The sequence below is a fragment of the Brevundimonas sp. genome (assembly GCF_036676055.1).
In the GTDB taxonomy this organism is placed as follows: domain Bacteria; phylum Pseudomonadota; class Alphaproteobacteria; order Caulobacterales; family Caulobacteraceae; genus Brevundimonas.
This window is the reverse complement of the sequence record NZ_JAKFDS010000008.1, coordinates 54576-139881: the sequence shown is the minus strand read 5'-3', so window position 1 is coordinate 139881 and position 85306 is coordinate 54576. Positions and strand designations below refer to the sequence as shown.

The 85306-nt window shown below is 68.5% G+C and carries 95 protein-coding genes (1 of these 95 running past the window's edge); 46 read left to right on the top strand and 49 right to left on the bottom strand.

Annotated elements, in window-relative coordinates; translation table 11 throughout:
• Together V6M45_RS01825 and V6M45_RS01820 are read right to left on the bottom strand one after the other, a co-directional pair.
• A partial coding sequence (locus V6M45_RS01825) for a DUF6456 domain-containing protein (protein WP_332653619.1) occupies window positions 1-557 on the bottom strand: 557 nt, incomplete at its 3' end.
• Window positions 539-895 (bottom strand): chromosomal replication initiator DnaA, encoded by a 357-nt coding sequence (locus V6M45_RS01820; RefSeq protein WP_332653618.1) that lies wholly within the window; start codon window positions 893-895, stop codon window positions 539-541. The genes V6M45_RS01825 and V6M45_RS01820, both read right to left, overlap by 19 nt.
• 292 nt (window positions 896-1187) lie before the next feature.
• Here V6M45_RS01820 and ctrA point away from each other — a divergent pair, with 292 nt between their 5' ends.
• The gene (gene ctrA, locus V6M45_RS01815) at window positions 1188-1895 is read left to right on the top strand and encodes a response regulator transcription factor CtrA (protein ID WP_168046487.1); all 708 of its coding nucleotides are present in this window, start codon (window positions 1188-1190) and stop codon (window positions 1893-1895) included.
• A 437-nt stretch (window positions 1896-2332) separates the two neighbouring features.
• Here the strand turns inward: ctrA and V6M45_RS01810 are convergent, their stop codons facing one another.
• Together V6M45_RS01810 and V6M45_RS01805 are read right to left on the bottom strand one after the other, a co-directional pair.
• Window positions 2333-3838: a DEAD/DEAH box helicase gene (locus V6M45_RS01810; RefSeq protein WP_332653615.1), complete on the bottom strand. Its 1506-nt coding sequence runs from the start codon at window positions 3836-3838 to the stop codon at window positions 2333-2335.
• 277 nt (window positions 3839-4115) lie between these two features.
• Window positions 4116-4757 (bottom strand): DUF1345 domain-containing protein, encoded by a 642-nt coding sequence (locus tag V6M45_RS01805; protein ID WP_332653614.1) that lies wholly within the window; start codon window positions 4755-4757, stop codon window positions 4116-4118.
• A 482-nt stretch (window positions 4758-5239) separates the two neighbouring features.
• Between V6M45_RS01805 and V6M45_RS01800 the strand changes: the two genes are divergently transcribed.
• Window positions 5240-7342: a malate synthase G gene (locus V6M45_RS01800; protein WP_442880518.1), complete on the top strand. Its 2103-nt coding sequence runs from the start codon at window positions 5240-5242 to the stop codon at window positions 7340-7342.
• Window positions 7343-7346: 4 nt separating this feature from the next.
• Here V6M45_RS01800 and V6M45_RS01795 read toward each other — a convergent pair whose 3' ends face one another.
• The gene (locus V6M45_RS01795) at window positions 7347-8696 is read right to left on the bottom strand and encodes an HlyD family type I secretion periplasmic adaptor subunit (RefSeq protein ID WP_332653612.1); all 1350 of its coding nucleotides are present in this window, start codon (window positions 8694-8696) and stop codon (window positions 7347-7349) included.
• A complete protein-coding gene (locus tag V6M45_RS01790; RefSeq protein ID WP_332653610.1) occupies window positions 8693-10501 on the bottom strand; it encodes a type I secretion system permease/ATPase in 1809 nt (602 codons plus the stop codon). Before V6M45_RS01790 ends, V6M45_RS01795 begins: the two co-directional genes overlap by 4 nt.
• 156 nt (window positions 10502-10657) lie before the next feature.
• Between V6M45_RS01790 and V6M45_RS01785 the strand changes: the two genes are divergently transcribed.
• The 13 genes from V6M45_RS01785 (at window position 10658) to V6M45_RS01725 (ending at window position 21705) form a co-directional block, all read left to right on the top strand.
• Window positions 10658-10987, top strand: a complete 330-nt coding sequence (locus V6M45_RS01785) for a PadR family transcriptional regulator (protein WP_332653608.1) — start codon at window positions 10658-10660, stop codon at window positions 10985-10987.
• Between the two features lie 25 nt (window positions 10988-11012).
• Entirely contained in the window at window positions 11013-12137 is a 1125-nt protein-coding gene (locus V6M45_RS01780) for an HAAS signaling domain-containing protein (RefSeq protein ID WP_332653606.1), read from the top strand.
• Between the two features lie 56 nt (window positions 12138-12193).
• Entirely contained in the window at window positions 12194-13342 is a 1149-nt protein-coding gene (locus tag V6M45_RS01775; protein ID WP_332653604.1) for a 3-oxoacyl-[acyl-carrier-protein] synthase III C-terminal domain-containing protein, read from the top strand.
• Entirely contained in the window at window positions 13342-14025 is a 684-nt protein-coding gene (locus V6M45_RS01770) for an iron-containing redox enzyme family protein (RefSeq protein ID WP_332653602.1), read from the top strand. Before V6M45_RS01775 ends, V6M45_RS01770 begins: the two co-directional genes overlap by 1 nt.
• The gene (locus V6M45_RS01765) at window positions 14022-14927 is read left to right on the top strand and encodes a DUF6999 family protein (protein WP_332653600.1); all 906 of its coding nucleotides are present in this window, start codon (window positions 14022-14024) and stop codon (window positions 14925-14927) included. Before V6M45_RS01770 ends, V6M45_RS01765 begins: the two co-directional genes overlap by 4 nt.
• 91 nt (window positions 14928-15018) lie before the next feature.
• The gene (locus tag V6M45_RS01760; protein WP_332653599.1) at window positions 15019-16221 is read left to right on the top strand and encodes a bifunctional transcriptional activator/DNA repair enzyme AdaA; all 1203 of its coding nucleotides are present in this window, start codon (window positions 15019-15021) and stop codon (window positions 16219-16221) included.
• A complete protein-coding gene (locus V6M45_RS01755) occupies window positions 16103-16627 on the top strand; it encodes a methylated-DNA--[protein]-cysteine S-methyltransferase (RefSeq protein ID WP_332653597.1) in 525 nt (174 codons plus the stop codon). The genes V6M45_RS01760 and V6M45_RS01755 overlap by 119 nt, the downstream gene beginning before the upstream one ends.
• 149 nt (window positions 16628-16776) lie before the next feature.
• A complete protein-coding gene (nadA, locus tag V6M45_RS01750) occupies window positions 16777-17856 on the top strand; it encodes a quinolinate synthase NadA (protein WP_332653595.1) in 1080 nt (359 codons plus the stop codon).
• Window positions 17857-17965: 109 nt separating this feature from the next.
• Window positions 17966-18817, top strand: coding sequence for a metalloprotease (locus tag V6M45_RS01745; RefSeq protein WP_332653594.1), 852 nt, complete (start codon window positions 17966-17968; stop codon window positions 18815-18817).
• Entirely contained in the window at window positions 18814-20316 is a 1503-nt protein-coding gene (locus tag V6M45_RS01740; protein WP_332653592.1) for an L-aspartate oxidase, read from the top strand. The genes V6M45_RS01745 and V6M45_RS01740 overlap by 4 nt, the downstream gene beginning before the upstream one ends.
• A gap of 11 nt (window positions 20317-20327) precedes the next feature.
• Window positions 20328-21185, top strand: a complete 858-nt coding sequence (gene nadC / locus V6M45_RS01735; protein ID WP_332653591.1) for a carboxylating nicotinate-nucleotide diphosphorylase — start codon at window positions 20328-20330, stop codon at window positions 21183-21185.
• A 74-nt stretch (window positions 21186-21259) separates the two neighbouring features.
• Entirely contained in the window at window positions 21260-21475 is a 216-nt protein-coding gene (locus V6M45_RS01730; RefSeq protein WP_332653589.1) for a hypothetical protein, read from the top strand.
• A 2-nt stretch (window positions 21476-21477) separates the two neighbouring features.
• Window positions 21478-21705, top strand: a complete 228-nt coding sequence (locus V6M45_RS01725; protein WP_332653587.1) for a hypothetical protein — start codon at window positions 21478-21480, stop codon at window positions 21703-21705.
• Window positions 21706-21707: 2 nt separating this feature from the next.
• On the opposite strand, the gene V6M45_RS01720 is transcribed toward V6M45_RS01725, so the two are convergent.
• Window positions 21708-22832: a cell wall hydrolase gene (locus V6M45_RS01720; protein WP_332653585.1), complete on the bottom strand. Its 1125-nt coding sequence runs from the start codon at window positions 22830-22832 to the stop codon at window positions 21708-21710.
• Window positions 22833-23275: 443 nt separating this feature from the next.
• On the opposite strand from V6M45_RS01720, the gene V6M45_RS01715 reads away from it, so the two are divergent.
• Both V6M45_RS01715 and V6M45_RS01710 read left to right on the top strand, forming a co-directional pair.
• Window positions 23276-23461 (top strand): hypothetical protein, encoded by a 186-nt coding sequence (locus V6M45_RS01715; protein WP_332653583.1) that lies wholly within the window; start codon window positions 23276-23278, stop codon window positions 23459-23461.
• Between the two features lie 161 nt (window positions 23462-23622).
• Window positions 23623-23985, top strand: a complete 363-nt coding sequence (locus V6M45_RS01710; protein WP_332653580.1) for a DUF6481 family protein — start codon at window positions 23623-23625, stop codon at window positions 23983-23985.
• Here the strand turns inward: V6M45_RS01710 and V6M45_RS01705 are convergent.
• Window positions 23982-28010, bottom strand: a complete 4029-nt coding sequence (locus V6M45_RS01705; RefSeq protein ID WP_332653578.1) for a PAS domain S-box protein — start codon at window positions 28008-28010, stop codon at window positions 23982-23984. The two genes, V6M45_RS01710 and V6M45_RS01705, sit on opposite strands and share 4 nt — an antisense overlap.
• A 185-nt stretch (window positions 28011-28195) precedes the next feature.
• Here V6M45_RS01705 and V6M45_RS01700 point away from each other — a divergent pair, with 185 nt between their 5' ends.
• The 4 genes from V6M45_RS01700 to V6M45_RS01685 all read left to right on the top strand — a co-directional run bounded on the left by V6M45_RS01700 (window position 28196) and on the right by V6M45_RS01685 (window position 31596).
• Window positions 28196-28675 (top strand): Dps family protein, encoded by a 480-nt coding sequence (locus V6M45_RS01700; RefSeq protein ID WP_332653576.1) that lies wholly within the window; start codon window positions 28196-28198, stop codon window positions 28673-28675.
• Window positions 28676-28769: 94 nt separating this feature from the next.
• Window positions 28770-29957, top strand: a complete 1188-nt coding sequence (locus tag V6M45_RS01695; protein WP_332653574.1) for a cell wall hydrolase — start codon at window positions 28770-28772, stop codon at window positions 29955-29957.
• A 76-nt stretch (window positions 29958-30033) separates the two neighbouring features.
• Window positions 30034-31110 carry a sensor histidine kinase gene (locus V6M45_RS01690; protein ID WP_332653572.1) on the top strand — a complete coding sequence of 359 codons (1077 nt, stop codon included), beginning with the start codon at window positions 30034-30036 and terminating at the stop codon, window positions 31108-31110.
• A 78-nt stretch (window positions 31111-31188) separates the two neighbouring features.
• On the top strand, window positions 31189-31596 hold the full coding sequence (locus V6M45_RS01685) for a response regulator (protein WP_332653570.1): 408 nt from the start codon (window positions 31189-31191) through the stop codon (window positions 31594-31596).
• A gap of 6 nt (window positions 31597-31602) precedes the next feature.
• Here V6M45_RS01685 and trxB read toward each other — a convergent pair whose 3' ends face one another.
• Window positions 31603-32613 (bottom strand): thioredoxin-disulfide reductase, encoded by a 1011-nt coding sequence (trxB, locus tag V6M45_RS01680; RefSeq protein WP_332653568.1) that lies wholly within the window; start codon window positions 32611-32613, stop codon window positions 31603-31605.
• 76 nt (window positions 32614-32689) lie between these two features.
• Between trxB and V6M45_RS01675 the strand changes: the two genes are divergently transcribed.
• Entirely contained in the window at window positions 32690-32860 is a 171-nt protein-coding gene (locus tag V6M45_RS01675; protein WP_332653566.1) for a hypothetical protein, read from the top strand.
• Here the strand turns inward: V6M45_RS01675 and V6M45_RS01670 are convergent.
• From V6M45_RS01670 to V6M45_RS01645, 6 genes are all read right to left on the bottom strand, one after another.
• A complete protein-coding gene (locus tag V6M45_RS01670) occupies window positions 32857-33840 on the bottom strand; it encodes a mitochondrial fission ELM1 family protein (RefSeq protein WP_332653564.1) in 984 nt (327 codons plus the stop codon). The two genes, V6M45_RS01675 and V6M45_RS01670, sit on opposite strands and share 4 nt — an antisense overlap.
• Complete coding sequence (locus V6M45_RS01665) at window positions 33837-34259, bottom strand: VOC family protein (RefSeq protein ID WP_332653562.1); 423 nt, start codon at window positions 34257-34259, stop codon at window positions 33837-33839. Before V6M45_RS01665 ends, V6M45_RS01670 begins: the two co-directional genes overlap by 4 nt.
• Window positions 34260-34263: 4 nt before the next feature.
• Window positions 34264-34737 carry a transcription elongation factor GreA gene (gene greA, locus V6M45_RS01660; RefSeq protein ID WP_332653561.1) on the bottom strand — a complete coding sequence of 158 codons (474 nt, stop codon included), beginning with the start codon at window positions 34735-34737 and terminating at the stop codon, window positions 34264-34266.
• 116 nt (window positions 34738-34853) lie between these two features.
• Window positions 34854-35054 carry a hypothetical protein gene (locus tag V6M45_RS01655; RefSeq protein WP_332653560.1) on the bottom strand — a complete coding sequence of 67 codons (201 nt, stop codon included), beginning with the start codon at window positions 35052-35054 and terminating at the stop codon, window positions 34854-34856.
• Between the two features lie 101 nt (window positions 35055-35155).
• The gene (locus V6M45_RS01650; RefSeq protein ID WP_332653559.1) at window positions 35156-35821 is read right to left on the bottom strand and encodes a glutathione S-transferase family protein; all 666 of its coding nucleotides are present in this window, start codon (window positions 35819-35821) and stop codon (window positions 35156-35158) included.
• Window positions 35822-35884: 63 nt separating this feature from the next.
• Complete coding sequence (locus V6M45_RS01645) at window positions 35885-36091, bottom strand: cysteine protease (RefSeq protein ID WP_332653557.1); 207 nt, start codon at window positions 36089-36091, stop codon at window positions 35885-35887.
• Between the two features lie 75 nt (window positions 36092-36166).
• On the opposite strand from V6M45_RS01645, the gene selD reads away from it, so the two are divergent.
• The 3 genes from selD to V6M45_RS01630 are packed head-to-tail and all read left to right on the top strand — an operon-like array spanning window position 36167 to window position 39615.
• Window positions 36167-37210: a selenide, water dikinase SelD gene (gene selD, locus V6M45_RS01640; protein WP_332653556.1), complete on the top strand. Its 1044-nt coding sequence runs from the start codon at window positions 36167-36169 to the stop codon at window positions 37208-37210.
• A complete protein-coding gene (gene mnmH, locus V6M45_RS01635) occupies window positions 37207-38259 on the top strand; it encodes a tRNA 2-selenouridine(34) synthase MnmH (protein WP_332653555.1) in 1053 nt (350 codons plus the stop codon). Before selD ends, mnmH begins: the two co-directional genes overlap by 4 nt.
• A 60-nt stretch (window positions 38260-38319) precedes the next feature.
• Complete coding sequence (locus V6M45_RS01630; protein ID WP_332653553.1) at window positions 38320-39615, top strand: dicarboxylate/amino acid:cation symporter; 1296 nt, start codon at window positions 38320-38322, stop codon at window positions 39613-39615.
• Window positions 39616-39622: 7 nt separating this feature from the next.
• Here the strand turns inward: V6M45_RS01630 and V6M45_RS01625 are convergent, their stop codons facing one another.
• The 5 genes from V6M45_RS01625 to V6M45_RS01605 form a co-directional block, all read right to left on the bottom strand.
• Complete coding sequence (locus tag V6M45_RS01625) at window positions 39623-40081, bottom strand: hypothetical protein (protein ID WP_332653552.1); 459 nt, start codon at window positions 40079-40081, stop codon at window positions 39623-39625.
• A 453-nt stretch (window positions 40082-40534) separates the two neighbouring features.
• Entirely contained in the window at window positions 40535-40987 is a 453-nt protein-coding gene (locus V6M45_RS01620; RefSeq protein ID WP_332653551.1) for a hypothetical protein, read from the bottom strand.
• Window positions 40988-41001: 14 nt separating this feature from the next.
• A complete protein-coding gene (gene carB / locus V6M45_RS01615; protein ID WP_332653550.1) occupies window positions 41002-44301 on the bottom strand; it encodes a carbamoyl-phosphate synthase large subunit in 3300 nt (1099 codons plus the stop codon).
• 16 nt (window positions 44302-44317) lie between these two features.
• Window positions 44318-44632, bottom strand: coding sequence for a ribonuclease E inhibitor RraB (locus V6M45_RS01610; protein ID WP_332653548.1), 315 nt, complete (start codon window positions 44630-44632; stop codon window positions 44318-44320).
• Window positions 44633-44747: 115 nt separating this feature from the next.
• Entirely contained in the window at window positions 44748-45446 is a 699-nt protein-coding gene (locus V6M45_RS01605) for an HAD family hydrolase (protein ID WP_332653547.1), read from the bottom strand.
• 194 nt (window positions 45447-45640) lie between these two features.
• Here V6M45_RS01605 and V6M45_RS01600 point away from each other — a divergent pair, with 194 nt between their 5' ends.
• The 3 genes from V6M45_RS01600 to carA all read left to right on the top strand — a co-directional run bounded on the left by V6M45_RS01600 (window position 45641) and on the right by carA (window position 49126).
• Window positions 45641-46465 (top strand): hypothetical protein, encoded by an 825-nt coding sequence (locus tag V6M45_RS01600; RefSeq protein ID WP_332653546.1) that lies wholly within the window; start codon window positions 45641-45643, stop codon window positions 46463-46465.
• A gap of 116 nt (window positions 46466-46581) precedes the next feature.
• Window positions 46582-47919, top strand: coding sequence for an amino acid permease (locus tag V6M45_RS01595; RefSeq protein WP_332653545.1), 1338 nt, complete (start codon window positions 46582-46584; stop codon window positions 47917-47919).
• A 46-nt stretch (window positions 47920-47965) separates the two neighbouring features.
• A complete protein-coding gene (carA, locus tag V6M45_RS01590; RefSeq protein WP_332653544.1) occupies window positions 47966-49126 on the top strand; it encodes a glutamine-hydrolyzing carbamoyl-phosphate synthase small subunit in 1161 nt (386 codons plus the stop codon).
• 60 nt (window positions 49127-49186) lie between these two features.
• On the opposite strand, the gene V6M45_RS01585 is transcribed toward carA, so the two are convergent.
• Complete coding sequence (locus tag V6M45_RS01585) at window positions 49187-49531, bottom strand: hypothetical protein (RefSeq protein WP_332653543.1); 345 nt, start codon at window positions 49529-49531, stop codon at window positions 49187-49189.
• 142 nt (window positions 49532-49673) lie between these two features.
• Here V6M45_RS01585 and dnaG point away from each other — a divergent pair, with 142 nt between their 5' ends.
• From dnaG to V6M45_RS01570, 3 genes are all read left to right on the top strand, one after another.
• Entirely contained in the window at window positions 49674-51554 is a 1881-nt protein-coding gene (gene dnaG, locus V6M45_RS01580; RefSeq protein WP_332653541.1) for a DNA primase, read from the top strand.
• A 68-nt stretch (window positions 51555-51622) separates the two neighbouring features.
• Window positions 51623-53584, top strand: a complete 1962-nt coding sequence (gene rpoD / locus V6M45_RS01575) for an RNA polymerase sigma factor RpoD (RefSeq protein WP_332653540.1) — start codon at window positions 51623-51625, stop codon at window positions 53582-53584.
• Window positions 53585-53784: 200 nt separating this feature from the next.
• Window positions 53785-54486, top strand: a complete 702-nt coding sequence (locus tag V6M45_RS01570; protein ID WP_332653539.1) for a hypothetical protein — start codon at window positions 53785-53787, stop codon at window positions 54484-54486.
• Window positions 54487-54609: 123 nt separating this feature from the next.
• Here the strand turns inward: V6M45_RS01570 and V6M45_RS01565 are convergent, their stop codons facing one another.
• The 4 genes from V6M45_RS01565 to V6M45_RS01550 all read right to left on the bottom strand — a co-directional run bounded on the left by V6M45_RS01565 (window position 54610) and on the right by V6M45_RS01550 (window position 58302).
• Window positions 54610-55245 carry a potassium channel family protein gene (locus V6M45_RS01565; RefSeq protein ID WP_332653537.1) on the bottom strand — a complete coding sequence of 212 codons (636 nt, stop codon included), beginning with the start codon at window positions 55243-55245 and terminating at the stop codon, window positions 54610-54612.
• A 28-nt stretch (window positions 55246-55273) separates the two neighbouring features.
• On the bottom strand, window positions 55274-56533 hold the full coding sequence (locus V6M45_RS01560) for a TrkH family potassium uptake protein (protein WP_332653536.1): 1260 nt from the start codon (window positions 56531-56533) through the stop codon (window positions 55274-55276).
• A 547-nt stretch (window positions 56534-57080) separates the two neighbouring features.
• Window positions 57081-57545 carry a hypothetical protein gene (locus V6M45_RS01555; RefSeq protein WP_332653535.1) on the bottom strand — a complete coding sequence of 155 codons (465 nt, stop codon included), beginning with the start codon at window positions 57543-57545 and terminating at the stop codon, window positions 57081-57083.
• A gap of 25 nt (window positions 57546-57570) precedes the next feature.
• Entirely contained in the window at window positions 57571-58302 is a 732-nt protein-coding gene (locus V6M45_RS01550; RefSeq protein ID WP_332653534.1) for a hypothetical protein, read from the bottom strand.
• 207 nt (window positions 58303-58509) lie between these two features.
• Between V6M45_RS01550 and V6M45_RS01545 the strand changes: the two genes are divergently transcribed.
• From V6M45_RS01545 to V6M45_RS01535, 3 genes are all read left to right on the top strand, one after another.
• Entirely contained in the window at window positions 58510-58926 is a 417-nt protein-coding gene (locus V6M45_RS01545; RefSeq protein ID WP_332653533.1) for a hypothetical protein, read from the top strand.
• Window positions 58927-58963: 37 nt separating this feature from the next.
• The gene (locus tag V6M45_RS01540; protein WP_332653532.1) at window positions 58964-59452 is read left to right on the top strand and encodes a hypothetical protein; all 489 of its coding nucleotides are present in this window, start codon (window positions 58964-58966) and stop codon (window positions 59450-59452) included.
• A 247-nt stretch (window positions 59453-59699) separates the two neighbouring features.
• Window positions 59700-60482 (top strand): OmpA family protein, encoded by a 783-nt coding sequence (locus V6M45_RS01535; RefSeq protein WP_332653531.1) that lies wholly within the window; start codon window positions 59700-59702, stop codon window positions 60480-60482.
• Between the two features lie 123 nt (window positions 60483-60605).
• On the opposite strand, the gene V6M45_RS01530 is transcribed toward V6M45_RS01535, so the two are convergent.
• From V6M45_RS01530 to V6M45_RS01470, 13 genes are all read right to left on the bottom strand, one after another.
• Window positions 60606-61070: a hypothetical protein gene (locus tag V6M45_RS01530; protein WP_332653530.1), complete on the bottom strand. Its 465-nt coding sequence runs from the start codon at window positions 61068-61070 to the stop codon at window positions 60606-60608.
• A gap of 98 nt (window positions 61071-61168) precedes the next feature.
• Window positions 61169-61609: a hypothetical protein gene (locus tag V6M45_RS01525; RefSeq protein WP_332653529.1), complete on the bottom strand. Its 441-nt coding sequence runs from the start codon at window positions 61607-61609 to the stop codon at window positions 61169-61171.
• The gene (locus tag V6M45_RS01520) at window positions 61603-61956 is read right to left on the bottom strand and encodes a hypothetical protein (RefSeq protein WP_332653528.1); all 354 of its coding nucleotides are present in this window, start codon (window positions 61954-61956) and stop codon (window positions 61603-61605) included. Before V6M45_RS01520 ends, V6M45_RS01525 begins: the two co-directional genes overlap by 7 nt.
• A 43-nt stretch (window positions 61957-61999) precedes the next feature.
• Window positions 62000-62464 (bottom strand): hypothetical protein, encoded by a 465-nt coding sequence (locus V6M45_RS01515; RefSeq protein WP_332653527.1) that lies wholly within the window; start codon window positions 62462-62464, stop codon window positions 62000-62002.
• Window positions 62465-62490: 26 nt separating this feature from the next.
• The gene (locus V6M45_RS01510) at window positions 62491-62847 is read right to left on the bottom strand and encodes a hypothetical protein (RefSeq protein WP_332653525.1); all 357 of its coding nucleotides are present in this window, start codon (window positions 62845-62847) and stop codon (window positions 62491-62493) included.
• Between the two features lie 210 nt (window positions 62848-63057).
• Window positions 63058-63477, bottom strand: coding sequence for a hypothetical protein (locus V6M45_RS01505; protein WP_332653524.1), 420 nt, complete (start codon window positions 63475-63477; stop codon window positions 63058-63060).
• Between the two features lie 54 nt (window positions 63478-63531).
• Entirely contained in the window at window positions 63532-64326 is a 795-nt protein-coding gene (locus tag V6M45_RS01500) for a glucodextranase DOMON-like domain-containing protein (protein ID WP_332653522.1), read from the bottom strand.
• A 3-nt stretch (window positions 64327-64329) separates the two neighbouring features.
• The gene (locus V6M45_RS01495) at window positions 64330-64470 is read right to left on the bottom strand and encodes a hypothetical protein (protein ID WP_332653521.1); all 141 of its coding nucleotides are present in this window, start codon (window positions 64468-64470) and stop codon (window positions 64330-64332) included.
• Window positions 64471-65086: 616 nt separating this feature from the next.
• Entirely contained in the window at window positions 65087-66178 is a 1092-nt protein-coding gene (locus V6M45_RS01490; RefSeq protein ID WP_332653519.1) for an OmpA family protein, read from the bottom strand.
• A gap of 114 nt (window positions 66179-66292) precedes the next feature.
• The gene (locus tag V6M45_RS01485) at window positions 66293-66895 is read right to left on the bottom strand and encodes a hypothetical protein (protein WP_332653517.1); all 603 of its coding nucleotides are present in this window, start codon (window positions 66893-66895) and stop codon (window positions 66293-66295) included.
• A gap of 83 nt (window positions 66896-66978) precedes the next feature.
• The gene (locus V6M45_RS01480) at window positions 66979-67425 is read right to left on the bottom strand and encodes a hypothetical protein (protein ID WP_332653516.1); all 447 of its coding nucleotides are present in this window, start codon (window positions 67423-67425) and stop codon (window positions 66979-66981) included.
• A gap of 587 nt (window positions 67426-68012) precedes the next feature.
• Entirely contained in the window at window positions 68013-68363 is a 351-nt protein-coding gene (locus V6M45_RS01475; RefSeq protein ID WP_332653514.1) for a DUF1428 domain-containing protein, read from the bottom strand.
• A 135-nt stretch (window positions 68364-68498) separates the two neighbouring features.
• Window positions 68499-68708, bottom strand: coding sequence for a flagellar hook protein FlgE (locus V6M45_RS01470; RefSeq protein WP_332653512.1), 210 nt, complete (start codon window positions 68706-68708; stop codon window positions 68499-68501).
• Between the two features lie 107 nt (window positions 68709-68815).
• On the opposite strand from V6M45_RS01470, the gene V6M45_RS01465 reads away from it, so the two are divergent.
• Window positions 68816-69139: an Mpo1-like protein gene (locus V6M45_RS01465; protein WP_332653510.1), complete on the top strand. Its 324-nt coding sequence runs from the start codon at window positions 68816-68818 to the stop codon at window positions 69137-69139.
• 84 nt (window positions 69140-69223) lie between these two features.
• Here V6M45_RS01465 and V6M45_RS01460 read toward each other — a convergent pair whose 3' ends face one another.
• On the bottom strand, window positions 69224-69835 hold the full coding sequence (locus V6M45_RS01460; protein ID WP_332653508.1) for a 3D domain-containing protein: 612 nt from the start codon (window positions 69833-69835) through the stop codon (window positions 69224-69226).
• A gap of 392 nt (window positions 69836-70227) precedes the next feature.
• Between V6M45_RS01460 and V6M45_RS01455 the strand changes: the two genes are divergently transcribed.
• Entirely contained in the window at window positions 70228-71250 is a 1023-nt protein-coding gene (locus V6M45_RS01455) for a S1/P1 Nuclease (protein WP_332653507.1), read from the top strand.
• A 6-nt stretch (window positions 71251-71256) separates the two neighbouring features.
• Window positions 71257-72036 (top strand): RNA methyltransferase, encoded by a 780-nt coding sequence (locus V6M45_RS01450; protein WP_332653505.1) that lies wholly within the window; start codon window positions 71257-71259, stop codon window positions 72034-72036.
• A gap of 28 nt (window positions 72037-72064) precedes the next feature.
• On the opposite strand, the gene V6M45_RS01445 is transcribed toward V6M45_RS01450, so the two are convergent.
• Complete coding sequence (locus tag V6M45_RS01445; protein ID WP_332653504.1) at window positions 72065-72772, bottom strand: NAD-dependent deacylase; 708 nt, start codon at window positions 72770-72772, stop codon at window positions 72065-72067.
• Between the two features lie 193 nt (window positions 72773-72965).
• Between V6M45_RS01445 and V6M45_RS01440 the strand changes: the two genes are divergently transcribed.
• The 9 genes from V6M45_RS01440 (at window position 72966) to V6M45_RS01400 (ending at window position 79723) form a co-directional block, all read left to right on the top strand.
• Complete coding sequence (locus tag V6M45_RS01440) at window positions 72966-74072, top strand: S-(hydroxymethyl)glutathione dehydrogenase/class III alcohol dehydrogenase (RefSeq protein WP_322256241.1); 1107 nt, start codon at window positions 72966-72968, stop codon at window positions 74070-74072.
• Window positions 74073-74132: 60 nt separating this feature from the next.
• A complete protein-coding gene (locus V6M45_RS01435; RefSeq protein ID WP_332653499.1) occupies window positions 74133-74516 on the top strand; it encodes a VOC family protein in 384 nt (127 codons plus the stop codon).
• 48 nt (window positions 74517-74564) lie between these two features.
• Window positions 74565-75398, top strand: a complete 834-nt coding sequence (fghA, locus tag V6M45_RS01430) for an S-formylglutathione hydrolase (RefSeq protein WP_332653497.1) — start codon at window positions 74565-74567, stop codon at window positions 75396-75398.
• A gap of 46 nt (window positions 75399-75444) precedes the next feature.
• A complete protein-coding gene (locus tag V6M45_RS01425) occupies window positions 75445-76407 on the top strand; it encodes a DUF4350 domain-containing protein (RefSeq protein ID WP_332653495.1) in 963 nt (320 codons plus the stop codon).
• A gap of 19 nt (window positions 76408-76426) precedes the next feature.
• A complete protein-coding gene (locus V6M45_RS01420; RefSeq protein ID WP_332653493.1) occupies window positions 76427-76660 on the top strand; it encodes a hypothetical protein in 234 nt (77 codons plus the stop codon).
• 87 nt (window positions 76661-76747) lie between these two features.
• Entirely contained in the window at window positions 76748-77362 is a 615-nt protein-coding gene (locus tag V6M45_RS01415) for a superoxide dismutase (protein WP_332653491.1), read from the top strand.
• Window positions 77363-77465: 103 nt separating this feature from the next.
• Window positions 77466-78422 (top strand): MBL fold metallo-hydrolase, encoded by a 957-nt coding sequence (locus tag V6M45_RS01410; RefSeq protein ID WP_332653489.1) that lies wholly within the window; start codon window positions 77466-77468, stop codon window positions 78420-78422.
• A gap of 147 nt (window positions 78423-78569) precedes the next feature.
• Window positions 78570-79187: a 30S ribosomal protein S4 gene (rpsD, locus tag V6M45_RS01405; protein WP_332653487.1), complete on the top strand. Its 618-nt coding sequence runs from the start codon at window positions 78570-78572 to the stop codon at window positions 79185-79187.
• A gap of 140 nt (window positions 79188-79327) precedes the next feature.
• On the top strand, window positions 79328-79723 hold the full coding sequence (locus tag V6M45_RS01400; RefSeq protein WP_332653485.1) for a hypothetical protein: 396 nt from the start codon (window positions 79328-79330) through the stop codon (window positions 79721-79723).
• Between the two features lie 3 nt (window positions 79724-79726).
• Here V6M45_RS01400 and V6M45_RS01395 read toward each other — a convergent pair whose 3' ends face one another.
• From V6M45_RS01395 to V6M45_RS01355, 9 genes are all read right to left on the bottom strand, one after another.
• Window positions 79727-80155 carry an acyl-CoA thioesterase gene (locus V6M45_RS01395; protein WP_332653484.1) on the bottom strand — a complete coding sequence of 143 codons (429 nt, stop codon included), beginning with the start codon at window positions 80153-80155 and terminating at the stop codon, window positions 79727-79729.
• Window positions 80155-80511 (bottom strand): Grx4 family monothiol glutaredoxin, encoded by a 357-nt coding sequence (gene grxD / locus V6M45_RS01390; protein ID WP_332653483.1) that lies wholly within the window; start codon window positions 80509-80511, stop codon window positions 80155-80157. The genes V6M45_RS01395 and grxD overlap by 1 nt, the downstream gene beginning before the upstream one ends.
• Window positions 80512-80596: 85 nt before the next feature.
• Complete coding sequence (locus V6M45_RS01385) at window positions 80597-81514, bottom strand: aldo/keto reductase (protein WP_332653482.1); 918 nt, start codon at window positions 81512-81514, stop codon at window positions 80597-80599.
• 3 nt (window positions 81515-81517) lie between these two features.
• Window positions 81518-81757 (bottom strand): BolA family transcriptional regulator, encoded by a 240-nt coding sequence (locus V6M45_RS01380; protein WP_332653480.1) that lies wholly within the window; start codon window positions 81755-81757, stop codon window positions 81518-81520.
• Window positions 81758-81824: 67 nt separating this feature from the next.
• Window positions 81825-82343 (bottom strand): GNAT family N-acetyltransferase, encoded by a 519-nt coding sequence (locus V6M45_RS01375; RefSeq protein WP_332653479.1) that lies wholly within the window; start codon window positions 82341-82343, stop codon window positions 81825-81827.
• Window positions 82340-83347, bottom strand: coding sequence for a N(4)-(beta-N-acetylglucosaminyl)-L-asparaginase (locus V6M45_RS01370; RefSeq protein ID WP_332653478.1), 1008 nt, complete (start codon window positions 83345-83347; stop codon window positions 82340-82342). Before V6M45_RS01370 ends, V6M45_RS01375 begins: the two co-directional genes overlap by 4 nt.
• Entirely contained in the window at window positions 83344-84123 is a 780-nt protein-coding gene (gene radC / locus V6M45_RS01365; RefSeq protein ID WP_332653477.1) for a RadC family protein, read from the bottom strand. The genes V6M45_RS01370 and radC overlap by 4 nt, the downstream gene beginning before the upstream one ends.
• 79 nt (window positions 84124-84202) lie before the next feature.
• Window positions 84203-85024, bottom strand: coding sequence for a type I methionyl aminopeptidase (gene map / locus V6M45_RS01360; protein WP_332653476.1), 822 nt, complete (start codon window positions 85022-85024; stop codon window positions 84203-84205).
• A 166-nt stretch (window positions 85025-85190) separates the two neighbouring features.
• Window positions 85191-85306: the final stretch of a MarR family winged helix-turn-helix transcriptional regulator gene (locus tag V6M45_RS01355; protein WP_332653474.1), read on the bottom strand. Its footprint extends 337 nt past the window's final position; 116 of the gene's 453 nt are visible here — the last part of the coding sequence; its start codon lies off the right edge, out of view; the stop codon is at window positions 85191-85193.

The following is an 85306-nucleotide window of genomic DNA, read 5'->3' as shown; positions in this document are numbered from 1 at the left end:
GCCTCAACCCGCGCGGCCGCCGCCATCGCCCGGTCGCCGGGCTCGACCCGCGCCGCGGAGCCGCCCCCGGAGCGGGGCAGGGCGTCCCAGCGCATCGTCAGCGACGGCCCGGCGAGGGCGATCTCGGCTTCGGCGCCCAGCCGTTCCGCGGCGGCGCGCTCGCCCCGCGTGATCCAAGGCCGTCCCGTCGCGTCGCAACGACCCGACAGCCAGGCGATGGCCGAGCCGGTCAGATTGGCCCGGCGTGGCCGCATCCGCCCGTCCGCCTCCATCACCTCGCGCACCCCTTCGACCTGCCCGGGCCGCCCCGGCGGCGGGAGCTCAGGGGCCGGACCGCCCGACCGCCGCGCCGTCCAGCCGCCGCCCGGCCGCGGCGTCAGCCCCGGCTCGGCGACCAGCGCCCGGAACCCCGCCTCGTCGAGCAGCAGCAGCGTCCGCGAGCGCCGGTCCGGCCCGACCCGGATCGCATACCCCCCTTCGGGCCGCGCTTCGACCCAGCCGGCCGGCCGCGCCAGCAGCCGCCGCGCCCGACCGCCGCTCACGCCGGCAGTTCGCACGAGGGCGCCTCCAGCACCGCGCGGGCGCACACCTCCAGCCGGTCCAGCAGGTCGTCGATCACCGGCCGGTCGCGCCCGTCCTCGGCCCAGCGGCACGCCGCCGCCGCCGTCGACCGGTTCAGCCCGAAGGCGTGTCCGACCCGGTCCATCGGCCAGCCGAAAGTCACATAGGCCAGATACATGGCCAGCCAGCGCGCCCGGCAGGCCCGTCCCTCCAGCCGGCTGCGCATCTCCAGCCGCTCCTTCGGCACCCCGGTCGAGGCCGACACCAGCTCCAGCGCCAGCACCGCCCGCACCCGGTCCTCCCGCCGCACGGGCACCCGATATGTCTCCGTCATCTCGCATCTCCCATCGTCGCTTGCCGGCCCGCACGCAGCGCATCACCGGAGATAGGAATATATGTCTATGATGCGTCGAAATCGGTCGTATCGGCGGGGCGTCTCGCCAAAAGGTTAAAAAAGTTCGGCTGGTTGACTCGGGACTCTCGACGCCGATTCGCAAATCAGCCTACGATTCGTTTTGGGACAGGCGTTAACCCTTCTTAAGTTTTTGACCGGTTAACGTTCGAACAAGGTTACCCCGAAACGGGGCAGTTACATTTACGGTCAAGCTCTGCCTGGAGGGGCATCAATGCGCGTCTTGCTTATTGAAGATGATCACGCGACCGCGCAGAGCATCGAACTTATGCTCAAGTCGGAAGGCTTTAATGTCTACACCACCGACCTGGGTGAAGAAGGCATCGATCTCGGCAAGATCTACGACTACGACCTGATCCTGCTCGACCTGAACCTTCCCGACATGAACGGCCTTGAAGTCCTGCGCCAACTGCGCGTCGGCAAGGTCAATACGCCCGTCATGATCCTGTCCGGCACGTCCGAGATCGAGACCAAGGTCAAGACCTTCGGCGGCGGCGCCGACGACTATATGACCAAGCCCTTCCACAAGGACGAGCTGATCGCCCGCACCCACGCCGTGGTCCGTCGCTCCAAGGGTCACGCCCAGGCCATCATCCACACCGGCGAGATCGCCGTGAACCTGGACGGCAAGACGGTCGAGGTGAACGGTCACCGCGTCCACCTGACGGGCAAGGAATACCAGATGCTGGAGCTGCTCTCGCTCCGCAAGGGCACCACCCTGACCAAGGAAATGTTCCTCAACCACCTGTACGGCGGCATGGACGAGCCCGAGCTGAAGATCATCGACGTCTTCATCTGCAAGCTGCGCAAGAAGCTGGCCACGGCCGCCGGGGGCAAACACTACATCGAGACCGTCTGGGGCCGCGGCTATGTCCTGCGCGATCCGTCGGAATCCAGCGCCCCGATCACCGCCGCCGCCTGATCCGGCCGACAATCAGACAACGAAACGCCCGCCGGATCGCTCCGGCGGGCGTTTTCGTGGTCGGGAGGGAGGCGGTGAGGCGGCCGGCTGAAGGGCGTCGGGCGTGATCTTCAACCAAAAGTTCACCCATCATCGCTATCATGGTTGCATGATGGACGATAGCGATGACCGCTGGCGGGAACTGCGACAGCTCCGGAAACCCCTGAGCGCCCCGCCGCTTGCGCCCTGGGAGCAGCTGACGTTGCTGCGACGCGTCGCCGAAAGGCGCACGGCCCGTCTTCTGGCCCAAACTCCGGCCGTTGCAGAGGACGGCGCGTGACCGGGTGACGCCGGAGACTGCCGCATCGACCTGAGGGTCGGGCCCCGCCTTCGCCCGCACACGACGACGCCCGCCGGATCTCTCCGACGGGCGTCCCGTTGTTCAGGCTGTAGAGAGCCTAGCCCTTCGAGGCGTAGCCCTGGCCGCCATTGGACGGGCGGCGACGACGGGGGCGGCGCTTGATCTCGCCGTCCGGCTTGGCCGCCACGGCGACATTGCCGCCGCCCTGACGCGGGTCGTTGTTGGCCTGACGCGGACGCTCGCGCGCCAGCGGATCGAACGCCCGCTCCGGGGTCGGGCGCACGTCGCGGCCCGGTCCGGCCTTGCGGACGCGATGCGGTTGCCCGCCGCCTTCCAGCTTGACGCCGTCGCGGCGCGGATTGCGCCGGCCGCGGCCCTCGCTGCGATCCCCGCCCTCGCGCTCGGGCATGGTCGCCTTCTTGCCGACGCCCGACGCCATGATCGAGGCGTCCAGCTGGGCCAGCTGCTTGTCGTTGCGGCGGTCGATGGCCGGGATCTTCTGGCGCGTGACCTTTTCGATGTCGCGCAGCAGCTTCATCTCGTCGCCGGCGACGAAGCTGATCGCCGTGCCGTCGGCGCCAGCGCGGGCGGTCCGGCCGATGCGGTGGACATAGGCTTCCGGCACGAACGGAAGTTCGAAGTTCACGACGTGCGAGACGCCGTCCACGTCGATGCCGCGCGCGGCTATGTCGGTCGCCACCAGCACCCGCAGCTTGCCCTTCTTGAAGGCGTCCAGGGTGCGTTCGCGCTGCGGCTGGCTCTTGTTGCCGTGGATGGCCCCGGCCTCGACGCCGCCGGCTTCCAGATAGGCCGCCACCTTGTCGGCGCCGTGCTTGGTCTTGGTGAAGACGAGGCAGCGGGTGAAGGTCGGATCGCTGAACATCTCGGTCAGCAGGGCGCGCTTGCGACCCTGTTCGATGTGGATGATCGACTGGTTGATGCGCTGGACGGTGGTCGCCTGCGGCGTCACCTGGACCTTGACCGGGTCCTTCAGCAGCTCGCCCGCCAGCTTGCCGATCTCGGTCGGCATGGTGGCCGAGAAGAACAGGTTCTGGCGCTTGGCCGGAATGCGGCTGACGATCTGGCGGATCGGCTTGATGAAGCCGAGGTCCAGCATCTGGTCGGCCTCGTCCAGCACGAAGATCTCGGTGCGGCTCAGGTCCAGGGTCTTCTGCTGCAGGTGGTCCAGCAGGCGGCCAGGGGCGGCCACCAGCACGTCGAGGCCCTGCTGCAGGGCGCGCTCCTGCGGCCCGTATTTCACGCCGCCGAAGATCACGGCGACGCGGAAGCCGAGGTGTTTGCCGTAGGTCTTGAAGCTCTCGGCGATCTGGCTGGCCAGTTCGCGCGTCGGCGACAGGATCAGCACCCGCGTGGTGCGGGGCACCGGCGGCGTGCGATCGGCGGCCAGACGGTGGAGGATCGGCAGGGCGAAGGCGGCGGTCTTGCCGGTGCCGGTCTGAGCGATGCCCAGCAGGTCCTTGCCGGCCATGACGTCCGGGATGGCCTGCTGCTGGATCGGGGTCGGCGTCGTATAGCCTTCCGAGGCCAGCGCCTGCAGCAGGGCCGGATTCAGGCCGAAGGTGTCGAAGGTCTTGTTGCTCACGTGGAGTGTTCTTTCGCGTATGCGGCGACGCGCATCGACCGGCCGATAGGCTCAAAGGTCGGCGCCGCCAGTCCCGATGGGATGCCAGCGTGACATCGTCGGGGTGGATCGGGCGCCGCCCCGCGTGTCCGGGCAGCGAATGAATCTTGAGGGGCCGGCCGCTGCTACAGTCAGGTCTCCGGTTCGGAAGACCCACACGCGCTGGAGGCGCCGGACATCGCGATTGTGCGATGCAGCGTAAGTGACGCTTCAATGGGGCCAAGTCAAGGCGCGGGGGTTAACCGCCCCCCAGCAACCCCACCGCCAGATTGACCGACAGGGCCACGATCACCGTGTTGAACACGAAGGCGGTGACGCTGTGCACCGTCGAGGTCCGGCGCAGGGCCCGCCCCGAGATCTGCACGTCGGCTGTCTGGGCCGCGACGCCGATGATCAGCGAAAAATGCAGGAAGTCCCAATAGTCGGGCTCATCCTCGCCGGGAAACAGCAGCCCGCCCGCGTCGCCCGCCGCCGCCGGCACATAGAAGGCGTGGGCGTAATGAAAGGCGAAGATCACATGGACGAAGACCCACGACAGGGCGACCGTGACCAGGGCCAGGGCCGCCGTCGTCCGGTCGCCGCCCCCGGCCGCCTCGCCGATGACCACGACGACGCTCGCCACGGCCGCGACCAGCGCCAGCGGCAGCACCGCCCGCCCGGCCTCGTCGAGGGCGGCGGCGCGTTGACGGATGTCGTCCGTGGATCGCGCCCGGGACACCTTTGCCGCGCTCTCGATCAGGAACAGCGCCACGCCGACGTCCCAGCCCAGCGCCAGTCGCGTCAACCATCCCCCGCCCAGCGGCCAGCCGAGGCTGGACGCCGCGATCAGCAGGACGAGCAACAGCGGCCAGTGCAGACGAAGCCAGTTCAGGGGTTTCACCGGCCGATGATGCGCCGGAGGGCGCGAGACGCAAGGGGCGCGCGCGTTCCGTCTCCGCCTCGTTCACCTGCGCGAACGGGGAGGAGAAAGACCGGCAGCACCGCTGTGCTGGCAATCCGCGAAATTATAGCCCGGTTCAGCCAGGAATATCTTCCGGCTTCAATGGCTTCCGATTTTCTCGAAGCGATCTTCCCGCCTGAGGAAAAACCGCGCGCATAGTATTTCGGTTCGTCCGCCGGTCTTTGACAATCGCATCCCGCCGCTCCGCTCCCAGGAGCGTTCCTCCCTCCCGACCAATGCCGACTCTGCCGACTCCGCCCCCGCTGTTCCGATGCCGACCTTGCCGACTCCGCCGACCCTGCCCCCCGCTGTTTTCGGGATTTCACCCGGGTGATTTGGTCGCCTCTCCCGCACCGCAAAATCCCGCTCGACTTCCCCGGGGTCATCACGGAATGTTACAGCCCGCCCCGAAGGAGACGCCCATGCCGATGACGCCGCGCGCCGGACTGCAGGTCGACGAGCAATTCGCCGCCTTCATCGAGGCCGAAGTCCTGCCCGGCCTCGACCTCGACGCGGACCGCTTCTGGACCGCCGCCGCCGCCGTCTTCGCCCGCTTCGCACCTGAGAACCGCCGCCTGCTCGCCGTCCGCGACGAGCTTCAGGCCCGCATTGACGCCTGGCACACGGCCCGCCGCGGCCAACCCCATGACCCGGTCGCCACGACCGCCTTCCTGCGCGAGATCGGCTACCTCGCCGACGAACCCGCCGCCTTCGCCATCGGCACGCGCAACGTCGACGCCGAGGTCGCCAGCCTCGCCGGCCCGCAGCTGGTTGTGCCCATCCTCAACGCCCGCTTCGTCCTCAACGCCGCCAACGCCCGCTGGGGCAGCCTCTATGACGCCCTGTACGGCACCGACGCCCTTGGCGACCTGCCGCAAGGCGGCGGCTACGATCCCGTACGGGGCGCCCGGGTCGTCGCCCGGGCCAAGGCCTTCCTCGACCAGGCCGTCCCCCTCGCCGACGGCTCCTGGACCGACCTGACCGACGCCGCCGCCGTCGCCCTGCGCGACCCCGCCCAGTTTGTCGGCCGCAGCGACCGCTCGCGCCTGTTCCGCCACAACGGCCTGCACATCGAGGTCGTCTTCGACCCCGACCACCCGATCGGCCGCGACGACCCGGCCGGCATTTCCGACGTGGTGCTGGAAGCCGCCCTGTCGACCATCGTCGACCTCGAGGACTCGGTCGCCGCCGTCGACGCGGCCGACAAGACCGCCGCCTACCGCAACTGGCTGGGCCTGATGAAGGGCGACCTCGTCGAGACCTTCACCAAGGGCGGCGAACGCCTGACCCGCGCCCTTGCTCCTGACCGCGTCTTCACCGCCCCCGACGGCTCGACGGTCACCCTGCCGGGCCGGTCCCTGCTGTTCGTCCGCAACGTCGGCCACCTGATGATTACCCCGGCCATCCAGCTGCCGGACGGCTCCGAGGCTCCCGAAGGCATCCTCGACGCCCTCGTCACCAGCCTGATCGCCCTGCACGACCTGAAGGGGCAGGGCCGGTTCCGCAACAGCCGGGCCGGTTCGATCTACATCGTCAAACCCAAGATGCACGGCCCGGAGGAATGCGCCTTCACCGACGCCCTGTTCGACGCCGTCGAGGACGCCCTCGGCCTCGCCCGCCATACCATCAAGGTCGGCGTCATGGACGAGGAACGCCGCACCTCGGCCAATCTCGCCGCCTGCATCCACGCCGTCCGCGACCGCATCGTCTTCATCAACACCGGCTTCCTCGACCGCACCGGCGACGAGATCCACACGGCGATGCAGGCGGGTCCGGTGGTGCGCAAGGGCGACATCAAGGCCTCCGCCTGGATCGCCGCCTACGAAGCCCGCAACGTCGCCATCGGCCTCGCGTGCGGCCTCAACGGCAAGGCCCAGATCGGCAAGGGCATGTGGGCCGCGCCCGACCGCATGGCCGAAATGCTCGACCAGAAGGCGGCCCATCCGAAGACCGGCGCCAACACCGCCTGGGTCCCGTCGCCGACCGCCGCCACCCTGCACGCCCTGCACTACCACCAGACCGACGTCTTCGCCCTGCGCGCCGACATCGCCGCCCGCCCGGTCCCCGGCCTCGACGATCTCCTGACCCCGCCGCTCGCCGCTGGCCGCAACTGGTCCGACGCCGAGGTCGCCGAGGAGCTCGACAACAACGCCCAGGGCCTGCTCGGCTATGTCGTCCGCTGGATCGACCAGGGCGTCGGCTGCTCCAAGGTGCCCGACATCCACGACGTCGGCCTGATGGAGGACCGCGCCACCCTGCGCATCTCCTCCCAGCACATGGCCAACTGGCTGCTGCACGGCGTCTGCACCGCGCAGCAGGTCGACGCCGCCCTGCTGCGAATGGCCGCGAAGGTCGACGCCCAGAACGCCGCCGATCCGCTCTACCGGCCCATGGCGTCCGACCCCGCGAACAGCCTCGCCTTCCAGGCCGCCCGCGCCCTCGTCTTCGAGGGAACGGCCCAGCCCAACGGCTATACCGAGCCCCTGCTCCACGCGTTCAGAAGAAGGGCCAGGGCGGAGAGGTGAACGCCTACTGCTCGCTGCCCGAGCGCCAGAGGTTGTTGGTCAGCGGCTCCAGCAGATAGCTCAGCGCCGTGCGCTTGCGCAGCAGGATGATGATCTCGACCGGGGAGCCCGGTCGCAGGGTGCTGGCCGAACGACCGAGCTTGGCCATTTCGTCAGCCGGCACCACGATCTCGGCGCGGAAATAGCTGGCCCCGGTCTCCTCGACGGTGAAGCTGTCGGCCGAAATCCGGGTGACGCGGCCATGAATGGTCGGCGGGTTCCGCTCACGCAGCCCGGGGAACCGCACCTCGGTGGTCTGCCCGACGCGGAGGTTGTCGACGTCGTTGGGGCTGATCTGGGCCACGATGATCTGCGACGCGTCGGTCGGCACGATCTCCATCAGTGTCTGCCCGGGCTGGATCACTCCGCCCTGGGTGAAGATGGTCAGGCCGACGACCTGGCCGGAGGCCGGAGACCGGACCTCGCTCCGCGCGATCTGCGAGCGCAGTTCCGTCATCCGCGGCCGCAGCTCGTTCAGTTGCACGTCGATCTGCCTCAGCTGGTCGGCCACATCCTCGTTCATCTCCGACGAGACGCCCGACATCTGCAACCGGGTCTCGCCCACCGCCTCTCGCGACCGCGCGATCTGGGCCCGCAATGAGCCCAGTTCGCCGTCCAGCTGGGCCGCCGTCCGCTCCAGCGCCCGCACCCGGGTCAGGGGCGCGTAGCCCTGCTCGGCGAGGCTGCGCATCCCGGTCAGCTCCTCCTGGATCAGCCGTTGCTGCTCGATATTGGCGCTGATCTGCCGTTCGTAGCCGAGGATCTGCTCGTTCAGCTGGGCGATACGCTGGCTCAACACACCGGTCTCGGTCGAGCGCCCGACCCGGCGCGCCCCGAACTGGAGTTGCTGGATGCGCAGCGATTCCTGCGCCAGCGCTGCGTCCCCGGGCGGCAGGTCGGCGAACTCCGGCGGAGTCGGGATGCCGCGCAGGCCGTCCCGCTCCGCGATCAGCCGGGCCCGCTGGGCCAGCAGGGCGAACACCTGGCTGGCCACGCCCCGTTCCGTGGCCTGCAGCTCGCCGCTGGACAGGGTCAGCAGCACCTGGCCGCGTTCCACCGTGTCGCCCTCGGCCACATGAAGGGCGCTGACCACGCCGCCCTCGCGATGCTGCACCGCCTGCCGGTTGCCGGATACTGCGATCTGCCCCTGGCCATAGGCCCCTGCATCCAGCGGGGCGAAGGCGGCCCAGCCCAGGAAAAGGCCGAAGAACAGGAGGATGATCACCCCGCCGATGATCAGCTCGCGGCGGGGCGAGTCCGGCACCGGGGTCGGACCGGCGGGCGGCGGCGACGTCGGCGCGGCGGCATCCGTCATCGGGCGCGCCGCTGGGACGGGTCGGACAACCGCGTCACATTGGCGGAGGGCTGGCCGGGCGCGCCGCCCGCCGGACCAGGGGCGGGGTTTCTGGGCGCCGTCGCCCGCATCCGTTCCAGAACCTCCTCGCGGGGTCCCTCCGTCTGCACCACGCCCTCACGCATCATCAGAAGCCGGTCTACCCGCGCCAGCACGCCCGCGCGATGGGCGATGATGACCACGGCCGCGCCTCGGGCGGCCGCGCCCATGACGGCCTGCATCAGCGCCGACTCGCCCTCCTGGTCGAGGTTCGAGTTGGGCTCGTCCAGCACCAGCAGGACCGGGTCGCCGTACAGCGCGCGCGCCAGGGCGACGCGCTGCGCCTGTCCCGCCGAAAGTCCTTGGCCGAACGGTCCCAGCACGGTGTCGTAGCCGTGCGGCAGCCGCAGGATCAGCTCATGCGCCCCCGCCGCCATAGCCGCCTCGACGGCGCCCCGGTCGGCGGCGTCCTGGTCGACACCGGTCGCGGTGGCGAAGCGCGAGATATTGTCCTTGATCGAGCCAGCGAACAGGCTCGGGACCTGGGGCAGATAGCCGATCCAGCGGGCCAGTTCGTCACCCTCGCGCGCCTCGTATTCAGCCCCGTCCAGCCGCACCGTCCCCGCTTGCGGCCTCAGGGCCCCGGCGATGACACGCGCGAGCGTGGTCTTGCCGGAGCCGCTGGCCCCCACCACGCCGAGAGTCTGGCCTGGTTTCAGGGCCAAGCTGACGGACCGCAGTTGCGGGGACTCCGAGCCGGGGAATTTCACCGACACGGCCTCGACCTGCAGGCGGCCCTTGGGGGCGGGCAGGGCGGTTCGCTCCCGCTCCACCGCCGCCGTGCTCGCGAACAACTCGGTCATGGTCTTCCAGCTCGACGCGGCCTGGACCAGCGTCGGCCAGACTCCGACCAGGGTCTCGATCGGGGCCACGGCGCGGCTCAGCAGCACCGAGGAGGCGATGATGGCGCCCGGGGAGATGTCGCCCCGCACGGCCAGCAGGGCCGCGAGGCCGAGCGCGGCCGACTGCATCGTCAGCCGCAAGAATTTGATCGCCCCGGAATATTTGCCGCCGGTCAGCTGGGCGTCGGCCTGGGCGGCGATAGCGTGCCGGCGCTGCTCGATCTGGCGGGCGATCGAGGACTGCCGCATACCCAGCGCCCGCACGACCTCGGTTTGGCCGGCGATCGCCTCCTGGGCCGAGTAGGCCTGGTTCTGCGACTGGATCGCCTTGCTGAGGCGAGGACGGGTGTCGCGTTCGTTCAGCCAGGCGAGGCTGAACAGGATCAGGCCGCCGACCAGCGTCAGCCCCCCGATGGCCGGGTGCAGCAGGAAGCAGCAGGCGAGATAGATCGGGGTCCAAGGGGCGTCGAACAGCGCCAGCATGCCTTGGCCGCTGATGGCGCCGCGGACGTTATCGAATTCGCGCAGGGCCTGTGTGTTGGGCGACCTGGCCTGAAGGTCCATGACCCGCGCCAGGACCTTGCCCGACAGCATCCGGTCCAATCTGAGACCCGCCCGCAGCATCAGGCGCCCGCGCAGCCAGTCCAGCCCGGCGAGGGCCGCCAGGGCGAAGACGGCGACCACGGTGATCAACACCAGCGTCGTCAGTCCGCCGGTCGGCACCACCCGGTCATAGACCTGCATCATGTAGATGGTCGGGGTCAGGTAGAGCAGGTTCACCAGCGCCGAAAACACCGCCGCCCAGACAAAGTGGCTCCGGCACGCCCTCAGCGCCTCGGCCAGGGGCTCTTCGCCCGGTTTGCTGGGAAGCAGGTTTTTCAACACGGACCGGGAGTTCCTGACGCTTGGACGGCCAGTCTAACGCCTTGGTGCGGCAACAGATAGACGAAGGTTCTTCCCCGGCGCCGACGAAGATTGACGGCCTGATACAGTATATGGCATACACTGTGTGTCACATACTATGTGAGGGCAGGTGCAGCAATGAACGTTGATCCGGAACTGTTCGAGTCCATGCGGCTGGAGCTCCGTCGTGGGTCGCTGGTGCTGGCCGTACTCGCCCGCCTGCGGGAGGAGCGCTACGGCTACACCTTGCGTCAGGCGCTGGCCTCGGACGGGCTCGAGATGGAGGAAAGCACCCTCTATCCGCTGCTACGCCGGCTCGAGAGCCAGGGGCTGCTGACCAGCGAGTGGCGTGAGGAAGAGAAGCGGAAGAAGCGCTTCTACCGGCTGTCGCCGATGGGCGAGGCCATGCTGTCGGCGTTGGCCGACGAGTGGCGGGGCATATCGGCCTCGCTCGACAAGATTCTTTGAAACCCGGGGCTGAGGGGAAACCGCCATGGACCTGATTGATCGATATCTGAACGCCGTCGCCGCCCAGCTGCCGCAGGACGAACGCGACGACATCATCGCCGAGCTGCGGGACCTGATCCTGAGCCGCTTCGAGGCGAAGGAGGAGGAACTGGGCCGCGCCCTGACGGACGACGAGAAGGAAGCCATCCTCCACGAGATCGGCCATCCGCTGCTCGTAGCCGCCCGCTACCGCAAGGGGCCGGATTCGTTGATCGGACCCGAGCTCTTCCCCTACTGGCTGTTCGCGGTGAAGGCGGGCCTGCTGCTTATGGCGGCGGTGCAGGCGATCGTCCTGTTCATCAATCTGGTCAGCGGCCCCGCCGACGCCGGGCAGTCGATCGGACACGCCGTCAACGGCTTCATCAATTCGGGCCTGACCTTGATCGGCATCGTCACCGTGATCGGGGCGGTGATGGAGCATCTCGGCTATCGCCCCGGCTGGATGGGCAAGTGGCGGGTCAAGGAACTGTCGGCGTTCGGCCTGTCCGACCCGGCGGCCTGGGGCGCCGCCATGGGCGGGACCAAAACCGCGAAGGCGACCTGGGCCCCGCGCAACCTCGGTCGTCCCCGGGGCTGGCCAGGCCTGGAGTATCTGTTCTCCTTCCTCGCCGTCGGCGTCTTCGGCCTGTGGTGGATCGGCGCCATCCACTTCCCCGGCCTGATGCACGTGGGCCTGCGCGGCGAGGACGCGGTCGTAACGGGCGCGCCGATCTGGACGACCCTGTACGGGCCGATCCTGCTGTACGCTTTGGGCCAGATGGCCATTGATCTGGCCAGCCTGGCGTGGCCCCACGCCGTCCGGATGCGGGCTGCGGCCCAGGTGGCCATCGCCGGCGCCGGCCTGTGGCTGACCTGGGCCATCTTCGAGGCCGGTCACTGGTTCACCCTGACCCGTGACGGTGAGACGGCCAGGATCGCCGGCGACTGGGTGCTGCTGGATTTCGACCGGCTGCGCTCGCTCGGCGACGGCGCGCGCGATCTGGTCGGCGTGGCGAGCACCCTGTCGCTGGTCATGACGTGGGCGCTGGCCATCTCGGCGATCAGCCTGGCGTTCAAGATCGTCGCCAACCTGTGGCGGCTGACCCGGCCGGACGCGCGGCCAGCTGTCTAACCGACCGGTATCCCGACGCCCTTCTTCCGCCGGAACTTGTCGGGCAACCTTGAGCGATGAGCGATTCCGGACAACGGTTGAGAAGCGTCTACATCACGGGCGTTGGCGTGCATCTGCCGGGGCCCCCGATCGGCGCGGAGCGGATGGAGGACCATATCGGCCGGGTGAACCGGCGGGACTCTGTCGTCGGCCGCCGCGCCTTGCGCTGGAACGGCATCGTGACGCGCCACTACGCCCTGTCGCCCGACGGGACAGTCCTCGACAGCAACGCGGGGATGACGGCGAAGGCGGCGGCGGCCGCGCTCGATGACGCCGGACTGACGGTCGGCGCTCTCCAGCATCTGGCGACCGCCACCACCCAGGGCGATTTCCTCGTGCCCGGTCACGCCACGGCGGTGCAGGCCGAACTCGGCGGCGGACCTATGGAGATCGCCAGCTACCAGTCCGTCTGCGCCTCGGCCCTGATGGCCGCCAAGGGCGCCTGGCTGCAGGTGCGGGCCGGGGAGGCCGATGTCGCCGTCGCGGCCGCCGGCGAGTTCTCGTCCCGCTGGTTCCGGCCCGGCTTCTACGAGGGGACGGCGCTGGTCGACGCCAAGGGGCGGCTGTCGACCGAGGCCGACTTCCTGCGCTTCACCCTGTCCGACGGGGCCGGGGCTGTCGTGATGGAGCCCCGGCCGCGTCAGGACGGCCTGTCGCTGAAGATCGAATGGATCGACCTGACCTCCCTGGCGGGCCGGTTCGATCCTTGTATGTGGGCCGGCTCCACCCGTTCAGAGCGCGCGGATATGACCACCGCCTGGAGCCACGCCGGCCCGGTCGCCGCGCACGCCGCCGGCGCCGTCGCCCTGTTGCAGGATTTCGAATTGCTCAAGATCGTCATCCGCGCGTGGATCGGCGTCTGGCTGGAGAAGGTCGACAGCGGCCGGATCGTGCCTGATCAGGTGGACCACCTGCTGTGCCACTATTCGGCGCGATCGCTGCGCGAGGAGATCGTCGGTCTGCTCGAGAACACCGCCGCCATGATTCCCGAGGAAAAGTGGTTCACCACCCTGCCGGAGACCGGCAACATCGGCTCGGCCTCGATCTGGGTCATGCTGGAGGCCTTCATGAAGAGCGGCAGACCGAAGCGGGGCGACCGGGTGCTGCTGATCGTGCCGGAGAGCGGGCGGGCGATGATCGGCTTCATGATGTTGGAGGTGGCGTGATGGTCGACGGACCCACGACAAACGCCGCCGTCGCCGATGCCTTGCGCAAACTGGCGGTGGTGTTCGCCGACTTCGAGCAACGGCTGGAGGCGACGCCGCTGATCCGCAAGCTGACGCGGGGACGGTTCGAACTGGCCGACTACCACGGCTTCCTGATCAACCTGCGTCAGCAGGTGAAGGACGGGGCGCTGTGGATGAGCCGGGCGGCGTCGAACATCGGCGAGGATCACCTCGAGCTGCGCTCGACGCTGATGAAGCACGCGGTGACCGAGCACCGGGATTTCCGCCTGCTGGAGCAGGATTTCGTCGCCTCGGGCGGTCGGCTGGAGCACATCCTGTCGGCGAGGAAGAATATCGGCTCCGAGGCCCTGTCGGCCTGGATGTTCCATGAGGCGTCGAAGCCGAATCCGTTCGGCCTGCTCGGAGCCATGTGGATCATCGAGGGGCTGGGCTCGATCAAGGCGAAGCCCTGGGGGTTGAAGGTGCAGGAGCGGCTGGGCCTGCCTGACGACGCCCTGCGCTTCCTGCTTTACCACGGGGAGAATGACGTCGGGCACATGGAGGAGTTCCGCGAGATGCTGGCCATGGTGCTGCCGGACGAGGCGACGGCCGAGCGGATCGTGACGACGGCGAGGGTGACGGCGCGGCTCTATGCGCTGCAGATCGAGGAGATCCCGGCGTGACGGCGGCGTACGATCCTTTCGCGACCATGGCGCACGATCCGCGCGACCCGGACCCGTGGCTGGCGCTGTATCTGGACCAGAGCCTGCCGATCGATCCCGAGGCCAAGCGCTGCCTGCTGGTCGGGGCGCGGTCGTGGTCGCGTCGCTGGCTGTTCCCGGTCAGCCGGCCGCTGGTGATCCTGATCTTCTGCGTGGTGAAGGTGTTGCGGGCCCTCTCGCCCCGGCATCCCAACCTCAACGGCCTGTTGCACAAGACCATCCACTGGGGGCTGCGCACCTTCGGCACACCCGAGACCAACACCCTGATCCTGCGCCATTTCCACGTCGGCACCGAGCTGCTGGCCTTTATGCGGGTCAACGCCGGCGCGGCCGACATCTCCAGTCACCCCCTGCGTCCGACGAAGCTGAAGGACATCGAGGACAATCTGTTCCTCCAGCACGACCTGAACGTCTTCAACTTCATCATCGAGCTGAACCAGCGGCTGCGGGCCGAGGGGCGGGAGATCATGCCGGCGGAGACGCTCGACTTCTCGATGATCTCGGATGAGTTCCCGGCCTTCGAGCCCTTCCCGACCGGGCCGCTGAACAAGATCGACGTGCAGACGGCGGTGGAGTTCTACACCCCGCTCTACGCCCTGATGCTGCCGCGCCGCGATTTCGTCCGGGCGGCCCATTCGCTGCAGCTGGACGAGACGGTGGCCATCTACATCGCCCGCATCCTGGGCACCGATTACCATCTCAATTTCATCAAGAACGGCCATCCGATGGTGGCCCTGTCGACGCTGCAGGCGGGCTACCGGCTGATGATGCACGGCCTCGACTGCGAGGCGCTGCACGGCTGGCTGCGGACGATGAAGGCGCGACAGGCGGCGGGGCTGCCCATCGACCCGAGGGCCGCCTGACCACGGCACCACGTTCGCCTATCGCTTTGCTGCCTGAGGCGATGTCCGAAAACCGCGAGACTCTGACGCCGGCTGCGCTCATTCTGGGGCCATGGAAATCGCCTGCGATCTCGATCAGGAGGCCTGCTACCGCGCCGTGCTGACGCGGGACGCGCGCTTCGACGGGCGGTTCTTCGGCTGTGTGAAGACCACGGGCATCTACTGCCGGCCGGTCTGCCCGGCGCGGACGCCGAAGCGGGAGAACATGTTCTTCGTGCCGACCGCGGCGGCGGCCGAGGAGGCGGGCTTCCGCGCCTGCCTGCGCTGCCGTCCCGAGACCGCGCCCGACATGGGCGCCTGGCGCGGCACCTCGAACACCGTCAGCCGGGCCCTGGCCCTGATCGAGGCCGGGGCTCTGGACGAGGGCGATGTGGACGCGCTGGCCGGACGGCTGGGCGTCGGCGAACGGCATTTGCGGCGGCTGTTCCGCCAGCATCTGGGGGCCGCCCCGGTCAGCGTGGCCCAGACGCGCCGGGTGCTGCTGGCCAAGGCCCTGATCCACCAGACCGACCTGTCGATAGCCCAGGTGGCGCTGGCCTCGGGTTTCGGCAGCGTGCGGCGCTTCAACGAGACCTTCCAGACCCTTTACGAACGCCCGCCCTCGGCGCTGCGTCGGCGCGGCGAGAGGGTCCATGAGGGCGGGGTCCGGCTGGGCCTCACCTACCGTCCGCCCTATGACTGGGAGGCCATGCTCGCCGCCCTGGCCGTGCGGGGAGACGCCGTCGAGGGCCGCAAATGGTCGCGCGTCCTGACGCAGGCGGTCGACGGCGCGGACGGAAGGGTCTCGGTCGAGCCGGCCGGGGCGGGGCGGGTCTCGGTCTGCGTCGAGGCCGACGATCTGAAGGCCCTGCCGGGCGTGCTGGCGCGGGTGCGGCGGGTCTTCGACCTGTCGGCGGACCCGGAGGCCATCGGCCGCGACCTGTCGGCCGATCCCGTGCTGAAGCCGCTGGTCGCTGCACGGCCGGGGCTGCGTCTGCCGGGGGACTGGATCGACGACGGCGCGGAGCCCCCGAACGACCGCCTCGAGGATGCAATGCTCGCCGGACGCGCCGAAACCTGGCGGCCGTGGCGGGCCTACGGCGCCCTGCATCTGGCCACGGCCGGGATCAGCGGCGCGGACCTGATGGAGACGACCGATGCGAAACACGCCGCCCGAAACCCTGACCCTGGATCGCGTCGCCACGCCCGTGGGCGAGGTCCTGCTGGTCACGGACGGGGAGGGCGCCGTCCGGGCGCTCGACTTCTCCGACTATGAGGCCCGGATGATGCGGCTGCTGCGCCGCCATTGCGGAGCCGATCCGGTGCTGGTCGCGGGCCGCGCGCCGGACGGCGTGCGCGGGGCGGTGGAGGCCTACTTCTCCGGTGATATCCGGGCGCTGGACGGGGTGGCGGTGAAGACGGGCGGCACCGAGTTCCAGAAATCGGTCTGGGCCGCCCTGCGCGCCATACCGGCGGGCGAGACGCGCAGCTACGGCCAGCTGGCGGCGGCGATCGGCTCGCCCAGGGCGGTTCGCGCCGCCGGGCTGGCCAACGGACAGAACCCCGTGGCGGTGATCGTCCCGTGCCACCGGGTGATCGGGGCGAACGGGACGCTGACGGGCTATGCCGGAGGGCTGGAGCGGAAACGCTGGCTGCTGGCGCATGAGGGGGCGAGGGTCTGACCGCCCTTCTCCCCTTGCATTCCCACGCGGGGGCACTAGATTATCCCTGCTTATGCTTAAAGTGAGCATAAGTCGGCGGCGGACCTCTCGAGGCCACCGCCGTTCTTCGGACCCACGATTTGCTCACATCGAGCAAAAGGGGAGTGGAAATGGCTGACGGCGCCTTCGGACTGAGCAGGGAACTGGAGCTGGCCACCGCGCCGGTCTGGGCCAAGGTCAAGGACCATGTGACGCCGCTGGAGTGGCCGGCGCAGGCGGCGCTGATCCATGAGATCAACCAGCTGAAGCGCGCGCGCGGCGCGGTCATCCTTGCCCACAACTACATCACGCCAGAAATCTTCCACGGCGTCGGCGACTTTGTCGGCGACAGCCTCGGCCTGGCCAAGGAAGCCGCGAAGTCGCCGGCGAAGGTGATCGTTCAGGCCGGCGTGCACTTCATGGCCGAGACCTCGAAGATCCTGTCGCCCGAAAAGACCGTGCTGATCCCCGACCTGAAGGCCGGCTGTTCGCTGGCGGCCTCGATCACCGGCGCCGACGTGCGGCTGATCAAGCAGCGCTACCCCGGCCTGCCGGTGGTCACCTATGTGAACACCACGGCCGACGTGAAGGCCGAGACCGACATCTGCTGCACAAGCGCCAACGCCGTTCAGGTGGTCGAGTGGGCGGCGCGGGAATGGGGCGTCGACCGCGTCATCCTGATCCCCGACGAATACCTGGCGCGCAACGTCGCGGCCCAGACGACGGTCGGCATCATCGCGTGGAAGGGCCGCTGCGAGGTGCACGAGCGTTTCACCGCCGCCGACATCGCCGAGATGCGGGCGGCGTATCCGGGCGCCGAAATCCTCGCCCACCCGGAATGCCCGGAGGACGTGCTGGCCGCGTCCGACTTCGCCGGCTCGACCACGGCAATGATTGACCACGTCACGGCGCGCAAGCCGAAGCAGGTGGTGATGATCACCGAATGCTCGATGGCCTCGAACGTCGCCGGGGACCTGCCCGGGGTCGAGTTCATCGGCCCGTGCAACCTGTGCCCCTATATGAAGCGGATCACCCTGGAGAACATCCGCGACTGCCTTGTCCACATGCAGTTCGAGGTGACCGTGCCGGAAGAGATGGCGGAACGGGCGCGCCTCGCGGTCCAACGCATGATCGATCTGCCGCCCCCGGCGATTCCGGCGCGCTACGATCTCGTCAAGGCGCGCCACCATGTGGCCGTGGAGCTGATCTGATGCGCTACGTTCCGCCGGTCCGTGCGGTCGCCGCGATCGATCGCAGGTCCCTGCGACTTCTCGCCCTGCTCGCCTTGTGGCTCCGGTCGGAAAAGGCCACCTCACGGGCATGACTGAATCCAATACTCCACGCCGACCGGGCCCCTGGGACCCCCGCCCCGAAGACGTCGCCGTCGCGCCCGGCCCGGCCGCGCCGGTCCGGGCGAACGAACCGCCGCTGGACAAGGGTCAGAACCCGGTCTGGGCACTGATCTCCACCCTGCTGCTGGGCGGCTTCATCTGGATCATTACGGGCAGCTGGGTCATCGCCGTGGCGCTGATCTGGGGCCTGCTGGTGCATGAGTACGGCCATGTGCTGGCCATGAACCGGCTCGGCATGGGCCCGGCGAGAATCTATATCATCCCCTTCCTAGGCGGGGTGGCGAAGAGCCAGCGCCTGCCGCAGAGCGAATGGCACGGGGTGCTGGTCTCGCTGGCCGGGCCGGCCTTCGGCCTGCTGGCCGCCATCCCCTTCTTCGCCGGCTTCATCGCCACCGGTCACGGCATGTGGCTGCTGGGGGCCGCCGTCATCGCGGCCGTGAACCTGATCAACCTGGCTCCCGCGCCTCCGTTGGATGGGTCCAAGGCGCTGGGGCCGGTGCTGGCGCGGATTCATCCGATGCTCGAACGCGTCGCCATGATCGCGGTCGGCGGTCTGGTGGTGTGGTGGGGCCTGATGAGCGGGCGATGGATTCTGGCGGCCTTTCTCGCGATCGCCCTGATCGGCCACCTGAAACGCGGCGCCTGGCGCCCCGACGGCCGGCCGCTCAGCGGTCGCGAGTCGGTGTTCAGCGTCGGATTGTTCATCGTCACCGCGACGGCTTGCGCGGGGGTCGGGCTGGCTGCCCTGATGCCTCTGGGCGGCGGCTCCCTTCCGGTCGCCCTCGACCTCGCCGGGCGCTACCTGGGCGTCGGCGATTGAGCCGGATCGAGCATGACGGCCCGCTGATCATCGGCGGCGGCCTCGCCGGGCTTTCGGCCGCCCTGGAAGCCGCGCCGCGCAGGGCGCTGGTGGTGACCCCCGCGCCGCTGCTGCAGGCTTGCTCCTCGGCCTGGGCCCAGGGCGGGGTGGCGGCCGCCCTTTCGCACACCGATGCGCCCGCCCTGCACGCCGCAGACACGGAGGCCGCCGGCGCGGGCCTGGTCGAGGCGGAGGCCGCGCGCCTGCTCACGGCCGATGGTCGCGAGACCGTCGAATGGCTGGCGTCGCTCGGCGCCCCCTTCGATCGGGACGCCGCCGGCGGCTTCGCCGTCAGCCTTGAGGCCGCCCATTCCCGGGCGCGCGTCGCACGGGTCGGCGGCGACGGTGCCGGCCGGGCCATACTGTCGGCGCTGGTGGCCGCCGCGCGAGCGGCGCCGCACATCGAGGTATGGGAGGACGGGCGGCTGCGAGGTCTGATCCAGGACCCTGCCGGACGGGTCCGCGGCGCCGTGATCGAACGGGGCGGGCGGCTGGTCGAGATCCTGGCGCCCGCCGTGGTGCTGGCCACCGGCGGGGCGGGCGGCCTCTACGCCGAGACCACCACCCCCGCCGCCCTGCTCGGCGAGGGCATGGCGCTGGCCTGGCGGGCGGGCGCCGAGATTCTCGACCCCGAGTTCGTCCAGTTCCACCCGACCGCCATGGACGTCGGACTCGATCCCATGCCGCTGGCGACCGAAGCGCTGCGAGGCGAGGGCGCCCGGCTGGTGGATGGCGAGGGACAGTTCCTGCTCGGCGGGGCCCTCGACGCCGATCTGCAATCCCGCGATGTCGTGGCCCGGGCTGTTCACGCCGCGCGCGCCGCCGGGCGGGGCGCCTATCTGGATGCGCGGGCGGCCATTGGCGCCGACTTCCCGCATGAGTTCCCGGCCGTCTTCGCCGCCTGCATGCGGGCCGGACTGGACCCGCGCGAGACGCCGATCCCGGTCGCCGCCGCCGCCCACTACCACATGGGCGGGATCGCCGCGGGGCCGGACGGCCGCACCACGCTGGAGGGCCTGTTCGCCGTCGGCGAATGCGCCGCCACGGGGGTGCACGGGGCCAATCGGCTGGCGTCCAACTCCCTGCTCGAGGCGGCGGCCTTCGGGCGCCGCACCGGGCGCGCCGCGGCCCGGGCCCGGACGCACGCCGGCCCCGCCGTTGCGCCGCCTCCCGCGCCCGATCTGAAGCCCGCCGACCTGGCGCGCCTTCGTCAGGTGATGAGCGCCGAGGCCGGCGTGGTGCGCAACGCCGCCGGCCTGACCCACGCCCTGGCGGTGCTGGACGACCTTGATGCGCGGGCCCCCGGGGCCCTGCCGCTGATCGCCGCCCGGCTGATCGTCGAGGCGGCCCTGGCGCGCCGCGAGAGCCGCGGCGGCCACTGGCGCAGCGACTTCCCCACCCCCGCCGCTGAGGCCCGGCACACGCGCCTGCGCGCCCCCAGCCTGGCGATGGCCGAATGAACGGAGAGAGAATGACCCGGCGCCTTCCGGACCTGTTGATCGAGCCGGTGGTGCGGATGGCTCTGGCCGAAGATCTCGGCCGGGCCGGCGACCTGACCGGACAGGCCTGCATTCCGGAGGGCGCGCGCATGCGGGCCGTATTCGCCGCCCGGTCGCCGGGGGTGCTGGCGGGGGTCGACTGCGTGCGGCTGGCCCTGCTGGCGATGGATCCGGCGGCGGCGATCACGGCGAAGGCTCGCGACGGCGAGGCCTTTGAGGCGGGGACGGTGCTGGTCGAGGCCGAGGCCGACGCCCGCGCCTTCTTGGCCGCCGAACGGACCGCGCTGAATCTGCTGGGTCGGCTGTGCGGCGTGGCGACCCTGACCCGGGCCTATGTCGACGCCGTCGAGGGCACGGGCGCGCGCATCGCGGACACCCGCAAGACCACCCCCGGACTGCGCGCGCTGGAGAAGCACGCCGTGGCCTGTGGGGGCGGGGTCAACCACCGCTTCGGCCTGGATGACGCCATCCTGATCAAGGACAACCACGTGGCCGTCTGTGGCGGCGTGGGGGAGGCTATCCGGCGGGCCCGGGCCGTCGCCGGTCATCTGGTGAAGATCGAGATCGAGGTGGATGGGCTGGATCAGCTGGACGAAGCCCTGGCCGAACGGCCGGACGTGGTCATGCTCGACAATTTCAGCCTGGAGATGCTGCGCGAGGCGGTGGCGCGGGCCAAGGGATCGACCTTCGGGCGCCCGGTGTTGGAAGCGTCCGGCGGCGTGACGCTCGGCACGGTGCGCGCCATCGCGGAGACCGGGGTGGACGTCATTTCGGTGGGGGGCCTGACCCATTCGGCCCCGGCCCTGGACGTCGGCCTCGACGCCGTCTGAGGCCGCCAGGGAGAACGGCGCTACGGAACGGTCGACCGTCGGGGCGGTTTTCGATGGGGTGGAAGGAGATATCCATGACCCATAGCCCCAAGACGCCCAAGGACCAGCGCAGCTTCGCCGACAAGGGCGCCCGCTCTGTCGAGGACGCCGTCAATGCTGACCGCCGGGACCTGTCCACCGGCGCCCAGTCGGGACAGCCCGGCGACGCCGATGTCAATCTCGAAACCCAGGGCCGGTTCGGCAATCTGAAGCAGAACCTGACCACCCAGTGGAAAGTTCAGGATCGCTGACCATGGCCAATAACCAGCACACCCCCGAGCCGGTTGACGAGAAGCGCTGGGGCGGTCCCGGCTCCAGTCATCAGAACGCGAAGGCGGAGCCGCCGACATTCGAGGATCCGCGTGAGGGCGGTCCAACCAGTCCCCGCAACAGCAAGGTCTCGGGCGGCGGCGGCGAGCGTGACCTGAAGCACAGCCACGACGACGCTCACAGGTCCTCCAAAGGCGACCGGGACGCCTGACTTCAGGCCGTCGGCGCTTGCGGGGCCGGCGCGGTCCTTGGGGCGGCGTCAGCGGCCGGAGCGGTCACCTGGATGGCCGGGGCGGGAGGCGCGACCGGTGCGGGAGCCGGGATCGGGGCCGTTGCACGCTCGGCCGGGGCCGGCGTTTCACGCCCTTCCTGCGTCAGCAGAAGGTTGTAGGCGATGGCGCCGGCGTCGCGGACCGTGCCGGTCGGGTCGAGGCTGGCCTGGATCAGGCGCGGCGTATCGGCCGAAGTGGACGGGCGGGCGGCGTAGGTGAAGGCCGCGCCGGATCCTGAACGACCGCCAAACCGGTAGAACAGGTGATCCCCGACCTGGCTGACCTGGATCAGCGAACTGCGCCAGCGCGGCGAAACCCCGGTGGTGTGGAAATGGGTGGCATTGCCGACCCGGGCGTAGACCTCGCCGGAGAGGGCGGCCGACGCGATGTCGCGGGCGCGGTTCCAGGCGGCGCGGTTGACGCGGCCGCGCATTGAACCGTCGCAGGTGAAGCTGAACTGGCAGCCGGTCCGACGACCGGCGCCCTGGAACACCACGCCGCATACGCTGTTCGGGAAGGCCCTGTGCCGAACCCGGTTCAGAACCACCTGGGCCACGGCCTTCATCCCGTCGCGGCCCTCGCCGCGGGCTTCGTAATAGGCGGCTTGGGTCAGGCACTCGAGGTCGCGCGAGGCGTCCAGCGCCCCGCCGAGATGGAACGGTTGGGCCGCGAGCGGGCCGGTCAGGCTGACCCGGCGCAGGCTGTCGCCCGGTGACTGGGTCCGCAGTTGTTCAAGACGGGCAGTCAGCAGCTCAGCCTGCCGGTCGCGCCGGGCCGAGCCGGCCACCGTATAGGGGTCGTGCCGCCGCGCGATGGCGAGGGCGCTCTCGTCCAGACCGCCGGCGGCGGCGGCGAGGGCCTCTTCCGTGAAGCCGGCCGCGCTGGCGCTGTCGATGCGCTCGGCCTGGGCCCGGACGGTCGTCGCCTTTGCCGCGGCTCCGCCCAGATAGGCGCAGCCGATCGCCAGCCCCACCATCGCGCCGAACGTCGCCGCCGCCGCGCCCGGCCGAATCCGGGCCTTGCGGTCGGCAGGAGAAATCGCACGCGAATGCGAGGGGGTGGGCAAAGGCTCAATCCTGTTCAGCAGGGCGCAGCGCCGCCCCCGGGGTAGTCTCGCGGCGGGGGCGACATCGGTCGCGGCCCGGCTGCGGTAGACCGACGGTCGGCGAACGGCCGGCTGTCGGGGAGGCGCCTTAAGCCAGCCATTTATGGCGGCAATGTGGTTGATTCGCAAGATTCGCCGTCGCCGCAACAAACAGGGGTGCGTCCCCGGTATGGGATGAGGTGACCGATTGCCGCAGGTCGTATAGGCGGAAAGTGAACGTAGGAAATACTGTAATCGATGTCGTTGCGTCAACCAAGCTGGCGGGTTGACCGACTTACAGAGATTGCCGGAGTTGCAATGTGTTGTCTTCGACGGGGGAAAGTCTGGCTGCTTTTCTTGACGAGCGTTCGCCGGAACACCTTGGCCGTATTCGCGTTCTCGCTCCGTCAGAACAGGAGCCCATCATGAAACGCACCGCACTGGTACTCGCCACGGCCATCACCGCCATCAGCCTTGCCGCCTGTGGTCAGACCATCGAACAGAAGGCCGCCACCGGCGCGGTCGCCGGGGCCGTTGTCGCAGGACCGGTTGGAGCCGCCGTGGGCGGCGCTGCGGGCGCGGCGATCGGTCAGGCCGAGAAGCCGAACTGACACAGGAGCGATGGGATCGTGGGGCGGGGTCTGTCATCTCCGCCTCGCAACCTTGATTTCCGTCCCCATATGGGCTTAGCCCACCCGGCGTTGGCTGAGCGCCGCTCGCCCGCGCCGTCTGCGCTTCCGACAGACATTCAAGGACATCGACGACCGCTCGCATGAGAGATCTGAAACAAACCGGCTTCACGGACCGCCTTACCGCCCAGCAGGAAGCCAAGAAGGCCCTGCTCGCCCGCTTCAAGCCCAAGCCCGCCGCGCCCGACCCCGAGTTCGAGAAGCTGCAGGAGAAGCGCGCCGCGGAGAAGGAAGCGCTCCGTCAGCAGCGCGAGCTGGAGAAGGCCGAGGTCCGTCGCCAGAAGGCCGAGGCCGAGGCCGCCCGCCTTGCGGCCGATCATGAAGCCCAGGAAGCGATCGAGGCCGAGAAGCGCGCCGCCCGCAAGGAGCGCAAGCAGCTCTCCAAGGAAGAACAGAAGGCCGCACGGGACGCCCGCTACGCCGCCCGCAAGGCGCGTCAGCGCTAGAAGGGTTCCCCGGCTTTCCCCATCGGGGGATCGCCCAGAACGGCGGCCAGCTGCTCTCCCGAATAGGGTTTTCTGACGAAAGGCCAAGGCGCGTCGGCCAGGGCCGCGTCGACGTCGTCGCCGGCGTAGCCCGACGTCAGGACGATCCTCATCTCCGGCCAGTTCCGCGCGCTCTGGCGAGCCAGTTCGATGCCGGTCATGCCGCCGGGCATCACCACGTCCGTGAGCATGATGTCGAAGGGCTCCTTGTTGAGCAGCTCCAGCGCCTGGGGCGCGTTTTCGGCTGATCTGACCTCAAGGCCGAGGCCCTCGAGAAGCTCTTGGGCCACCGACGCCACGCCCGGATCGTCCTCGACCAGAAGCAATCGCCGTCCAGCGGCCATGGTGCGAAGTTCGGCGGGCGGCGCGGCCGCTTCATGCTTTTCCGCCGCCGCCAGCGGCGGCAGGTAAAGCCGGACCTCGGTGCCCCGATCTATTGTCGAGGTCACCCGGACGCCGCCGCCGCTCTGCCGGGCAAAACCATAGACCTGGCTCAGTCCCAGGCCCGTTCCCTTGCCGACGGCCTTGGTCGTGAAGAACGGTTCGAAGACGCGCTCCATCACCTCCGGGCTCATTCCGGCGCCATTGTCGGAGACGCTGACGCAGACGTAGTCGCCCGGCGCAACCTCCGGAATTTCGCCCGCTTCAACCGCACAGGTGAGCGTCTGGACGTTGACCTTGCCCCGATCTCCAAGGGCGTCGCGGGCGTTCACCACCAGATTCAACAGGGCGGCCTCGAACTGGGCCGGATCGACGCTCACCCGGGCGCCGCCCCGCCGCAGCTTCAGCTTGAACTCGATCGCCTCGCCGAGCGCCCGGCGGAGCAGGGGCTCGCTTTCCCGGATCAGGCCGTTCAGGTCGATGGGCTCGGGCCGCAGCGCCTGGCGCCGCGAGAAGGCCAGCAGCTGGTGGGTCAGGCGCTCGCCGCGCCGCGCCGCAGAGAGGGCCGCCTCGCCGAGCTTCTTCTGGCGCGCGGCGTTGTCCGGCGACCGCAGCATCATGTCCAGCGCGCCGATCACGACCGTCAGCAGATTGTTGAAGTCGTGCGCCACGCCGCCGGTCAGGCGCCCGACAGCCTCCATCCGCTGGGCATGCATCAGGTCGGCCTCGGCCTTGGCCTTTTCCGCCAGGGCTTCCCCGACGCGTTCCTCCAGAAGCTCGTTGATTCGCTTCAGGTCGTCCTCGGCCCGCTTGGCTTCTGTGACATCGATATTGGCGCCGACATATCCCTGAAACTGACCCGCGCCGTCGAAGCGGGGCACGCCTTCGCAGCGCAGCCAGCGCAGGCCCAACTGCGGATGGTTCACCCGCACCACGCCTTCGAAGCGATCGCGGTGCTCGAACGCGCGCTGATAGGCGGCGTCGAACGCTTCCACATCGTCGGGATGGGCAAGTCGCCGCCAGCCCTTGTCCGCATCCTCCTCGGTCTCGATGCCGAAGAAGGTCCTGTAGCGGCGGTTCGCGAAAGTGGTGCGGGCGTGCTCGTCCGTCATCCAGATCAACGCCGGAGCGCTGTCGGCGACCGTCCGGAACCGGGTTTCCGACTCCATTAGCCTTGCCTGCGCGTCGCGGATGTCGGTGACGTCGAACGCCACTCCGACGAAGCCGATGACTTCGCCGTGCGCGCCGAACCGTGGCCGGGAGAATGACTTGAGCCAGCGATACGCCCCATCGTGGCGCAGGTAACGGGCTTCCATGGAGAATGGCTGGCCGGTGGCCTCGCCAGCGGCCGATTCTTCCAACACCCGTGCCTGGTCGTCGGGATGGATGATGGACCGCCAGTCAGCCTGGCGCGCCTCTTCGTAGGCGCCGCCGTTGTAGGCGACATAGGCCTGATTGACGAAGGCGCGGGACCGGTCCTGCTGGGTCACCCAGATCAGCACGGGAGCCGTGTCGGCGATGGCCCGGAACCGTTCCTCGCTTTCGCGGACCTCGGCCTCCGCCCGGGTCCTTTCGATCTCCGTCCAGGTTCGCCCGGCCACCTCCTGCAGCAACTCTACCTCGTCGTCTGTCCATTCCCTGACGCTGGTGTCGTGGGCGTACAGGAAGGCGCGCAAGCGGCCGGCGCGGATCAGGGGCGCCCGGATCAGGGACCGCGTCTGCAGCCTTTCGAACATCTCCAGCGCCCCCCGGGTGCGGGGATCCTTCCGGACATCGGAAACACGGATGGGCTGTCCGGCGGCCAGATCCGAGATCAGGCCGGCGCCGAGGTCTTCCATCGAGAACTGGCCGCGGGCGCTGATGACGTTCACCGTCCAGTCGCGGCTCATCGAGACTTGCCGGCGCTCCTCATCGATCTCGCCATAGCCGACGCGCTGGACCTTCAACTCCGAACCGAGCGCGCGTTCGACCTCGCTCATGATGTCGTCCGGAGAGGTCAGGTCCCGCAGCGAGTCGGCCAGCGCCAGAAGGAACCTTTGGCGGCGTTCCTGGCGCGCCATCGCCTCAATGGCTTCGCGCGTGTCGGTGACGTCGAACGACATGCCGACATAGCCCATGAAGGCTCCGTCGGCGTCGAAGCGCGGGTTGACCGCAATCCGCATCCATCGCCACGCCCCATCCGCGCGGAGAAACCGGGCCTCAAAGCCATAGGGCTCGTGCCGGGGCCGGCTTTCCGACTGGACGGCGTTCACTCCCGCCACGTCGTCGGGATGAATGGCGTCGCGCCAGACGTGGCCGAGGAGTTCCGCCGCCGGGCGGCCGTAGAAATCGACGAGGGCGGCGTTGACGAACTCCACTTCTCCGGCGGTGTTGGTCAGCCACACCGGCGAGGGGGCCGTGTCCGCCATGAGCCGGAAGCGCGCCTCGCTTTCGCGGAGGGCGGCCTCGGCGGCCTTGGCGCCCGAGATATCGACCACCACGGCGATGTAACCTTCCACCGCCCCGCCGGGCCCCGTCAGCGCCCGCACGCTGATGACCACCCAGACGGTCGAGCCGTCCGGCCGGATGTAGCGCTTCTCCAGCTGCGCACCGCCCTCCCGGAGGGCCTGCTCCAGGGCGCGGCGGGTGGGCTCGACGTCGTCGGGATGGCTGATCGCCTCGGTGGTCAGGCCCGGCACCGCCTCGGCCGGCATGCCGAGGATTTCCGCGTAGCGGGCGTTGGCGCTGATGATGGCGCCGTTCAGTCCGACACGAGCGATGCCGGCGGAGGCCTGATCCACCATGGCCTGGAGCTGGGCCTCCCGTTCCCGCAAGGCGGTCTCGGCGGAGCGGGCGTCGGTGACGTCGACGTTGACGCCGATCATCCCCTGAAACCGGCCCCGGGAGTCGATCCGGGGCTGCGCTTCAGTGTGGAGGATGCGCCATGCGCCGTCCTCGCGCCGGTAACGAGCCTCGACCTCGAACGGGGCGATCTGTCTCGCCGCCTCCAGGGTGGCGGTCGTGACCCGGTCCCGGTCTTCCGGGTGCAGATAGGCGGAGAAGTCGAATGGCCCGGCCATATCTGCGACGCCCCAGAACCGCCGGAGGGCCTGGTTGAGGTGCACGCAGTGCCCCTTCTCGTCGCTCATCCACAACATGACCGGCGCCTGCTCGCTGATCAGATGCAGGCGGTTTTCGCTGTCATTGATCCGGTCGGCCGAGAGCCGCAGGGCGTCGACCGAGGCGTCCAGCCGAGCAACGATCTTGCGCAAGGCCGCGGCCACGATCGTCGCGAACATCCCCACGACGATGAAGTTGGTGGTGGCGATAACGCCCAGCCGGTTGTCCATGACCGCGCCGTAGTCGCCCAGACTGACCACCGCCCAGCCGCCCAAAAGGCCGGTGAACACCGCCGCCATCCCCGCCAGACGTCCGCCCGCCAGCGCCGCCACGATGACCGCCGGCAGCAGGATCATGAAGCCGGTGAATTCGGCATAGAAGAGGTAGAGGGCCAGGCGGACCATGAGCATGACGAGGGCGCAGACGACCCCGATCAGGATCGACGCCCCCCATTCGCGCGGACGGATGCGCGCGAGCCGGGTCACGCCCGCATCGATGTTCAGCATCCGCCCTGACACCCCGCCGCGCCCAATTTCGTTCCACGCCCGCTCGCGGGTCCGCCATCTTCAGCAACGTATTGTCGCGGTTTGCGTTCCGGCAAGCGTGGCGTTTGCGTCGCCCCGCCGGCGGCTTGCGCGGGCGGTCGGGCCGCCTACTTCAAGAGCCGCCCCCATCAACGCCAGGAGTGCGCATGACCGCGACCATCGACACCGGCCTTTCGAAGACCGATCGCACCGACGTCGCGCAGGAGCTGACCAAAGTCCTCGCCGACAGTTTCGCCGTCTACCTCAAGACTCACGGCTACCACTGGAACGTCCGGGGGCCGGAGTTCTTCAGCTTCCACAATTTGCTGGAACAGCAGTACCGCGACATCTGGGCGGCGCTGGACGAGATCGCCGAGCGCATCCGCGCCCTCGGCGTCCTCGCGCCCCAGAGCTATTCCGCCTTCGGCAATCTGACCGCCATCAAGGACGGAGATCCCGAAAAGGACGCCACGGCCATGCTCAGGGAGCTGATGCAGGATCACGAGACCCTGATCGCCACCGCCCGCAAGGCCTTCGAAGCCGCCGACGCGGCCGGCGACGAAGCCTCGGCCGATCTGATGACCCAGCGCCTCGCGGCGCACGAAAAGTTCGCCTGGATGCTGCGTTCCACCCTCGGCGGGCGTTGAGCCTTGACCGAGCGGCGTTTTTCCGCCTGAAAACCGCCGCGCTTGACGCGTATCAAAGGTGGTCCGGCCTTATCGCCGGAGCTGGGAGTTGCAAGTGGCCAGGCCCGACTGGACATCGATGCTGAAGAAGAGCCGCCGGCTTGCCGCCGCGGCGCCGGCCGCGCTGGCCGCCATCGGCGTCGCCATGGCCGCCAGCTCGACCGTCCGTCCCGACATCGACCGCCGCGCCGAGGTCGTGCGCCGTCTGACCGAGGGCGACCTCGGGGAAAAGGGTCTCGCCGCCATCACCGAGCGGATGACGCCCTCGCAACTCGCGGTGGCCATGCGTCACGACCCGGCCGAGCGCCGCGCGGCCCTCTATGGACTCACTCCCGGGTGGGAGACGCTGTCTCTCGGCGGCAAACCTTCGCTGGACTTTGGCGCCTCGGGCCTTGAGGCGCACAAGCTGAACGCCGCCATGCCCGTCTCAGGCCTGTTGCGTGCGGCCCAGCCGTTCGCCTTCAAGCCGGCCACCGCCGAGGACCGTCGTCGCGCCGTTCGCTGCCTGACCCAGGCCATCTATTACGAGGCGGCGCTGGAGCCGACCGAGGGTCAGGAAGCGGTGGCGCAGGTCATCCTCAACCGGGTCCGTGATCCCAACTACGCCAACTCCGTGTGCGGCGTGGTTTATGAGGGCGCTGAACGGACCACCGGCTGCCAGTTCAGTTTCACCTGTGATGGCTCGCTGGCGCAGGGACCCGTGGCATGGGCCTGGAACCGCGCCGCCCGCGTCGCCGAGCGCGCCTTGGGGGGGTACGTCTCCACCAAGGTCGGCACCGCCACCCACTATCACGCCGACTACGTCCACCCGTGGTGGGCGCCGACGCTGAACAAGTTGACCCAGATCGGGGCGCACATCTTCTATCGCTGGAAGGGCGTCTACGGCGAGCCGGCCGCCTTCCGCCAAGCCTACGCCGGTCGGGAGCCGCGGATCGACGAGGCGCGCTTCGCCCATCCGCGCCTGCAGCTTGATTCCCAGGCGGAGGCCGACGCCGCCCTCGCCGAAGCGGCCGCTACGGGCGACACCGCGGTGCGCACCGTGGTGATCGACGGCCAGACCCGTGTCGTCGGGGTGCTGTCGCTGGGGGGCCGCCAGCAGCCGACCCGCGATCAGATCGCGGAGATCAACCAGCGCCTGGCTGCCTTCGAAACCCCCGGGGCCGCCCCCGCCGCGCCGTCTGCTCCTCCCCCGCCCGGGGTGACGGTGCTGGAAGTCGAGGAAGTCGGTCGCCCCGCCTCCTGACCGGTTTGTTGCAACGCTTCGGCCCCCTTGTGCATTGTTGCTGTCCCAAAGTGCGATGCGCCGTCATTGAGGCTCCGTGACCCAACCCGATCCGAACGGCGATCCTTCCGTCGAACAACAGCTGGCCCGGACCGTCCAGGCCCTCGCCGAGAGTGAAGCCCGCTTCCGCGCCATCGCGGATTCCATGCCGCAAATGGTCTGGTCGACGCTCCCCGACGGCTTCCACGACTACTACAACGCTCGTTGGTACGAATTCACCGGCGTTCCGGAAGGGTCGACCGATGGAGAAGGCTGGAACGGCATGTTCCACGCGGACGACCAGGAGCGGGCCTGGGCGCTCTGGCAACGCTGCCTTGAGACGGGCGAACCCTATGAGATCGAATACAGGCTGCGCCGCCATGACGGCGTCTATCGCTGGACCTTGGGCCGTGCCCGCCCCATTCGTAATGAGGCTGGCGAGATCACCCGCTGGTTCGGCACCTGCACCGACATCGACGATCTGAAACGCTCCGATCAGGCCAAGGAGCTGCTCAGCCAGGAGCTCAGCCACCGCATCAAGAACATCTTCGCCGTCGTGTCGGCGCTGATCGCGCTCTCGGCTCGACAGCATCCGGAGGCGAAAGGTTTCGCCACCGCGGTCCGCACCCGCATCAACGCCCTGGCCCGGGCCCACGAGTTCGTCCGGCCGCACACCGAGAGCTCGAAGCCCACGGTCGGCTCGATGACCCTGCACGCCTTCCTGGCGGATCTGTTCAAGCCCTACAGCGACCTCACCGGCGCGCCCCGTATCGTCCTCAGCGGCGACGACGCGACCTTCGACGATCAGGCCGCGACCTCGGTGGCGCTGCTGTTCCACGAACTGGCCACCAACGCCGCCAAATACGGGGCCCTGTCCCGTGAAGACGGGAGGGTCACGCTCGACACCCGCCGCCTGGAGGACCGCTTCATCCTGACCTGGACCGAGAGCGGCGGACCGCCGCTCGCCGGACCGCCCGCCCACGCCGGCTTCGGCTCTTCGCTGGCCAGCCTGTCCGTCGAGGGTCAGTTGGGCGGCCGGCTGGAACGAATCTGGTCGGCGCCTGGTTTGCAGGTGATCGCGGACCTCCCCGCAACGGCCCTGTCCCGCCGCCGTGCAGCGCAAAACGTCGCATGACGGAACCGGGCCCATCCGATCACACTTCTTCCCGGCGCCGCCGGATGACAATGATTTCTGACTGACTGACCGACCGAAATGACCGCCCGCATCCTGATCATCGAAGACGAAGCCCTCGTGGCGATGGAGCTTCGCTTCGTCCTTGAGGACCTTGGCCACGAGGTGGTGGCGACCGTCGCGGACGCTGGCACTGCGCGCGCGATCGTCCGCGAGACCGATGTCGACCTCGCCCTTGTCGATATCCACCTGTCGGACGGACCGACCGGGGTGGCCCTCGGCCGTGAGCTCGGACAGGATCTCGGCGTCTCGGTGCTGTTCATGACCGCCAATCCGGGCATGGTGCGCGACGGTGTGGCCGGCACCATCGGCGTCCTGTCAAAGCCGACGGACGAGCGCGCTGTCCAGACCGCCGTCGACTACGCCCTGCGTCGCCGGGCAGGCGCTCCGGTGATGTACGCTCCGCCGGAACTGCAGCTGTTCGGCTGATTCCGCCTACCAGACGCCGATCTTCTCGGCCTGTTTGTGCGAGATCGGATGCCCCCCCGCCTTGTGGTCCTGCTCGGCCAGGAAACGCACCGCCTCCAGCGCCGCCATGCAACCCATGCCGGCCGCGGTGACGGCCTGTCGATAGATGTCGTCAGTCACGTCGCCCGCCGCCCACACGCCCTCGATCGCCGTCGCCGCGGTGCCCGGCTTGACCACCAGATAGCCGCCCTGCTTGGTCTCCAGCTGGCCGGCGAACAGCTCGGACGACGGCGCGTGGCCGATGGCGATGAACACCCCGTCCGCCTTGATCTCGCGGGTCTCGCCGGTCTTGACGTTCTTCACCCGCGCGCCGGTGACGTTCACCCCGCCCATGTCGTTGGTCTCGCCCAGGATCTCGTCGATGGCGTTGTCCCACACCACCTCTGCCTTGGGATTGGAGAACAGCCGGTCCTGCAGGATACGCTCGGCGCGGAACTCGTCGCGGCGGTGCACGACCGTCACCTTCGACGCGAAATTGGTCAGGAACAGCGCCTCCTCGACGGCGGTGTTGCCGCCGCCCACGACGATGACCTCCTTGCCGCGATAGAAGAAGCCGTCGCAGGTGGCGCAGGCCGAGACGCCGAAGCCCTGGTATTTCGCCTCGCTCTCGATCCCCAACCATTTGGCCTGGGCCCCGGTCGAGATGATCACCGTCTCGGCCAGCAGTTCGGTCCCGGAGTCCAGGGTCAGGCGGAACGGCCGCTGCGACAGGTCCGCCTTGACCACGATGTCCTCGATGATCTCCGTCCCGACATGCTCCGCCTGGGCGCGCATCTGCTCCATCAGCCAGGGGCCCTGGATGACGTCGGCGAAGCCGGGATAGTTCTCCACGTCGGTGGTGATGGTCAGCTGGCCGCCGGGCTGCAGGCCGGCGATGACGACCGGATTCAGCAGGGCACGCGCGGCGTAGATGGCGGCGGTCCAGCCGGCGGGGCCGGACCCGATGATGGCGACGCGGACGGTTCTCGGAGTGCTCATGGGGTCTATTTAGGCGCTGATTCCGTTCCGCGCGATGCTAGGCTGGCATCCATTCACAGTGAAACGGGAGACGCCTATGGAAGGCCGCAGTTATCTGGGCATCGGCATCGCCCTTGGCGCAGCCATCGGCTCCGGTCTCGGGGTGGCGATGGACAATTTGGCCGTGGGAATAGGCGTCGGCGTCGCGGTCGGCCTCGCCCTCGGCATTGCGATGGACGCGCGCAGCAAGGGCCGCAAAGGCGACTAGGCCCGCCCCATCCGCTTGAGGACCGCCTGCGCGGCCCGCTCCGTCTCATTGAGCGCCTCGTAGGTCCAGCCTTCCAGCCGTCCCTCGAACGCCCGCGCCGCGCCGAGCTTCCGCAGATCGGCGTGCAGCCGCGTGAACTTGCCGGCGGGTTTCAGCGGGATCATCGGCAGGATGTGCACCGGCGCGCCGGTGGAAGCGGCCTCGGCGGCCATGTTGGCGCTGTCCTCGGTGACCAGAACATGGTCGGCGAAATGCAGGAAGGCGAAATAGGGATTGGCGCCGGTCCCGTCCCAGATCAGACCGGGCAGGCCGGCCAGCCGGGCCGTCATCACCTGTTTCGCCGCCTCGGGCGTCCGGCGCGAGAACGTCAGCATCAGCGACCCTCCAGCCTCCTCGATCGCGGCCGCGATCCGGTCCGCCAATTCGGCGGCATGGTCCTCGGGCAGGTCGAAGGCCATAGACCGGCCCCCGATCAGGGCGGCCACGCGTGGGCGGGGCAGGGGGGGCAAGGCCGGCTCGAAGGCCGCCGCCCCTTCGGCCAGCCGTGACCGCGTCACACGATGTGGCGAGCCTGTGATGGACAGCACATTGGGTCCGGCCAGGCCGTCATGCGCCGGGGCGACGACCAGATCGTAGGCGCCGGTCTTCCAGCGCGGGTCCTGGGTCTGCACCACGAAGGTCCGGCCGCCGGACCGCGCCCCCACCGACGCCGACAACGGCAATGTCGCCCGCCCGGTGGCGATCCACAGGTCCGGCCAGTCGCCGCCGGGTCCCGGCGTGACGGAATCGGACGACGGGTCCAGCATCCAGCCGGCCTTCATCGCCGACGGCAGTCTGTCGAAGGCTTTGCGCCACCGGACGCGTTTGACGGTGATGTCGGCGGGCGTAATCCGCTGGACGGCCTCGGCCAGGCCCAGCGCCTGGTTCTCGATGCCGGCCCGGCCGTCGGACACGACCCATATCGACAGCGGGGCGGTCACGCGGCGTCGGGGCGCGCGATCCAGCACATGGCCTCGACCTTGTTGCCGTCGGGGTCGCGCAGGAAGGCGGCGTAATAGCCGGGCGCATATTCCGGTCGGGGACCCGGAGCGCCGTCGCTGTATCCACCCGCCTCCAGGCCGGCCTCATGGAAGGCGACCACGGCTTCGGGGTCCGACGCGTTGAAACAGACATGGGCGCCGACGCCCGCGACGGCGACGCCGCGGTGGTCGCGGGGCAGATTGGCCCAGAATTCGGGAAAGGTCCGGCCGTAGCCGATGCCCGCGCCGTGCTCCATGATCCGGCGCGCGCCGACGACCGCCAGCACGGCGTCATAGAAGACGCCGGCGCGATGCAGGTCGGTCACGCCGACCGAAACGTGCGACACCAGAGGCGGGCGCGTTCCGGAGGGCGGGGTCACCGGACTATTTCCACTCGACCTTGAGGATCTCGTAGGCCTTCACTCCGCCGGGGGTGTTGACCTCGACCACGTCGCCGACCTCCTTGGAGATCATCGAGCGCGCGATCGGCGACGAGACCGAAATCTTGCCCTGCTTCACATCGGCCTCGTGCTCGCCGACGATCTGGTAGCGGCCCTCTTCCTCGGTGTCCTCGTCGACCACGGTGACCGTGGCTCCGAACTTCACCTGGTTGCCGCTCAGCTTGGAGACGTCGATCACCTGGGCGCGGCTGATCTTGTCTTCGATCTCGGCGATCTGACCTTCGATCCAGCCCTGCCGCTCCTTGGCCGCGTGATACTCGGCGTTTTCCGACAGGTCGCCGTGTTCGCGCGCCTCCGAAATGGCCGCAATGACGCTCGGCCTCTCGACCGACTTCAATTGTTTCAACTGATCGTCGAGGGCACGGTAGCCCTCGGCCGTCATCGGCACTTTTTCCATATGTCGTGAGTTTCTTGGCTAGCCCGACTGACAGACTTACTCGGCACAGAGGTCGCTGGGCGCACGCGACCGGCCAAAGAGGGTAGGACGCCCGGGCCGAAGGTTCAAGGCCTCTCTCAGACCGAGCCCGAGGCGGTCCGGTTGCGGGCGCGTCCGCGGACCTGCCGGACGAGGCTCCAGGCCAGCCACGCTACGGCTGCGAGGCCCGCCGCCATGAACAGGCCGGAAAGCAGCAGAACGCCCGCCGCCATGAAGGCGAGGATAAAGGCGACGGCGGCGGCGAGGGCCGCGATGACTTGTATGGTTCTCAGTCGCATGCCGGGTTAACGGTTCGGCCGCGCAGGGGTTGCGGCCTCGCCGGCCGACGTTTCTCGTCCTGGTCGCACTGTGGCTTCGGCGCCAGCCGGGCGCGCGGTCGTCAGGCGTAGCTGTACGGGCCGCCACGCTTGAGGGCGCGCTGATACGCCGGGCGCGCGTGAATGCGGTCCAGAAAAGCCTTCAGCCGTGGCTTGTCCGGGCCGTAGCCGAGGCGACTGCCGGCGGCCTCGACCGGGAAGCTCATCATGATGTCGGCGGCCGAGAAGGCGTCGCCGGCGAACCATTCCGAGCGGGCCAGTTCGGCTTCCCAATAATCGGTGTGCGCCTTCAGCTGGGGCGCGATCAGATTGGCGTCGACCTTGCGGGCGATGCCCTTCGCCACCGGGCGCGCCAACAACGGCGCCCGCTTCGGAATCTGGCTGAAGATCAGCTTCAGCAGCAGCGGCGTCATCGCCGACCCCTCTGCATAGTGCAGCCAGTAGGTGAACCGCCGCCCCTCCGGCGTGCCCCGCGCCGGCCGCAGCGCCGACCCGCCGTGCGTGTCCAGCAGGTATTCGACGATGGCCCCGGTCTCGGCCAGCCGCGCCTCGCCGTCATCGACGACGGGCGACTTGCCCAGCGGATGGATCGCCCTCAGCTCCGGTGGGGCCAGCATCGTTTTGGCGTCGCGCTGATACCGCTTCACCTCATACGGCAGCTTAAGCTCCTCCAGCAGCCACAGCACCCGCTGCGAGCGGGAGTCGTTCAGATGGTGGACGGTGATCATGACTGCGGCTCCGCTGGCTGCGTACAGTTAGCGGGGTTTACGCGGCGTCGGTCCAGCGGGATTTCAGGACCGCCGTCCGCTCCAGCGCGGCCGCGCATGCGGACCCTTCCTCGCCGCACGCCCGGGATGTTTCGCCGCCTGCCTTTGCTCCCACAGTTGAAAGGCGAGGGTGGCGAGGGCCAGCTTTCCGGTATGCCGCCCGGCCATGCGTCGTCCGCCCCTGCTGAGCAGCAGGCCGCCGATCAGGGTCGCGATTCTGGGAAGGGGCATGGTGGTCTCCGGTGTGTCGCGTTGAACGGCCGGCTCCCTGTTGAGTTCACCCGCGGTTTCGCCCTAAGCCGGAGCATGACCACGACAGAGCCCCGGCTGACCTCCCTCGCCCATGGCGGCGGCTGCGGCTGCAAGCTGGCCCCGGCGGTGCTGCGGGACATCCTCAAGGGCATGCCCCAGGCCGCGCCCTTCGCCAATCTTCTGGTCGGGACCGAAACCAGCGATGACGCTGCGGTTTGGCGTCTCAATGATCAGCAGGCCCTTGTGGCCACCACCGACTTCTTCATGCCGGTGGTCGACGATCCCTTCCATTTCGGCCAGATCGCCGCGACCAACGCCCTGTCGGACGTCTACGCCATGGGCGGCACGCCGATCTTCGCCCTCGCCATCGTCGGCATGCCGGTAAACGTCCTGTCGACGCGGACCATCGGCCGCATCCTGCAGGGCGGCGCGGTCGCGTGCGCGGCGGCGGGCGTGCCCGTCGCCGGCGGCCACTCCATCGACAGCGTCGAGCCGATCTACGGCCTCGTCGCCCTCGGTCTCGTCCATCCGGACCAGGTCCTGACCAATCGGGGCGCCCGCCCCGGCGATGTGCTCGTGCTGACCAAGCCGCTCGGCGTCGGCGTGCTCAGCGCGGCCTTCAAGCAAGAACGGCTCAGCAAGGACGGCTACCGGACCCTGACGGACACGACCACCCGGCTGAACACGCTCGGCGCGAAGCTGCCCGGCCGGCCCGGCGTTCATGCGGTCACCGACGTCACCGGCTTCGGCCTGCTGGGCCACGCGCTGGAGATGGCCCGCGGAGCCGACGCGACGGTCGAGATCACCGCCGATCCGCCGACGCTCTCCGGGGTCGCCGAGCTGCTTGGCGGCGGGATCCGCACCGGCGCTTCCGGCCGCAACTGGGACAGCTACGGCGCCGAGGTCGAAATGCCGGAGGGTCTTGAGCCGTGGCGCCGGGATCTGCTGACCGATCCCCAGACCTCCGGCGGCCTGCTGATCGCCGTGGCCGAGGCCGAGGTCGAGGCCCTGCGCGCCTTCGCCCGGATCAATGGCTCCGGCTTCGACGTCGTTGGCCGGGTCGTCGAGGGCCCCCCGCGCGTCCGCGTCACCCGATGATCCGCCGCACCGTCGATCTGTCGCCCGGCGCCCGCGACGGCTTCGACGCCGTCATCGACGTGCGCAGCCCGTCCGAGTTCGCTCTCGACCACATCCCTGGCGCCCTGAACCTGCCCGTCCTCGACGACGCCCAGCGGGCGGCGGTCGGGACCGAATACGTCCAGCGCTCCAAATTCCTCGCCCGCCGTCACGGGGCCGCCCTCGTGGCCCGGAACATCGCCGCGCATCTGGACGGCGCCCTGGGCGAGCGCGACGGTTCCTTCCGTCCGCTGGTCTACTGCTGGCGCGGCGGCCAGCGCTCCGGGGCCATGGTCACGGTGATGGATCAGGTCGGCTGGCCGGTCACCCTGCTCGAGGGCGGCTACCAGACCTGGCGGCGCCAGGTGAAGGCGGCCCTCTATGACACGCCCCTGCCGCACCTGCTGGTCCTGCTCGACGGCCCGACGGGGGCGGGCAAGACGGCCCTGCTCGGCGCCGTGGCCGAGCGCGGCGTGCAGACCCTCGATCTCGAGGCCCTCGCCGCCCATCGCGGCTCCCTGTTCGGGGCCATGCCCGGTGGCCAGCCGTCGCAGAAGGCGTTCGAGACCCGGCTGCACGACGCCCTGTCGCGCCTCGACCCCGCCCGGCCGGTGCTGGTCGAGGCCGAGAGCTCCAAGATCGGCGCCCGGGTGATCCCGCCATCCCTGTGGGCCTCCATGGCGGCCGCCCCGGCGATCCGCCTCGAATCCCCGGTCGCGGTGCGGGCGGCGCGCACGGTCCGCGACTACGCCGGCTTCGTCGCCGATTCATCCGCGCTCGACACCGCCCTGACCCGCCTGCCGCGCCACATCGGCAAGCAAATGGTCGACGAGTGGCGCGCCCTCGCCGCCGGCGGGGAGATCGAGGCCCTGGCGACCGAGCTGATCGTCCACCACTACGATCCGGCCTATCGCCGGCAGGGTCAGGCCCGGTCGCGGCCGGAACGGGCCGTCGTCGGGATCGGATCGCTGGATGACGCCGCCCTCGAAGCAGCGGCGGACCGTATCGTCGAGGCGCTTGACCGCGGATAACGGCGGGATCGCTGCACGCGACGGATGGTAAAACGCCCTCGCGGCGCCTAGCTTCGCCTGATGGCCGCTTCCCGACTCCGTTCCGCCCTGATGTCCCTCAGCCTGTGGGTGCTCGTCGCCCTGCTCGCCGGCCTGTTCGCGGGAGCGGCGGCCCAGGCCTGGGGCCTGCCCGGCGGCGCCGGGACCGCCGACCTGATCGGCGCGATCGGGACCCTGTGGCTCAACGCCCTGAAGATGACCATCATCCCGCTGGTCTTCAGCCTGCTGGTCACGGGCATCGCCTCGATCGCCGACGCGGCGGCCACCGGGCGGCTGGCGTTGAAGGCGCTGATGGTGTTCGCCATCCTGCTGCTGATCTCGACGGTCTACGCCATCTTCGCCTCCGAGGCGCTCCACCTGCTGTGGCCGATCGATCCGACGGGCGGGGCCGTGCTTCTGGCCGGAGCGCCCGACGCTGCGGTGGTGCGCGAGAGCGCGGCCGGGGGCGGGCTTCCGGCCTTCCTCGCCGGCCTCGCGCCGGCCAACCCCATTCGCGCCGCCGCCGACGACGCCATCCTCGGCATTGTGGTCTTCGCCATCGCCTTCGGCTTCGCCGTCACCCGTCTGGGGCCCAGCCGCCGAGAGCCGCTGGTCAGCTTCTTCGAGGCCGTGTCCGAGACCATGATCACCATCGTCCACTGGGTGCTGCTGGCGGCCCCGATCGGCGTCTTCGCCCTGTCGATGGGCGTCGGACTGAACGCCGGCCTCGGCGCCCTCGGCACCCTCGGCCATTACGTCGGCATGGTGGTCCTGGCCCAGATCGGCCTGATCGTCCTGATCTATGTCGTGGTCGTCCCTTGGGGCCGGATCGGCCTCGCCCGGTTCGCCCAAGGCGTCATCCCGGCCCAGGTCGTCGCCTTCTCGACCCAGTCGTCGCTGGCCAGCCTTCCCGCCATGGTCGAGCAGGCGCGGCTGGCGCTCGGCGTTTCGACAGCGACGGCGGGGCTGGTGCTGCCGCTGGCGGTGGCGGTGTTCCGCATCACCAGCCCGGTCGCCAATCTGGCGGTGGTCATCTACGTCGCCCACCTGCACGGCGTCGACCTGGGCCCGGCCGCCTGGTTCGCCGGCGGGCTGACCGCCATCGCGATCTCCATCGGATCGGTCGGCCTGCCGGGTCAGGTCAGCTTCTTCGTCTCCATCGCCCCGATCTGCCTCGCCATGGGCGTGCCGATCCAGGTCCTGCCCCTGCTGCTGGCGGTCGAGGTCATCCCCGACATCTTCCGCACCATCGGCAACGTCACCGCTGACCTCGCCGCCGCACGGATCGTGGAGGGGCGCGACGCAACGGTCGCGCCCGATCCGATGGCGGGAATTTAGGACGGCGTCAGGACTTCTTCTGCTTGCTCAGCCACAAAGCGCCACGCACGGCTTGCACACCAACTACCAGCCCGAGTGCATTCAGCACGAAGCTGGCCGCCCCGCTGCCGCCGCCAATGACCATCATCACCTTGGCGGCCGTCTCCAGGCAAATCCAGACCAGCGTGATGATCACCGCCCAGACCGGCTGCTTCTTCCAGATCTGCCAACCCAGCCCGGCCGCGATGGCCAGGGCCACGGCGTGGGCGATCAGGGTGACGGTTTTGTCGCCACCCGGCGCATAAGGCGACTCCCCGGCGATCATCACGACGAAGGACAGCGCCACGTAGCCGAACGCGATCAGACCCAGGCATGCCACGCCGCTCTCCTTCGCCAGCAAGCGGGCATGTGCCTCGTCCTCGATCGGCACGAGCGGGTTCCAGGAAAATTTGCGCTTGGCGGGTTTGGCGGCGGCATTGTCGGTCATGGGGGCTCCTTTTAAAGTTAGCCCTTTTGCACACGGTGGCATTGCCGGACGCGCCTGCGTCACGCTTCGTCGAATATCTTACGGCTCGTCGCAGGAACCTTGCCGCCAGCCGAAACGGCTCTCAGGCCGGCTGCATCCCGGACGCCACAGGATTGCCTCCTCTCTTGTCCGGCGGCCCCGGGGCGGAGGCGCCGGAGGAGGGGCGCGACGCGATGGTGAGCTGAATCCGATGGCGGAACTCTAGCGGGCGGACGGCGCCAGCCAGTCGCCCGGCCGCTCGGTGTGAACGCTCCGCTCTCCTCGGCGAACCGCTTCAGCAGCAAGGCGTGCTCGCTCAGGCTCCTGCGGCCTCAGCTGTTGCATAATTTCTGGCTGGCTGACCTGACCAGACTGCCTGTCCTCTGCGCTCACCGCATGCTCGAAGTGGTCACAACCGGCCGTCGCCGCCGGACCTCAGGATAGATCGAAGAACGGCTGCACCACGTCGGTGACGTAGACCGTCGTCGGGAACCAGTCGCCCGCGCGCCGGTGGAGGGTCAGCACCACAAAGATCGGGCCGTTCTTCATGTCGACCTGATAGGCCGTCCGGCACATGGTAGGCGTGACGCAGTCGCTGCGAATGAGGCCCCAGCCGGTCAGGGTCCCGTAAGCGTCGAGCAGCATCTGCGTCTGCGAGATCAGGGTTTGAAGCTCGGCGGCCTTGGTCTCCATCATGGTCCCCGCGAACAGGTCCCGATAGGCTTTCGCCGGATCCCCCGCGCGCAGTGTCTGGAAGAAGGCGTCGGAGCGCGGCCGCGTTTCTTCCAGCGACTGTGTCGACATGGGCGGGGTCGGATCCTGCTGTGCAGCAGCTGGTGCGGCCAGCAGGCAGAAGGCCGCGGCCATGATCAGCAACGTCGTCTTCATGTCGCCCCCAAGGTTCAACCGTAGTCCTGGATCGGCCGCACATCCAGATCGCCGGCCTTGATCGCCCCGATGGCCTGGGAGGCGGCCAGCGCGCCCGCGGTCGTGGTGTAATAGGGGATCTTCATCATCAGGGCGGTGCGGCGCAGGCTGAAGCTGTCCTGCAACGACTGCTTGCCCTCGGTGGTGTTGAAGACCAGCTGGACCTCGCCATTCTTCATCGCGTCGACGATGTGAGGGCGGCCCTCCAGCACTTTCTTGACCAGCCCGACCTCGAAGCCTTGGCCCATCAGATAGGCGTGAGTTCCCGCCGTGGCGATGATGGAGAAGCCCTCGCCGATCAGCGTCTTCACCGCCTCGACGATAAAGGGCTTGTCGTCCTCCTTGACGGAGACGAAGGCGCAGCCGGCGACGGGCAGGGTGGTGCCGCCGCCGATCTGGCTCTTGGCGAAGGCGCGGGCGAAGGCGGGGGCCATGTCGGCCTCGCCGTCGCGCTTCCAGTCCAGACCCATGACCTCGCCGGTCGAGCGCATCTCAGGGCCCAGGATGGTGTCGACTCCGGCGAAGCGCGCGAAGGGGAAGACGGCTTCCTTGACCGCGATGTGGTCGTAAGGCCGGTCGGTCAGGCCGAAGCTCTTCAGCGGCACGCCGGCCATCACCTTGGCCGCGATCGCGGCGATCGGCTGACCGATGGTCTTGGCCACGAAGGGCGCCGTGCGGCTGGCGCGCGGATTGACCTCCAGTACGAAGATGCGCGGGTTCTCGCTGTGCGGCTCCTCGATGGCGAACTGCACGTTCATCAGACCGCGGACCTTCAGCGCCCGGGCCATGGCTTCGGTCTGGCGCTTCAGCTCGGCGATGGTGGCGTCGGACAGGGAGTAGGGCGGCATGGAGCAGGCGCTGTCGCCCGAGTGCACCCCGGCCTCCTCGATATGTTCCAGCACGCCTGCCACGAACACCGTCTCGTCGTCGCACAGGGCGTCGACGTCTACCTCGGTGGCCCGGTTCAGATAGTGGTCGATAAGGACCGGGTCGTCGCCCGACACCCGCATGGCCTCGCCGACGTAGCGGTCCAGCTGTTCGCGGTCGTGGACGATGACCATGCCGCGTCCACCCAGCACGTATGAGGGGCGCAGCACGACCGGATAGCCGACCTCGTCCGCCTTGTCGGCGGCTTCCTGGGCCGAGCGGGCCAGGCCGTTAGGCGGCTGCATCAGGCCGATGTCGTGCAGCATGACCTGGAAGCGCTCGCGGTCCTCGGCCAGGTCGATGGAGTCGAGGCTGGTGCCGAGGATCGGCACGCCATCCTCGTGCAGGGCGTGGGCCAGTTTCAGCGGGGTCTGGCCGCCAAACTGGACGACCACGCCGATCAGATCGCCCTTCGAGCGCTCGACCTCGATCAGCTCCAGCACGTCCTCGGCCGTCAGCGGCTCGAAATAGAGGCGGTCGGAGGTGTCGTAGTCGGTTGAGACGGTCTCCGGGTTGCAGTTGACCATGATCGACTCGACGCCGATGTCGTCGAAGGCGAAGGCCGCGTGGCAGCAGCAGTAATCGAACTCGATGCCTTGCCCGATCCGGTTCGGTCCGCCGCCCAGAATGATCGCCTTCTTCCGGTCAGTCGGGTTCGACTCGCACTGCGGGACCTGGCCGAGGGCGCCGGTCTCATAGGTCGAATACATATAGGCCGTGGCGGAGGCGAACTCGGCGGCGCAGGTGTCGATGCGCTTGAACACGGGGCGCACGTTCAGGCCGCGGCGGGCCGCGCGGACGGCCTTTTCGGTCTGGCCGGTCAGCTCCGCCAGGCGTGCGTCGGAGAAGCCCTTGGCCTTCAGCTTGCGGAAGTCGGTCGGCTCGGTCGGCAGGCCCTGCACGCGGATATGGCCTTCAGTCCGCACGATGTCGGCGATCTGCCTCAGGAACCACGGTTCATAGGAACAGGCGGCGTTCACCTCCTCGACGGACAACCCGTGCCGGAAGGCCTGGGCGATCACCCGGATGCGGTCCGGCGTCGGCTGACCCAGCGCCCGCACCACGGCGGCGCGGGCCGAGGCCTCGTCCTCGACGTCCACGACGCCGTCGATCTCGATCTCGTTGAACCCGGTCAGGCCGGTCTCAAGCCCGCGCAGGGCCTTCTGCATCGACTCCTGGAAGGTCCGGCCGATGGCCATGACCTCGCCGACCGACTTCATCGAGGTCGACAGGGTCGCCTCGGCGCCGGGGTATTTCTCGAAGGCGAAGCGAGGGATCTTGGTGACGACATAGTCGATGCTCGGCTCGAACGAGGCGGGCGTCACCATGGTGATGTCGTTGGTCAGCTCATCCAGCGTGTAACCGACGGCGAGACGCGCCGCGACCTTGGCGATCGGGAAGCCGGTGGCCTTGGACGCCAGCGCCGAGGACCGCGATACGCGCGGGTTCATCTCGATCACCACCATGCGGCCGTCGGCCGGGTTGATGGCCCACTGGACGTTCGATCCGCCGGTCTCGACGCCGATCTCGCGGAGGACGTTGATCGAGCCCGTCCGCATGCGCTGATATTCCTTGTCGGTCAGCGTCAGGGCGGGGGCGATGGTGATGGAGTCGCCGGTGTGCACCCCCATCGGGTCGATGTTCTCGATGGAGCAGATGATGATGCAGTTGTCCGCCTTGTCGCGGACGACCTCCATCTCATACTCCTTCCAGCCCAGCACCGACTCCTCGATCAACACTTCCGTGGTCGGCGACAGGTCGAGGCCGCGTTCGACGATCTCGCGGAATTCCTCGACATTGTAGGCGATGCCGCCGCCGGTGCCGGCGAGGGTGAAGCTGGGCCGGATGATGGCCGGCAGACCCACGAACTCCAGCGCGTCGTCGGCCTCGTCGATGTGGTGGATGGCCTTCGACCGCGGGCTCTCAAGGCCCAGCTTGTCCATGGCGTCGCGGAATTTCTGGCGGTCTTCGGCCTTGTCGATGACGTCGGCCCTGGCCCCGATCATCTCCACGCCCCACTTCTTCAGCGCGCCCGAGGCGTCCAGCGCCAGCGCCGTGTTCAGCGCCGTCTGCCCGCCCATGGTCGGCAGCAGGGCGTCGGGCCGCTCCTTCGCGATGATGCGCTCTACGAACTCCGGCGTGATCGGCTCGATATAGGTGGCGTCGGCCACCTCCGGGTCGGTCATGATCGTGGCCGGATTGGAATTGACCAGGATGACCCTGTATCCCTCGGCCTTCAGCGCCTTGCACGCCTGGACGCCGGAATAGTCGAACTCGCACGCCTGTCCGATCACAATGGGCCCCGCCCCAATGATCAGGATAGATTGGATGTCCGTGCGCTTTGGCATTGCTTTTAAAGAACTTTCAGTTCGTCACGACCGCGCATTCCCAGCCGTCGTAGTCCAGCTGGAAGGCCGCGGCCCAGGATTGCATCATGGAGGAAACAGGCGAGAACGAGGCTTCGTCCACCGCCATCGTGGTTTCAAGGATCGTGCAGTCGTCGTGGCCCCGGGTCAGGAAGCCCGCGCGGCGCGCCACTTCGTTCAGGTCGTCGTGGGCCCCGTCCCCGTAGAAGTAGAACAGGGTGTGCCGCGGCGTCACGCCGCTGTCGCCATGCGCCGCCAGCGACGCCCGGACCATGGCGTCGCGCTCTTCGTGAGGGACGTCGTCATCGGTCAAGGCGGGCTGCTCTCCTCGCGCGCGCGGGCCCCACGCGGGCGAGTGCCTGCGCTGGGCGGTTCGGGTTGTCGGCTAAGCGGCCCGTCTAAAGACGGGGGGGCGGCGGAGCAAGCGCTTATCCGTCCGACCGCCGATCGATCCAGTCCGGCAGGGCGGTGATGGTGTCGAGCGCGCCGTAGCGCGGGTGGGCTTCAGGCGCATCCGCCAGCTCGTGCGCCCAGGTGATGGCGTAGGGGATGTGGACGGCGAAGGCTCCCGCCTCCAGCGCCGGCAACACGTCTGACTTCATCGAGTTTCCGGCCATCACGGCCTCACCCGGCCCCGTGCCATGCCGCGCAAACACCCGTTCATAGGTGGACCGGTCCTTCTCCGAGACGATCTCCACCGCCGCGAACAGGTCGCCGAGGCCGGACGCCGCCAGCTTGCGCTCCTGGTCCAGCAGATCGCCCTTGGTGATCAGCACCAGCCGGTAGCGCTCCGACAGCCGGGCCAAGGCTTCGTCGACGCCGGGAAGGGTCTCGACGGGGTGCGCCAGCATCTCGCGCCCCGCAGCCAGAATTTCGCGCAGCGCCCCGGGAGGCGGATCGCCGCCGCACATCTCCATCGCCGTCTCGATCATCGACAGGGTGAAACCCTTCACGCCGTATCCATAAAGGCGGAGATTGCGGCGCTCGACCTCGGCCAGCCGCGCCTGGATCGCCTCATTGTCGTGATCTGTCAGCAGGTCCAGAAAGCGCGCCTGCGTGAGCCGGAATACGGTTTCGTTGTGCCAGAGGGTGTCGTCGGCATCGAGGCCGACCGTGGTGATGGTCATCGGCGGTTCCGGGTGGCGGCGGCCTTCTCCTGACCTGCGCCGATGATCCCGTCAACGCGCCGGTCGCAGGCCTGTCCCGCATCGGGAACCGTCATGGTCAACGGGGTTTGACCACGTTTGTGAGGGATGTGTTTTCAACTTGGGGCGCGTCATGCTCGCGGGGGGCTCTTTTCGACCGGCTGGAGCAAGCGGTCATGAGGAACGACCCAGGGTATCCAGGGGCCTTCGCGGGTTTGCTGGAGCAGGACAGGCCAGGCGACAGCCTTGGGAGTGCGATCGCCCGTATCGGCGAGCGCAGGTCCTATGCCGCCGCCTATGAGAGCCTGACCTTCACTGTGCTGACGCGCGCCGGCCGTGAGCTGGTCGTGACCCTGGCGGCCCAACCTGTCTTCGATCTTGTCCGATCGACCCCGGTGGCGCGGCGCATCCGCAGACGCGTCCGGCATCGTGGCGGCGAGAGCGCGCTGATCGGCCTAGGCCGGCGCACGCTCGAGCCGGCCGATCTGATCCGGATCGATACCCAAACCCTCAGAAACGGCCTCGACCTGCTGCGGCTGGGGGCCAATGATTGCGGGGTCCTGCCCGCCTTCTGGCGAACGGTGGCCTCGAGCGGAGGGCGGTTCGACCTGCTGTGTGCGGAGATGCAGCATGAGGCGGCACCGGGAACTCTTCTGATTGAGGTCATGGGGGGGCTGGAGCAGGCGCCGCCGGATGCGATCCATGAGGCGATCCAGCATTTCGAAACCGGATCGCTGGGGATGATCCTGCATATCGCCCCCGATCCCGGTGCGGCGTTGCGGCTTACGCAGGTTCGCGCCCAGTGTCTGGCCATTGATTTCGCCGGGGTGGAGCATGAGAGCGCCCGCGACTGGCAGGCGGCGGTGCAACTCATTGAAGCGGCCCGCCGGGCTTGTTCCCACGTCCTGCTGCTGAATTTGCGGCCGGACCGGGGGCTCGCGGCCCAGGCGGCGGGCGCGACCCATGCCGTTTTTGCGGGCATGGACCCCGTCGTCGTCTGAGAGCGGTTGACGGGACGGCGGGCGGCGGGCCTTAGATCGGGCATGCAGCCCATATCTCCGGCCCCAGTTCCTGACCGTCCCGACGCGCCTTCGCGCGCGCCGGCCGGGGTTCATCCATGACCGACGCCGCCCGTCCCATGCCCCTGCCGGAGCCGGCGCTGACCGACCGGCACAAGCTGGGCTGGGGCCTCGCGGCCCTGGTCGTGGCCGGAAATATGATCGGGTCCGGCCTCTATCTGTTGCCGGTCAGCCTGGCGCCGACCGGCGCTTCGTCCCTGATCGGCTGGCTGGTGGCGGCGGTGGGGGCGGCGACCCTGGCGCTCGTGTTCGGGGCGCTTGGCCGGTTGCGGCCGGACGCGGACGGCCTCGCCGGGTTCGCGGAGAGCGGGTTGGGCCGGTTCGCCGGCTTCACCGTGTCGCTGGCGTTCTGGTCGGCCTGCCTGATCGGGAATGTCGCCGTGGCCGTGGCCGCGACTGGCTACCTGAGTTTCTTCTGGCCGGTGCTGAAGGACCCGGTGGCGGCGACCTTCTGCAATCTGGCCATCATCTGGATCGCGACGGGCGCCTATATCATCGGGGCGAGGACGGCGTCCTGGCTGGCGGCCGTGGCGCTCGTCATCGGTCTGATCCCGATCCTGATCGCCGTGGCGGCGGGGGCGCGCGCCTTTGATCCCGTCCTGTTCGCCGCGTCGTGGAGCCCCTCGGGGGCGCCGCTGTTCGAGACCGTGCCGGCTTCGCTGGCCATCATCTTCTGGGCCTATCTGGGCGTGGAGAGCGCGGCGGCTCTATCCCGTCGGGTGCGAAACCCGGCCAGGGATGTGGGACGGGCTTCGGTCGCCGGGGTGACCTTGGCGACCGCGGTTTATGTCGCGGCGACCGTTTCGGTCTTCGGCGTCATTCCGCTGGCCGAGATAGCAGCGTCTTCAAGCCCCTATGCCGATCTGGCGCAGCGCGTATTCGGCGGGTCGATCGCCGGCCTTGTCGCCGTCTGCGCCATCATCAAGACCATCGGAACCGTCGGCGGATGGGTGATGATGGGGGGCGAAACCGCTCGCGCCGCGGCCCGGCAGGGCTATCTGCCTTCGGGCTTCGGCGCCGGCGACCGCACGCCGGTGGCCAACCCCCTGCTGGGTGCGGCGATCATGAGCGTCGTCACCGTGCTGTCGGGGCAGCCGACCCTGGGCGGACAGTTCGGCCTGCTGGTCGGGGTCACGTCGGTGTTGACCTTGACCATCTACGGCGTCTGCTCGGTGTCGCTATTCCGGCTGGCGCGCCGGTCGAGGGCCCGGATCGTCGCGGTCGCCGGGATGGCCTTCGCCGCCGCCGCCGTGGCCTTCGCTGCGCCGGGCTACATCATCCCGTCGGTCGGGTTCTTCGTCCTGATGACCGTCATCTGGTTCACGGTGATGCGCCGTTCCACCGCGCCGGTTGACCCGACCGCGGGCGACGCCTAACCACCGCGCCGTTTGTTCGCCGGGATTCGGCGCCAAGGAGCCTGACATGACCACGAAGCTTCTTCCCGGCGTCACCGGCGTGCTGGCGCTCGCCGACGGCACCATCCTGCAAGGCGTTGGCTGTGGCGCCACCGGCGCGGCCCTCGGCGAGGTCGTCTTCAACACCGCCATGACCGGGTATCAGGAGATCCTGACCGATCCGTCCTACATGAGCCAGATCCTGGCCTTCACCTTCCCTCACGTCGGCAATACGGGCGTGAACGTCGAGGACGTGGAGCAGATCGGCGGCGGGTCGGACACCTCGGCCCGGGGCGCCATCTTCCGCGACCTGCCGACCGACCCGGCCAACTGGCGCAGCGAGAGCGACTTCGACGGCTGGATGAAGCGGCGCGGCGTAGTCGGGCTGGCGGGCGTGGACACCCGCGCCCTTACCGCCCGCATCCGTGACGCCGGCGCGCCGCATGCGGTGATCGCCCACGATCCGGAAGGGCGGTTCGATCTGGAGGCGCTCGTGGCGCAGGCCAAGGCCTGGACCGGGCTGGTCGGCCTCGATCTGGCCAAGGACGCCTCGACGCTGCAGTCGTTCGACTGGGACGAGGGCCTATGGGAGTGGCCGGAGGGCCATCCGCGCGTCGATGCGTCGAACCGGTCGGTGGTGGTCGTCGACTATGGCGTCAAGCGCAACATCCTGCGGGCCCTGGCCTCGACGGGCGCGAAGATCACGGTGGTGCCGGCGGACACTACCGCCGAGGCCATTCTGGCGCGCAATCCTGACGGGGTGGTGCTGTCGAACGGGCCGGGCGATCCGGCGGCGACCGGGGTCTATGCGGTGCCGGAGATCAAGAAGCTGGTCGACAGCGGCAAGCCGCTGTTCGGCATCTGCCTGGGTCACCAGATGCTGGCGCTGGCTCTGGGAGCCCGGACCATCAAGATGGATCAGGGCCACCACGGCGCCAACCATCCGGTCAAGGATCTGACCACCGGCAAGGTGGAGATTGTGTCGATGAACCACGGCTTCACCGTCGATCGCGACAGCCTGCCGGACGCGGTGGTCGAGACCCACGTCAGCCTGTTCGACGGCACCAACTGCGGCATCGCCCTGAAGGACCGGCCGGTGTTCAGCGTGCAGCATCACCCGGAGGCGTCGCCGGGACCGACTGACAGCCTGTACCTGTTCCAGCGCTTCGCGGATTCGATGAAGGACTGACCCCATCCCACCCCGGGAAAGGGTACGGGATGGCAGGGCTCTGGCCCGAACCGCCGGCCGCTACGGCAAGGGCGCGAAGCTTTTTTCCTCGCGCAGGGCGCTGGCCTTGCGGACCGCCACCGGTGCGGCGTTAAGCCAGTAGTCGGCGTCTTCGGTCCGGTTGCTGCGCCTGCGCTCGAGCCCGCGCCTTCGGCGAAGCGCCGCATTCTCGAGCAGGCGGGCGTGGAGGGCGCGGGGCGGCAGTTCGGCGATGGCGGGGGAGCCGGGGACGGCGACGGCGTCGGGGCCTCGGGGCTCCACCGCCGGGCGGGCGATGGCGATGAACATCAGGAACTGGTCTTTCTCGGGAGCGCCGCGGTTCTGGCGACGCCGGCGGGGATCCGCCCGCTTCCGCGGCGGCTGCATGGTTAATCCACAGGCCTGTGGATCGTTGCGTTATCCGAGAAAATTATGCGCACAATCAGGCTCTTATGGGCGCAATCCGGCCATTGTGGTTAATCAGAGGTAAATGCCCCCGCTGACGCGAGTCGCGCGCTATAAGGCGGACGTGCGCTTCGATGATCGCTTCCTTGAAGAACTGAAGGCCCGCCTTCGCCCGTCCGACATCATCGGGCGGACGGTGAAGCTCAAGCGGCAAGGCCGCGAGTATGTCGGCCTGTCGCCCTTCACCAAGGAGAAGTCGCCGTCCTTCTTCGTCAATGACGACAAGGGCTTCTTCCACGACTTCTCGTCCGGCAAGCACGGCGACGTCATCAGCTTCCTGCAGGAGACCGAGCGGCTGTCGTTCGTCGAGGCGGTGCAGCGGCTGGCGGGGGAGGCGGGCATGGCCCTGCCGGCCGAGGACCCCCAGTCCGCGGAGCGTGAGGCCAAGAAGCAGGGCCTGACCGACTGGATGGACCTGGCGCAGAAGTGGTTCGCGGCCAATCTGCGCCGCTCGCCCGGCAAGGCGGCTCGCGAGTATCTGGAGAAGCGCGGCCTGCCCGAGGATCAATGGGAGCGGTTCGGCCTCGGCTATGCGCCCAATGATCGCGAGGGGCTGAAGAACGCCCTGGTACAGCGCGGCGCCAAGCCGGGCGATCTGGTCGAGGCGGGTATGCTGATCGCCCCGGAGGGCGGGGGGACGCCCTATGACCGGTTCCGCGACCGGCTGATGTTCCCCATCCTCGACGCGCGCGGGCGGATCGTTTCATTCGGCGGCCGGGCCATGAACCCCGACGACCGGGCGAAATATCTGAACGGGCCGGAGAGCCCGCTCTTCCACAAGGGCGCGACCCTGTATGGCCTGCCGGAGGCGCGCCGCATCCTCGGCGCCGAGAGCCGCGACGGGCAGGCCATCGTGGTGGTCGAGGGCTATATGGATGTGATCGCCTGCCAGAGGGCCGGCATCCCGGCCGTGGCGCCGATGGGCACCGCCCTCACCGAGGAGCAGATGGAGCGGCTGTGGCGGGTGTCGTCGGAGCCTGTGCTGTGCTTCGACGGCGACGCGGCGGGGCGGCGGGCGGCCTACCGCGCCATCGACCGGGCCCTGCCGCAGCTCAAGTCGGGACGGTCGTTCCGCTTCGCCCTGCTGGAGGCGGGGCAGGACCCCGACGACATCCTGCGCGACAAGGGCGCGCCGGCGCTGCGTCAGGCCTTGTCGGCCACGCGGCCGTTCGCCGAGGTGCTGTTCCACAAGGAAGCCGAGGCCGAACCGCTGGATACGCCGGAACGTCGGGCGGGCCTGAAGGGGCGGTTGCGGCAGGCGGCCTCGGCCGTGCAGGACAAGGATCTGGCGGAGCAGTACCGGCGCGAGCTGTTCGATCGGTTCGAGGCTCTGTTCCCGGCCCGGCGGGCTCCGCAGTCTGCACCCCCGGGTCAGGCGCAGGCTCGCGGCGGCTACGGCGGCCGGCGCTTCGGCCCGCCGCCGATGCAGGGCCAGACGGCGGAAGGCGCCCAGGCCATGCAGTCGCTGAGCCGCTCGATCGAGCCGGTGGCCGCCGCCCTGGCCCACGGGGCGGTCGACGATCCCGAGCGGATGGACGACCATCTGGAAGCCATCGCCGCCCACGGCTTCGGCGATCCGGCCCTCGACGGGCTCGCGCAGGAGATGGTGCGACTGCGCTTCTCGGGCCAAGACCTTGACTCCGCGGCCCTGCGACGCCATCTGGCGCAATCGGGTCATGGCGTCTTGATGCACGAGGTCGAGAAGGCGGCGGCAAAGTCCGGCGCGCCCTTCCTGGCCGCAGACAAGCCCCTCGGCGAGGCGCGGATCCGATGGTCGCAGGCGTTCGACGCGCTCACCCGCGTGGCGGCGCTGGAGGATGCCCTGACTTCGGCGCGTGGCGTGCCGGGGCAGGACGAGGCGTTTCGCCGGCTCAAGGCCGAGCGTGATGTCCTGCGTCGCGCGATCAAAACCGGCGAGATTTGGGAAGACAGCGCGGGTTCGTAACAAACGACCCCGCCACACGTTGTATTGGTGGACGGCCTGATCAGCCCTCCATCCGGAGATAGAACTGAATGAGTGCGCAGACCGAGACGCAGGAAACCGAAGCCCAGAGCGACGGTCCGCTGCTCGACCTCACCGACGCCGGCGTCAAGAAATTCATCAAGCAGGCCAAGGCTCGCGGCTATGTGACGATGGAGGACCTGAACAAGGTCCTGCCGTCCGAAGAGGTGACGCCGGACGCCATCGAGGACACGCTGGCGATGCTGTCCGAGATGGGCGTCAACGTCGTCGAGGCCGAGGAAGACGCCGAACAGAAGGAAGGCGAAGGCGGGGAGGTCGCCGCTGCCGCCGAGACCGCCGTCGCCGAGACACCCGCTAAAGCTGCATATGACCGGACGGATGACCCGGTCAGGATGTATTTAAGGGAGATGGGGAGCGTCGAGCTGCTCAGCCGCGAGGGCGAGATCGCGATCGCGAAGCGGATCGAGGCCGGGCGCGACGCGATGATCTCGGGGCTGTGCGAGAGCGCCCTGACGTTCGAGGCCATCATGGTGTGGCGCGACGAGCTGGCCAACAACCGCATCCTGCTGCGCGAGGTCATCGACCTGGACGCCACGTATGGCGTGCTGAATCCCTCGTCCCTGCCGCACAATCAGCCGCAACAGCCCGTCCCGGGCTCGCCCGAGGCCAAGGAGGCCGCGGTCTCCCAGGAATCCGAGGGGGACAAGGAAGAGGACGAGGAGGACGAGGACTTCGACGACGGCGGCGGCATGTCGATCTCGGCGCTGGAGGCGGAGCTTCGCGACGGGGTGATGGAGGTGCTGGACGCCATCGCCGCGGACTTCGGCGGCTTCCGCAAGCTGCAGGACAAGCTGGTCGAGGCGCGGCTGAAGGGCGAGACGCTCAACGCCAAGGACCAGAAGGCCTATGACACCCTGACGGCGACCATCTCGGGCCGCCTGAAGACGATGAAGCTGAACAACAACCGCATCGAGGCCCTCGTCGAGCAGCTCTATGCGATCAACAAGCGGCTGATGGGCCTCGAGGGCCGGCTGCTGCGCCTCGCCGACAGCTACGGCATCTCGCGCCCCGAGTTCCTCAAGGCCTATTTCGGCAAGGAGCTGGACCCCAACTGGGCCGACGCGGTCAAGGAAATGGGCGTCCGCTGGACCAAGTTCAGCGACAACGAACAGGCCCAGATCGCCCAGATCCGCGGCGACGTCGCCGCCGTGGCCACCGAGGCCGGCCTGCCGATCGACGACTACCGCCGCATCGTCCAGACGGTGCAGAAGGGCGAGCGCGAGGCCCGTCAGGCCAAGAAGGAAATGGTCGAGGCCAACCTGCGCCTGGTCATCTCCATCGCCAAGAAATACACCAACCGCGGCCTGCAATTCCTTGATCTCATTCAGGAAGGCAACATCGGCCTGATGAAGGCGGTCGACAAGTTCGAGTACCGCCGCGGCTATAAATTCAGCACCTATGCGACCTGGTGGATCCGTCAGGCCATCACCCGCTCGATCGCCGACCAGGCCCGCACCATCCGCATCCCGGTGCACATGATCGAGACGATCAACAAGATCGTCCGCACCAGCCGCCAGATGCTGCACGAGATCGGCCGCGAGCCGACCCCGGAAGAGCTTGCCGAAAAGCTGGCCATGCCGCTGGAGAAGGTCCGCAAGGTCCTGAAGATCGCCAAGGAGCCGATCAGCCTCGAGACCCCGATCGGGGACGAGGAGGACTCGCATCTCGGTGATTTCATTGAAGATAAAAACGCCGTCCTGCCGATCGACGCGGCCATCCAGTCGAACCTGCGCGAGACGACGACCCGCGTGCTGGCGAGCCTGACGCCGCGCGAGGAGCGGGTGCTGCGGATGCGCTTCGGCATCGGCATGAATACGGATCACACCCTGGAGGAGGTCGGCCAGCAGTTCTCGGTCACCCGCGAACGCATCCGCCAGATCGAGGCCAAGGCGCTGAGGAAGCTGAAGCATCCGAGCCGGAGCCGGAAGCTGCGGAGCTTCCTGGACAGCTAGGTCGAGGCAACAGGGCCCGGTGGCGACGCCGGGCCCTTTTCGCGTCCGGAATGACCCGGTTTGTCCCTGCCGGTTTTGTCCCTGTCGCGGGGACAGGGGCGGGACAGACGGGGACGGAAGCGGGACAGGCGTCCAACTTCATCATGCATGCTCGATCCCTGCGTCCGATTTTGACGTAGCGGCGTTCCATGATCCGGCGCATGAGCAAGCCGCCGCGCATTCGCCGGTTTCCCGGCCAGCCGACCTGGACCTTGGCGCAGGAGGCCTATCTCGCCGGCGAGAGCGCCCGCTCGATCGCCGCGCGGCTGGATTTGACCGAGAACGGCATCCGCAAGCGCGCCGCCCGCAAGGGCTGGACCCGGACCCAGCACGCGGAGGCGGTGAAGCGCAGCGAACATCCGGCCGAGGCGCTGAGGGCCCTGCTGGCCCGCATCGGCCGAACCCTCCACGAGGGCCGCACCGGGGAGGCGGCGACCCTGATCGCCGACGCCGAGCGGCTGGCTCGGGCCGTCCGCGCCGCCCCGCCCATGCCCCGGCCCGTCCCCTCGCCCGAGGTGATGAAGGCCTGGCGCGAGGCCGAGACCCGGCGGCTGGAGGCCTACTGGGCCCCTCGCGCCCGGGCCCTGGCCGAGGCCCTGCTGAGCGACACCGGCTACGACATCGCCGACCGCTGGGCCGCCTCGGCCCTGCGCTGGCGCGCCCGGGTGCTGGGGCCCGAACAGGCGGCGCTTGATTTCGCGCGCGGGGTCAGCGGCGGGTGGGCGGATCGCTACTGGAACGAGGCGGGGGAGTTGTGGCCGCCGCGGCCGCCGGGGAGCGCGGACGGGACGATGCAGCGGCAGCACCAGCGGGGGTGTGAATGGCGGCGGGAGCGGGGGGAGGATTGGGAGGAGGAGGTGTGAGGGGGGAGCTTTGCGCCAGAACCGGACATTCACTCGCCGCCGTTAAGCGGACCTTGGAGGCTTTGCCCGCTTAACGTCCGCTCCCGATCCCCAGGGGACATTCGGGGGTTGGGCCGTCACCGGCTAGGGCAGGGCCGCAAAGCGCTCCACCTTTTGCGTCGGGCCCGAGATGATCAGAAGGTCGCCTTCAACAACAAGGGTGTTCGGCTTGGCGTAGGTGAAATCCTCACGGGGGCGCTTCACGCCCACGACCGTGATCCCGTGCTTTGTACGCAAGCCCGACTCCCCAAGCGTTTTTCCGACGGCCTCCCGGGGCGGGCGGGTCTTCACAATGGCGAAGTCGTCGTCGAACTCGATGAAATCAATCATCTTGCCAGTCACCAGATGCGCGACCCGCTCGCCCATGGCGGCCTCCGGGTAAACCACATGGTGGGCTCCCGTCTTCTCCAGTATTTTGCCATGGTTCGTGCTGACCGCCTTGGCCCAGATGTCAGGCACGCCAAGCTCGCTCAGGGCAAGGACCGTCAACACGCTGGCTTCGATGTCGCTGCCGATGCCGACCACGGCATGTTGGAACTCCGCCACGCCGAGCCGCCGCAGGGCGTCGATATTGCTGCCGTCCGCTTGCACGACGTGGGTGAGGCGGTCTGACCACGATTGAACGAGGGAAAGGCTTTCCTCGATGGCCAGCACCTCGTGGCCCAGGAGCGTCAGGCTCTGGGCGACGGCGCCGCCGAAGCGGCCGAGGCCCACCACCACGACGTTGTTCGAGGTCTGATTTCTTGATCTAGCCAACGATGGGGCGCTCCTGCGGATAACGATAGGGGACATGGCGGGCGCGGAGGGCCAGCGCTGCGGCGACGGTGATCGTTCCCACCCTCCCCACGAACATAAGTCCAATGAGGATAATCTGGGCGGTCGGCGGCAGCGCTGCCGTGATGCCCGTGCTCATCCCAACTGTAGCGAAGGCCGAGATGACTTCGAACAGCACCTTGTCCAGCGGCTGCGTTGTCAGCGACAGAATGGCCAGGGTCGAAACGCCGACCAGGCCCACCGCCAGCAGGACGACGGCAAGCGCCTGCCGCTGCACATCCGGGCAAATGCGGCGCCGAAAGGCCGTCACATCCGAACGCCCCCGAATTTCCGCCCAGACGACAAACCCAAGCAGCAAGAACGTCGTGACCTTGATCCCGCCCGCCGTACCGGCGCTGCCCCCGCCGATGAGCATCAGGCCATTTGTCAGGAACAACGTCTCAGGGCGCATCTGGCCGACATCGACCGAGTTGAAGCCCGCCGTGCGACTCATCACCGAGTGGGTGAAGGCGTTGAGGGCCCTACCCCCGGCCGGCATTTCTCCCATCGTGCCAACGTTGTTCCACTCAGCGACGACGACACCCGCGAAGCCGAGCAACAGCAGGCCCGCCGTGCCGAGCAGCGTCAGCTTTGCGTGAATCGACCACTTCCGGGGCGTCCGCCATTCCATGAGCAACTCATTGATCACTGGAAAACCCAACCCGCTGACAATGATCGCCGCACAAAGCGGCAGCAGGATCAGCGGGTCGAGCGCGAACCCCATCAAGCTGTCGCTGAAGGTGGAGAATCCGGCGTTGTTGAAGGCTGAAACCGAGTGAAATATCCCGGTCCAGGCCGCGCTCCCCCACGGTTCTTCGTAGCCGAAGTGAAGCTGCGCGGTCAGGATCGCCGCCACGATCGCCTCGCACAGGATCGTGACCCCGAGGATGGTGAGAAGCACGCCTTTCACGTCGACGAGCTCGAGGCTCTTGGTTTCGGCCTGAACGACAAGGCGGCGGGCCAATCTCATGCGCCGGGAGATCAGTAATCCCAGAAGGGTTGCCCCGGCCATGATCCCGAACCCTCCCACCTGGAAAAGGCCGAGGATCACCACCTGACCGAATGGGGACCAGAAGGTGGCGGTATCGACGGTGATCAGTCCCGTCACACAGGCCGCAGAGGTTGCCGTGAACAACGCGGTGAGCAGCGGCGCGGGGCTGCCGGTCGTCGTAGCCCATGGCAGCGACAGGAGCACTGTCCCAATCAGAACCGTGGCGAGAAACGCAATAGGCACGATACGGGCGGGATGATCGAATATGGATTTTCGCAAAGCGCCACCTTCGCCAACGGGGCCGCCGTTATACGCGATCCCGGAGATCGGGATAGCCGCCGAAGGCGCGCCTGTTTGTTCCTGCCAGAGGCCTCCAACCCCTTTCGGAACGGTCGGCTCCCGGCCCTGTGCTGCGTCGAACGGGTCCGGTTCCTTACCGTCTGCGGAAGATCCGTTTCCCGGCCCTGGTGAAGGTCCGCTTTCCACCCATAGCGGACGAAGGGGCGTCGACCTGCTCCAGGTCAGGACAGCGCCAAAAGGCGACATCCGGACCCCTCCGACAACACGACATTGGGCGAGCTTCGAAGGTTTCCGAATTGGCCCTGGCCTCACTCAGGCAGGGATCTCATCGCCCGCGCCCAGTGATCCCGAGGGAAATCTGCATCCCGGTTCTCTGACCGGTCATGATGAAGGTTGAAAGCGTGCCGCCCGGCCCGTACCGCGCGGCGGGCCGACCCAAAGACCGCCGGGATTATTCAAGCGCCTCCCGGATGCACCCCGCCAGGTTCGACAGGACGGATTGCGAGACGTCCGGTCTCGGATGGTCGAAGTCACGCACGTATATGGTGCGGCGAAAGCCGGTGCTTCCCGGTCCGATGCATTCCATCCGCTGCCAGGACCCCCGCTCCATAGTATCGGCCAGCGCGACCACCACGATCGGGGCGTCGCGCGGCCCCGCCGGCACGGCTGCGCGAACGCACGACCGGCGCTTCTCGGTCGGCTCCGGGTCGTCCCCCATGCAACGCTCAAGATCCTCGACGGAGACCGTGGCCGGGCGCGCACCAAGCCGGCCATCCGCCGCCAGGGCCGATATGATCCGCCCGGACTCCTCTGCGTCGCCATATCCGATGATGACGATCTCGACGTCCGGAGGCGGAGGAGCGGCGGACTGGGGTCCGCCCATGCCAAGGCTCAGGGCGATCAGGGCAGGGATCATGCAGGTCCTCCGGTGCTTGACCCGTTCATTCCGGCTGCGGCCAGGCCACGGCTGAAATCATCGGGATCCGGTTCACGTCACCTGGGAGATAGGCCCCCAGGTAGCGGGGTGCGCCCCCGGCTTCGATCAGCTGAACATACACCGGTGAAGCATCCGGAACCGGCGGGAGTGGCGGCGCCGGCGGGATCGGAGGCGCGCCCGGCGCCGGCGATCTCGCGATCGGCGGGACCTCGCCGGGCCAGAACGGGCCGGCGGCCGCCCGGCAGGGATCGCTCAGCGCGGTATCGATGAGCTGGGCCTGCCGCGCGTTCAACCGCCCCCCTTCCGGCGGCCAACGGTCGACGTCCGCCAGTGGCCCTCCATACCAGCGGGCCACGTGGGCCTCGTACTCGGGCGTGCCCTCCGGCGGTCGTTCCGGCGGCGACGCAGAGCCCGAATGACGGTCCTGCTTCCAGAACCACCAAGATCCGTCCGCCTCGCGCCAGACCACGGTCCAGATCGTGTTCGAATGGCCGCCGCCAGGCGGGGCGACGATGCGAAACAGCGCCGAGACGTCCGCTGGCGGCGACCGCCAGTGCCCGTCCGGTATCACCATCTCGTCGAACATAGCCGCGGTGCGTTGATGCAGCGCGACGGCGGCCGGCTGATTGGAGGCCGCCTCCAACCGGGCGATCTGCTCGGGCGTCGCCGCGGGGCACTCCAGCGACATGCCGGACCATACGCTCGCGAACGTCAGCGCGGCCAGCGTATCGATCATGCTCAACCTCCCGACTTCTTCGACATCATCGACCGGCGTCCGGCGACTCGTCAACGTCGGCCCGGCCTTCGTCAGGTCCGGTCAGGCGGTTGCGGCGGCCAGGGCGGCGGATCGATCCTGACGATTTCCTTCGTCCGGGCGCGGACCCTTGACGCCACGTTTGCGACCTTCACTGTGGACCGCAGGTTGCAACTCCAGAGACGAGCCATGCTGCTGGAACTCATCGCGACGATGGTGCTGGCGACCACGCCACAAGAGCTCAACGGCTGGCCGGCGACGGTCACGCTCGAATGTGAAGAACAGGCAGCGACCCGAACCGTCCACCGCGACGGCCGCTGGGCCTTCGAGACCGCCTCGCCCGGCCCCGGCCGGTTCCAGATCGTCATCGATGTCGCCAACGCCCGGATCGACGATCCCCACCGCCCGGGCGGCCATGTTCCCGTATGGGTCGGATACGGCGTGCTCCGGATCGATTTCCCGCCGAACCTCCTGTCGGAGTTCCAGGCGCCGGGCCACACCTACTATCTGGCCTCGCCTGAGGCCGGGACCGGCCAGTATCTGAGGACCTTCGCGGACGCGGACGGGGCCATGACCGTGGCGGGCGAATGTCGCCGTCTCTCGTGACGTCCAGGCGCACGACTCATTCGAAGAAAGGTGACGCATGACCCGATCCCTCTGCGCTACGACGGTCGGCCTCCTCCTCGCCTGGACCGCGACGGGACCGGTCGCCGCCCAGGCGGCGGCCGAGGCCCCGCTCTCCGAGCGAATGGCCTCGGGCGCGCCCTTCGTGGTGGTCACCCGGCAAGGCTCGGTTCCCTTGCGACCGGGTAGCTGGCGCTACCCCGAGGGCGCGGACCGGTGGACGGTCTTCGAGGGCCGCTTCAATGCTGACAGCGGGATTTGGGACACCGACGTCGTGGGCTTCCAGGTGCGCGGCATCGAGTATCATTCCTGCCCGCCAGATCTCGATCACGCTCGTTTCCACTGCGGCGGCGTGCACACGTTCGGCCATCGGCTGGCGCGCAGGATCACGCCCCGCGACCATGTTCTTGTCGTGCTCGAAAACGAACTGACCTTCGACGAGGAAGGAAACGTCTACCGCGACGGAGAACACATCGGCATGGTCGCTACGCCGCCGAGCCCCTACTGAGCGGGCCGTCTTCGACAACGTGGCGTGCCCGGGGATACGGGCCCGACTCGCGCTGATACGTTACACCGGGACGAGGGAGAGATACTTGAACATCAGATCGGGCTTTGCGACGGCCTTTTTGACGTTCGCCGCCAGCGCGGCTCTGGCCCCGGCCCAGGCACAGCGGTCAAAGGCGGGGGCCGACCGGGATTGGGAGGGCATGTGTGAACTGCGGGGACCGCTCGGCGGCCCGGCGGTTGCGAGTGTCTTGTCCCTCGCCTGCGCCGTGGCTTTGCTGGTCGTCGGGGCCAATCCCGCACGCGCGCAGGAGTATGTGGGGAGTCTCTACTTTCCGGGCGGTCAAGACGCCCTCAGCGCCGAGCAAGACACGGAGGTAAGACGGATCGCGACTCGACTCGCTTCCCAGTCGACCCGAGCCGTTCTGGTGACGGGCCATGTCTCCGTGCAGAACGACAACAACCGAAGCCTCGCCCTGAGCGGCGACCGCAGTCGAAGCGTGTTCCGGGCCTTGTCGGAGGCGGGCGTCTCGGAGGACAGGATCACTGTCCAGTCGGCGGGCGAAGACAAGGCGGCCCGTTCCACTCCTCGCGCGCGAAGCGATCATCTCGACAATCGGGTGGATGTGTTCCTGTCGTCGCGCCTCCACCTGGCGGGCGTGCTGTCCCCGGATTTCTCGGGCCAGTTCGAGGTCCTCGCCGGCGGGGCGGACATGCTTCCGCTCAGTTCGATCTGCCCCGAGATCGTGGGCAACAGATTCCTTCACATCGACGCCGCTGAACCGGACCTCGTCTTCCGGCTGGAGCAGGCCGGATCCACCGGCTTTCATCTCGCCTCGCCGATCGAAACGACCATGGTCCTGAGGGGGCCAGGGGAATTGACGACTTGCGTGATCGGCCGGCAGGGAACGTCGACATCCCTGCCCAGCCTGCCCATGGGTGAATATCAGCTCTTCATCGGCCGGCCAGAAACGAGCGGGGCCGGACGTGAGGTCGGCCCCTTCAGCCTGCGGGTCAGCCGATCTCCCACCTGACTCCGGCCCTTGCCGCACCTCAGGCTCCTGAAAAAAGAAACTCCTGCTGAAAGGCCCAGGACGATCCCGGTCCGCTATCGACCCATAAGAGACGTTCCGGAGACGTCTCTGCGAAGCCGAGGCTCAGAACAGCGGCTGTGCAGCGGCCGGCTCGGGCGCGCGCTCGCAGACGCCCTCCATCGACAGCGACTGCCTGACTTTCGTTCCGGAGCGAAACTCCTGCTCCTGGACAAAGGTGGAGCGTATCTGTCCTGAGGTCCTGTCGATGATGTAGACCTCGGTCGCGAAGCTGCCAGAGTAGTAGGTCCCGTCGATCACCCGACGGTGCTCGCCGCTGAGCTGCCAGCGATACTCCACGTCGGATGAGGAGGCGGCGCACTCGAGCGTGCGAGGGTCGTTCGGGCCCATCACCTCCGCCGCGTCGAAGGGCGTGACGCCGGTGGTGCATGGCATCGGAACCCAACGTCCTGCGTCAAATCGCTGCCAGGAGGTGGGGCTGACGCGATAGTAGGTCTCGCCGCCGGGGGTCGACATCTGCTCGCCCTGCGCCGGGGCCCACTGGCACTTCAGGACGACGTCCTGCGCCAAGGCTCCGCCAGCCGCAGACATGACAATGAATGCGGCGAACGCCGGGAGCAGTGATGCGCGCCGTGAAGAGGAAGCGAGGAGGCCTGCTCCGCAACTTTTCAGGGACATCCGCTGGCCTCCAGCTTCCAGTTTCTTTCGGTGGTCTGCCTCGAACGGATTTCAGCGTCCATCTGAGCGTTGTCGGGACGGGTGCCCGCCGCGACCAAGCCCGCGCCATTGCGGTAAACGAACATGCAGCGCAACGCGGACGGCCCGTGAACCTTGATGTCGCCGTAGACGCCAAACCGTTCCACGCTCTCTGCTTTCAGCCGTTCAAGACGCGTGCGGTGATCGGACGTGGTCGATCGTTCCGGGCCGACGGTGTTGTGGTGCACGTGGCCGGCGGGTCGTTCGTCAACGAAGGTGTAGGCGTAGACCCTCTCGGATGCTTGCGTGGCTCCCAATGTCGCTGCGGCGCCCATGACTGCCAGGCTCAGCACGGCTATCGCTTTCCCTCTGCTGAGCAGGGACGGGACATCAACGTGACGCGACATCACCATTCGCTCGCTCCCTGCTGGGTGTAAACGGCGTAGCCCATCCCCTGGTACCGGACCGTCAAGGCATACGACGCTTCCGCCGCCGCACGGTCGCGGGAGGTGGCATCCGCGTCCTGGAAGCCGCGGCAGTTGAGGGAGGAGAAGTCGAAGGGCCGGTTTGTGTTCTCCAGCCACTCTTTCCAGCGGTCCTGCATCTGCTGGGTTTGCCCCCAGGGTCCGGTGAAGACCTTCGAGACGTAGGCCACGGAGGCGCCGGACTCGGCGGAGCAATAGTAGCTCATCTCATCCGCCGTTGCGGGGGCGCTGGATGCAGTGAGAAGGGCCGAGGCGATGGCGTAGGCGATCAGCATTTGGGGGTCTTTCCTGAGGGCGTTCAATGCTGGGAGGCAGATTTCAGAGCAGCGGCGCCGGGCGGGCCTGGAGAGCCGGGTCCGCCGCAGGCTGACAGCGGCCGACCATGACGCTGTCGCGAAGGCTGTCGGGAATCTCGGGGTCGAAATAGCTGGTTCCCCCGTATTCTTTGTAGTTGGCGACACCGGTGCGACGATCGATTGCGATCTGGTCAAACCCGCTCTTCACCCACACGCCGGGCTCGATGTGCTCGACGCGCAACGTCCAGGAATAGGCGCCGTCGGCAATCTGGACCTCGCAGACTGGCGGACGTCCGAACCGGTTGCTGTCCTCGTCACAGGGCATGTCCGCCCACGCCCAGGCGGCGTCCCGAAATACCTGCCACGAGCCTGGAGCCACCCTGTAGGTGGCGCTGTCGCCGTTATCCCATTCGCATTGGAAGACGGACTGGGCCTGGGCCGCTCCCGCGGCCAAGGCCACCCCAAGCGCTGCTATCACGAGTTTCAAGTCAGCTTTCCTCTGGTTTTCCTGGATCAGTCGCCGCGATAGGCCCAGCGGGCGAGGCGCACGTCGTGCCCGTCGCGACGGTGGCGCGCCATCCACTCGTTCTTGTCGTCTTCGGCTTCCTGCCAGTTGTCGTAGCTGATGCTGCAACTGACGGAGCCGAACGCTCGGCCATCATACGCCTCTGCGAATGCGCGGAAGCTGTTCTGCACCCCCACATGGTAGGTGCCGACGGGCACTTCGAAGACCGTCGTGAACACGTGGTAACGGCCATAGTCTGGCTCGGAGGCCTTGCAGTAACCGTAGCTCACATCCTGGCCTGCCGTGGGAGCCGGGACGGGAAGCGCGGCCGCAGCCCCAATCAGCGCGAGAATAGAAATCACCACAGTCCCTCCGATGCGGCCTTGTCCAACGACGATTTCTCGAAATGGGGCTCTGGTCAATGAGACAAACCTGACGCCATCTGACGTGCCTCACGACGCATATTCGCCGGTGGCGATAACGGCTGAGGTGTCTTGGGAGCGCCAGAGCCATGCCGGCGCCATCCGGTCCGTGGCCTCCTACCCGCGGCCTTGCCGACCTCGGCGCGCCGCCGCTCAGGCGGTGGAACTCCGGCTCTCGTCGGGGCGGGCTCGTCCTGACCGAATGAGCGAGCGGCTGACGATCCCCGACAAGGCTCCGGCGCCCGCTCCGAGCACCGCAAGGTTCAGCACACCCTCGGTGACTCCGACGGGCGAGGCGGTAAGGGTGGAGAAGGCCGCCATCACCAACGCGCCGACAACCGCGCTGAAGCCGACGTACACGGCGGCGCTGTATCGGCGCGGGAGAATTCCGACAACCAATCCGGTCAAGGCGGCCGGGACCAGACCGATCACATAGCCGAACGGAATCATCCAGATCGCGCCAAGTATCGCCTCGACGACGGTCGGAGGCTCGTCACCAAGACTGAAGCCCCAGATCGCATAGGCCAGCGCTCCGGCGAGGGGGCCCGTCGCGGCGAAAATCAGCGCGGTCATGAGGGCAGACTTCAGACTTTTCATCGCACTGTTCCGATTGCGTTGGCGAGGGGGTCAGTCGCCCGGAAAGACCATGGACAGGACCGCCAGCGTCTCAGCCTCGCCCCCGCTGCCGCACTGGTAGCCGCCCAGGATTTCGTACTGAATCTCGGCAGACGCGGCCAGCATGTCGATCACGTTCGGGTCGCAGACGCCGTCGTGGCCGCCGCCGAAGCGATGACTGCCCTCATACTCATTGACCGCCGTCATGAGCAGATGGTCGCTCGATGCAAAGCCGTCGTTGCGTTGCATGACGACCTGAAGCCCCCATTCGGCGGGATCCGTATCCGGAAGGGCCGAGCGAGGGACCCGCGCGGTGATGGTCCTGCCTTGCGCCCCTATTCGCGTCGGAACGACAAGCTCGCCGGAGAGGGTCGGCGCCTTCTCTCCGATCTCGCGCCGAACGCGCGCCGGGTCCTGTGGCGACATCAGAATGGCCCTGTCCCACCCGAGAAAGTCGAAAGCGACATTCAGGCCGGGCGGGCTCTCCTGCAGCCCCAGTTCGCCCGCAGCGATGAATACGATAGGAAACTGGAGAGAGAAGCCCGGCGACATGCGCCAGGGATTTTCCAGATCGGCGGCGACGGTCACGGCGAAATCTACGTAGTCACCCGCCAGCGTCATCTCCAGCCGGGTGATGTCAAACGAACCGGGCCGATAGATCGGATCGGTCGGGTAGACATAGGTCCCAGGACCCTTGTCATCTCCCCTCGGGTCGTCGATGGCGACCGTCTGGGCCAATGAGGGGCTGCATATTACGGCAGCGGCGAGGAGCGCCCCGAGGCTGGCGACGAAACCTGAATCTCTCATCACTTACTGACTCTTGCTCCCCATGAACCCCGCATTGAAGCCGTTCAGGCCGCCGCCATCGTCGCGGCGCCAACTGCCTTCCGGCGGATTGATGACCAGGGCGGTGCGGCCCGGGACCCGGTGGCCCGGCGACGGGCTGGTCATGGGATCCTCGCGGTCCGGAAAAACGCCCCGACGGCGTTGCAGAAGGCGTACTCCTCCCGGGGTGCAAGGTTGCAATGCTCAACGACCCCTTTGCAGCTCCAATAGTCCGCCCGTTCAGCAAGATTGCAGTTTCGCTGAACCCTGGCCTGGCACCACCAGTAGTCGGCGGACTCAACCAGAGAGCAGTTGTTCTCGACCAGCCCCTTGCACAGCCAATAGCGCTCTCGTTCAGCAAGGTTGCAATTGCGCGACTCCAAGCTTTGGCAGAACCAGTAAAGGTCGCCCGCGACAAGGTTGCAGTTCATCGCCGCGTCCTGCGGCGGCCCTGCTCTTCCCGGAGCGGCGACGGTTGGCGCCGCGAGGAGCCAGAATGCCGTTGCCAGGGAGGCCGCGAACGCGGTCGGGCGGGAGGTTCTGCGCATACGCTGATATCAGCCCGGACTTTCGGGACCGTCAATAAGCCTGAGCATTGTCATCAGAACCCGTCAGTGCGGCTTCCACAGGATTGGATTGCGGGTCGTGGCAGGCGTTCCTCCGATGGTGAACGCGGGACTGATCCTCCGTGACAATTGGACGCCGTCGGTCACCAGGTCTGGTACGGACGAACCGGCAGGCCTCACCAACCGCTGCCTGGCCCGGCGGACACCTCAACTCGACGGTTTTCCGGCAGGGATCCCGACCCGTCAGCGACCGGACGCGATGCGCCGAAGGCCTCCGTGGTGATCACGCTGGCGGACACACCCCGCTCAATCAGATAGTTGCGCACGACGTTGGCCCGCCGCTGCGACAAAGCGATTGCGAAGTCGATCGAGCCCTCCGCCGGGTCGGCGTGCCCGGCCACGATGACGTCGACATCGCCGTCAGAACCGATCTGGCGGGCGATCTCGTCCAGGGTCATACGGGCTCCAACGGTCAGCACGTCTGACATCGCCTGAAAGTAGGTGATCACCGGAGGGAAGGTCCGCTCCGGGATGACGGCGGCTCCCCCGGTCAGGGTGATGCGATAGGCGCCCACCTCCCCCGAGCCGAGGCTGTTGGCCCGGATCGAATATGCGCCCGACGCCGGCAGCGTCGTCTCCAGTCTCGAATCGGTTCCGCCGCCGCTGTCGTCGTCGACCGCAAGCTGTTCACCGTCGCAGACACCGCCCCGGTAGACCGCAGTATAGGCGTCGAACTCGCCGGAGCGCATCTCCACCACGACCGGTTCCTTGGGTCGACCTGTGAAAACATAGCAGTCGAAATAGCTCTCATCCTCCGCCACCGCGTCGGTGCTTGTCAGCACCCCCTGCAGAGATTGTCCAAACTCAATCGCGGTCGTGCGCACGACCGGGACCGGGCCGAGATCGGAAACACTGAGAACGAAGGATCCCGTCTCCCCTCCCGAGAGGCTGTTTGCCCGGATCAGCCATGTCTGGCCGTCTCCTGTGAAGTCGATTCTCGAGTTGGTGCCGCCGGCGCCGTCGTCGTCAGTCTCGCTCACTTCGGCGCACTGTTTGCCGAGGCCGAGATAGGTGTCGAAGGCGTCGGACCTCATCTCGACCCGATACCGCATGCCCGGTTGGGTCTGAAGACGGTAGCAGCGGTAATGGGCGCCATCGTCCAGCCGGGGATCGCTCGACGCCAACGCACCCTGCAGGTTTTGGCCCACGGCGATGGGCGTCTGCGCAGCTGCCATTCCGGGCATGACCAAAGCCAGGGCCGAGCCCACGAGCGCAACGCCTCTCCATTTTCCGGCCGGTACCGCCGGACGCCCGCCACGATCTGTCATCGAATGAACTCCCTCATCGGCGTGCGTCGTCCACCGACTGCAACGCTTGAAACGTCAGCGACCGAGCACTGTCTTGATCAGTTGAAAGGTCATGGTCTCATTTTCACAAGGCGCCGAAATGTTCTCCACGGCGCCTTCGCGCCACTGAATCCGCATCACATAACTTGCGGCGTCCAAGGGACATTCGCGGGTCCGGCCGGACCGCAGGGGCAGCTCACGTGGCCAGGCCGCCGGATCGCTGGTCCTGCAGGGATGCGACAACAGGAATTCGACCTGTTCGACAGCCGGCGCCGGCAAGGACCCCGTCGATGGCGGATACCGTTCGGGCTCCCAGGTTATCGTGCCGTCGGCGTTCGGCGCCGACTGCCGGACCCAGCTGTAGTCGAACGTCCGCCGCCAGTACCACCAAGCCCCGGCAGCATCCTGCCAGACGACCGCGCGGGTGGTCGTCGGACCCATTGCACTCTCCGGCAGGGCAGCCTGGATGACCACGCGGGCGTCCGCTTCAGGACGGACGGTGACCTCTTCTGGAACAGAAACCCGGTCGAGATAGCCGGACGGGCTTGATCCGGCGGCTTCGACAAGCCGCGCCAGGCGGCGGCGATCGACGTTGACGTATCCAGGGCAAGACGGCTCCGCCGCGGTCTGTGGCGTCATCACCGCGGCCACTGGCGGGGGAGCCCAGCCGCCGGTCAGGGCAAGGCTGGCCGTGAGAATTCGGTATGCCGCAGGCCGCCCTGTCACGCGCCAGCTCCCCGGGCGGCGCCTGGAGCGGCCACGGCCGCCGCGGTCCGATAGGCTGCGAGCGGGTAGAACGCCTGATCACAGGACCCCGTCCAGACTTTCCCGTCCTCGACCCTCGCCAGGAAGGCATAGGTCTGCCCGGGACGGAAATTGACGCCGCACAATGCGCTGTCGCCGCGTTGGTGGCGAATATTCCAGTGTCGCCGGATCGGTCCCTTGACGGTTTCCGAGACGACGAAACGGGTCTCGGCCATGGCGTAGCCCCCGACCGGAGGCAGGCGGCGCGTCGACGATACCCGCGCGACGATCATGATGTCCGCCTTGGAGAGCTGCTCGGCCGCGCTTCCGGGATCAGGGCAACTGCAGGCGTGTGCGACCCCCGCGACAAGCGCCGAAGCCAACAGAAATGCGCCCGACCACGCGAGCGGCCTGCGCACGGTCATACCCCCCTTCAACGCACCCATCTCATGTCCCCCAAGCCGTCGTCTGGTCCACTTCGTCCGTTGGTGAGAGAGTGAGGGTCCAGTCTTCATTTTGGCAAGTCGTTGCTCTGCCCTTTCCGTGACCTCGAGCGTCGACCGAAAACGTCCACCAATACGGCCAAGCTTGAACCGCAAAAGAGGCAAGTCAGCGCTGGGTCGCGCCGGCGCCTCGAGGAAATGACGGGAGCGAACCTTCTCAGTATCCGCTCCGAGTCAGGTTCGGCCGTATTAGCCTTCGCGGGCGTTTGGTGCATGGAGCGAACGTTTCGAACCGCCGCTATGAGTTTTCACCGCCCCCGGCACTGCTTTGCTCATAAGCCACTGTCCAAGAAGCGGACGGACTGAAGCGCCGCTTTGAGTCAGAAGCGGACGCCCCACTCACAGATGCCGCGTCCAGTATTCCTCCGACAGGCCGTTGGGGGAGGGTAGCGGGGCATCGGCGGGCGAGGAGCGACCTCGGCAAGATGGGGTATTCGGCCGGCGGCTTCCGCGATGTGCTGGAGCGCTACGGGGTGAAGGTCTGAAGTCGGGGCCGGAACGGGCGGAGCCTAGTTTTCGGCCACGACCTCGAACCCCGCGTAGATCATGCGCTTGCCGTCGAACGGGAGCGGGTCGCCGCCCATCATGCGATCGTCCTGCATCAGCTTTTCCCAGCCGGCGTCGCGGGTGGCCTTGTCGGGCCAGGTGATCCAGCCGACGGCGACGGTCTCGCCGTCCTTCAGGGCCACGGCGCGCTTGAAGTCGGTCAGCTTGCCGTCGGGGACGTCCTCGCCCCAGCATTCGGTGACGGACAGGGCGCCGTGCTCGCGGAACAGGGGCGAGATCCTGCGCGAATGCTCCAGATACGCCGCCTTGTCGGCGGTGACGACCGGGATGACGGTGATGTCGAGGAAGGTCATTTTGCTGACGCTCCGCTTTCTTGAAGGGGGGCTATCGCTCGGGACGCGGTCCCTCGCTGCTTGAGCCCGGGGATTGCGGAGCAGGGAACCGCGAACGGGCGTCGCAGGCAAGGGGCGGTGGTTGCGCGCTCGCCTCTAGGCCAGCATGTCCAGCAGGGTCCCGGTCATCTCGTTCGCCGTCTTCAGCACCGAGACATTGGCCTTGAGGGCCAGTTCGGCGCCCAGGCGCTCGACGGTTTCGCCGGCGAGGTCGGCGAGGGGGTCGGCGGCGGTGCGGCGGGCGCTGGCCTCGAAGCGGGCCGAGGCCGAGGCGATGCCGGCGGCGGCGATGGCGTGGGCCTGCATGGGCGCTCTCCCGGGACGGATGCGGGGAGGATGGCGCGCGAGGCTGAAGAGGGCGCCAACGAAACTGGTTACTTGCCGTGCGGCGGGGGCGGGGGCATCGTCGGGACATGGGCACGGACGAGCCGGCGGGCGGACGCTTCCAGAGCTTTGCGGCGTTTTACCCGCACTATATCCACGAGCACTCGAACCGGACGTGCCGGCGGATCCATGTGGTGGGGTCGGCGCTGGTGCTGGTCGCGCTCGCCGCGGCGGTCGTGACGCGCAACGCCTGGTGGCTGCTGGCCATGCCGCTGATCGGCTACGGCTTCGCCTGGGTCGGACATTTCTTCTTCGAGAAGAACCGGCCGGCGACGTTCCGATACCCGCTGTGGAGCCTGATGGGCGACTGGCGGATGTTCTTCGAAACGGTGACCGGACGGCGACCTTTCTGAGTGGGCCGCGGTCACAAGGCTCCGCCTTGTTGACCCGACGCGGCCTGGCGCTTCGCGCGCGCCCAGGCGGCGAGCGTCCGCGGCCTACCTTGAGCCGACGTTGGCGGGGGCGCTGGCCATCAGCGTCTGGCTGGGCTGGGCGTCCCACGACGGGGGGCAGCCCTCGAAGCGGCCGGCGTCGATCAGGGTCAGGCGGCGCTGGTTGAAGCGCATGGCCGGCTGCATCGAGCCGCGGCCGTGGCCGGTGTAGAGGTCGATCTTCTGCCCCTTGATCGCGCCGCCGGTGTCCGAGGCGTACCAGTAGCCGTCGTGCAGGGCGCCGTCGGGCATCCGCATGCCGACCGTCTCGGGGATGAACAGGCGGGTGCGCCGGGGGATGTAGCGCGGATCGGTGGCGATGGTGCGCATCGGGATCGGGCGGCAACCGAGGCTGTCGTTGCCCGTCGCCCCGCCGCCGCCGGCATGGTAGAGATTGATGCGGGCGGTCCAGTCGGCGTCTTCCGCCATCAGGGCCTGTTGCTCGGGGGTCAGACCCCCGACGCCGCTGCCGGAACCTTCGTCCGTGGCTCCCGTTGATTCCTCGCCCAGACCGGTCGCGACCGCGGCTTCGTAGGAAACGGGTTCGGCCTGCGCCGTCGCCTGGACGGGGAAGGCCATGGCCCAGACGAGGGCGAACGCAGCGGCTGCGCCAAGCATGATGCGACTCACGTAAGCACCGGCCCCTGACGCGTCCGGCGAGCGGCTTGTCGTCAATAATTGCGGCGAAATCCAGTCACGATGTGCATCGTGCGACCTCCTGTCCGGTCATGCGGGGGATAAGTGGCGCAGTCGATGGTCTAGCCGATTCGCGTTTGGCCAACGGGAGGCGATCGGTAAGCTGTATTCGCAGATCAGAAACACTTTGCTGTCTGGCGATGCTTACTGGCGATAAAGATATTCGGTGCGCCGACTGTTTGAGCGTCAAGTGGTTGCTCAGCGGGGTCGGGGGTGATTGTCCGGGTCGCCGGCATCATCCACAGGATTCCGCGCGGCTGGAGGCGGCGTTCGTGATCGGCTAGAGCATCGGCGTCATTCGCCGGAGCCCTGACATGAAGCGTTTCCTGATCGCCGCGGTCGCGGTCGTCGCCGTCGGCGGCGCGGCCCTGCAGGCCTCGGCCTGGGGCAACACCGGCCACCGGCTGATCGGCGTGGCGGCGGTGCGCGGCCTCCCGGCCGAGCTGCCGGCCTTCCTGCGCACGCCCGGGGCGGCGGCCGAGGTCGGGGAGCTGTCGCGCGAGCCGGATCGCACCAAGGGCGGGGGCCAGCCGCACGACCGCGAACGCGACACGGCGCACTTCATCGACATGGACGACAGCGGCCGGGTGATTGACCAGCGCGGGATGGCGATCGACGCCCTTCCGCGGCTGAAGTCGGAATACGATGCGGCGCTGACGGCGGCGGGGCTGGACGTCGATGACGCCGGCTACCTGCCCTACGCCATCATGGACGGCTATCAGCAGCTGGTGCGCGACTTTGCGACGTGGCGGGTGCTGAACGCCGCCGAGGCGCGCGAGACGGACCCCGGCAAGCGGGCCTGGTATCGCGAGGACCGGCTGCGGCGCGAGGCGCTGATCCTGCGCGACATGGGCTATCTGGGCCACTACGTCGGCGACGGCTCGCAGCCGCACCATACGACGATCCACTACAACGGCTGGAGCCGCGACGTTCCGAACCCGGAGGGCTTCACCACCTCGCGCCAGACGCACGGCGCCTTCGAGGGGGCGTTCACCGCGCGGGTGGCGCGACTGGATGCGATCGAGGCGGCGATGACGGCGCCGCAGCTGGACGGGTTCGACCTGCGCGCGCGGGTGCCGGCCTATCTGAAGACGACCCTGGCCGAGGTGCTGCCCTTCTACCGGCTGGAGAAGGCCGGCGGCTTCGGCGAGGGCGACGCCCGGGGGGCGACCTTCGCGCTCAACCGGCTGGCGGCGGGCGCCTCGGAGCTGCGCGACCTGTACATTCTGGCGTGGCGGGACTCGGCCGACGACGAGATCGGCTGGCCCAAGGTCAAGGTGGCCGAGGTCGAGGCCGGGACGGCCGATCCGTGGCTGGCCATGTATGGCGAGGACTGATCCGCGTTGAGTGAGTTGACCCCGCCCGTCGTCATCCTCGACAAGCCGCAGCTGGCCGACAACATCGGGGCGGTGGCGCGGGTGATGGCCAATTTCGGCCTGTCCGAGCTGAGGCTTGTCGCGCCGCGCGACGGCTGGCCGCAGGACCGGGCCTGGGCCACGGCCTCGGGGGCCGACTGGGTGCTGGACGGGGTCAAGGTGTTCGACAGCGTGGCCGAGGCCATCGCCGACCTGAACACCGTCTTCTCGACCACGGCCCGGCCGCGCGAGACGCGGATGCCGGTGCGCACGCCGCGCGAGTCGGCGCGGCTGCTGTACGACGACCGGGCCTCGGGGCTGACGGTCGGGCTGCTGTTCGGCGGCGAGCGAGCCGGGCTGGAGACGACCGACATCGCCCTGACCCAGGGGATCACGACCATCCCGATCGATCCGAAGCACCATTCGCTGAACCTGGCCCAGGCGGTGGCGATCAACGCCTATGAGTGGCGGACCCTGATCCTCGACGCCCCGCCACCCAGGTTCAGGGAGGGCGACCCGCCGGCGTCGAACGACCTGCTGGTCGGGATGTACGAGCACCTGGAGAAGGAGCTGGACGAGGGCGGCTTCTTCCATCCGCCCGAGAAGAAGCGGTCGATGAGCCAGAACCTGCGGGTGATGCTGGGCCGGGCGGCGTTCAGCGAGCAGGAGGTGGCGACCTTCCGCGGGGTGATCCATGCGCTGGCCAAGGGGCGGGGCCGGGTGCTGGCCAAGCTGGCGGCGAAGCGGGCGGCTGAACAGCCGGAGTAGTCGATCCCTTCTCTCCTCGGGAGAAGCATCAGAGGCGGTCGCAAAACCCGGGGACCACCTCCGTCGCCGGGCCGTAGACCCTCTCGTCGAACAGGCGACTCCCCAGCGACGGCTCGAGGTTGAGCTCGACGGTGCGGGCGCCGGCGTGGCGGGCCTGCTGGACGAAGCCGGCGGCCGGCCAGACGGCGCCGGAGGTGCCGATGGAGACGAACAGGTCGCACGCCGACAGCGCCCGCTCGATGCGGTCCATGTGCAGGGGGAACTCGCCGAACCAGACGATGTGCGGGCGCAGGGTTCCGCGCGGGTGGAAGGGCGAGGGGTGCTCGGGGGCGAGATCGCCGGGGCAGTCGAGGACCCGGCCGGTGACCGTGCATTGGGCCTTCAGCAATTCGCCGTGCATGTGGATCAGGCCGAAGCCGGGAGCGGGCGGGGTGGCCGCATGGGCGCGGTCGTGCAGGTCGTCGACGTTCTGGGTCACGAGCAGAAAGTCGCCGTCCCAGCGGGCGGCGAGGTCGGCGAGGGCGCGGTGGGCGGCGTTGGGCTGGACCTCGGCCAGCTGGCGGCGGCGGCGGTTGTAGAAGTCCTGAACGAGCGCCGGGTCGCGGGCGAAGGCCTGGGGGGTGGCGACATCCTCGACGCGATGGCCCATCCACAGGCCGTCGTCGGCGCGAAAGGTGGGCACGCCGGACTCGGCGGAAATGCCGGAGCCGGTGAGGATGACGAGGTTGCGGCGCATCGGCCCACTAAAGCCCTTCTTCCCTTGCGGGAGAAGGTGGCGGAGTGGAGCGAGGGCGGATGAGGGGTCGCGCCGGCGGCGGGTCTTGAAACTCGGCGCGACCGGTGCGACCCCTCACCCGTCAGTCCGGGCTGCGCCCGGCCTGCCACCCTCTCCCGCAAGGGGAGAGGGAAAGCGAACGGAGCTCCCGCCGATGAAAACCCGCGCCGCCGTCGCCTTCGAGGCCAAACGTCCGCTGGAGATCGTCGAGGTCGATCTGGAAGGGCCGCGCGCCGGCGAGGTGCTGGTCGAGATCAAGGCGACGGGCATCTGTCACACCGACGCCTATACGCTGGACGGGCTTGACAGCGAGGGCATCTTCCCGTCGATCCTGGGTCACGAGGGCGCGGGGGTGGTGGTCGAGGTGGGGCCGGGGGTGACCTCGGTGGCGGTCGGGGACCATGTGATCCCGCTGTACACGCCGGAATGCCGGCAATGTAAAAGCTGTCTGAGCCGCAAGACCAATCTGTGCACGGCGATCCGGGGGACGCAGGGCAAGGGGCTGATGCCCGACGGGACCTCGCGCTTCAGCTACAAGGGGCAGGCGATCGCCCATTATATGGGCTGTTCGACCTTCTCGAATTTCACCGTCCTGCCCGAGATCGCGGTGGCGAAGATCCGCAAGGACGCGCCGTTCGACAAGGCCTGCTACGTCGGCTGCGGCGTGACCACCGGCGTCGGCGCGGTGGTCAATACGGCGAAGGTCGAGCCGGGCGCCAACTGCGTGGTGTTCGGGCTCGGGGGCATCGGGCTGAACGTCATCCAGGGGCTGAAGATGGTCGGGGCCGACATGATCGTCGGGGTCGACATCAACGACAGCAAGGAAGAGTGGGGCCGGCGGTTCGGGATGACGCATTTCGTCAATCCGAAGAGCGTGGACGATGTGGTGGCCCATCTGGTCGAGCTGACCGGGGGCGGGGCGGACTACACCTTCGACTGCACCGGCAACACCACGGTGATGCGCCAGGCGCTGGAGGCCTGCCACCGCGGCTGGGGCGAGAGCGTGATCATCGGCGTGGCCGAGGCAGGCAAGGAAATCGCGACGCGGCCGTTTCAGCTGGTCACTGGCCGGGTGTGGCGCGGCTCGGCCTTTGGCGGCGCGCGGGGGCGGACCGACACGCCGAAGGTGGTCGACTGGTACATGGACGGGAAGATCGAGATCGACCCGATGATCACCCACACCCTGCCGCTGGAGCGGATCAACGAGGCGTTCGATCTGATGCATGCGGGGGAGAGCATCCGCAGCGTGGTGGTGTTCTGAGGCTTGCGCCCGCAGGATAGTTGTTTAAAAAAACTATCCTGAAGCAGGGAGAGGGAAGCCATGTTCACCCACATCACCGTCGGCGCGAACGACGTCGAGGCGTCGCGGAAATTCTACGATGCGGCGCTGGGGGCGCTAGGGCATGAGCCGGCCAGCGGGCCGGACGCCAAGGGGCGGTACTGGTGGCGCACCCGCATGGGCGCCTTCGCCGTCGGCCAGCCCATCGACGGCGAGCCGGCCTGCCACGCCAACGGCGGCACCATCGGCTTCTTCGCCGCCAACCCGGAGGCGGTCGACGCCTTTCACAAGGCGGGCGCCGAGAACGGCGGCGTCGCCATCGAGAACCCGCCCGGGTTCCGCGAACTGCCCGTCGGGAAGCTGTATCTGGCCTATCTGCGCGACCCGTCGGGCAACAAGATCTGCGCCCTGCACCGTCCCGGATAGCCGCCGCGCGGCTTCCTGGATGACAAGGGGGGCGGTAGAGGGTCGGGCATGGAAACCCTGAAGACCCACGTCGTCCACGGCGGAACCCTGCGCTATCTGCGCCACGACAGCGCGACCACCGGCACGGCGATGACGCTGTCGGTGTTCGTTCCGCCGGGGGAGGGGCCGTTTCCGGTGCTGATCTGGCTGTCGGGCCTGACCTGCACCGAGGACAATTTCACCACCAAGGCCGGGGCCTATGGGGCGGCGGCGGAGCACGGGGTGATCGTCGTGGCGCCGGACACCTCGCCGCGGGGCGAGGGCGTGGCGGATGACCCGGCCTATGACCTCGGGCAGGGCGCGGGCTTCTATGTCGACGCCACGGAGGCGCCGTGGGCGACGCATTTCCGCATGGAGAGCTATGTCGTCGGGGAGCTGATCGCGCTGGTCGACGCGGCGTTTCCGACGACGAAGGCGCGGGCGATCTCGGGTCATTCGATGGGCGGGCACGGGGCGCTGACGCTGGCGCTGAGGCATCCGCACCTGTTCCGCTCGGTCTCGGCCTTCGCCCCGATCGCCTCGCCGACGCGGTGTCCGTGGGGGGAGAAGGCGTTCGCGGCCTATCTGGGCGCGGACCGCGAGCCGTGGGCGGAGCATGACGCGGCGCGGCTGATCGAGGAGGGCGTCGGGGCGGGGTGTTTCGACGACATCCTGATCGACCAGGGCGACGCCGATCCCTTTCTGACGGAGCAGCTGAAGCCGGAGCTGCTGGTCGCGGCGGCGGAGGCGGCGGGGCAGACGGTCACGCTGAGGATGCAGCCGGGGTACGATCACTCCTATTTCTTCATGGCCAGTTTCATGGCCGACCATCTGGCCTTTCACGCGGCGCGGCTGAAGAGCTGAGCCCGACGGTGTGGTAGGATGCGCGGGCACTGCCGAGGCGGACCCGATGCGACTGATGGCCCTGACCCTTTCCCTCGTTCTGACGTTGGCGGCGCCGGCCGCGGCCCAGCAGCAGATGGTCGATCCGGACTTCCGTCCGACCGTGGAGCGCCCCGCCTGGGCCGAGGGGCAGGGACCGGTCGTGGCGATCGACGAGGCGCACGCGAATTTTCACCGGATGGACGGGCAGTATGCGCCGTTCGCGGCCCTGCTGAGGGCCGACGGCTATCGGGTGCGGGCCGGGACGCAGGCGTTCGACGCCGGCGGGCTGGAGGACGTGGACGTGCTGGTCATCGCCAATGCGGGCGCGACCCGGCAAAAGCCGACGCCGCCGGCCTTCACAGAGGCGGAAGGGGCGGCGCTGGAGGCGTGGGTCCGGGACGGCGGCAAGCTGTTGTTGATCGCCGATCACACGCCGTTCGGGGCGGCCGCGGAGGCGCTGGCGGCGCGGTTCGGGGTGAGGATGGGGACCGGCTACGCCTTCGCCCTGACGGATGGCGGGGGCGATCTGACCACCAACCTGACCTATCCGGTCGAGGCGTTCGGGGATCATCCCATCTTCGCGGGACGCGACGCCTCGGAGCGGGTGGAGGCGGTGACCGCCTTCACCGGCCAGTCGCTGGCCGGGCCGGAGGGGGCGACCGTGCTCCTGCACATGACGGACGGGGCGCGGGAGTCGGCGGACCTGCCGACGCTGCAGGCGCTGGCCGACCGGCTGGACGACGCGGGCGTTCCCGACGCGGCGGTGGCGGAGCTGTCCAAGCCGGCGCTGCCGGCGCAGGGACTGGCGTTCGAATACGGCCGGGGCCGGGTGGTGGTGCTGGGCGAGGCGGGGATGCTGTCGGCGCAGCTGATCCGTTACCCGCCGGAGAGCGGTCAGGCTGACCGGCGCTTCGGCATGAACGCCGCGCCGGGCAATGCGCGGTTCGGCCTGAACATAATGCACTGGCTGACGGGCCTGCTGCCCTGAAGCCGTGCTAGGAGGGATCATGACCGACACTCCGACCGCCGCCCACGATGAGATGTTCGCCGCCCTGTGCCGGGAGGTCGGCTTCTGCCTGCATCCCAAGGGCGAGAAGCGGGTGATCGCGGCCCTGCCGAACGGGCTGGACGCGGCGACGCGGGCGGTGTTCGACGCCGAAGGGGTGGATTTCGTCTCGGCCTCCGGCGACCTGCGACGCGCGGTGCGGGACTGTCTGAAGGCCAATCTGCCGGAGGCGTGAGCGGAGCGGAATCGGCCGTCAGGGGTTGGGTTCGGCGAGCGGGCGCCTAGATGAGGGGCCCCCGAAACCTGTCGAAGGAGCCTCCCCATGGCCTTTACGCTTCCGCCCCTCCCCTATGCCTATGACGCCCTGGAGCCGGCCATCGACAAGGCGACGATGGAGTTCCACCACGGCAAGCACCACCAGGCCTATGTCGACAATCTGAACAAGGCGGTGGACGCCGACGGCAGCCTGCAGGGCAAGTCGCTGGAAGAGGTGTTCGCCTCGATCTCGAAGGCGCCGAAGGCCGTGCGCAACAACGGCGGCGGGCACTGGAACCACAGCCTGTTCTGGGAGCTGCTCGCGCCCGTCGACCAGACCGGCGAGCCGTCCGCGGAGCTGGCCGCCGCTATCGACCGCGACCTCGGCGGAATGGACAAGTTCAAGGAGGCGTTCAACGCCGCCGGCGCGGGCCAGTTCGGCTCGGGCTGGGCCTGGCTGATCGTCCAGGACGGCAAGCTGAAGGTCACCTCGACGCCGAACCAGGACAATCCACTGATGGATGTGGCGGAGGACAAGGGCGCCGTGGTGCTGGCCGCCGACGTCTGGGAGCACGCCTATTACCTGAAGTACCAGAACCGCCGGGCCGACTATCTGAAGGCGTTCTGGACTGTGGTGAACTGGAACAAGGCCAACGAACTGTTCGCGGCCGCCTCGGCCTGACGATCCCGGCCCGCCGTCGTGAAATTATTACGGCGGCGGGCTGGCGGCGCCGTGATTTCGCCCTATCTCGGTCATCGAGTGTTGACTTGGGGAGGGCCTGCCGATGACGCCATCGCTCAAAATCGCCGCCGCGGGCCTGATGCTCGCCGTTCTGACGGGGGCGGCCGGCTGTTCGCGGGAAGCCCGGCCCGCCACGGATGAATCCGAAGCGCCGGCCGCGGCCCCGCCCGTCAGCCCGGACGTCAGCGCCGTCCGCATCGGCACGCTGGAGGCGACCGCGCTGAGGGACGGGACGATCAAGGTTCCCGCCGGCGACGCCCAGGTCAGTCCGTGGACCAATGTCGCCGAGGTCTCGGCCCTGCTGACGGCGGCGGGCGTGACCGACGGCACGATCCACCTGCCGATCCAGCCGCTGCTGGTGCGCGACGGCGAGCGGGTGGTGCTGATCGACGCCGGGGCCGGCGGCCAGATGGGCACGGAAGGCAAGCTGGTCGCCTCGCTGCGGGCCGCTGGAGTTGAGCCGGGACAGGTCACCGACGTGCTGATCTCCCACGCCCACGGCGACCATGTGGGCGGTCTGGTCGGGGCGGACGGTCGCCTGACCTTTCCCAACGCCGTCATCCGTATGAGCGCGCCGGAGTGGGCCTTCGCCCGGGACGGCGCCGGGGAGGCCGGAGCCGGCTCCCTGCTGGCGGCCATCACGCCGAAGGTCGAGCCATTCGCGCCGGGGACCCAGGTGACGCCGTCGATCAAGGCCGTCCCGCTGGCCGGGCATACGCCGGGACACAGCGGCTATGAGATCGTCTCCGGGGACGACCGGCTGCTGTACATCGGCGACGCCATGCACAGCTCGATCCTTTCGGTGCAAAGGCCGGAGTGGCGCAACAACTGGGACAGCGACAACGCCAGGGCGGCGGCCACGCGTCAGAACCTTCTGGAGCAGGGCGTGACCGGGACCCGGCGGATCTATGGCGTGCACTTCCCCTTCCCGGGGGTCGGCCGCTTCCAGCGGGTGGACGACGGCTTCGTCTGGATTCCGGACTCCTCCGCCCAGCCTTGACTCAGACGGGGGCGGCCGTCATAAGCGCCGCCTTCACGCCACCGGCTCGCCGCGTTGCGTGATCCACTACGGACGATGCGTGGACCGCCGTTGAGATCGTCCCTCCAGTTGGGGAGGGACCGGGCCGCATCACATAGAGAGTGACTTATGTCCAAGCGCCACAGCGCCAAGTACAAACTCGACCGGGTCATGGGTGAAAACCTGTGGGGCCGCTCGAAATCCCCCGTCAACAAGCGCTCGTACGGCCCCGGCCAGCACGGTCAGCGCCGCAAGTCGAAAGTCTCGGACTTCGGCCTGCAGCTGAAGGCCAAGCAGAAGCTGAAGGGCTACTACGGCAACATCACCGAGAAGCAGTTCTCGGCGACCTATGACGAGGCCTCGCGCCGCAAGGGCAACAGCTCCGAGAACCTGATCGGCCTGCTGGAGTCGCGCCTCGACGCCATCGTCTACCGCGCGAAATTCGTCCCGACCGTCTGGGCCGCCCGCCAGTTCGTCAGCCACGGCCACGTGACCGTCGATGGCAAGAAGGTCGACATCGCCTCGTACCGGGTCAAGCCGGGCCAGGTCATCGAGGTCAAGGAAAAGTCCCGCTCAATGGCGCTGGTGCTGGAAGCCCAGCAGTCGTCGGAGCGCGACGTGCCGGACTACCTCGAGCTGGGCGATCGCGGCTTCTCGGTCCGCTACGTCCGCGTGCCGGAGCTGGCCGACGTGCCGTTCCCGGTGAAGATGGAGCCGAACCTGGTCGTCGAATACTACTCGTCGTAATCGGTTCGCGATCGCGACTGACAAGGTCAGGGCCCCGGAGCGATCCGGGGCCCTTTCCATATCCGCCCGTGACGGGTTCCCCTCGCGGGCGAACAGGCGCACATTAGGCCTGTTCGGGATTTCGGCGCGGGAGGCCGGGAATGAAGAGGATCGTCACGCTCGCCTGCACGGCGGCCGGAGTCATGGCGCTATCCGCCTGCGCGCTCGTGGACCGTTGGACGGGGCCGGAGGCCGCGCCCGCCCCCGTGCTGGCCGACAGCCCGGGACAGATCGAGCCCGTGCACGCCGCCGCCATCGTCCAGGACCAGGCCGTGTTCTGGGTCAGTTCGAATGGCTGCACCCGGAAGGCCGATCTGCTGCCGGTCGTGCGCCGCGAGGGCGACGGCTCGGTGATCACCCTGCGACGCCTCAAGCAGGATCGCTGCCTGGAGCCGGTGGCCCAGGGAGTCGAGATGCGCTGGAGCTTCCAGGAGATGGGGCTGTCCCCCGGGGCGCGGGTCTCGGTGGAAAATCCCTACCAGCTGCCGCGCGGCTGACCCTCAGCGCGCCTCGAACGCGGGCAGCATATCCGCCGGTATGCGGTGCGGCCGCATGGTCGCGGCGTCGACCAGCACCCATTCTGACACGCCCTGGGCGCACAGCCGGCCTTCGCCATCCTCGATGCGGACATAGCGGTTGAAGCGCGGTCCCTGGGGCTCGCCCACCCATGTGCGAGCCTTCACGCCAGCGGCTCCCGGCGGCAGCGGGCGGAAATAGTCGATCTCGTGCCGCACGGCGACCCATGACCAGCGGCCGCGGGTGTCCGCGTCGAAGCGGGCGTTCCAGTGGGCTGTGCCGGCGTCCTGCAGCCAGCCGACGTAGACGACGTTGTTGACGTGGCCGTTGTCGTCGATGTGCTCGGGCCGCACCTCGAGCGGGACGACGAAAATCTCGCGGTCCGTCCGGGGTTCGAGCTGGGCCCGCGCCATCAGGCGTCGGCGTCGCCGAGGGGCACACCCTTGTCGGCCAGCAGGGTCTGGAGTTCGCCGGCGCTGAACATCTCGCGCACGATGTCCGAACCGCCCACGAATTCGCCCTTCACATAAAGCTGGGGGATGGTCGGCCAGTCGCTGAAGGTCTTGATCCCGTCGCGCAGGGCCTCGTCCTGCAGCACATCGACGCCGACGAAGGGCGCGCCGACGTGGTCGAGGATCTGGACCGCCAGGGAGGAGAAGCCGCAGCGCGGCGCGTCCGGCGTGCCCTTCATGAACAGGACAACGTCATGGCCCTTCACCGTATCGGCGATGAAGGCGTGGACGGGATTGGCGACGGCTTGATCGGTCACTGGAACTGGCCTTTCGGTGAAGGCCGTCAGCTAGGCGCCCAGGGGGGCGGGGTCAAGGCGCCGGAAGGTCTCAGGTGGTCGGGGGTCAGGCCGCCTTGGCGCCGGCGACGCGGGCCATCTCGATCTGGGCGGCGAGGCCGGGCGGCATGTCGCGGTCCGGCACCAGGGCGAGCATGTTCAGCCGTTCCGTGTCGCTGGCCCGGATCAGCACGCTGGCGACCGAGGGGTCGGTCAGGGCGTAGGCGAGGCAGATAGCCTCGGCCGGCCAGTTGTTGGTGCTGTGCAGGAAGGCGAAGGTGCCGGCGTGAGCCAGCGGATTGGCCTTGGTCTTCGGGCCTCCGAAACCGAAGAAGCCCTTCTTCGGTTCGTGGATGGCGGCAGCCTTCTTCGCCGTGTCGAGGCTCTCGGGGAAATAGTCGTAGGCGAAGATGGCCATGTCGGCCTCGCGCGCCACGCGCAGGCGCGAGCGGACCTGCCACGGGGAATTGACGTGGAGGGGCGAGGCCAGGACGTCGAACGCCCCGGTCGAGACATAGGTGTCCATGACGTCGCCCTCGCCGGAGATCCCCAGCAGGCGGACCCGTCCGGTGGCGCGCAGGGCCTTGAGGGCGTTGAGAGTCGACTGCGGCAGTTCGTGCTCGGCCGGTTCATCGAGGAGGGCGAGATCGAACCAGCCGAGGCCGGAGATGTTGAGGGCGCGGTCGATGGCCGAGGTGATGCCCTCGGCCGAGAAGTCGCGATCCGAGCCGCGACGGCCGTCGCCGGCGCCCAGCATCAGCGCCACCTGCACCAGCTTGCGGTCGACATGTTTCAGGGCCTGGCCGAGGACTTCGGCGAGCACCGGGTCGGCGGTCTCGAGGCGGTAGCTGTTGATGCCGGCTTCCAGCGCCGAATAGATCAGTTCGCGGCCGGCCTCGGGGCCGTGGGCGATGTCGCGCGGCCCGAGGCTCAGCGTCACCGCCGAGACCGCCTGACCTGCCTGTCCGAAGGGACGGTAGCGCATGGTTCAGTCTCCCGCCGGGGCCGAGGTTTCGAGCGCCAGCGCATGCAGTTCGCCGCCCATCTTGCCCTTCAGCGCCGCATAGACGAGCTGGTGCTGGCGCACGCGCGGCAGGCCCGCGAACGCGCTCGAGACAATGCGGGCGCGATAGTGGTCGCCGTCGCCGGCCAGATCGTCGATGACGATCTCGGCGTCGGGAAAGGCTTCGGTCAAATGGCCGCGAAGCTCTTCGACAGGCATGGGCATGGGACGGGCGGTCTCTCTCGATTCAACGGCCAGAATGGCGCGTAAACCTTAATGGCTGGCTACGCCGTCAGGCGGCCAGACGCTCCAGCAGGATGACGGCCTCGCCCTTGTAGGTCGTCTCCGTATAGGGCGCGTAACCGGCGCGGTTGGCGAGCGCGAGGGACGGGCCGTTCTCCGGGGAGATCATGCAGACCGTGCGCGGGGCGTTCAGCGCGTCGTCGCACCAGGCAAGGGCCGCGGACAGGGCCTCGAAGGCCAGACCCTGGCCCTGGAAGCGGGGCGCGACGCCCCAGCCCAGCTCGGGTGCGTCAAAGGGCGGATCGAGGGTGCGGTGGAAGTCCAGCACGCCGACGCTGCCGACGTGCTCGCCGGTTTCCTTGAGGCGGATGGTCCAGTTGCCATGGCCCAGCGCCTCCCAGTGGCCGATGTCGCGCAGCAGGCGGAACCAGACGTCTTCGGGTGACAGCGGCTCGGCGAAGATGTGCTGGATGAAGGCGGCATCAGCCCAGAGCCGGCGCAGGTCATCGTAGTCGGAGAGAGCGACCGGGGTCAGGGTCAGGCGCTCGGTGATCAGGGTGCTGGTCATGGAGTCTCGAACAGGGCTGCGGCGCGCTCGATGCGGGTCCGACCGCCGGAGTCGGTGACGGCGAAGGTGAAGCCGGGTTGCAACGCGAAGCCGCCGGCGCGGCCCTGTTTGTCGAGGGCCAGCAAAGCGACCTGCGAACTGGCCACCTTCGGGCCGCGCAGGCGGGCGAGGCGTTCGATGACACGGCGGCAGGCGGAGGCAGGGTCGAGGCCGGCGCGCATGGCCTCGACCACGGCGTGGGCTCCGGCGACACGGACCACATCCTCGCCGACGCCGGTGGCGGTGGCGCCGCCGACCTCGTCATCGACATAGAGACCCGCCCCGATCAGCGGGCTGTCGCCGACCCGGCCGTGCATCTTGAAGGCCATGCCGGAGGTGGTGCAGGCCCCGGCCATGCGGCCGCCGGCGTCAATGGCGAGCAGGCCGATGGTGTCGTGGTTGGCCGCGCCGCCGGGCATGCCCCGGGCGCGCCAGTCGGTGTTCTCGCTGTTGATGCGCGGGGCGTATTCCGAAGTCTTCAGCCAGTCACGCCACGCCGCCTCGGCCCGGGGGGTGAGCAGATTGCGGGTTTCGAATCCCTGATCGACCGCGAAGGTCCGCGCGCCCTCGCCGACCAGCATGGTGTGGGGCGTCCGCTCCATGACCCGGCGGGCCACGGAAACGGCGTGGACCACGTCCTCCAGCGCGCAGACGGCGCCGATGTCGCCGGCCCAGGTCATGACGCAGGCGTCCAGGGTGACCCGGCCGTCGCGGTCGGGCAGACCGCCGAGACCGACCGAACTGTTGCTCTCGTCCGCCTCGGTGACGCGGCCGCCGGCCTCGACCATGTCCAGCGCCGAGTCGCCGGTCGCCAGGGCCGCCATGCCGGCGGCGTTGGCGGCGGCGCCGAAGTCCCAGGTCGAGACCATGACGGCGGGAGCGGTGTCCGTGGACAGGGGGGCCGTCCCGGCGAGCACGCCGACGGGCGCCGCGCCGAGAATGGTCCTGCGCGAAGGCCGGCTCACATCAACCCCAGCTGCTTGAAGCTGGCCACGCCGTCGCGGCCGACGATCAGATGGTCGTGGACGGAGAGTTCGAGCGCGCGGGCGGCGTCGATGACCTGGCGGGTCATCTGGATGTCGGGGCGCGACGGGGTCGGGTCGCCCGACGGGTGGTTATGGACGATGATCATCGACTTGGCCGACAGCTCCAGCGCCCGGCGCACGACCTCGCGCGGATAGACCGGAGCATGGTCGATGGTGCCGCGATTCTGGATTTCGTCGAGGATCAGCTGGTTGCGGTTGTCGAGATAGAGGACCCGGAACTGCTCGCGCGGCTCGTGCTGGAGCGACAGGCGGACGTAGGCCAGCAGGGCGGTCCATGACGAGATGACGGTGCGTTTGTTCGCTTCTTCCTTCGCCACGCGGCGGGACACCTCGTGCAGAGCGGCGAGGTCGAGGGCGGTCTCGGCGCCGACGCCCCTGATCCGGCCCCGCGTGTCCTCGGCCCGCACGGTCATCAGGTCCTCGACCGAAGCGGCGAGCACCGCCGCGAGCGAACCGAAGCGGGCCAGCAGGGCCTTGGCGATCGGCTTGACGTCGCCCTGCGGCTGGCTGCGGAACAGGAACAGCTCGAGCAGTTCGTAGTCCGGCAGGTGGGTCAGGCCGGCGCGGCGGGCCCGGTCCCGCAGGCGCTCGCGATGACCGGAAAGGCCGGCGCTTCGGATCGGGACGACGTCGGCGGACGGCGCGTCCTGACGCGGCGCGGAAGCCGGAATCGGGAAGGGCAGCACGGCGGACATGGCGGCCTCCGGTGGAAGGACCGCACGTTGCCAGAACAGAAAGGGAACGTCCAGTCGGTCGGCCGCGGAGGCCGACCGATCAGAATTTCGGGCGGAACAGGCCAGCCGGGCTGGCGCTGAATATCTCGACGCCGTCCTCGGTCACGCCGACGGTGTGCTCGCACTGGGCCGAGAGGGATTTGTCGCGGGTCACGGCGGTCCAGCCGTCGGACAGGACCTTCACGTGCGGCTTGCCCAGGTTCACCATCGGCTCGACGGTGAAGAACATGCCGGCCTTGAGCGTCGCGCCCTCGCCGCGGCGGCCGTAGTGCAGGACGTTGGGGCTGTCGTGGAAGATCCGGCCGATGCCGTGACCGCAGAAGTCGCGGACGACGGACATGCGGTTGGCCTCGACGACCTGCTGGATGGCGTAGCCGATGTCGCCGAAGGTGGCGCCGGGCTTGATCACGGCGAGGCCGGCCTCAAGCGAGTCATAGGTGACGTCGATCAGCTTGCGGGCGCGGGCGTTGATGGACCCGACCGGGTACATGCGGCTGGAGTCGCCGTGCCAGCCGTCGACGATGACGGTGTGGTCGATGTTGACGATGTCGCCGTCCTTCAGAACCTTGTCGCCCGGAATGCCGTGGCAGACGACGTGGTTGATCGAAGTGCAGACGGTCTTCTCATAGCCCTTGTAACCGAGGCAGGCCGGCAGGGCGCCGTGGTCGAGGGTGAACTCGCGGATGCGGTCGTCGATCTCGCCCGTGGTGACGCCCGGGACCACGAAGGGCGTGATCATGTCGAGCGCCTCGGCCACCAGACGGCCGGCCTTGCGCATGCCCTCGAAAGCCTCGGCGTCGTGGACGCGGATTTCGTGGGTGCGGACGAAGGCGTCGCTGTCCAGTTCGGGGGTCTCGTACATGGTCGTCTTTCGGGGCGGCCGCCGCCCAGGCGGCCTCTTCGGGATTGCGCCGTCAGGGCAGGGTGCGATCCAGCTGGATCGGTTCGGGAGTCAGGTGGTGACTATAGCACAAACCTCAACCCCGCGCGACGCAGCCGACCGGTGGATTTGGGCGATATCGGGGGCGTCACCAGACCGGCTTCAGCCGCGGCGGCCCATCCAGAGCGCCATTCCGCGACAGGTAGCTGCGAAGGCCGGCCTTGAGGTCGTTCATCGCCTGCGGCCCGATCAGGGACTGCCAGC

Excerpts from the sequence above, each read along its gene's own strand:
- V6M45_RS01820 (WP_332653618.1), bottom strand. The coding sequence starts at position 895 with ATGACGGAGACATATCGGGTGCCCGTGCGGCGGGAGGACCGGGTGCGG.
- ctrA (WP_168046487.1), top strand. The coding sequence starts at position 1,188 with ATGCGCGTCTTGCTTATTGAAGATGATCACGCGACCGCGCAGAGCATC.
- V6M45_RS01800 (WP_442880518.1), top strand. The coding sequence starts at position 5,240 with ATGCCGATGACGCCGCGCGCCGGACTGCAGGTCGACGAGCAATTCGCC.
- V6M45_RS01795 (WP_332653612.1), bottom strand. The coding sequence starts at position 8,696 with ATGACGGATGCCGCCGCGCCGACGTCGCCGCCGCCCGCCGGTCCGACC.
- V6M45_RS01785 (WP_332653608.1), top strand. The coding sequence starts at position 10,658 with ATGAACGTTGATCCGGAACTGTTCGAGTCCATGCGGCTGGAGCTCCGT.
- V6M45_RS01780 (WP_332653606.1), top strand. The coding sequence starts at position 11,013 with ATGGACCTGATTGATCGATATCTGAACGCCGTCGCCGCCCAGCTGCCG.
- V6M45_RS01775 (WP_332653604.1), top strand. The coding sequence starts at position 12,194 with ATGAGCGATTCCGGACAACGGTTGAGAAGCGTCTACATCACGGGCGTT.
- V6M45_RS01770 (WP_332653602.1), top strand. The coding sequence starts at position 13,342 with ATGGTCGACGGACCCACGACAAACGCCGCCGTCGCCGATGCCTTGCGC.
- V6M45_RS01760 (WP_332653599.1), top strand. The coding sequence starts at position 15,019 with ATGGAAATCGCCTGCGATCTCGATCAGGAGGCCTGCTACCGCGCCGTG.
- V6M45_RS01755 (WP_332653597.1), top strand. The coding sequence starts at position 16,103 with ATGCGAAACACGCCGCCCGAAACCCTGACCCTGGATCGCGTCGCCACG.
- nadA (WP_332653595.1), top strand. The coding sequence starts at position 16,777 with ATGGCTGACGGCGCCTTCGGACTGAGCAGGGAACTGGAGCTGGCCACC.
- V6M45_RS01745 (WP_332653594.1), top strand. The coding sequence starts at position 17,966 with ATGACTGAATCCAATACTCCACGCCGACCGGGCCCCTGGGACCCCCGC.
- nadC (WP_332653591.1), top strand. The coding sequence starts at position 20,328 with ATGACCCGGCGCCTTCCGGACCTGTTGATCGAGCCGGTGGTGCGGATG.
- V6M45_RS01730 (WP_332653589.1), top strand. The coding sequence starts at position 21,260 with ATGACCCATAGCCCCAAGACGCCCAAGGACCAGCGCAGCTTCGCCGAC.
- V6M45_RS01725 (WP_332653587.1), top strand. The coding sequence starts at position 21,478 with ATGGCCAATAACCAGCACACCCCCGAGCCGGTTGACGAGAAGCGCTGG.
- V6M45_RS01715 (WP_332653583.1), top strand. The coding sequence starts at position 23,276 with ATGAAACGCACCGCACTGGTACTCGCCACGGCCATCACCGCCATCAGC.
- V6M45_RS01710 (WP_332653580.1), top strand. The coding sequence starts at position 23,623 with ATGAGAGATCTGAAACAAACCGGCTTCACGGACCGCCTTACCGCCCAG.
- V6M45_RS01705 (WP_332653578.1), bottom strand. The coding sequence starts at position 28,010 with ATGCTGAACATCGATGCGGGCGTGACCCGGCTCGCGCGCATCCGTCCG.
- V6M45_RS01700 (WP_332653576.1), top strand. The coding sequence starts at position 28,196 with ATGACCGCGACCATCGACACCGGCCTTTCGAAGACCGATCGCACCGAC.
- V6M45_RS01685 (WP_332653570.1), top strand. The coding sequence starts at position 31,189 with ATGACCGCCCGCATCCTGATCATCGAAGACGAAGCCCTCGTGGCGATG.
- trxB (WP_332653568.1), bottom strand. The coding sequence starts at position 32,613 with ATGAGCACTCCGAGAACCGTCCGCGTCGCCATCATCGGGTCCGGCCCC.
- V6M45_RS01675 (WP_332653566.1), top strand. The coding sequence starts at position 32,690 with ATGGAAGGCCGCAGTTATCTGGGCATCGGCATCGCCCTTGGCGCAGCC.
- greA (WP_332653561.1), bottom strand. The coding sequence starts at position 34,737 with ATGGAAAAAGTGCCGATGACGGCCGAGGGCTACCGTGCCCTCGACGAT.
- V6M45_RS01655 (WP_332653560.1), bottom strand. The coding sequence starts at position 35,054 with ATGCGACTGAGAACCATACAAGTCATCGCGGCCCTCGCCGCCGCCGTC.
- V6M45_RS01650 (WP_332653559.1), bottom strand. The coding sequence starts at position 35,821 with ATGATCACCGTCCACCATCTGAACGACTCCCGCTCGCAGCGGGTGCTG.
- V6M45_RS01645 (WP_332653557.1), bottom strand. The coding sequence starts at position 36,091 with ATGCCCCTTCCCAGAATCGCGACCCTGATCGGCGGCCTGCTGCTCAGC.
- selD (WP_332653556.1), top strand. The coding sequence starts at position 36,167 with ATGACCACGACAGAGCCCCGGCTGACCTCCCTCGCCCATGGCGGCGGC.
- mnmH (WP_332653555.1), top strand. The coding sequence starts at position 37,207 with ATGATCCGCCGCACCGTCGATCTGTCGCCCGGCGCCCGCGACGGCTTC.
- V6M45_RS01630 (WP_332653553.1), top strand. The coding sequence starts at position 38,320 with ATGGCCGCTTCCCGACTCCGTTCCGCCCTGATGTCCCTCAGCCTGTGG.
- V6M45_RS01625 (WP_332653552.1), bottom strand. The coding sequence starts at position 40,081 with ATGACCGACAATGCCGCCGCCAAACCCGCCAAGCGCAAATTTTCCTGG.
- V6M45_RS01620 (WP_332653551.1), bottom strand. The coding sequence starts at position 40,987 with ATGAAGACGACGTTGCTGATCATGGCCGCGGCCTTCTGCCTGCTGGCC.
- carB (WP_332653550.1), bottom strand. The coding sequence starts at position 44,301 with ATGCCAAAGCGCACGGACATCCAATCTATCCTGATCATTGGGGCGGGG.
- V6M45_RS01605 (WP_332653547.1), bottom strand. The coding sequence starts at position 45,446 with ATGACCATCACCACGGTCGGCCTCGATGCCGACGACACCCTCTGGCAC.
- V6M45_RS01600 (WP_332653546.1), top strand. The coding sequence starts at position 45,641 with ATGAGGAACGACCCAGGGTATCCAGGGGCCTTCGCGGGTTTGCTGGAG.
- V6M45_RS01595 (WP_332653545.1), top strand. The coding sequence starts at position 46,582 with ATGACCGACGCCGCCCGTCCCATGCCCCTGCCGGAGCCGGCGCTGACC.
- carA (WP_332653544.1), top strand. The coding sequence starts at position 47,966 with ATGACCACGAAGCTTCTTCCCGGCGTCACCGGCGTGCTGGCGCTCGCC.
- V6M45_RS01585 (WP_332653543.1), bottom strand. The coding sequence starts at position 49,531 with ATGCAGCCGCCGCGGAAGCGGGCGGATCCCCGCCGGCGTCGCCAGAAC.
- rpoD (WP_332653540.1), top strand. The coding sequence starts at position 51,623 with ATGAGTGCGCAGACCGAGACGCAGGAAACCGAAGCCCAGAGCGACGGT.
- V6M45_RS01570 (WP_332653539.1), top strand. The coding sequence starts at position 53,785 with ATGAGCAAGCCGCCGCGCATTCGCCGGTTTCCCGGCCAGCCGACCTGG.
- V6M45_RS01555 (WP_332653535.1), bottom strand. The coding sequence starts at position 57,545 with ATGATCCCTGCCCTGATCGCCCTGAGCCTTGGCATGGGCGGACCCCAG.
- V6M45_RS01550 (WP_332653534.1), bottom strand. The coding sequence starts at position 58,302 with ATGATCGATACGCTGGCCGCGCTGACGTTCGCGAGCGTATGGTCCGGC.
- V6M45_RS01545 (WP_332653533.1), top strand. The coding sequence starts at position 58,510 with ATGCTGCTGGAACTCATCGCGACGATGGTGCTGGCGACCACGCCACAA.
- V6M45_RS01540 (WP_332653532.1), top strand. The coding sequence starts at position 58,964 with ATGACCCGATCCCTCTGCGCTACGACGGTCGGCCTCCTCCTCGCCTGG.
- V6M45_RS01525 (WP_332653529.1), bottom strand. The coding sequence starts at position 61,609 with ATGGTGATGTCGCGTCACGTTGATGTCCCGTCCCTGCTCAGCAGAGGG.
- V6M45_RS01520 (WP_332653528.1), bottom strand. The coding sequence starts at position 61,956 with ATGCTGATCGCCTACGCCATCGCCTCGGCCCTTCTCACTGCATCCAGC.
- V6M45_RS01505 (WP_332653524.1), bottom strand. The coding sequence starts at position 63,477 with ATGACCGCGCTGATTTTCGCCGCGACGGGCCCCCTCGCCGGAGCGCTG.
- V6M45_RS01500 (WP_332653522.1), bottom strand. The coding sequence starts at position 64,326 with ATGAGAGATTCAGGTTTCGTCGCCAGCCTCGGGGCGCTCCTCGCCGCT.
- V6M45_RS01495 (WP_332653521.1), bottom strand. The coding sequence starts at position 64,470 with ATGACCAGCCCGTCGCCGGGCCACCGGGTCCCGGGCCGCACCGCCCTG.
- V6M45_RS01485 (WP_332653517.1), bottom strand. The coding sequence starts at position 66,895 with ATGACGCCACAGACCGCGGCGGAGCCGTCTTGCCCTGGATACGTCAAC.
- V6M45_RS01480 (WP_332653516.1), bottom strand. The coding sequence starts at position 67,425 with ATGACCGTGCGCAGGCCGCTCGCGTGGTCGGGCGCATTTCTGTTGGCT.
- V6M45_RS01475 (WP_332653514.1), bottom strand. The coding sequence starts at position 68,363 with ATGACCTTCCTCGACATCACCGTCATCCCGGTCGTCACCGCCGACAAG.
- V6M45_RS01470 (WP_332653512.1), bottom strand. The coding sequence starts at position 68,708 with ATGCAGGCCCACGCCATCGCCGCCGCCGGCATCGCCTCGGCCTCGGCC.
- V6M45_RS01465 (WP_332653510.1), top strand. The coding sequence starts at position 68,816 with ATGGGCACGGACGAGCCGGCGGGCGGACGCTTCCAGAGCTTTGCGGCG.
- V6M45_RS01460 (WP_332653508.1), bottom strand. The coding sequence starts at position 69,835 with ATGCTTGGCGCAGCCGCTGCGTTCGCCCTCGTCTGGGCCATGGCCTTC.
- V6M45_RS01455 (WP_332653507.1), top strand. The coding sequence starts at position 70,228 with ATGAAGCGTTTCCTGATCGCCGCGGTCGCGGTCGTCGCCGTCGGCGGC.
- V6M45_RS01445 (WP_332653504.1), bottom strand. The coding sequence starts at position 72,772 with ATGCGCCGCAACCTCGTCATCCTCACCGGCTCCGGCATTTCCGCCGAG.
- V6M45_RS01440 (WP_322256241.1), top strand. The coding sequence starts at position 72,966 with ATGAAAACCCGCGCCGCCGTCGCCTTCGAGGCCAAACGTCCGCTGGAG.
- V6M45_RS01435 (WP_332653499.1), top strand. The coding sequence starts at position 74,133 with ATGTTCACCCACATCACCGTCGGCGCGAACGACGTCGAGGCGTCGCGG.
- fghA (WP_332653497.1), top strand. The coding sequence starts at position 74,565 with ATGGAAACCCTGAAGACCCACGTCGTCCACGGCGGAACCCTGCGCTAT.
- V6M45_RS01425 (WP_332653495.1), top strand. The coding sequence starts at position 75,445 with ATGCGACTGATGGCCCTGACCCTTTCCCTCGTTCTGACGTTGGCGGCG.
- V6M45_RS01420 (WP_332653493.1), top strand. The coding sequence starts at position 76,427 with ATGACCGACACTCCGACCGCCGCCCACGATGAGATGTTCGCCGCCCTG.
- V6M45_RS01415 (WP_332653491.1), top strand. The coding sequence starts at position 76,748 with ATGGCCTTTACGCTTCCGCCCCTCCCCTATGCCTATGACGCCCTGGAG.
- V6M45_RS01410 (WP_332653489.1), top strand. The coding sequence starts at position 77,466 with ATGACGCCATCGCTCAAAATCGCCGCCGCGGGCCTGATGCTCGCCGTT.
- rpsD (WP_332653487.1), top strand. The coding sequence starts at position 78,570 with ATGTCCAAGCGCCACAGCGCCAAGTACAAACTCGACCGGGTCATGGGT.
- V6M45_RS01400 (WP_332653485.1), top strand. The coding sequence starts at position 79,328 with ATGAAGAGGATCGTCACGCTCGCCTGCACGGCGGCCGGAGTCATGGCG.
- V6M45_RS01395 (WP_332653484.1), bottom strand. The coding sequence starts at position 80,155 with ATGGCGCGGGCCCAGCTCGAACCCCGGACGGACCGCGAGATTTTCGTC.
- V6M45_RS01385 (WP_332653482.1), bottom strand. The coding sequence starts at position 81,514 with ATGCGCTACCGTCCCTTCGGACAGGCAGGTCAGGCGGTCTCGGCGGTG.
- V6M45_RS01380 (WP_332653480.1), bottom strand. The coding sequence starts at position 81,757 with ATGCCCATGCCTGTCGAAGAGCTTCGCGGCCATTTGACCGAAGCCTTT.
- V6M45_RS01375 (WP_332653479.1), bottom strand. The coding sequence starts at position 82,343 with ATGACCAGCACCCTGATCACCGAGCGCCTGACCCTGACCCCGGTCGCT.
- radC (WP_332653477.1), bottom strand. The coding sequence starts at position 84,123 with ATGTCCGCCGTGCTGCCCTTCCCGATTCCGGCTTCCGCGCCGCGTCAG.
- map (WP_332653476.1), bottom strand. The coding sequence starts at position 85,024 with ATGTACGAGACCCCCGAACTGGACAGCGACGCCTTCGTCCGCACCCAC.